The 112,284-nt window shown below is 74.1% G+C and carries 101 protein-coding genes and 1 tRNA gene (2 of these 102 only partly in view); 35 read left to right on the top strand and 67 right to left on the bottom strand.

Translation table 11 applies throughout. The annotated features are described in order from the left end of the window. The 18 genes from CSPHI_RS04320 to rho form a co-directional block, all read right to left on the bottom strand. On the bottom strand, positions 1–1,923 hold the 5' portion of the coding sequence (locus CSPHI_RS04320; protein ID WP_075691661.1) for a glucose PTS transporter subunit IIA. The gene continues 123 nt to the left of window position 1, outside the view; only the first 1,923 of its 2,046 coding nucleotides appear in the window; its start codon is at positions 1,921–1,923; its stop codon lies beyond the left edge, outside the window. Positions 1,924–2,258: 335 nt separating this feature from the next. Beyond that, positions 2,259–2,603 carry a hypothetical protein gene (locus CSPHI_RS04315; protein WP_075691660.1) on the bottom strand — a complete coding sequence of 115 codons (345 nt, stop codon included), beginning with the start codon at positions 2,601–2,603 and terminating at the stop codon, positions 2,259–2,261. Further along, a complete protein-coding gene (gene nucS / locus CSPHI_RS04310; RefSeq protein ID WP_075691659.1) occupies positions 2,603–3,295 on the bottom strand; it encodes an endonuclease NucS in 693 nt (230 codons plus the stop codon). Before nucS ends, CSPHI_RS04315 begins: the two co-directional genes overlap by 1 nt. 60 nt (positions 3,296–3,355) lie before the next feature. Beyond that, positions 3,356–3,844, bottom strand: a complete 489-nt coding sequence (locus CSPHI_RS04305) for a DUF2550 domain-containing protein (protein ID WP_075691658.1) — start codon at positions 3,842–3,844, stop codon at positions 3,356–3,358. Between the two features lie 261 nt (positions 3,845–4,105). Next, a complete protein-coding gene (locus CSPHI_RS04300) occupies positions 4,106–4,480 on the bottom strand; it encodes a F0F1 ATP synthase subunit epsilon (RefSeq protein WP_075691657.1) in 375 nt (124 codons plus the stop codon). Between the two features lie 12 nt (positions 4,481–4,492). After that, entirely contained in the window at positions 4,493–5,932 is a 1,440-nt protein-coding gene (gene atpD, locus CSPHI_RS04295; protein ID WP_075691656.1) for a F0F1 ATP synthase subunit beta, read from the bottom strand. 2 nt (positions 5,933–5,934) lie between these two features. Beyond that, positions 5,935–6,924 carry a F0F1 ATP synthase subunit gamma gene (locus CSPHI_RS04290; RefSeq protein ID WP_075691655.1) on the bottom strand — a complete coding sequence of 330 codons (990 nt, stop codon included), beginning with the start codon at positions 6,922–6,924 and terminating at the stop codon, positions 5,935–5,937. A gap of 54 nt (positions 6,925–6,978) precedes the next feature. Next, on the bottom strand, positions 6,979–8,619 hold the full coding sequence (atpA, locus tag CSPHI_RS04285) for a F0F1 ATP synthase subunit alpha (protein ID WP_075691654.1): 1,641 nt from the start codon (positions 8,617–8,619) through the stop codon (positions 6,979–6,981). Positions 8,620–8,673: 54 nt separating this feature from the next. Then, positions 8,674–9,492, bottom strand: coding sequence for a F0F1 ATP synthase subunit delta (locus CSPHI_RS04280; protein WP_075691653.1), 819 nt, complete (start codon positions 9,490–9,492; stop codon positions 8,674–8,676). Between the two features lie 7 nt (positions 9,493–9,499). Continuing rightward, positions 9,500–10,063, bottom strand: coding sequence for a F0F1 ATP synthase subunit B (locus CSPHI_RS04275; protein ID WP_075691652.1), 564 nt, complete (start codon positions 10,061–10,063; stop codon positions 9,500–9,502). A gap of 31 nt (positions 10,064–10,094) precedes the next feature. After that, positions 10,095–10,340, bottom strand: a complete 246-nt coding sequence (locus tag CSPHI_RS04270) for an ATP synthase F0 subunit C (protein ID WP_075691651.1) — start codon at positions 10,338–10,340, stop codon at positions 10,095–10,097. Positions 10,341–10,464: 124 nt separating this feature from the next. After that, on the bottom strand, positions 10,465–11,277 hold the full coding sequence (gene atpB, locus CSPHI_RS04265; RefSeq protein ID WP_075691650.1) for a F0F1 ATP synthase subunit A: 813 nt from the start codon (positions 11,275–11,277) through the stop codon (positions 10,465–10,467). Positions 11,278–11,683: 406 nt separating this feature from the next. Beyond that, positions 11,684–12,151 carry a Cg1360 family ATP-synthase-associated protein gene (locus CSPHI_RS04260; RefSeq protein ID WP_075691649.1) on the bottom strand — a complete coding sequence of 156 codons (468 nt, stop codon included), beginning with the start codon at positions 12,149–12,151 and terminating at the stop codon, positions 11,684–11,686. 102 nt (positions 12,152–12,253) lie between these two features. After that, entirely contained in the window at positions 12,254–13,528 is a 1,275-nt protein-coding gene (locus CSPHI_RS04255) for an MraY family glycosyltransferase (RefSeq protein ID WP_084210439.1), read from the bottom strand. 61 nt (positions 13,529–13,589) lie between these two features. After that, on the bottom strand, positions 13,590–14,255 hold the full coding sequence (locus tag CSPHI_RS04250) for an L-threonylcarbamoyladenylate synthase (protein WP_075691648.1): 666 nt from the start codon (positions 14,253–14,255) through the stop codon (positions 13,590–13,592). Between the two features lie 92 nt (positions 14,256–14,347). Further along, positions 14,348–15,244, bottom strand: a complete 897-nt coding sequence (prmC, locus tag CSPHI_RS04245; RefSeq protein WP_211274684.1) for a peptide chain release factor N(5)-glutamine methyltransferase — start codon at positions 15,242–15,244, stop codon at positions 14,348–14,350. Next, positions 15,245–16,318, bottom strand: coding sequence for a peptide chain release factor 1 (gene prfA, locus CSPHI_RS04240; RefSeq protein WP_075691647.1), 1,074 nt, complete (start codon positions 16,316–16,318; stop codon positions 15,245–15,247). Between the two features lie 10 nt (positions 16,319–16,328). Then, positions 16,329–18,221 (bottom strand): transcription termination factor Rho, encoded by a 1,893-nt coding sequence (gene rho / locus CSPHI_RS04235; protein ID WP_075691646.1) that lies wholly within the window; start codon positions 18,219–18,221, stop codon positions 16,329–16,331. A gap of 379 nt (positions 18,222–18,600) precedes the next feature. Between rho and CSPHI_RS04230 the strand changes: the two genes are divergently transcribed. Continuing rightward, positions 18,601–20,319, top strand: coding sequence for a long-chain fatty-acid--CoA ligase (locus tag CSPHI_RS04230; RefSeq protein WP_075691645.1), 1,719 nt, complete (start codon positions 18,601–18,603; stop codon positions 20,317–20,319). 45 nt (positions 20,320–20,364) lie between these two features. Here CSPHI_RS04230 and thrB read toward each other — a convergent pair whose 3' ends face one another. The 4 genes from thrB to argS are packed head-to-tail and all read right to left on the bottom strand — an operon-like array spanning position 20,365 to position 25,699. Beyond that, positions 20,365–21,291 carry a homoserine kinase gene (thrB, locus tag CSPHI_RS04225; protein WP_075691644.1) on the bottom strand — a complete coding sequence of 309 codons (927 nt, stop codon included), beginning with the start codon at positions 21,289–21,291 and terminating at the stop codon, positions 20,365–20,367. Positions 21,292–21,293: 2 nt separating this feature from the next. Next, positions 21,294–22,628 (bottom strand): homoserine dehydrogenase, encoded by a 1,335-nt coding sequence (locus tag CSPHI_RS04220; protein WP_075691643.1) that lies wholly within the window; start codon positions 22,626–22,628, stop codon positions 21,294–21,296. Then, positions 22,625–24,025 carry a diaminopimelate decarboxylase gene (gene lysA / locus CSPHI_RS04215; RefSeq protein WP_075691642.1) on the bottom strand — a complete coding sequence of 467 codons (1,401 nt, stop codon included), beginning with the start codon at positions 24,023–24,025 and terminating at the stop codon, positions 22,625–22,627. The genes CSPHI_RS04220 and lysA overlap by 4 nt, the downstream gene beginning before the upstream one ends. Positions 24,026–24,028: 3 nt before the next feature. Continuing rightward, positions 24,029–25,699, bottom strand: a complete 1,671-nt coding sequence (argS, locus tag CSPHI_RS04210) for an arginine--tRNA ligase (protein ID WP_075691641.1) — start codon at positions 25,697–25,699, stop codon at positions 24,029–24,031. A gap of 173 nt (positions 25,700–25,872) precedes the next feature. Here argS and CSPHI_RS04205 point away from each other — a divergent pair, with 173 nt between their 5' ends. From CSPHI_RS04205 to moaC, 10 genes are all read left to right on the top strand, one after another. After that, a complete protein-coding gene (locus CSPHI_RS04205) occupies positions 25,873–26,697 on the top strand; it encodes a (Fe-S)-binding protein (RefSeq protein WP_075691640.1) in 825 nt (274 codons plus the stop codon). Further along, positions 26,694–28,295, top strand: coding sequence for a lactate utilization protein B (locus CSPHI_RS04200; protein ID WP_075691639.1), 1,602 nt, complete (start codon positions 26,694–26,696; stop codon positions 28,293–28,295). The genes CSPHI_RS04205 and CSPHI_RS04200 overlap by 4 nt, the downstream gene beginning before the upstream one ends. Continuing rightward, positions 28,292–28,999, top strand: a complete 708-nt coding sequence (locus CSPHI_RS04195; protein WP_075691638.1) for a LutC/YkgG family protein — start codon at positions 28,292–28,294, stop codon at positions 28,997–28,999. The genes CSPHI_RS04200 and CSPHI_RS04195 overlap by 4 nt, the downstream gene beginning before the upstream one ends. Positions 29,000–29,361: 362 nt before the next feature. After that, positions 29,362–29,895 (top strand): hypothetical protein, encoded by a 534-nt coding sequence (locus CSPHI_RS04190; protein WP_075691637.1) that lies wholly within the window; start codon positions 29,362–29,364, stop codon positions 29,893–29,895. A 15-nt stretch (positions 29,896–29,910) separates the two neighbouring features. Continuing rightward, the gene (locus tag CSPHI_RS04185; RefSeq protein WP_075691636.1) at positions 29,911–31,395 is read left to right on the top strand and encodes a molybdopterin-dependent oxidoreductase; all 1,485 of its coding nucleotides are present in this window, start codon (positions 29,911–29,913) and stop codon (positions 31,393–31,395) included. Between the two features lie 13 nt (positions 31,396–31,408). Further along, the gene (locus CSPHI_RS04180; protein ID WP_075691635.1) at positions 31,409–32,119 is read left to right on the top strand and encodes a hypothetical protein; all 711 of its coding nucleotides are present in this window, start codon (positions 31,409–31,411) and stop codon (positions 32,117–32,119) included. Between the two features lie 102 nt (positions 32,120–32,221). Then, entirely contained in the window at positions 32,222–32,515 is a 294-nt protein-coding gene (locus CSPHI_RS04175) for a CBU_0592 family membrane protein (RefSeq protein ID WP_075691634.1), read from the top strand. A 29-nt stretch (positions 32,516–32,544) separates the two neighbouring features. Next, entirely contained in the window at positions 32,545–32,814 is a 270-nt protein-coding gene (locus CSPHI_RS04170) for a CBU_0592 family membrane protein (RefSeq protein ID WP_075691633.1), read from the top strand. Positions 32,815–32,976: 162 nt separating this feature from the next. Then, entirely contained in the window at positions 32,977–34,026 is a 1,050-nt protein-coding gene (gene moaA, locus CSPHI_RS04165) for a GTP 3',8-cyclase MoaA (RefSeq protein ID WP_075691632.1), read from the top strand. Positions 34,027–34,121: 95 nt separating this feature from the next. Beyond that, positions 34,122–34,601, top strand: coding sequence for a cyclic pyranopterin monophosphate synthase MoaC (gene moaC / locus CSPHI_RS04160; protein ID WP_157118568.1), 480 nt, complete (start codon positions 34,122–34,124; stop codon positions 34,599–34,601). An 8-nt stretch (positions 34,602–34,609) separates the two neighbouring features. Here moaC and CSPHI_RS04155 read toward each other — a convergent pair whose 3' ends face one another. The 4 genes from CSPHI_RS04155 to CSPHI_RS04140 all read right to left on the bottom strand — a co-directional run bounded on the left by CSPHI_RS04155 (position 34,610) and on the right by CSPHI_RS04140 (position 38,030). Continuing rightward, positions 34,610–35,746 carry a ThiF family adenylyltransferase gene (locus CSPHI_RS04155; RefSeq protein ID WP_075691630.1) on the bottom strand — a complete coding sequence of 379 codons (1,137 nt, stop codon included), beginning with the start codon at positions 35,744–35,746 and terminating at the stop codon, positions 34,610–34,612. Continuing rightward, complete coding sequence (locus tag CSPHI_RS04150; protein WP_075691629.1) at positions 35,743–36,207, bottom strand: molybdenum cofactor biosynthesis protein MoaE; 465 nt, start codon at positions 36,205–36,207, stop codon at positions 35,743–35,745. The genes CSPHI_RS04155 and CSPHI_RS04150 overlap by 4 nt, the downstream gene beginning before the upstream one ends. Beyond that, on the bottom strand, positions 36,197–36,745 hold the full coding sequence (locus CSPHI_RS04145) for a MogA/MoaB family molybdenum cofactor biosynthesis protein (protein WP_084210239.1): 549 nt from the start codon (positions 36,743–36,745) through the stop codon (positions 36,197–36,199). The genes CSPHI_RS04150 and CSPHI_RS04145 overlap by 11 nt, the downstream gene beginning before the upstream one ends. A 64-nt stretch (positions 36,746–36,809) precedes the next feature. Next, complete coding sequence (locus CSPHI_RS04140) at positions 36,810–38,030, bottom strand: molybdopterin molybdotransferase MoeA (protein WP_075691628.1); 1,221 nt, start codon at positions 38,028–38,030, stop codon at positions 36,810–36,812. A 74-nt stretch (positions 38,031–38,104) separates the two neighbouring features. On the opposite strand from CSPHI_RS04140, the gene CSPHI_RS04135 reads away from it, so the two are divergent. The 4 genes from CSPHI_RS04135 (at position 38,105) to CSPHI_RS04120 (ending at position 41,415) form a co-directional block, all read left to right on the top strand. Beyond that, on the top strand, positions 38,105–38,362 hold the full coding sequence (locus CSPHI_RS04135) for a MoaD/ThiS family protein (RefSeq protein WP_075691627.1): 258 nt from the start codon (positions 38,105–38,107) through the stop codon (positions 38,360–38,362). A 95-nt stretch (positions 38,363–38,457) separates the two neighbouring features. Next, complete coding sequence (gene modA, locus CSPHI_RS04130) at positions 38,458–39,273, top strand: molybdate ABC transporter substrate-binding protein (RefSeq protein ID WP_075691626.1); 816 nt, start codon at positions 38,458–38,460, stop codon at positions 39,271–39,273. Next, positions 39,273–41,261, top strand: a complete 1,989-nt coding sequence (locus CSPHI_RS04125) for an ATP-binding cassette domain-containing protein (RefSeq protein WP_075691625.1) — start codon at positions 39,273–39,275, stop codon at positions 41,259–41,261. The genes modA and CSPHI_RS04125 overlap by 1 nt, the downstream gene beginning before the upstream one ends. Before the next feature lie 81 nt (positions 41,262–41,342). After that, a tRNA-Arg gene (locus tag CSPHI_RS04120) sits at positions 41,343–41,415 on the top strand. 61 nt (positions 41,416–41,476) lie between these two features. Here CSPHI_RS04120 and CSPHI_RS04115 read toward each other — a convergent pair. The 7 genes from CSPHI_RS04115 to CSPHI_RS04085 all read right to left on the bottom strand — a co-directional run bounded on the left by CSPHI_RS04115 (position 41,477) and on the right by CSPHI_RS04085 (position 51,028). After that, on the bottom strand, positions 41,477–41,722 hold the full coding sequence (locus CSPHI_RS04115; RefSeq protein WP_084210238.1) for a PspC domain-containing protein: 246 nt from the start codon (positions 41,720–41,722) through the stop codon (positions 41,477–41,479). A 154-nt stretch (positions 41,723–41,876) separates the two neighbouring features. After that, positions 41,877–42,350, bottom strand: coding sequence for a MarR family transcriptional regulator (locus tag CSPHI_RS04110; RefSeq protein ID WP_075691624.1), 474 nt, complete (start codon positions 42,348–42,350; stop codon positions 41,877–41,879). 34 nt (positions 42,351–42,384) lie between these two features. Further along, positions 42,385–42,972: a MarR family winged helix-turn-helix transcriptional regulator gene (locus CSPHI_RS04105; protein ID WP_075691623.1), complete on the bottom strand. Its 588-nt coding sequence runs from the start codon at positions 42,970–42,972 to the stop codon at positions 42,385–42,387. A 113-nt stretch (positions 42,973–43,085) separates the two neighbouring features. Then, positions 43,086–45,800, bottom strand: a complete 2,715-nt coding sequence (locus CSPHI_RS12635) for an AAA family ATPase (RefSeq protein WP_075691622.1) — start codon at positions 45,798–45,800, stop codon at positions 43,086–43,088. Between the two features lies 1 nt (position 45,801). Beyond that, on the bottom strand, positions 45,802–46,956 hold the full coding sequence (locus CSPHI_RS04095; protein ID WP_245803348.1) for a metallophosphoesterase family protein: 1,155 nt from the start codon (positions 46,954–46,956) through the stop codon (positions 45,802–45,804). Beyond that, positions 46,953–47,906, bottom strand: a complete 954-nt coding sequence (locus tag CSPHI_RS04090) for an SWIM zinc finger family protein (protein ID WP_075691620.1) — start codon at positions 47,904–47,906, stop codon at positions 46,953–46,955. Before CSPHI_RS04090 ends, CSPHI_RS04095 begins: the two co-directional genes overlap by 4 nt. Beyond that, positions 47,906–51,028, bottom strand: coding sequence for a DEAD/DEAH box helicase (locus CSPHI_RS04085; protein WP_075691619.1), 3,123 nt, complete (start codon positions 51,026–51,028; stop codon positions 47,906–47,908). Before CSPHI_RS04085 ends, CSPHI_RS04090 begins: the two co-directional genes overlap by 1 nt. Positions 51,029–51,197: 169 nt before the next feature. On the opposite strand from CSPHI_RS04085, the gene CSPHI_RS04080 reads away from it, so the two are divergent. Further along, complete coding sequence (locus tag CSPHI_RS04080; protein WP_075691618.1) at positions 51,198–52,223, top strand: zinc-binding dehydrogenase; 1,026 nt, start codon at positions 51,198–51,200, stop codon at positions 52,221–52,223. An 84-nt stretch (positions 52,224–52,307) separates the two neighbouring features. On the opposite strand, the gene CSPHI_RS04075 is transcribed toward CSPHI_RS04080, so the two are convergent. From CSPHI_RS04075 to CSPHI_RS04065, 3 genes are all read right to left on the bottom strand, one after another. Beyond that, positions 52,308–53,075: an ABC transporter ATP-binding protein gene (locus CSPHI_RS04075; protein WP_075693718.1), complete on the bottom strand. Its 768-nt coding sequence runs from the start codon at positions 53,073–53,075 to the stop codon at positions 52,308–52,310. 89 nt (positions 53,076–53,164) lie between these two features. Further along, positions 53,165–54,295, bottom strand: a complete 1,131-nt coding sequence (locus CSPHI_RS04070; protein WP_084210236.1) for a FecCD family ABC transporter permease — start codon at positions 54,293–54,295, stop codon at positions 53,165–53,167. 4 nt (positions 54,296–54,299) lie between these two features. Further along, the gene (locus tag CSPHI_RS04065) at positions 54,300–55,493 is read right to left on the bottom strand and encodes an ABC transporter substrate-binding protein (protein ID WP_075691617.1); all 1,194 of its coding nucleotides are present in this window, start codon (positions 55,491–55,493) and stop codon (positions 54,300–54,302) included. Positions 55,494–55,862: 369 nt separating this feature from the next. Between CSPHI_RS04065 and putP the strand changes: the two genes are divergently transcribed. The 3 genes from putP to CSPHI_RS04050 all read left to right on the top strand — a co-directional run bounded on the left by putP (position 55,863) and on the right by CSPHI_RS04050 (position 58,796). Beyond that, positions 55,863–57,386, top strand: coding sequence for a sodium/proline symporter PutP (gene putP, locus CSPHI_RS04060; protein ID WP_075691616.1), 1,524 nt, complete (start codon positions 55,863–55,865; stop codon positions 57,384–57,386). A gap of 90 nt (positions 57,387–57,476) precedes the next feature. After that, positions 57,477–58,157: an HNH endonuclease family protein gene (locus CSPHI_RS04055; protein ID WP_075691615.1), complete on the top strand. Its 681-nt coding sequence runs from the start codon at positions 57,477–57,479 to the stop codon at positions 58,155–58,157. Positions 58,158–58,298: 141 nt separating this feature from the next. Then, positions 58,299–58,796: a DUF2269 domain-containing protein gene (locus CSPHI_RS04050; RefSeq protein ID WP_075691614.1), complete on the top strand. Its 498-nt coding sequence runs from the start codon at positions 58,299–58,301 to the stop codon at positions 58,794–58,796. A 66-nt stretch (positions 58,797–58,862) separates the two neighbouring features. Here the strand turns inward: CSPHI_RS04050 and CSPHI_RS04045 are convergent, their stop codons facing one another. Then, complete coding sequence (locus tag CSPHI_RS04045; RefSeq protein WP_245803385.1) at positions 58,863–60,977, bottom strand: DEAD/DEAH box helicase; 2,115 nt, start codon at positions 60,975–60,977, stop codon at positions 58,863–58,865. Positions 60,978–63,279: 2,302 nt separating this feature from the next. Here CSPHI_RS04045 and CSPHI_RS04040 point away from each other — a divergent pair. Next, entirely contained in the window at positions 63,280–64,242 is a 963-nt protein-coding gene (locus tag CSPHI_RS04040; RefSeq protein ID WP_075691613.1) for a DNA cytosine methyltransferase, read from the top strand. Between the two features lie 569 nt (positions 64,243–64,811). Here CSPHI_RS04040 and CSPHI_RS04035 read toward each other — a convergent pair. Continuing rightward, positions 64,812–65,564, bottom strand: a complete 753-nt coding sequence (locus tag CSPHI_RS04035) for an HNH endonuclease (RefSeq protein ID WP_075691612.1) — start codon at positions 65,562–65,564, stop codon at positions 64,812–64,814. A 138-nt stretch (positions 65,565–65,702) separates the two neighbouring features. Continuing rightward, positions 65,703–66,977 (bottom strand): MFS transporter, encoded by a 1,275-nt coding sequence (locus CSPHI_RS04030; RefSeq protein WP_211274683.1) that lies wholly within the window; start codon positions 66,975–66,977, stop codon positions 65,703–65,705. A 118-nt stretch (positions 66,978–67,095) separates the two neighbouring features. On the opposite strand from CSPHI_RS04030, the gene CSPHI_RS04025 reads away from it, so the two are divergent. Together CSPHI_RS04025 and CSPHI_RS12000 are read left to right on the top strand one after the other, a co-directional pair. After that, on the top strand, positions 67,096–67,629 hold the full coding sequence (locus CSPHI_RS04025; protein ID WP_075691610.1) for a hypothetical protein: 534 nt from the start codon (positions 67,096–67,098) through the stop codon (positions 67,627–67,629). Continuing rightward, entirely contained in the window at positions 67,626–67,784 is a 159-nt protein-coding gene (locus tag CSPHI_RS12000; RefSeq protein WP_157118474.1) for a hypothetical protein, read from the top strand. The genes CSPHI_RS04025 and CSPHI_RS12000 overlap by 4 nt, the downstream gene beginning before the upstream one ends. A gap of 18 nt (positions 67,785–67,802) precedes the next feature. On the opposite strand, the gene CSPHI_RS04020 is transcribed toward CSPHI_RS12000, so the two are convergent. From CSPHI_RS04020 to CSPHI_RS04010, 3 genes are all read right to left on the bottom strand, one after another. After that, a complete protein-coding gene (locus CSPHI_RS04020) occupies positions 67,803–68,591 on the bottom strand; it encodes a hypothetical protein (RefSeq protein ID WP_075691609.1) in 789 nt (262 codons plus the stop codon). Between the two features lie 97 nt (positions 68,592–68,688). Continuing rightward, complete coding sequence (locus CSPHI_RS04015; RefSeq protein WP_075691608.1) at positions 68,689–69,558, bottom strand: (2Fe-2S)-binding protein; 870 nt, start codon at positions 69,556–69,558, stop codon at positions 68,689–68,691. Positions 69,559–69,731: 173 nt separating this feature from the next. After that, complete coding sequence (locus tag CSPHI_RS04010; protein ID WP_075691607.1) at positions 69,732–70,520, bottom strand: SDR family NAD(P)-dependent oxidoreductase; 789 nt, start codon at positions 70,518–70,520, stop codon at positions 69,732–69,734. 234 nt (positions 70,521–70,754) lie between these two features. On the opposite strand from CSPHI_RS04010, the gene CSPHI_RS04005 reads away from it, so the two are divergent. From CSPHI_RS04005 to CSPHI_RS03995, 3 genes are all read left to right on the top strand, one after another. After that, positions 70,755–71,636: a hypothetical protein gene (locus CSPHI_RS04005; RefSeq protein WP_075691606.1), complete on the top strand. Its 882-nt coding sequence runs from the start codon at positions 70,755–70,757 to the stop codon at positions 71,634–71,636. 93 nt (positions 71,637–71,729) lie between these two features. Next, positions 71,730–75,623, top strand: a complete 3,894-nt coding sequence (locus tag CSPHI_RS04000; RefSeq protein ID WP_245803347.1) for an ABC transporter ATP-binding protein — start codon at positions 71,730–71,732, stop codon at positions 75,621–75,623. A 106-nt stretch (positions 75,624–75,729) separates the two neighbouring features. Then, positions 75,730–79,443, top strand: a complete 3,714-nt coding sequence (locus CSPHI_RS03995) for a multifunctional oxoglutarate decarboxylase/oxoglutarate dehydrogenase thiamine pyrophosphate-binding subunit/dihydrolipoyllysine-residue succinyltransferase subunit (RefSeq protein ID WP_075691604.1) — start codon at positions 75,730–75,732, stop codon at positions 79,441–79,443. 929 nt (positions 79,444–80,372) lie between these two features. On the opposite strand, the gene CSPHI_RS03985 is transcribed toward CSPHI_RS03995, so the two are convergent. Further along, positions 80,373–80,759 carry an ArsR/SmtB family transcription factor gene (locus CSPHI_RS03985; protein ID WP_084210233.1) on the bottom strand — a complete coding sequence of 129 codons (387 nt, stop codon included), beginning with the start codon at positions 80,757–80,759 and terminating at the stop codon, positions 80,373–80,375. A 120-nt stretch (positions 80,760–80,879) separates the two neighbouring features. Next, the gene (locus tag CSPHI_RS03980) at positions 80,880–81,542 is read right to left on the bottom strand and encodes a hypothetical protein (RefSeq protein WP_157118473.1); all 663 of its coding nucleotides are present in this window, start codon (positions 81,540–81,542) and stop codon (positions 80,880–80,882) included. Positions 81,543–81,746: 204 nt separating this feature from the next. Here CSPHI_RS03980 and CSPHI_RS03975 point away from each other — a divergent pair, with 204 nt between their 5' ends. Further along, positions 81,747–82,778: a magnesium and cobalt transport protein CorA gene (locus CSPHI_RS03975; protein ID WP_075691601.1), complete on the top strand. Its 1,032-nt coding sequence runs from the start codon at positions 81,747–81,749 to the stop codon at positions 82,776–82,778. A gap of 7 nt (positions 82,779–82,785) precedes the next feature. Here the strand turns inward: CSPHI_RS03975 and CSPHI_RS03970 are convergent, their stop codons facing one another. Beyond that, entirely contained in the window at positions 82,786–83,265 is a 480-nt protein-coding gene (locus CSPHI_RS03970) for a YflT domain-containing protein (RefSeq protein ID WP_075691600.1), read from the bottom strand. 137 nt (positions 83,266–83,402) lie between these two features. On the opposite strand from CSPHI_RS03970, the gene CSPHI_RS03965 reads away from it, so the two are divergent. From CSPHI_RS03965 to CSPHI_RS03955, 3 genes are all read left to right on the top strand, one after another. After that, complete coding sequence (locus CSPHI_RS03965) at positions 83,403–84,701, top strand: magnesium transporter MgtE N-terminal domain-containing protein (protein ID WP_075691599.1); 1,299 nt, start codon at positions 83,403–83,405, stop codon at positions 84,699–84,701. Further along, positions 84,698–85,318, top strand: coding sequence for a DUF1003 domain-containing protein (locus CSPHI_RS03960; protein ID WP_084210231.1), 621 nt, complete (start codon positions 84,698–84,700; stop codon positions 85,316–85,318). Before CSPHI_RS03965 ends, CSPHI_RS03960 begins: the two co-directional genes overlap by 4 nt. A gap of 70 nt (positions 85,319–85,388) precedes the next feature. After that, on the top strand, positions 85,389–86,534 hold the full coding sequence (locus CSPHI_RS03955) for an Mrp/NBP35 family ATP-binding protein (RefSeq protein WP_075691598.1): 1,146 nt from the start codon (positions 85,389–85,391) through the stop codon (positions 86,532–86,534). Positions 86,535–86,628: 94 nt separating this feature from the next. Here the strand turns inward: CSPHI_RS03955 and CSPHI_RS12735 are convergent, their stop codons facing one another. The 4 genes from CSPHI_RS12735 to sigE all read right to left on the bottom strand — a co-directional run bounded on the left by CSPHI_RS12735 (position 86,629) and on the right by sigE (position 89,954). Continuing rightward, positions 86,629–87,144 (bottom strand): twin-arginine translocase TatA/TatE family subunit, encoded by a 516-nt coding sequence (locus CSPHI_RS12735; RefSeq protein WP_342743753.1) that lies wholly within the window; start codon positions 87,142–87,144, stop codon positions 86,629–86,631. 56 nt (positions 87,145–87,200) lie between these two features. Further along, entirely contained in the window at positions 87,201–88,742 is a 1,542-nt protein-coding gene (locus tag CSPHI_RS12230; protein WP_075691597.1) for a S1C family serine protease, read from the bottom strand. Continuing rightward, a complete protein-coding gene (locus tag CSPHI_RS12370) occupies positions 88,739–89,209 on the bottom strand; it encodes an anti-sigma factor family protein (protein WP_075691596.1) in 471 nt (156 codons plus the stop codon). The genes CSPHI_RS12230 and CSPHI_RS12370 overlap by 4 nt, the downstream gene beginning before the upstream one ends. 139 nt (positions 89,210–89,348) lie before the next feature. Further along, positions 89,349–89,954: an RNA polymerase sigma factor SigE gene (gene sigE, locus CSPHI_RS03935; RefSeq protein ID WP_075691595.1), complete on the bottom strand. Its 606-nt coding sequence runs from the start codon at positions 89,952–89,954 to the stop codon at positions 89,349–89,351. A gap of 205 nt (positions 89,955–90,159) precedes the next feature. Between sigE and CSPHI_RS03930 the strand changes: the two genes are divergently transcribed. Continuing rightward, positions 90,160–90,822 (top strand): O-methyltransferase, encoded by a 663-nt coding sequence (locus CSPHI_RS03930; protein ID WP_075691594.1) that lies wholly within the window; start codon positions 90,160–90,162, stop codon positions 90,820–90,822. Between the two features lie 85 nt (positions 90,823–90,907). On the opposite strand, the gene glgC is transcribed toward CSPHI_RS03930, so the two are convergent. After that, complete coding sequence (glgC, locus tag CSPHI_RS03925; RefSeq protein ID WP_075691593.1) at positions 90,908–92,125, bottom strand: glucose-1-phosphate adenylyltransferase; 1,218 nt, start codon at positions 92,123–92,125, stop codon at positions 90,908–90,910. 98 nt (positions 92,126–92,223) lie between these two features. On the opposite strand from glgC, the gene glgA reads away from it, so the two are divergent. Continuing rightward, positions 92,224–93,414 carry a glycogen synthase gene (glgA, locus tag CSPHI_RS03920; protein ID WP_075691592.1) on the top strand — a complete coding sequence of 397 codons (1,191 nt, stop codon included), beginning with the start codon at positions 92,224–92,226 and terminating at the stop codon, positions 93,412–93,414. A gap of 9 nt (positions 93,415–93,423) precedes the next feature. Here the strand turns inward: glgA and CSPHI_RS03915 are convergent, their stop codons facing one another. The 10 genes from CSPHI_RS03915 to CSPHI_RS03870 all read right to left on the bottom strand — a co-directional run bounded on the left by CSPHI_RS03915 (position 93,424) and on the right by CSPHI_RS03870 (position 101,880). Next, positions 93,424–94,728, bottom strand: coding sequence for an MFS transporter (locus tag CSPHI_RS03915; protein ID WP_075691591.1), 1,305 nt, complete (start codon positions 94,726–94,728; stop codon positions 93,424–93,426). A 102-nt stretch (positions 94,729–94,830) separates the two neighbouring features. Further along, on the bottom strand, positions 94,831–95,463 hold the full coding sequence (locus CSPHI_RS03910; protein WP_075691590.1) for a MarR family winged helix-turn-helix transcriptional regulator: 633 nt from the start codon (positions 95,461–95,463) through the stop codon (positions 94,831–94,833). Positions 95,464–95,695: 232 nt separating this feature from the next. Continuing rightward, a complete protein-coding gene (locus CSPHI_RS03905; RefSeq protein ID WP_075691589.1) occupies positions 95,696–96,568 on the bottom strand; it encodes a methyltransferase domain-containing protein in 873 nt (290 codons plus the stop codon). Between the two features lie 122 nt (positions 96,569–96,690). Continuing rightward, a complete protein-coding gene (locus tag CSPHI_RS03900; RefSeq protein WP_075691588.1) occupies positions 96,691–96,858 on the bottom strand; it encodes a DUF3117 domain-containing protein in 168 nt (55 codons plus the stop codon). A gap of 58 nt (positions 96,859–96,916) precedes the next feature. Continuing rightward, a complete protein-coding gene (locus CSPHI_RS03895; protein WP_075691587.1) occupies positions 96,917–97,114 on the bottom strand; it encodes a hypothetical protein in 198 nt (65 codons plus the stop codon). Then, complete coding sequence (locus CSPHI_RS03890) at positions 97,111–97,947, bottom strand: glucosyl-3-phosphoglycerate synthase (RefSeq protein ID WP_075691586.1); 837 nt, start codon at positions 97,945–97,947, stop codon at positions 97,111–97,113. The genes CSPHI_RS03895 and CSPHI_RS03890 overlap by 4 nt, the downstream gene beginning before the upstream one ends. Then, positions 97,944–98,756 carry a dihydropteroate synthase gene (gene folP / locus CSPHI_RS03885; protein ID WP_075693709.1) on the bottom strand — a complete coding sequence of 271 codons (813 nt, stop codon included), beginning with the start codon at positions 98,754–98,756 and terminating at the stop codon, positions 97,944–97,946. The genes CSPHI_RS03890 and folP overlap by 4 nt, the downstream gene beginning before the upstream one ends. A gap of 41 nt (positions 98,757–98,797) precedes the next feature. After that, entirely contained in the window at positions 98,798–99,655 is an 858-nt protein-coding gene (locus CSPHI_RS03880; RefSeq protein WP_075691585.1) for an LOG family protein, read from the bottom strand. 57 nt (positions 99,656–99,712) lie between these two features. After that, complete coding sequence (gene dapE, locus CSPHI_RS03875; RefSeq protein ID WP_075691584.1) at positions 99,713–100,858, bottom strand: succinyl-diaminopimelate desuccinylase; 1,146 nt, start codon at positions 100,856–100,858, stop codon at positions 99,713–99,715. A gap of 59 nt (positions 100,859–100,917) precedes the next feature. Then, positions 100,918–101,880 (bottom strand): hypothetical protein, encoded by a 963-nt coding sequence (locus tag CSPHI_RS03870; RefSeq protein ID WP_075691583.1) that lies wholly within the window; start codon positions 101,878–101,880, stop codon positions 100,918–100,920. Between the two features lie 51 nt (positions 101,881–101,931). On the opposite strand from CSPHI_RS03870, the gene CSPHI_RS03865 reads away from it, so the two are divergent. From CSPHI_RS03865 to dapD, 3 genes are all read left to right on the top strand, one after another. After that, positions 101,932–102,891 carry a 2,3,4,5-tetrahydropyridine-2,6-dicarboxylate N-succinyltransferase gene (locus CSPHI_RS03865; protein ID WP_075691582.1) on the top strand — a complete coding sequence of 320 codons (960 nt, stop codon included), beginning with the start codon at positions 101,932–101,934 and terminating at the stop codon, positions 102,889–102,891. 60 nt (positions 102,892–102,951) lie between these two features. After that, positions 102,952–104,400, top strand: a complete 1,449-nt coding sequence (locus CSPHI_RS03860; RefSeq protein ID WP_075691581.1) for an amino acid permease — start codon at positions 102,952–102,954, stop codon at positions 104,398–104,400. Between the two features lie 89 nt (positions 104,401–104,489). Next, a complete protein-coding gene (gene dapD / locus CSPHI_RS03855; protein WP_075691580.1) occupies positions 104,490–105,452 on the top strand; it encodes a 2,3,4,5-tetrahydropyridine-2,6-dicarboxylate N-succinyltransferase in 963 nt (320 codons plus the stop codon). A gap of 25 nt (positions 105,453–105,477) precedes the next feature. Here the strand turns inward: dapD and CSPHI_RS03850 are convergent, their stop codons facing one another. Both CSPHI_RS03850 and CSPHI_RS03845 read right to left on the bottom strand, forming a co-directional pair. Next, on the bottom strand, positions 105,478–106,503 hold the full coding sequence (locus CSPHI_RS03850; RefSeq protein WP_075691579.1) for a cutinase family protein: 1,026 nt from the start codon (positions 106,501–106,503) through the stop codon (positions 105,478–105,480). 15 nt (positions 106,504–106,518) lie between these two features. After that, positions 106,519–107,253, bottom strand: a complete 735-nt coding sequence (locus CSPHI_RS03845; RefSeq protein ID WP_075691578.1) for a pseudouridine synthase — start codon at positions 107,251–107,253, stop codon at positions 106,519–106,521. A 67-nt stretch (positions 107,254–107,320) separates the two neighbouring features. On the opposite strand from CSPHI_RS03845, the gene CSPHI_RS03840 reads away from it, so the two are divergent. Then, positions 107,321–107,590, top strand: coding sequence for a hypothetical protein (locus CSPHI_RS03840; protein WP_075691577.1), 270 nt, complete (start codon positions 107,321–107,323; stop codon positions 107,588–107,590). A 33-nt stretch (positions 107,591–107,623) separates the two neighbouring features. Here CSPHI_RS03840 and dapC read toward each other — a convergent pair whose 3' ends face one another. The 5 genes from dapC to CSPHI_RS03815 all read right to left on the bottom strand — a co-directional run. Further along, positions 107,624–108,736 carry a succinyldiaminopimelate transaminase gene (gene dapC, locus CSPHI_RS03835; RefSeq protein ID WP_075691576.1) on the bottom strand — a complete coding sequence of 371 codons (1,113 nt, stop codon included), beginning with the start codon at positions 108,734–108,736 and terminating at the stop codon, positions 107,624–107,626. A gap of 6 nt (positions 108,737–108,742) precedes the next feature. Next, on the bottom strand, positions 108,743–109,066 hold the full coding sequence (gene fdxA, locus CSPHI_RS03830) for a ferredoxin (RefSeq protein ID WP_075691575.1): 324 nt from the start codon (positions 109,064–109,066) through the stop codon (positions 108,743–108,745). 134 nt (positions 109,067–109,200) lie between these two features. Next, positions 109,201–109,635, bottom strand: coding sequence for a hypothetical protein (locus CSPHI_RS03825; protein WP_075691574.1), 435 nt, complete (start codon positions 109,633–109,635; stop codon positions 109,201–109,203). Then, a complete protein-coding gene (gene mshB, locus CSPHI_RS03820; RefSeq protein ID WP_075691573.1) occupies positions 109,632–110,549 on the bottom strand; it encodes an N-acetyl-1-D-myo-inositol-2-amino-2-deoxy-alpha-D-glucopyranoside deacetylase in 918 nt (305 codons plus the stop codon). Before mshB ends, CSPHI_RS03825 begins: the two co-directional genes overlap by 4 nt. Beyond that, positions 110,546–112,284 carry the 3' portion of an ABC transporter substrate-binding protein gene (locus tag CSPHI_RS03815; protein ID WP_075691572.1) on the bottom strand. 217 nt of this gene lie beyond the right edge of the window, so 1,739 of the gene's 1,956 nt are visible here — the last part of the coding sequence; the start codon falls outside the window, past its right edge; it ends in the stop codon at positions 110,546–110,548. The genes mshB and CSPHI_RS03815 overlap by 4 nt, the downstream gene beginning before the upstream one ends.

Here is a 112,284-nt window from a genome sequence, read left to right as displayed (position 1 = left end):
CGGGGAGTACCCGGCGGCCTCGATGGCGGCCCGGTCGAAGCGCACCAGCGGGGTGCCCGGCTGCACCCGGTCGCCCTTGGCGACCAGCAGCTCGAAGCCGCGGCCCTCCATGTTCACCGTGTCCACGCCGATGTGGATGAGCAGCTGCACCCCGCCGTCGAGCTTCAGCCCGATGGCGTGGCCGGTGGGGAAGGCCACCATGACCTTGCCCGCGGCCGGGGCCACCACGGTGTCCCCGGCGGGGTCGATCGCCGCGCCCAGGCCCACCTTGCCGGCGGCGAAGGCCGGGTCGGGCACCTGGTCCAGGGCGAGCACCTCGCCCTCCATCGGGGCGGCCACGACGACCTTCTCCAGGGTCAGCACCGCGCCCGGCTCGCCGGCCGGGGCGGCCGCGGCGCCGGCGGCGGCGGCCGGGGCGGCGGGCCCGGCGGCGGGCTCCTCATCACCGCGCTGGGCGGCGAGCTCCGCGCGCACCTGATCCCGCTCCGCGGCGGTGCGGTAGTCGAAGAAGACCACCAGCAGGAAGGAGGTGAAGAAGGCCACCGCGATGCCGATCGCGTAGCCGCCCAGCGGCTCGAAGGCCGGCATGGTCAGCAGCGAGGTGAACACGAAGGCCTTCGCCTTGACGTTGAACAGGCCCATCACCACGCCGCCCGCGAAGCAGCCCGGCAGCAGGCGCACGTAGGACTTCCGGAAGCGCAGCAGCACACCGTAGAGGGAGGGCTCGGAGATGCCGCCGAAGAGGCCGGCGAACATGCCGCCGGCGCTGACCTGGCGCATCTGGGTGTTGCCCTCGCGCATGGAGACCACCATGACGCCGGTGACCACGCCGAAGCAGGCGAAGTTCCAGGCGCCCATCGGGCCCTGGATGAAGTCGTAGCCCAGGGTGGCGATGTTCTGGATCATGATCGCGTTCAGCGGCCAGTGCAGGCCCAGCGGCACCATGAAGGGGTAGATCAGCGGCACGATGATCGCCAGGATGAAGGGCGAGAAGTCGTTGACCGCGAGCAGCATGTTGGAGATCCCGTTGCCCAGGCCGATGCCGAAGGGGCCGACCACGAAGGCGGTCACCGGGATCATGATGAGCAGCGAGAAGAAGGGCACGAAGACCATCTGCACCGCGGCGGGGATGAGCTTCTTCAGGCCCTTCTCCACCCAGAACAGCACCACCGCGGCGAACAGCGGCGGGAAGACCTGACCGGCGTAGTCGTTGAGCACCATGGGCAGCCCGAAGACCTCGGTGGTGTAGATCTGCACCTGCTCGGTGGCGCCGGTGGTCACCTGCGCGGTGTCCTTCAGGGCGAGGAACTCCGGGGTGAGCAGGGCCGCCGGGATGGCCGCGCCGACCCACTCGTTGGCGCCGAGCTTGCGTGCGGCGGTGGCGCCGATCATCACCGGCAGGAAGTAGAACACCGAGCGCCACATGGCGTGCATGAACTGCCAGCTCGGCGGCAGCGTCTCGCCCTCCTCCGGGGAGAAGGGCTGGATGTTGAAGGTGTCCGCCAGCACCAGCAGGGTGATGATGAGGGAGGCGCCGAGCAGCGCCCACAGCACCGGGCGGAAGGTGTCGGAGAGGAACTCGAAGCCGTAGTCCACCCAGCTGTAGCGGCCGCGCACGCCGCCGTACTCCTTCTTGCCGGACTCGGCCGCGGCACCGCCGGACTCGCCCATCCCGGGCGCGCGCATGATGCCGGCGTAGTAGTCGGCGACGCCGCCGCCCATGATGACCTGCAGGCCGTTGTCGCCCTGCGGGACCACGCCCATCACGTCCGCGTTGGCGTCGATGGCGTCGACGTCGGCCTTGGCCCGGTCGACGAGCTGGAAGCGCAGCCGGGTGGCGCAGTGGCTCAGCGAGGCGACGTTCTCCGCGCCGCCGACCTGGTCGAGGATGAATTGCGAGGTGCTCGCGACGGTGTCGGCCACGGGCGACCCCCTTTCGTGCTCCCGCGCCACCGCGGGCGGGGTGGCCCGCCGGGGCGCGTGCGTCGGATCCCACGGGCCGGATTGCCCGCCGGGACTTCCCGAACGGCGACCGGCCGGGCGTCCGGCCCCGCGCACCGGGCCCGGCGGCCATCGCCGGGCGCCCGGGTCCGCGGCCGGGGCGTGCGCTTCCGGCGTCATGCTCAATCGCGTATTCGGGTACTGCCGGATGCGATTCTAGACCGAGGGGACGCACCCGGTCCCGGGGTGGTGATGAAGGCCACAGGGTTGATTCCCGGGGTCCCGCGGCGTACCGGATCCGCCCGGGCGGGCCCGGTTCAGCGGCGCCGGGTCGGGCCCCGGTGGCCGCGTTTGGCCCAGCAGTTGCGGTGCCAGTGCCGGCGGTCGTCGGCCCCGGCGCCCCAGGACTCCGGCCAGGCCACCACATGGGCCACCCCGGGCGGGATCTCCTGATCGCAGCCCGGGCAGCGGTACCACTTCACCGCCTGCCCGGCGGAGATGTCGCGCACCCGGAACTCCTCGCCGGCCAGCCGGCCCGGCCCGGGCTCCACCCGGGTGGGCGTGAAGGCCGAGCCGTGGGCCGGCAGCGGCCGCGGCGCCGGGCCGGGGCCGGCGCCCCGGGGCCGGCCGCGGCGGCGGCCGGGTCGATTGCGCCGGGGCATCAGAACAGCCGCAGCTCGTCGGACTCGGCCCCGCGCAGCGCCTCGTAGTCCACGGTGACGCAGCGGATCCCGCGGTCCTCGGCGAGGGTGCGCGCCTGGGGCCGGATCTCCTGGGCGGCGAAGACCCCGGCGACCGGGGCGAGCAGCTCGTCCCGGTTGAGCAGGTCCAGGTAGCGGGTGAGCTGCTCCACGCCCTCGATGGTGCCGCGGCGCTTGACCTCCACCGCCACCGTGGCCCCGGCGGCGTCCCGGCCGAGCAGGTCCACCGGGCCGATCGCGGTGGGGAACTCGCGGCGGATCAGCGTCCAGCCCTCCCCGAAGGTGCCGAAATGCTCCGCGAGCAGCTCCTGGAGATGATCCTCCACCCCGTCCTTGACCAGGCCGGGATCCTCGCCGAGGGCCTCCTCATGGTCGAGCAGCACCTCGGCGAGGGTGATCCGCAGCTGCTCGCCCTTGCGGTTCTCCACCACCCAGAGCAGCTCCCCGGTCTCCTCCCCCTCGGCGTCGAGGATCGGCCGCTCGGTGAGCGTGCACGGCGGGGTCATCCAGTTCAGCGGCTTGTAGGCGCGGTCGTCGGCGTGCACGGACACCGATCCATCGGCCTTCACCAGCAGCAGCCGGGGGGCCAGGGGCAGGTGGGCGGTGAGCCGGCCGACGTAGTCGACGGCGCAGCGGGCGATGACGAGGCGCATTCGACCACCATAACCCGCCGCCCGGGGCGGGCGGATCGGGTGGCCGGGGCGTACGCGGCCTCAGCGGCGCCGGCCGCGGGCGCGCTGGCTGCGGAAGGTGCGCTCGATGTCCACCGGCAGGGTGCGGGTCTGCCGCACCGAGGGCGAGGACTCCAACCAGGCCACCAGGGCGGTGTCCGCGCAGGCGTCCGCGGCCATCTCGATCCGGCCGGCCTCCCCGGCGTCGAGGACCAGCACCCGGACCCCGGAGCCGAAGATGCCCGCCTCGATCCGGGTGGGAGCGCGGCGGGAGGTCAGCTCCACGCGCTGCCGGTGCAGTTCGATGTCGGCGCCGGGGCGCAGCGAGCGCAGCTTGTAGAAGCGGGCGTCGAGATCGCTGCACAGCAGCACCCCGTGCCGCCAGCCGTGGCCGTCGCCGGCGGCGGGCAGCTCCCGGATGGCCACCGGGATGCCGGTGGAGCGCAGCCGGGTGAAGCGCCACAGGGCCAGGGCGCCGCCGGTCGCGAAGGCGATGCCGCCGATCAGGATGATGACCGCGAACCAGTTCATCAGGGCCTCGCTTCCACTCGGCCGCCGGCGCCCCGGGGGTGGTCGGTGGGGCCCGTGCGGTCAGCCGCGCCGCCGCGCGTCGGGATTCACCTTAACCCAGCCCGGCGCCCGCGGCGAAATGCCGCCCGCGGTATCGCTTATCGCCCGCTGCCCGGCGGCCCACCTGCGCCGATGGCCGCCGGCCGGGGCATGCGGGGACGCCGCCGGCCCCGGCCCCCGTGGGCGGGGGCCGGGGCCGGCGGCGTCTCGGGGCGGGGCGCCCTAGACCTCGGCGGCGGCGCGCCGGCGGGCGCGCAGCTCCGATTCCGCGCGCGCCTTGACCACGTGGTCCTCGGAGGACAGCGCCTCCTCGGCGGCGGTGACGTCGACCTCGGAGGCCCACCGCGCCGAATCGGCGAGGATGGTCACCTTGGTCGGGGACACGGAGAGGAAGCCGCCCTGCACCGCGGCGACGAGGCGCTCCCCGTCGACGGTGCGGATGACCACGGCGCCGTTGTCGACCAGCTGGCCGAGCAGCGGCTGGTGGCCGGGGAGCACGCCGATCTCACCCTCGGTGGTCTGCGCGGAGACCAGGGTGGCCCGGCCCTCCCAGAGCTTCCGCTCCACGGCGACCAGTTCAGCGGTGATGTCAGCCATGTGCGCCGCCCCCTACTTCTTCTGCATTTCGGCGTACTTCTTCTCGACGTCGTCGAGCCCACCCAGGCCGTCGAAGGCCATCTCCGGGTAGTTGTCGAAGTCGCCCTTGCAGATCCGGTCGAAGGCCACGATGGTGTCCTTCAGCGGCACGTAGGAGCCCTTCAGCCCGGTGAACTTCTCCGCGACGAAGAAGTTCTGGCCGAGGAAGCGCTGGATCCGCCGGGCGCGCTGCACGGTGACCTTGTCCTCCTCGGAGAGCTCGTCCATGCCGAGGATGGCGATGATGTCCTGCAGCTCCTTGTTCTTCTGCAGGATGTTGATCACCTGCTGCGCCACCCGGTAGTGCTCCTCGCCGACGATCGACGGCTCCAGGATCCGGGAGGTCGAGGTCAGCGGGTCCACCGCCGGGTAGATGCCCTTCGAGGCGATGGAGCGGGAGAGCTCCGTGGTCGCGTCGAGGTGCGCGAAGGTGGTCGCCGGGGCCGGGTCGGTGTAGTCGTCCGCGGGCACGTAGACCGCCTGCAGGGAGGTGATGGAGCGCCCCTTGGTGGAGGTGATCCGCTCCTGCAGCACGCCCATCTCGTCGGCCAGGGTGGGCTGGTAGCCCACCGCCGAGGGCATCCGGCCCAGCAGGGTGGACACCTCGGAGCCGGCCTGGGTGAAGCGGAAGATGTTGTCGATGAACAGCAGCACGTCCTGGTGCTGCACGTCCCGGAAGTACTCCGCCATGGTCAGCCCGGACAGGGCCACGCGCATGCGCACCCCCGGCGGCTCGTCCATCTGGCCGAACACCAGGGCGGTGTCCTGCAGCACGCCCATCTCCTCCATCTCCAGGAAGAGGTCCGTGCCCTCGCGGGTGCGCTCGCCGACGCCGGCGAACACCGAGGTGCCGGAGAACTCGCGGGCGATGCGGGTGATCATCTCCTGGATGAGCACCGTCTTGCCCACGCCCGCGCCGCCGAAGAGGCCGATCTTGCCGCCCTTGACGTAGGGGGTGAGCAGGTCGATGACCTTGATGCCCGTCTCCAGGATCTCGGTCTTGCCCTCGAGCTGGTCGAAGGCCGGCGGCTCGCGGTGGATGCCCCACTGCTCGCCGTCGCGGCCGAGGCCCGGCTCGTCGAGGCAGTCGCCGAGGGCGTTGAAGACGTGGCCCTTGACCACGTCGCCGACCGGCACCGAAATCGGGCGGCCGGTGTCGACGACCTCGGTGCCGCGCACCAGGCCGTCGGTGGGGGCCATCGAGATGGTCCGGATCATGTTGTCGCCGAGGTGCTGGGCGACCTCCAGGGTGATGGTCTTGGCCACCGCCTCCAGGGTCACCTCCACCGTGAGGGCGTTGTACAGTGCCGGGAGCTCGTTACGCGGGAACTCCACGTCGACGACGGCACCGATGACACGCACGACGCGGCCAGTGGCCGTCGCGGTGTTCTGCTCCTTGAGAGCTGTGCTCATATCTAGTCACTTTCTCCGCTGTCGTCGAGCGCACCGGCGCCACCGACGATCTCTGTGATTTCCTGGGTAATCTGCGCCTGACGTGCCTGGTTGGCCACCCGCGAGAGGTCCTTGACCAGCTCGTTGGCGTTGTCCGTGGCCGACTTCATCGCGTTGCGGCGGGCGGCCGACTCGCTCGCGGCCGCCTCCAGCATCACGGCGAAGAGGCTGCGCGACACGTACTGCGGAAGCAGCTCGGACAGCAGGGTGTCCGCGTCCGGCTCGAACTCGTAGTCGGGCTGGAGCTCGGAGGCCTCGGCGGCGTTGGACAGCATGTCCTCGCCGAGCTCGATCTCCTCGTCCTCGAAGACGGGCTCGATGGGCAGCATCTGGTGCGCGGTGGGCACCTGGGTGAGCATGGACACGAACCGGGTGTACACGATGTGCACCTGGTCGAATCCGGTCACCGGCTCGCCCTCGCGCACATCGCGCAGGCCCTCGCGCCACTTGGCCGCGCCCTCGCTGGAGGCGACGAAGCCGTCGATGAGATGCCGGCGCACGTCATGCGTCGCGGCGTACTCCGGGTCCTGGGAGAATCCGTGCCACGCCCCGGCCAGCGGAATCTGCCGGAAGTCGTAGTAGTCGATCCCCTTCTTGCCCGTGACGTAGAGGGCGACCTCGTGGCCCTCCTGCTCCAGCTTGGCGCGCAGCTCCGCGGCCTTCTTCAGCACGTTGTGGTTGTAGCCGCCGCACATGCCGCGGTCGCTGGTCACGACCAGCACCGCGGCCCGACGGCCGCCCTCGCGCTCCCGCAGCATCGGGTGGTCGAGCGAGGACGCCGAGGCCAGGCGGCTGATCACGCCCTCGATCTCGTCGGCGTAGGGCTGCGAGTCCGCGACCCGCCGCTGCGCCTTGGTGATTCGCGAGGTCGCGATCAGCTCCTGCGCCTTGGTGATCTTCTTCGTCGAGTTGACCGACTTGATGCGGGCCCTGAGTTCACGAAGATTCGCCATCGCCTAACGCCTCCCTTCCGCGTGTCCGTGGGTTGTCCTGTCCTGCATGCCCGCCTACTTCGCGGACTTGCGGGAGACGGTGATCTGCTCCTTGCGCAGATCCTTCTCCGGCAGCGCATCGGCCGGGGCCTCCTGGACCACCGGGTGGCCCTCGGAGGTCTGGAAGCCGCGCTTGAACTTGGCGACCGCCTGCTTCAGCGTCTCCTTGGACTCGTCGGAGAAGGGCTGCCCGCCGTCGATCTGGTCGAACACGGCGGTGTTCTCCGCGTGCAGGTGCTCCAGCAGCTCCGCCTCGAAGCGGCGCACGTCCTCCACCGGGACGTCGTCGAACTCGCCCTCGCCGGCGAGCCAGATGGACACCATCTGGTCCTCCACCGGCTGCGGCTGGTTCTCCTTCTGCTTGAGCAGCTCCACCAGGCGCTGGCCGCGCTCGAGCTGGGACTTCGACGCGTCGTCGAGGTCCGAGGCGAACATGGCGAAGGCCTCCAGGTCACGGTAGGCGGCCAGGTCCAGGCGCAGGTTGCCGGAGACCTTCTTCATGCCCTTGGTCTGGGCGGCGCCGCCGACGCGGGACACCGAGATGCCCACGTTGATCGCCGGCCGGACGCCCTGGTTGAACAGGTCGGACTCCAGGAAGACCTGGCCGTCGGTGATCGAGATGACGTTGGTGGGGATGAACGCCGAGACGTCGTTGGCCTTGGTCTCGATGATCGGCAGCGCGGTCAGCGAGCCGGCGCCCATGTCGTCGGAGAGCTTCGCCGCGCGCTCCAGCAGGCGGGAGTGCAGGTAGAACACGTCGCCCGGGTAGGCCTCGCGGCCCGGCGGGCGGCGCAGCAGCAGCGAAATCGCGCGGTAGGCCTCGGCCTGCTTGGTCAGGTCGTCGTAGATGACCAGGACGTGCTTGCCCTGGTACATCCAGTGCTGGCCCAGGGCGGCGCCGGCGAAGGGCGCCAGCCACTTGAAGCCGGCCGAATCCGACGCCGGGGCGGCGACGATGGTGGTGTAGTCCAGGGCGCCGTTGTCGGCGAGGGTCTGCCGGACCCCGGCGATGGTGGAGCCCTTCTGGCCGATCGCGACGTAGATGCAGCGCACCTGCTTGGCCGGATCGCCGGACTCCCAGTTCGCCTTCTGGTTGATGATGGTGTCCAGGCAGACCGCGGTCTTGCCGGTCTTGCGGTCGCCGATGATGAGCTGCCGCTGGCCGCGGCCGATCGGGGTCATCGCGTCGATGGCCTTGATGCCGGTCTGCATCGGCTCCTCGACCGGCTGGCGCTGCAGCACCGAGGGCGCCTGCAGCTCCAGGACGCGCTGCTCCTCGGCGGCGATGTCGCCGAGGCCGTCGATGGGCTCGCCCAGGGGGTTGATCACCCGGCCGAGGAACTCGTCCCCGACCGGGATGGACAGGACCTCGCCGGTCCGCTTGACCTCGTCGCCCTCGGCGAGGGTCTCGAAGTTGCCCAGGATGACGACGCCGATCTTGTCGGTGTCGAGGTTCTGCGCCACGCCGATGACCCCGCCGGGGAACTCCAGCAGCTCGTTGGTCATGACCGACGGCATGCCGGACACCTGGGCGATGCCGTCAGCCGCGCTGATCACCACGCCGACCTCCTCTCGGGAGGCCTCCGGGGAGTGGCTCGAGGTGTAGTTCGCAATCGCGCTACGGATCTCATCGGAGGAGATCGTCAGCTCCGCCATAGTCTTCCTGCTCTCGGTAATTTCTCTTTCGGTGAATACGTTCAAAACCATCCGTCAGCCGAGGCCGACGCGGAGCTTCTCGAGCTTCGTCGAGAGGCTGCCGTCGATGACCTCATCGCCGACCCGGATGACCAGGCCGCCGAGAATCGACTCGTCGATGTCGGTGTGGATGGACATGTCGGCGCCGTAGATGCCGCCGAGCTTGTCCGCCAGGGTCCGCTCCTGCTCCTCGGAGAGGGTGGTGGCGCTGGTCACACGGGCGACGGTCCGGTTCCGGAGGCTGGCGGCCAAGCCGGAGAGGGAGTCGATGTCGTCCGCGGGACGCCGCTCGGGGCGCCCGACCGCCTGCAGTGCCAGGGCCTCGGTCACCGGGGTGACCTTGCCGTAGAGCACGGAGGCCAGGAGCCCGCGCTTGGCTTCGGGGGTGGCGGTCTTGTCCGCCAGCAGCTGCTCCAGCTGCGGTTCGTTCGCCAGGAGGTGGCCCAGCCGGAACAGCTCGTCCTCGACCGCGTCGAGTCGGCCCTCCGCCTCGGCCGCGCGCAGCAGGGCGCGCCGGCCCAGCTCCACCAGGCCGGAGCGCAGATCGCGGGCGCTGGACCACTGCCGCGCGGTCGCCTCGCCGACGATGCCCGCGGTCAGGTCGGAGACCTTGCCCGCCAGCAGCTCCCGCAGGATCCCGGAGCGGCGCTCCGGGGTCGCGGAGGAGTCGGCGACCGCGACGCGCAGCGCGCGGTCGGAGTCGAGCAGCTCGACGACGTCGAAGAGCTCCGCGCCGGCGCCGGCCGCCGCGGCGACCGGGTTATCGGCCCCGCGGATCCGGGCGTCGAGATCGGAGCGCAGGGCGTCCAGTGCTTCGCGGCTCGCTGCGTGCATGTTCCGCCTACTTTCCGGCCGGGGCCACGGTGTCGAGGTTGCCGAGGAAGCGATCGATCGTGCCGGAGGTCTTCACGCCGTCCGACAGCTGCTCGCCGAGGAGGCGCTCAGCCAGGTTGATCGAGTTTTGCCCCATCTCCTTGCGCAGCTCCGCGACGACCTGCTCGCGCTGGGCGGCGAGCTGGCGCTCCCCGTTCTCCAGGATGCGGCCGGATTCCTCATTCGCCTTCGCGGTGGCGTCGGCGATGATCTTCTGGCCCTGCACGCGGGCCTCGTCGCGGATCTTCGCGGCTTCGGTCCGGGCCTCGGCGAGCTGGCTGTTGTACTTCTCGAGGGCGGCCTTGGCCTCGGCCTGCGCGGCCTCGGCGCGCTCGATGCCGCCCTCAATCCGGTCCTCCCGCTCAGTCAGGACCTCCTGGAACTTCGGGAGCACGAGCTTCCAGAAGATGACCAGGATGATAACGAGCGGGACAATGGACCAGACGATGTCATACGTCTTGGGCACCAGCGGATTGAGCTTGTCGCCCATGGGCAACGCCTCCTCCGCCAGGAGGTAGATGAAATCGTTCATGGTTCAGTGTCTTCCGCTTGTAGGTCCGGACTCAGAAGATGAAGCCGGCGACCAGGCCGATCAGGGCCAGCGCCTCGGTGAAGGCGATGCCCAGGAACATGGTGGTGCGCAGCTGGCCGGCCATCTCGGGCTGACGGGCCATGCCCTCGACGGTCTTGCCGGCGACGATGCCGATGCCCAGGCCGGGGCCCAGGGTGGACAGGCCGTAGCCGATGACCTTCAGGCCGCTGCCGGTGGCGTCCGCGTTGGCGGCCTGGCTGAGGATGACGTCGTTCATGGTGAACCGTGTGCCTTTCTGGGAGTCCCGGGCGGGGTTGGTTTCTCGGGCCCGGGGCGGTTGGGAAGGGGGTCTTGCTATTCAGTTGGGAGTATCCGTTCCCGGGGGTGCCCGGGCCCGGGGCCTAGTGCTCGTCCGCGTGCAGCGACAGCTCGATGTAGACGGCGGCCAGCAGGGCGAAGATGTACGCCTGCAGGAAAATCACCAGCAGCTCGAACAGCGTGAACAGGACCGATGCGACCAGGGTCAGTCCGGACAGGGCCGTCCAGCCGTTCAGCTGCCAGAAGAAGAAGTTCGTGGCACCGAACAGCAGGACCAGGACCATGTGGCCGGCCAGCATATTGGCCATCAGACGGATGGTCAGGGTGGCCGGACGCAGGACGAAGGTGGAGAAGATCTCGATCGGCACCACGATGATGTGGAGCGCCGGCGGCAGGTTCGGGATCACCACGGAGGACTTCACGTACTTGAAGAAGCCGTACCTCTTCGAGCCCGCGTAGATGAACGTGATGTAGGCGAAGATCGCCAGAACCAGGGGCATGCCGACGCGCGCGTTCGGCGAGATGTTCAGTCCCGGGATGACGGCCGCGAGGTTCATCGCGAAGACGAGGAAGAAGATGGTGGCGATGACCGGCAGGAACCGGCGCCCCTCCTTCTTGCCCAGGATGTCCTCGGCGATGTGGATGCGGACGAAGTCCAGGAAGTACTCCGCGACGTTCTGCACCCCCGACGGCACGAGCTTCGGTCGCCGCATGGCGATGACGAAGAACACGCCGACGAGGACGGCCATGAGCAGCCGGACGAGCATCAGCCGGTCGAAGGCGAACCAGTCGCCCGTCGAGCCGAAGATGAACTCGCTGGGGAGAAGATTCCTCTCCGCCAACTCACCCGGGAAATACTCCTCCTCCAAGCTGGGCGAGTGGAATTCGCCCTTCATGGCAAGTGTTGTAACGCTCAGCGTTCTCTCCCGTGTTTGGGCCGCAAGAACCAGGTCAAGCGGTGCGAGGGATGACCGTTTAACGTGCGGCGCCGCGGATTCCCTCGCACATCGGGGCGGAGCTCACGGGGCGCGCAGCCTGCGGCGACCCGGCGCGGACGCCGGCCCGCCGCCGAGATCGCAGGCCGGGTGCGCCGCCTCACGGCGGCTCATGGCTGGTACGGGCTCGGCTGGCTAACCCATTGCCGAGGATAACAGTTCGGCAATGTGCTTTCCCACCCGGGACACCCCCGGAAACCCCGACGGCGGCGCACCGGGTCCCCCGCACCGGGGGATCGGCGCACCGCCGATCGGGTGGGCCGGCGCAGGCGCAGGTCAGCGCACCCGCCCCGGTCCGCGGGGCGGCTCAGCGCGAGCCGGCGTAGGTCAGGTTCTCCTGTGCCATCCCCCACACCTCGGCGGCGAGGGTGGCCACCAGCACCACCGCCACGGTGACCACGAAGGCGATCCGGTCGTAGAAGCCGGCGTCGCGGATGAGCGCCAGCACCGCGATCAGGGCGATGATCTTCAGCAGCCAGCCGCCGAGCACCACCGCCCCGGTGACCGTGGGGCTGGTGCGCGCGGTGGCCCACACCGTGGCCACGGTGAGCAGCACGAAACCGCCGCCGATGGCCGCGCCCAGCAGCACCGCCCACACCCCGGGCAGGCCCTCCTTGCCGCCCCAGATGAGCAGCGAGACCACGGTCACCGCGGCCAGGGCCAGCGCCCCGTGCCGGGCCGCCGAGGCCAGCGGGCGCCGGGAGTCGTCGTACCGGGAGGCCGGGGCGGCGGGCCCGGCGTCGGGGGCGGCGGGGTCAACGTTGCGCTCGGTCACGCCGGGGATCATACCGGGCCCGCGGATCCGGCCCGCCGCCCCTCGGCCCGCCCCCGGCGCGGGGCCCTCCCCCGCCGCGGGGCCCTCAGCGCCGCGGGGCCCTCAGCGCCGGCGGCGGCCGCCGCGGCGGGGCCGGCGGGCGCCCGACCCGGCCGCCCCGGGCGGCGGCACCTCCCGGGGCATGGCCCGGCCGGCGATCCGCTCCCCCGCCGCCGCCGGCGGCTCCGGCCACCGGCCGAACCCGCCTCCGGCGGGGGCCCCGTCGCGGGGCCGGGCCCCGGCCGGGGAGCGCCGGCCGAAGGTGATCCAGGCCGCCCCGGCGAGCAGCAGCACCGAGCTGAGCACCACGAACCGGGGCGGGAAGACGGTGGTCGCCACCGCCGCGTAGGCGACCACGGAGACCCAGGAGTACAGCACCAGCACCACCCGCCGGTGCCCGTGGCCCATCGCCAGCAGCCGGTGGTGCAGGTGCATCTTGTCCGGGGCGAAGGGGCTCATCCCGGCCCGGGTGCGCCGCCACACCGCGAGCACCAGGTCCAGCAGCGGCACGGACAGCGCCGCGGCGACCACGATCACCGGCGACCACAGCGCCACCGCGTCGGCGACGCCGTACATGGAGGGCGAGATCCGCCCGGAGGCGGAGATCGACGCCGCGGCGAGCAGCAGCCCGATGAGCATCGCCCCGGAGTCGCCCATGAAGATCCGGGCGGGTTCGAAGTTGTGCGGCAAAAAGCCCAGGCAGGCGCCGAGCAGCATCGCCGAGATCATCGCCGGCGGGTAGGCGGCCACCGCCCCGCCCTGGTCGTGCAGCATCACCATGGAGTAGATGAGGATCGCCCCGGCGGCGATCATGCCCAGGCCCGCGGCGAGGCCGTCGATGCCGTCGACGAAGTTGATCGCGTTGATCAGGGTCACCGTGAACACCACGGTGACCGCGGTGGCGATCACCGGGTCCAGCACCAGCACCCCGCCGCCGCCGAAGGGCAGGTAGATGAGGTACCAGGTGACGCCCTTGAGGGCGAGCAGCAGCGCGGCGAAGACCTGGCCGAGGAACTTCGTCACCGCGTCCAGGTCGTAGAGGTCGTCGACCATGCCGACCACGATGAGCACCGACGCGGCGGCGAGCACCGCGCTGAGGTCCGGGGTGGTCGGCGGGAAGCCGCGGGTCAGCGCGGGCAGCTCCCGGGCCAGCCACAGCGCCACCAGGATGCCGGTGAACATCGCCGCCCCGCCCAGGCGCGGTTTGGGGATGTCGTGCACGTCCCGGCTGCGCGGGGCGTCCACCCGCCCGGAGCGCAGCATGACCACCCGCACCACCCCGGTGAGCAGGTAGGTCACCGCCGCGGCGACGAGGGTGAGCAGCGCCAGTTCGCGCATGGGCACGCCGGCGCCGCCGCCGGCGGCGGCCAGCAGGTCCTGCTGCACCGGGGGCACCGGGCTAGCCCCCGGCCGGGGCGCGCAGCGCCTCCGGGGCCACGTCGAGCACCCGGGCGATGTCGGCGAGGGCCACCGCGCCCTCGCGCAGCACCCGGGGCCGGCCGGTGGACAGGTCCACGATGGTCGAGGGGGTGCCCACCGGGGCCTCCCCGGCGTCCAGGTAGACCGTCGCCTCCGCGCCCAGCTGCTGCTTGGCCCGCTGCGCGGTGGTCGCCGGGTCCTGCCCGGAGATGTTCGCGCTGGACACCGCCATCGGTCCGGTGCGGCGCAGCAGCTCGATGGCCACCGGGTGCAGCGGCATCCGCAGCATCACCGTGCCCCGGGTGTCGCCCAGGTCCCAGGGCAGGCTGGGCGCCTGGTTCACCACCAGGGACAGCCCGCCCGGCCAGAAGGCCTCCACCAGGGTGCGCCCGGCGGCGGTGCGCTCCCGGACCAGCCCGTCGACGGTGGACCAGGAGCCCACCAGCACCGGCACCGGCATATCGGGGCCGCGGTGCTTGGCGCGCAGCAGCGCGGCCACCGCGGCGTTGTCGAAGGCGTCGCAGCCGAGGCCGTAGACGGTGTCGGTGGGCATGACCACCAGCCGGCCGGCCTGCACCGCGTCCACGGCGGCGGCCAGGCCGGCCTCCCGGCCCTGCTCCGTGGCGCAATCGAAGATCCTGCTCATCGGCCGTACTCGCCGTCCCTTCGCCTGGTGCTCCGGCGCGGCCGCGCCCGGGCGGCCGCCCGGGGCGCGCGCGCCCGTTCCGGTGGACGAGGTTACCCGCCCGCGGCGCCGCCGCGCACCGCGGTGGTGAACCGTTCCCGGCCGGCGAGGTCCCGCCGGGCGGTGATCCCGGTGAACCCGGCGGTGGCGAGGATCCCCGCCACCGCCGGGTGCTGGTGCTCGTCATGTTCCATGGCAAGGTGCCCGCCCGGGCGCAGCAGGGCGGCGATGACCGGGGCCATCGGCCGGATCAGGTCCAGCCCGTCGGGGCCGGCGAACACCGCCTCCGGCGGGTCCGCCCGGGTCTCCGCGTCCACCGCGGAGCCCTCCGGCACGTACGGGGGGTTGGTGAGCACCGCGTCCACCCGGCCGCGCAGCCCGGGCAGCAGCCCGGGGTCGGCGGCGTCGCCGCGGACCAGGCGCACCCGCTCGGCGATCCGCAGCCCCGGCCGGGCCGCGGCCGCCGCGTCGATGTTGCGCCGGGCCCAGGCCAGCGCCTCCGGGGAGCGCTCCACGGCGCTCACCCGGGCGCCGGGGATCGCCGCGGCCACCGCCAGGGCGATGGCCCCGGTGCCGGTGCACAGATCCACCACGATCGGGGCGGCCAGCGCATTGCCGCGGAGGTAGTGGTCGACCAGGCACTCGGTCTCCGGGCGGGGGATGAACACCCCCGGGCCCACGGCGAGCTCCACGTCGAGCAGCGCCGCGGTGCCGATGATGTGCTGCAGGGGCTCCCGGCGCGCCCGCCGGGCGATGAGCCCCGGCAGCCGGGTGCGCAGCGGGGAGTCCGCGGGCACCGGATCCCGGCGGGCGAGCAGCAGCGCGCTGCGATCGCGGCCGGCGGCGTGGCAGGCCAGCTGGAGCGCCTCCGCCTCGGGGGCGGCGCAGCCGGCGGCGGCGAGCTCCGCCGCGGCGGCGGCGAGCAGCTCGTGCAGGGCCGGGTCGGCCACCTACTCCGCCTCCAGGCGCTCCCGGCGCTCGGCGTCGTGCAGGGCGCCGAGCAGATCGGACATGTCCCCGCCGAGCACGGCGTCCAGGTTGTGCGCCTTGTAGCCGATCCGGTGATCGGAGATCCGGTTCTCCGGGAAATTGTAGGTGCGCACCCGCTCCGAGCGGTCCATGGTGCGCACCTGGGAGCGGCGGGCGTCGGAGGCCTCCGCGGCGGCGGCCTCCTCGCGCAGCGCGGTCAGCCGCGCGGCGAGCACCTGCATCGCCCGGGCCCGGTTCTGGATCTGGGAGCGCTCCTTCTGGCAGGTCACCACCAGCCCGGTGGGCAGGTGGGTGATCCGCACCGCCGAGTCGGTGGTGTTGACCCCCTGGCCGCCCTTGCCGGAGGAGCGGTACACGTCCACCCGGATGTCCTTGTCGTCGATTTCGACGTCCTCGACCTCATCGGGCTCCGGGTAGACCAGCACGCCGGCGGCGGAGGTCTGGATCCGGCCCTGGGATTCGGTGACCGGCACCCGCTGCACCCGGTGCACCCCGCCCTCGAACTTGAACACGCTCCACGCGCCGTCGCGGGAGGGCGTCTTCGCCCGGATGGACACGGTGGCGTCCTTGACCCCGCCGAGATCGGATTCGCTCAGGCCCAGGATCTCGGTGACGAAGCCGTGCCGCTCGGCGTAGCGCTGGTACATGCGCAGCAGCTCCCCGGCGAACAGGGCGGCCTCCTCCCCGCCGGCGCCGGACTTGACCTCCATCACGATGTCGTCGCCGTCATGGGGGTCGCGCGGGGCCAGCAGATCGGCGAGCCGCTCCTCCAGCTCCACCCGCTCCGCCTCCAGGGACTCCGCCTCGGCGGCGAACTCGGCGTCCTCCCGGGCCATCTCCCGGGCGGCGCCGAGGTCCTCCTCGACGCGGGTGAGCCTGCGGTGGCAGTCCACCACCGGCTGCAGCTGGGAGTAGCGCTTGCCCACCCGCCGGGCCGCGGCCGGATCATTGTGCAGCTCCGGGTCGGCCATCTGCATCTCCAGGCCGTGGTACTCGGAGAGGATGTCGTCGACGGCGCCTGCGTTATCGGACATGACGGACCCCTCAGACCATGTCGTCGACGTCGACGTCGGCGGCCATCGGCGCGCTGGAGGCGACCTGGGCGAGGAACTCCCGGTTCGTCGGGGTCTTCTTCAGCTGCTTGATGAGCAGGTCGATGGCGTCCTGCGGGTCCAGGGCGGAGAGGATCCGGCGCAGCTTGTGCATCACCCGGGACTCCTCCAGGCCGAGCAGCAGCTCGTCCTTGCGGGTGCCGGAGGGGTTGACGTCCACCGCCGGGAACACCCGGCGCTCGGAGATCCGCCGGTCCAGCTTCAGCTCCGCGTTGCCGGTGCCCTTGAACTCCTCGAAGATGACCATGTCGCCGGCGGAGCCGGTCTCCACCATGGCGGTGGCCACGATGGTCAGCGAACCGCCCTCCTCGATGTTGCGGGCCGCGCCGAGGAAGCGCTTCGGCGGGTAGAGCGCGTTGGAGTCCACGCCGCCGGAGAGGATCCGCCCGGAGGCGGGCGAGGAGTTGTTGTACGCCCGGCCCAGGCGGGTGATCGAGTCGAGCAGCACCACGACGTCCTTGCCCTGCTCCACCAGGCGCTTGGCCCGCTCGATGGCGAGCTCGGCGACCGCGGTGTGGTCGCTCGGCGGCCGGTCGAAGGTGGAGGCGATGACCTCGCCGCGCACCGAGCGCTGCATGTCGGTGACCTCCTCCGGCCGCTCGTCGACGAGGACGACCATGAGGTAGCACTCGGGGTTGTTGGTGGCGATCGCGTTGGCGATGTTCTGCATGATCGTGGTCTTGCCCGCCTTCGGCGGGGAGACGATGAGCGCGCGCTGGCCCTTGCCGATCGGCATGATCAGGTCGATCACCCGGGTGGTCAGGATCTTCGGGTCGGTCTCCAGGCGCAGCCGCTGGTTCGGGTACAGCGGGGTGAGCCGGGAGAACTGGGCCCGGTTCTTCACCTGCTCCGGGTCGAGCCCGTTGACCGAGTCGACCCGCACCAGCGGGTTGTACTTGCGCTTGTTGCGGCCGGAGCCGTGGGTGACCTGGCCGGCGCCGGAGCCGTCGCGCGGCATCCGCACCTGGCCGACCACCGCATCGCCCTTGCGCAGCCCGTACTTGCGCACGTTGTTCTGGGAGACGTAGACGTCGCTGTGCCCGGGCAGGTACCCGGAGGTGCGCACGAAGCCGGAGCCGTTGTCGAGCACGTCGACGATCCCGGCGACCTGCTGCAGCACGTCGTCCTCGCGGATCTCGTCGCCCCCGCCGCCGCCGGAGCCGTCCCGGCCGCGCCGGTCCCGGCGGTTGCGCCGGTTGCGCCGGCCCCCGCCGGAGCCGCCGTCGCCCTGGTCGCCCCGGTTGCGGTTGCGGCCGCCCTGGCCGCCGCCGCCCTGGTTCTGGTTGCCCTCGCCGGAGCCGCCCTGGTTCTGGTTGCCCTGGTTCTGGCCCCCGCCCTGATCGCCCCCGCCGCGGTTGCGGTTGCGCCGGTTGCGCCGGGAGCGGGAGCGGGACTCGCCGCCGTCGGCGTTGTCGTTGCCCCCGCCGCGGTTGCCGTCGTTGCCGCCGCGGTTGCCGTCGCTGCCGCCGCGGTGGTCGTCGTCGCCGCCGCGGTTGCCGTCGTTGCCGCGGTGGTCGTTGCCCCCGCGGTTGCCATCGTCGCCGCCGCGGGAGTCGTCCTTACCGCGGTTGCCGTCCCCGCCGCGGGAGTCGTCCCCGCCGCGGTCCTCCGCGCCGCCGGCGGGCTCCTCCCGCCGCTTGGCGGGGGCCTGCTGCGCCGGGGCGGCGCCGCCGCCGTGGCCCTGGATGGCGGCGATGAGCTCATGCTTGCGCATGGCGGAGATGCCCCGGATCCCCTTCTTGGCGGCGATCGCGCGCAGCTCCGTCATCCGGAGCGCGGGCAGGTTCTCCTGCTGGCCCTGGGCGTTGGTGTCCGTATCGGTCACGGATGTCCTTTCCTGGTGGTCCCCACCCGCTTCACGGCCGGGGACGATTGGGAACCCGGCCCGTCAATGGGGCGGCGTGCGCCCGCCCGCGGTGGACCCGGGCGTCCGAGCCGGACGCGGGCCCCGCTCACGCGGCGGGAAAAGATGTGGGGTGGATGGCGCCGATGCGGGGGAAGAGCTGGGACTCGCCGCTGCGCCCGTCACGGGGCGGGCTGGGTGCGGGGTCGGCCGCGTCGGCCATCGCCCTAGAGGGTAGCCCCGGCACCGCCCCGCGGGCAACCGGGGCGGGCCCGCCCGGTGTGTCGCGCCGCGCCCGGGCCCGCCGGGCGCCCGGCCCCGGCCGCGCCCGGGGCCGGGGGCCTCCGGCTAGGGTGGGCCCATGCGCAGCACCATGCAGGAGGTCCCGCTGTCGGTGGCGCGGATCCTGGAATACGGCCGCACCATCCACGCCGCCACCCCGGTCACCACCTGGGGCCCCGACGGCCCGGAGACCACCACCTTCGCCATGATCGGGGCCCGGGCCGCGGCCCTGGCGCACGCCCTGCGCGATGAGCTGGGCATCGACGGCGACCAGCGGGTGGGCACCCTGATGTACAACTGCGCCGAGCACCTGGAGGCCTTCCTGGCGGTGGCCGCCATGGGGGCGGTGTTCCAGCCGCTGAACAAGCAGCTGATGCCGGATCAGATCACGCACATCATCAACCACGCCCGCGACGAGGTGATCATCGCCGACCCGGCGCTGGCCGGGGAGCTCGGCCCGCTGCTGCGCGACTGCCCCCGGGTGCGCGCGGTGGTGTTCACCGGGGTCGGCGATCTCGCCGCCGCGGCGGCGCACCTGCCGGAGGGGGTGGCCTGGCACTCCTACGAGGAGCTCATCGACGGCCGGCCGGCCCGCTTCGACTGGCCGGAGATCCCGGAGACCGAGGGGGCGGCGATGTGCTACTCCACCGGCACCGAGGGCGCCCCGAAGGCGGTGGTGTACTCGCACCGGGCGCTGTACCTGCACACCCTGAACCTGCGCACCCCGGACGCCTTCGCGATCGCGCACGGCGACCCCTGGCTGTGCTGCGTGCCGATCTACCACGTGCTCAGCTGGGGGGTGCCGCTGGCGGCCTTCGCCTGCGGGGCGCCGCTGGTCTTCCCCGGGGCGGACGTGTCCGCGCCGAAGCTGGCCGAGATCATCGAGACCTCGCTGCCCCGGGCCGCCCAGGGGGTGCCCACCCTGTGGATCTCGCTGATGGTGCACTACCTCAACAACCCCCCGGAGCGGATGAGCCTGCAGGACATCTTCGTGGGCGGCTCCCCGGCCCCGCCGCGGCTGATCCGGATGTGGGAGGAGCGCTACGGCGTGGACGTCACCCACCTGTGGGGGATGACCGAGACCTCCCCGATCGGCACCGTGGCCCGGCCCCCGCGGGGCGCCTCCGGGGAGGCGCGCACCCGCTACCGGGTCAGCCAGGGCCGCTTCGGCGACATCATGGAGTTCCGGATCGTCGACGAGGCGGGCCGGCAGCTGGGCCTGCACGACCGCAACCAGGGGGAGCTGCAGGTGCGCGGCAACACGGTCACCGCCCGCTACTACCACTCCCCGGAGGAGGAGGCCGGGGGCCGGGCGGCGACCTTCCGCGGCAAACCGGTGGAGGACGCCGCGGAGAAGTTCACCGCCGACGGCTGGCTGCGCACCGGCGACGTGGGCTCGATCACCCGGGACGGCTTCCTCACCGTGCAGGACCGGGCCCGGGACGTGATCCGCTCCGGGGGCGAGTGGATCTACTCCGCGCAGCTGGAGAACCTGGTGATGGCCGCCCGGGAGGTGGTGGAATGCGCGGTGATCGGGATGCCGGACCGCAAATGGGGCGAGCGGCCGCTGGCGGTGACCGTGCTCATCGACGGGGTCGAGCCCACCGCGGCCACCGCGGAGTCGCTGCGGGACTTCCTGCGCCCGAAGCTGCCGAAGTGGATGCTGCCGGAGTACTGGGCCTTCGTCGACCACATCGACAAGACCTCGGTGGACAAGTTCGACAAGAAGGATCTGCGCGCCCATCTCGCCGACGGCGATCTGGACGTGATCTGCCTGCGCGGCCCCGGCGAGGACTGAGCCGGCCCCTCCCCCGCCGCGGCCCGGCGCCCGGGCGCGGGCGGGTCAGCCGAGCACCTCGACCGCGACCGGCCCGGCGACCTCGAGGTCGAGCACCGCGATCCCGGCCCGGCGGGCCTCGTCGAGGATCTCCCCGGCCACCGGCTCCACGCCGAGCACCAGGCAGGTCGGCCCGGCCCCGGAGAGGAAGGCCGCGTAGCCGCGGTTGCGCAGCCGGTTGACCCATTCCGCGGTCACCGGCAGCACCTCGGCCCGGTAGGTCTGGTGCAGCCGGTCCCGGGTGCCCTCCCAGAGCAGCTCCGGATGCGCGGTCAGCGCGGTGACCATCACCGCGGTGCGGGAGACGTTGAAGCGGGCGTCGACGTGGCTGACGTCGCTGGGCAGCACCTGGCGCACCGCGGTGGTGGAGGCGTGGAAGGCCGGCACCAGGGCGGTGGCCCGGATCCCGGGGTGCACCGGCAGGCCGACGGCCCGATACTGGGGCGCGGTGCGCCCGTCGACCGGCCGGTCGGTCCAGCTGACCACCGCCCCGCCGAGCACGCTGGCCGCGGCGTTGTCGGGGTGGCCCTCGAACACCGAGGACACCTGGATGAGCTGCTCGGTGGACAGCGGGAACCCGGCCAGGCCGTTGGCGGCGGCGACCCCGGCGACCGCGGCGGCCGCCGAGGAGCCCAGGCCGCGGGACTGCGGGATGGCGTTGTCGCAGACCACCCTGAGCCCCGGGGCGGTGACCCCGGCGGCGTGCAGCCCGGCCCGGATCGCCCGGACCACCAGGTGGGATTCGTCGACGGGCAGCTCGCCGGCGCCCTCGCCGTGCACCTCCACCTCGACCCCGGACTCGATGACCTCGACGTCGACGACGTCGTGCACGGACAGGGCCAGACCCAGGGTGTCGAAGCCGGGGCCGAGGTTCGCCGAGGAGCCGGGGACGGTGACCCGGACCCGCTGGCCGGGGAGGATCTCCTGGGTCATGCCTAGACGTCCATCCCTTCGATCCGGATCACGGAGTTGATGGAGAGCACCGCGTCGAGGTCGGTGAGCGCGTCGATGCAGCCGCGCAGGGTGTCCTCCTTCGCGGAGTGGGTGATGATCACCAGCCGGGCGCCGGGGTTGGCGCCCTCCTGGCGCACCGTGCGCAGCGAGATGCCCTCGTCGGCGAAGGTGCGCGCGATGTCCGCGAGCACGCCCACCCGGTCGTCGACGTGCAGGTCGATGTGGTAGCGCGTGGTGACCTCCCCGAAGTCGAGGATGGGCAGGTTGGCGTAGGTGGAGTCGCCCGGGGCGCGGCCGCCGAAGACCTTGTTGCGGCCGGCGGCGACGAGGTCGCCGAGCACCGCGGAGGCGGTGGGGTTGCCCCCGGCGCCGCGGCCGTAGAACATCAGCCGGCCGGCGGCGTCGGCCTCCACGAACACCGCATTGAAGGATTCGCGCACCGTGGCCAGGGGGTGCCGGCGCGGGATCAGCGCCGGGTAGACCCGGGCGGAGATGCCCTCGGTGCCGTCCTCGCCCTTGACCCGCTCGCAGGTGGCGAGCAGCTTGATGGTGCAGTCCGCGGCCTTCGCCGCGGCGATGTCCTCGGCGGTGATCCCGGTGATCCCCTCGCAGTGCACGTCATCGGCGGTGACCCGGGTGTGGAAGGCCAGCCCGGAGAGGATCGCGGCCTTGGAGGCGGCGTCGTGGCCCTCCACGTCGGCGGTGGGGTCGGCCTCGGCGTAGCCCAGCCGGGTGGCCTCGGCGAGCATGTCGTCGTAGTCGGCGCCGGTGGCGTCCATCGCGTCCAGGATGAAGTTGGTGGTGCCGTTGACGATGCCCACGACCTTGTTCACCTGGTCCCCGGCCAGGGAGCGGCGCAGCGGGCCGACCACCGGGATCGCGGCGGCCACGGCGGCCTCGAAGAACAGGTCCGCGCCGGTGGACTCCGCGGCGTCGGACAGCTCCGCCCCGCAGGCGGCGACCAGGGCCTTGTTCGCGGTGACCACGGATTTGCCGGCCTTCAGCGCGGCGAGCACCACCCGGCGGGGGTAGTCGATGCCGCCGATGACCTCCACGATGACGTCGATGTCCTCGCGCTCCACCAGGGAGAAGGCGTCGTCGGTGAGCAGGTCCGGGTCCACCCCGGGGCGGGGCTTGGACTTGTCGCGCACGGCCACGGCGCGCACCTCGACGGGGCCGCCGACGCGGCGCTCGAAGTCGCCGGCGCGTTCGCCGAGCAGGCGCAGCACCTCCGCGCCGACGGTGCCGAGGCCGAGGATGGCCACGCCCACCGGCGAGCCCTCCCCCTTGCCGGGGTTGTAGGTGGTCGCGGTCATGAGGGGTTCTCACTCTCCAGGCTCAGAAGGTCGGACAGGGTCTCGCGGCGGAGGAGGGCGCGCGCCTCCCCCTCCCGCACGGCCACCACCGGCGGCCGGGTCAGCATGTTGTAGCGGCTGGCCATCGCGTAGCAGTAGGCGCCGGTGGCGGCGATGGCGAGCAGGTCGCCCTCGGCGACGCCGTCCGGGTAGGCGGCGTCGTCGACGAGGATGTCGCCGGATTCGCAGTGCTTGCCGACGACCCGGGTGGGCGTGGGCGCCCCCTCGACCACCCGGTTGACCACCCGGCCATCATAGGCGGAGCCGTAGAGGGCGGGCCGGATGTTGTCGCTCATGCCCCCGTCCACGCTGAGGTAGCGGCGGGTGAGCCCCTCGCCGACGTGCACCGTCTTGGCGGTGCCCACCTCGTAGACGGTGACCATCGCCGGGCCGATCAGGCTGCGCCCGGGCTCCACCGCCACGGTCGGCGCGGGGATGCCCAGCCGGTCGGCGGTCTCCGCGACGGCGCCGAGGATCCCGGCGGCCAGGGCCTCGACGTCCAGGGGGGTGTCCCCGGGCAGGTAGGCGATGCCGAAGCCGCCGCCGAGGTCGAGGGTGGCCAGGTCCTCGGCCACGCCCGCGCCGTGCCGGGCGACCAGGCGCTCCACGGTGGCCAGGATCCGCTCCGCGGCGAGGATGAACCCGTCCGGGTCGACGATCTGGGAGCCGATGTGGCAGTGCAGCCCGGTCAGCCGCAGCGTCCCGGCGGCGAGCACCCGGGCGCAGGCCTCCTCGGCGTCCCCGCTGGCCAGGGAGAAGCCGAACTTCTGGTCCTCGTGGGCGGTGGCGATGAACTCGTGGGTGTGCGCCTCCACGCCGGGGGTGACCCGCACCAGCACGTCCTGGACGATCCCGGCCTCGCCGGCGATGGCGGCGAGCCGGTCGATTTCGGTGAAGGAGTCCACCACCACCCGGCCCACCCCGGCGGCGACCGCCCCGGCGAGCTCTGCGGGGGACTTGTTGTTGCCGTGGAAGGTCATGTCCGCCGCCGGGAAGCCGCCGGCCAGGGCCACGCCCATCTCCCCGCCGCTGGCCACGTCGAGGTGCAGGCCCTCCTCGTGCACCCAGCGGGCGACGGTGGTGCACAGGAAGGCCTTGGAGGCGTAGTGCACGTTCGCCGCGCCGCCGAAGGCGGCGGCCATGGCCCGGCAGCGGGCGCGGAAGTCCGCCTCGTCGAGGACGAGCAGCGGGGTGCCGTACTCGGCGGCGAGCTCCGGCAGGCCCACCCCGCCGATGGCCACCGAGCCGTCGGCGCGGCGGTGCGCGCTCGCCGGCCACACGTGGGCGGGCAGGTCGTTGAAGTCCCCCGCGGGCGGCCGGGGCCGCTCGGTGTCGAATCCGCTTCCGTCGACGGTCATCGGCTACATCCTCTCCGGGGCGGTGACGCCGAGCAGGCCCAGGGCATTGGCCAGGGTCACCCGGGTGGCCTCGGCGAGGGCGAAGCGGGCCAGGTGCCGGGGCTCGGGGTCCGCGCCGGCGCGGGGCAGCACCTGGCAGGCGTCGTAGAAGCGGTGGAACACCCCGGCGAGCTGCTCGGCGTAGCGGGCCACCCGGTGCGGCTCGCGCAGCTGCGCGGCGGCGGCGACCACCGCCGGGAACTCGCCGAGGGTGCGGATGAGCGTGCCCTCCCGGTCGTGGTCGAGCAGCGCGGTGTCCGCCCCGGCGGCGGCCACCCCGGCGGATTCGGCGCGGCGGGCCAGGGAGCACAGCCGGGCGTGGGCGTACTGCACGTAGTAGACGGGGTTGTCGTTGGAGCGGGCGGTCCACACGCCGAGGTCGATGTCCAGGGAGGAGTCCACCGAGGAGCGCACCAGGGCGTAGCGGGCGGCGTCGACGCCGATCGCCTCCACCAGGTCGTCGAGGGTGATCACGGTGCCGGCCCGCTTGGACATGCGCACCGGGGTGCCGTCGCGCAGCAGGTTGACCATCTGCCCGATCATCACCTCCACGGCGTCCGGGTCGTGGCCGAGCGCGGCGGCGGCGGCCTTGAGCCGGGCGACGTAGCCGTGGTGGTCGGCGCCGAGCATGTAGATGCACCGGTCGTGGCCGCGGGCGAACTTGTCGGCGACGTAGGCGATGTCGCCGGCGATGTAGGCGGCGTGGCCGTCGGACTTGATCACCACCCGGTCCTTGTCGTCGCCGTAGTCGGTGGAGCGCAGCCACCAGGCGCCCTCGGCCTCGTAGAGCCGGCCGTCGGCCTTCAGCCGGCCGATGGCGGCGTCGACGGCCCCGGACTCGAAGAGGGAGTTCTCGTGGAAGAACACGTCGAAGTCCACGCCGAATTCGCGCAGCGAGTCGCGGATGTGCGCGAACATCAGCGCCACGCCCTCGGCCCGGAAGATCTCCTGCAGCGCCGCGGCGTCGATCCGCCCGGCCTCGGCATCGGCCAGGGCGTCGGGGTGGTCGGCGAGCACCCGGGCGGCGATGTCGGCGATGTAGGCCCCGCCGTAGCCGTCCTCCGGCGCCGGCTCGCCCTTGGCGGCGGCGACCAGGGAGCGGGCGAAGCGGTTGATCTGCTCGCCGTGGTCGTTGAAGTAGTACTCGCGGGTGACCTCGGCGCCGCGGGCGGCGAGCACCCGGCCCAGGGCGTCGCCGACGGCGGCCCAGCGGGTGCCGCCGAGGTGGATCGGCCCGGTGGGGTTGGCGGAGACGAACTCGAGGTTGATCCGCTCCCCGGCGTAGTCGGCCCCGTGGCCCCAGGCCGCGCCGGCGGCGAGGATCTGGTCGACCAGCCGGCCCTGTGCCCCGGCGTCGAGCCGGATGTTGATGAACCCGGGCCCGGCGACGGAGGCCTCGGCCACCCCGGCGGCCCCGGCCAGCGCCCCGGCGATCCAGCCGGCGACCTCGCGGGGGTTCGCCCCGGCCCGGCCGGCGCACTGCATGGCCAGGTTGGTGGCGTAGTCGCCGTGCTCCGGGTTGCGCGGCCGCTCCACCGTGACCCGCTCCGGGATGACCTCGGCGGGCAGGTCGTGGGCGGCGAATGCGTCGACGGCGACGCCGCGGATCAGGGCGGCGAGTTCGGCTGGAGTCATGGTGAGCCATAGTAGCCGGTGAGACTCGTACACTTGGACGTGCCCGATGCGCGACCGCCCCGGCCCACGCCGCCGGGGCCGCGGCCCGGCCCGGCCGCGAGCCACCGGCCCGCCGACGGCGGCCGCGGCACCGGCGAACCAGCCCATCCCCGACCCCACCCAAGGAGCGTCCGATGAAGGTCGCGTTATTCGCCACCTGCATCGGGGACATGATGTTCCCCGATGCCGTGAAGGCGACGGCCGCCGTGCTCACCCGGCTCGGCTGCGAGGTCGTCTTCCCGCCCGAGCAGTCCTGCTGCGGGCAGATGCACGTCAACACCGGGTACCAGAAGGAGACCCTGCCCCAACTGGATCGATTCACCGAGGCCTTCCTCGACGACTCGATCGACTACGTGGTGGCGCCCTCGGGCTCCTGCACCGGGGCGGTGCGCCACCAGCACCCGGCCATCGCCCGCCGCTTCGGCGACGCCGCCCAGGTCGACGCCGCCGAGCGCACCGCGGCGAAGACCCTGGATCTCGCCGAGTTCATCGTCGACGTCGCCGGGGTCACCGATCTGGGCGCCTGGTTCCCGCACCGGGTGACCTACCACTCCACCTGCCATTCCCTGCGGGTGCTGCGCATCGGCGAGCGCCCGCTGCGGCTGCTGCGCGCCGTGGCGGGCATCGACCTGGTGGACCTGCCCGGGGCCGAGGAATGCTGCGGCTTCGGCGGCACCTTCGCGATCAAGAACGCGGAGACCTCCCAGGCGATGGTCGCCGACAAGACCGCGAACATCCGCGCCACCGGCGCCGAGTTCGTCACCGCCGGCGACGCCTCCTGCCTGATGAACATCGGCGGGGCGCTCAACCGGCAGGCCCGCGGCGGGGCGCTGCCGGTGCGCGCCATCCACCTCGCCGAGATCCTGGCCAGCACCCGCCGCCGGCCCTACGCCGGCCCGGGCGCGGCCGGCCACGCCGCCCCGGCGGACGTCGCCGCGAACGCGGGGGGTGCCCGATGAGCCCGGTGCACCTGGGCCTGCCCGCCCGACCCGGCCCGCACGCCCCCGACGGGGTGGGCCACCTGCGCGGGACGGAGGGCTTCCCCGCCGCCGCGCACCATGAGCTGCGCGACCGGCAGCTGCGCGGCAACCTGCGCAACGCCACCCGCACCATCCGCGCCAAACGCGGCGAGGTCGTCGCCGAGAAACCCGACTGGCAGCGCCTGCGCGACGCCGGCTCCGCCATCAAGCGCGACGTCAACGCCCGGCTGCCGGAGCTGCTGGAGCAGTTCGAGGCCGCGGTCACCGCCCGCGGCGGACGGGTGCACTGGGCCCGCGACGCGGTGGAGGCCGGCCGGATCGTCACCGACCTGGTGCGCGCCACCGGGGAGACCGAGGTGGTCAAGGTCAAGTCCATGGCCACCGAGGAGATCGGGCTCAACGACCGGCTCGCCGAGGCCGGGGTGCACGCCCAGGAGACCGATCTCGCCGAGCTCATCGTGCAGCTCGCCGACGACACCCCCTCCCATATCCTGGTGCCCGCCATCCACCGCAACCGCTCGGAGATCCGGGAGATCTTCCTCGAGGGCATCCCCGGGGTGCGCGAGGACCTCGGCGAGGACCCGGCGGAGCTGGCGGAGGCCTCCCGGACCTTCCTGCGCGAGCGCTTCATGGCCGCGAAGGTCGCCATTTCCGGGGCGAACTTCGGGATCGCGGAGACCGGCACCGTCGCCGTGGTGGAGTCCGAGGGCAACGGCCGGATGTGCCTGACCCTGCCGGAGACCCTGATCACGGTGATGGGCATCGAGAAGCTGCTGCCGGCCTACCGGGACCTGGAGGTGTTCCTGCAGCTGCTGCCGCGCTCCTCGACCGGGGAGCGGATGAACCCGTACACCTCCCTGTGGACCGGGGTCACCCCCGGCGACGGGCCGGCCGAGTTCCACGTGGTGCTGCTGGACAACGGCCGCACCGCGGCCCTGGGCGACGCGATCGGCGCCGAGGCGCTCAAGTGCATCCGCTGCTCGGCCTGCCTGAACATCTGCCCGGTCTACGAGCGCGCCGGCGGGCACGCCTACGGCTCCACCTACCCGGGCCCGATCGGGGCGATCCTCACCCCGCAGCTCACCGGGATGGCCGATCACGGGGACCCGAACGCCTCGCTGCCCTACGCCTCCTCGCTGTGCGGGGCCTGCTTCGAGGTGTGCCCGGTGAAGATCGACATCCCGGCCGCCCTGCTGGAGCTGCGCCAGCGCAAGGTGGCCGAGACCCGGCCCCCGGTGGAGCGGCGGATCTTCGCCGCCCTGGGCACCGTGATGGGCCACCGGGCACTGTGGGACGCCACGGTGCGGATGGCCTCCCTGGCCCGCCTGCTCGGCGGGCGCTCCGGGCGGATCCCGCCGCTGCCGTCCTTCCTGGCCGGCTGGACCGACGCCCGGGACACCCCGGTGCCGCCGAAGGCGGCCTTCCGGCAGTGGTGGGGCGGGGACGAGGCCGCCGCGCTGCTCGCCGGGGAGCGGGAGCACCCGGTGCCCTCGCGGATCCGCGGCGGGGCCGCCGCGCGGGGGGACGATGCCGCCGGCGAGGGGGAAGGCGGGGACGGGAAGGAGGCGCGGCGATGAACGCGAAGCAGGAGATCCTGGCGCGGATCCGCTCCGCGCGGGCCGCGGCCGCCGGGCAGGACTGGGCCGGGGCGGTGCTCGACGGGCCGCGCATCGTGCCCGATGAGCCCTACCCGGTGCCGCGGGACTACGACGCCGGCCGGCCGCGCACCCCGGAGCTGGTGGAGCTGCTGGTGGACCGGCTCGACGACTACGGGGCCGCGGTGCTGCGCTGCGGCGCGGAACCGGCGGAGATCGCCGCCGCGGTGGGCCGGGCCCTGGAGCTGGTGCCCCGCCGCGGCGGCGGTTCCGGGACCGCCGACGACCGGTTCCGGCTGCGCCTGGCCCCGGGCGTGGACCGCGCCTGGACCGCCGGCGTCGCCGCCGAGGTCGAGGCCGATGATCCGGGGGTGGACCCGCGCGCGCTCGACGCCGCGGACGCGGTGCTCACCTCCTGCGCGGTGGTCTCCGCGGAGACCGGCACCATCTTCCTCGACGGCTCCCCCGAATGCGGCCGCCGGGCGCTGACCCTGGTGCCGGACGCGCACATCTGCGTGGTGCCGGTGGCGCGCATCGTGCACGGGGTGCCCGAGGCGCTGGCGGAACTCGAGCCCACCCGGCCCACCACGCTCATCTCCGGGCCCTCGGCGACCTCGGACATCGAGCTCAACCGGGTGGAGGGCGTGCACGGCCCGCGCACCCTGGCGGTGATCCTGGCCGGCTGAGCCGGATCGCCGCGAGGCCGCCGCCGCGCCCCGCCGCCCGCGCCCGCCCCGGGCGCGGGCGGCGGCCCTTTTCCCGGGGGTGCCCCCGCGGACGGCCGAGGTAACGAAGGTCACCGACTCGTTCGCCGTTCAATCATCCACCCCCTCCCCCCGTGCGGCGGTGCGACCCGGACTTTTGAACATTGTTCGCGTTCCGCGAAAAACCATGATTTATATCACCCCGCCATACAGGGGCGATCGAATTGGTTTCGTACTTGGCCAACCGCTAAAGTCATCCCCACTACGGGAAACCCATTCAAGATCCGGGACCCTCCCGAAACCTCCACTCCCCCTGAAAAAATCACCGGCGGGAAGGACTCCCCATGAACATCATCGAAGAGGGCCGCGGCGGCCCGGGCGACGCGCCCTACGTCGTCGGCACCCCCAACGCCACCGAGGACGTGTACCGGCACCGCAGGCCCGGTTCCAAACGCGCCCACGTGCTGCGCTACCTCCGCTTCAACCTGCCCCGGCTGACCAAGGCCCTGCTGCTGGCCGTGGTCGCCCTGATCGGCGGCTGCGCCGCGGCGGTGGCCGTCTCCGACCACCCGCCGTTCCCCCATGCGGAACCGGCGCTGTGGCTGGTCGTCGCGCTGGCCGTGGCCTTCCTGGCCTTCGGCCTGACCACCCGGCTGCGCATCTGGGACTTCGGTTCCGCGGTCGCCGCCGGCGCGCTCATCATCTACGTCGGCGGCATCATCGGCGACGCGCCCTTCGTCTGGAACGGCGCCCCGGTGGGCCTCGCCGCGACCTGGAACCTCATGGCCTTCGCCTCCCTGGGCTACCTGGCGCTCAATTGGGCGGTCAACTTCGGCATGCTCGTCGCCTGGCCGGACACCCAGGGATTCACGGACTAGGCAAGGAGCCCGACAATGACGACCTTCGACTTCCCCTGGTGGCTCCGCGCGGAGCACTTCCTCAACATCATCTTCATCACCTTCTTCATCCGCTCCGGCATCGAGATCCTGGGCACCTTCCCGCGTTTGCACACGAATGTGCACACCCGCGCAGGAAAGCAGTGGGCCGAGTTCACGATCAAATCAAAGCCGAAGCACAAGTACTATGCGGTCGGCAGCGAGTACGAGGATTACTCGCCGATCATCTCGCTGCCCGGCCGGGGCCTGCTCGGCCAGGGCCGGTACTGGCACTTCATGACGGTGATGGGCTTCATCATCTGCTTCGCCGTCTACTACGTGCTGCTCTTCGCCACCGGCCAGTGGCGCCGCTACATCCCGCACTCCTGGTCCGTGTTCCCCGAGGCCCTGGACAACATGGTCAGCTACCTGGCCTTCCAGGTGCCCGAGCACATGCCCGGCTACCCCTTCAACGCGGTGCAGCAGCTGTCCTACGCGGCGGTGATCTTCATCTTCCCCGCCTTCATGATCATCACCGGCTTCTTCCAGTCCCCGGCGGTGAACTCGCACTGGCCCCGGATCACCCGGGCCATGGGCGGGCGGCAGATGATCCGCTCCCTGCACTGGTGGGGCCTGGTGGCCTACCTGGCCTTCATCGTCGTGCACGTGGTGATGGTCATCGCCCACGGCTACGGCCACGAGGTGTCCAAGATGGTCTTCGGCCACGCGGACAGCCCCGTCGCCGGCGGGGTGATCTTCAGCATCGGCCTGGCCCTCGTGGTGTGGCTGCACATCGTGGCCACCCGCACCTCCCTGGACCACCCGCGGTTCATCGAGCGGATCCACAACGTGATCGTCCGGCCGCTGACCCGGCAGCTGATGAAGCTGGAGTCCCGGCAGGATCATGACCCGGCCGCGACCACCGAGCACTTCCGGGCCTCGGGCTGCCCCCCGGAGAACGACGAGTACCTCGCCCTGCTGGCCAACGACTACCAGGATTACTACCTGGAGATCGGCGGCCTGGTGGAGCGGCCGATGACGCTGAGCCTCGCCGAGCTGCGCGAACTCGCCGCCGGCCACTCGCAGACCACCATGCACAACTGCGTGCAGGGCTTCTCCTCCGTGGGCACCTGGGGCGGGGTCCCGCTGAAGACCCTGCTGGAGCTGGCCCGCCCCCTGGACGGGGCCACCGACGTGGTCTTCCACTGCTTCCAGAACATGGGCCGCGACGACGCCATCTACCCGGAGGGCTGGTACTACGAGTCCTGCCCGATGATGGAGGCGATGCAGGAGCAGACCCTGGTCGCCACCGAGCTCGACGGCGAGGACATCCCGATCAAGAACGGCGCCCCGATGCGGGTGCGCATGGAGATCTCCACCGGCTTCCGCTCCGCCAAGTGGGTGGAGCGGATCGAGGTGGTCAACCGCTACGACATCATCGGCAAGGGCCGGGGTGGCTGGTTCGAGGACTTCGACAGCTACGACCGCCTGCAGATGATCTGACCAGGAGAGCCACATGTACCCCCTGTACCAGGACATCACCCTCACCGAGGAGCAGAAGCGGATCGTCGCCGACTACCTCGTCGAGGTGGACTTCCACCTCCCCGGCGCCACCGCCCGCGACTTCGAGATCGCCGACGTGGCCCGCTACGTGGGCTGGAACTTCCAGTCCGAGGACCTCGAGTCCTACGCCATCGGCCTGCGCTGCACCGCCCCCGGCCTCGAGGATCACCGCACCTTCATCCGGATGAGCCGCGGCCAGCTGCTCGGCGCGGCGGACGCGCCCCGGCTGCCGGTCAACGAGCCGGTGCTGGCCAACGAGACCCTGCGCATGCAGCGCTGGCGGGACACCCCCACCGGGCCCTCGCGCACCGGGGTGGACTCCTACGCCACCGACGACGGCTCCGTGCCGGGCATCGACATGGACCTCACCCAGCTGCACGACGTGCTGGCGGACATCTCCGATTTCGCCCGCTCCGGGCGCGGCAAGGCCGACGAGGGCCAGTTCGACCTGGCCCTGGACTTCGGCTCCCTGCTCGCCGGGCGCTACCCGCGGGTGAAGCACTACCAGGCCGCCGGCCGGCTGCGCCCGGACCAGGAGGAGCGGCTGCGCGCCTTCGAGGACGCCGCCGAGGCCATGGCCGGGACCCTGGAGGCGCTCGACCTGCCCACCCTGGGCCGGCTGCGCGTCCCCGAGCGGCGCCGGCACGCCCAGCACAACAACTGACCCGCGGCCGCCCCGGCCGCACCCCGACGACGCCCCGCCGCCCCGCGGCGGCGGCGCCGGGGACCCACCCACCCCGAACACCGACCCAAGGAGGAGAAGAACATGCCCTTCGCCCAGGAAATCGGCCTCATCGCGCCGATCGCCCTGCTCGCGGCCTTCGGCTTGCTCAACCTCGGCAAGCTCACCCCGCAGCACTACACCTACCAGTGGCTGAACGTCATCGGCGCGGCGGCGCTGACCTACTCGGTCATCAACCCGTTCAACGTCGGCGTGTTCATCACCGAGGCGGTGTGGACGCTGATCGGCGTCTACGGCGTCATCAAGATCTTCCTCGCCCGCCGACGCGGCGAGCCCGCCCCCGGAGCCGCCGCGGCCGATGCGCCGCGCGTCGCCTGAACCGCAGCACCACGAAAGGACTGATCATCATGCCGCTTTCCGCCGCGGTCTCCATCTTCGGCACCATCTGCTTCCTGGGCTCCTTCGCCGCCCTGAACGCCGGGCTGCTGAAGTCGACCTCCTACATCTACCAGTGGGCCAACCTGATCGGCGCCGCCTGCTTCACCTACACCGCGATCAAGCCCTTCAACGCGGGCCTGTTCATCACGGAGTTCATCTGGGCCATCTTCGGCGCCTACGGGATCTGGAAGATCTGGGCCACCGTCAAGAAGCGCCGGACCGCCCCGCAGGCGGCCTGAGCCCGACGCCCGGCCCCGCCGCGACGCGCCCCGCACGCCGCCGGGGCCCCGCCGCCCCGCCACCGCGGCGCACCCCACCCGGGGGCGCCCCGCGCGGCGGGGCGCGGCCGTCCCCGGCCCGGCCGGCCCGCCCCTCCCCCAGCACCGCGGAAGGATCCCCCGATGACCGCCCCCGTGCCCCTGGCCCCGCCCCGGCGGCGCACCCTGGCCGATGACCACGGCCGGGTGGCCCGCGATCTGCGGGTCAGCCTCACCGACCGGTGCAATCTGCGCTGCACCTACTGCATGCCCGCCGAGGGCCTGCCCTGGCTGCCGCCGAAGGAGACGCTCACCACCGCCGAGTTCATCCGCCTGATCACCATCGGGGTGCGCGATCTCGGCATCCGCCGGGTGCGGCTCACCGGCGGGGAGCCGCTGCTGCACCGGGATCTGGCGGGGATCATCGCCGCGGCGAAGGCGCTCACCACCGACGCCGGCGCGGCCCCGGAGGTGGCGCTGACCACCAACGGGCTGGGCCTGGCGCACAGGGCCGCGGCCCTGGCCGCCGCCGGACTGGACCGGGTGAACGTCTCCCTGGACACCCTGGACCCGGACCGGCACGCGATGCTCACCCGCCGGAAGCGGCTGCCCGACGTGCTCGCCGGGATCGACGCCGCCCGGGCCGCCGGGCTGACCCCGGTGAAGCTCAACGCGGTGGTGCTGCCCGGGGTCAACGAGGCCGACATCCTGCCCCTGGCCCGGCACGCCCTGGCCCGGGGGCTGCGCCTGCGCTTCATCGAGCAGATGCCGCTGGGCCCCTCCCGGGCCTGGTCCCGGGGGGCGATGGTCACCGCCGGGGAGATCCTGGCGAGGCTCGGCGAGGCCTATGAGCTCACCCCCGCCGCCGCGCCCCGCGGCGCCGCCCCCGCGGCGCTGTGGCGGGCCGTCCCGCGCGCCGGCGGGCCCGCCGGGGAGATCGGGGTGATCGCCTCGGTGACCGCGCCCTTCTGCGGCGACTGCGACCGCACCCGGCTCACCGCGGACGGGGCGGTGCGCGCCTGCCTGTTCAGCCGGGGGGAGACCCCGCTGCGGGAGCTGCTGCGCGCCGGCGCCGGGGACGCGGAGATCGCCGCGGCCTGGGCGGCTACCATGCGGGCCAAGCCCGCCGGGCACGGCATCGGCGCCCCCGGCTTCCGGCAGCCGGGGCGCCCGATGAGCGCCATCGGCGGCTGAGCCCCCCAACACCCCCGTCCCCCGGCCACGTCCCCGGGCCCCGCCGGCCCCGGGGAGATAAGGAGCATCCCATGACCGAGCGCCCCGACGCGCCCATCACGCTGACCCACCTCGACGATCGCGGCGCGGCCCGGATGGTCGACGTCACCGCGAAGACCCCCACGGTGCGCAGCGCCACCGCCCGCGGGGAGGTGGCCTGCTCCCCGGAGGTGCTCGCCGCGCTGCGCGAGGGCGCCGTGCCCAAGGGCGATGTGCTCGCGGTGGCCCGGATCGCCGGGATCGCCGCGGCGAAGCGCACCCCGGAGCTGCTGCCCCTGGCCCACGCCATCGGGGTGCACGGGGCGAGCGTGGACCTGGAGCTGGCCGCCGACCATGTCGCGATCGAGGCCACGGTGCGCACCGCGGACCGCACCGGGGTGGAGATGGAGGCGCTCACCGCGGTGACCGTGGCCGCCCTGGCGGTGATCGACATGGTCAAGGGCGTGGACCGCTCGGCGATGATCCGGCGCACCGGGATCATCGCGAAATCCGGGGGCCGCTCCGGGGACTGGTCCCGGCAGCTGCCCCCGGCCTGAGCGGGCGCTCAGGCGGGGTCGCCGCCGGCGTCCAGCCAGGCCTCCACCCCGCCGTCGAGCACCGCGGCGGCCACCCCGGCCGCGGCGAGCAGCCCCGCCGCCGCCCGGGCCCGGCGATCGGTGCCGGAGCAGACCACCACCGCCGCACCGGAGGCGGCGGCCGCCCGCGCGGCCCCGGGGATCTCCCCGGCGCGCAGCGCGCTCAGCGGCGCGTTCACCGCGCCCGGGATCGCGTAGGAGGAGAACTCGCAGGGCTCCCGGACGTCCAGCAGCACCGCCCCGGCGAGCTCCCCGGGGCCGACCAGGGTGGGGCCGGCCGGCCCCGCCGCGGGCCCCGCGGCGGCCGGGGCGGGCCCCGGGGCGCCGGCGCGCGGGTCCGCGCCCCCGGCGAGCACCGGGATGTACTCCCAGCGGCCGGTGAGCATGTCGAAGGAGCCGACGGTGCCCAGCAGCGGCTCGCCGACCCCGCAGATGAGCTTGATCGCCTCCCCGGCCATCGCCGCGCCGACGATCCCGGGCACCGGTCCGAGCACCCCCTCGCGGACGCAGGAGCTCGCCGCCGCCGGGTCCGGCGGCGCCGGCACCAGGTCCTCGTAGACCGGGCCGCGGCCGGCGTGGAAGACGCTCAGCCGCGCCCCGTAGCCCAGGATCGCGCCCCAGACATGGGGGATGCCCAGCTCCGCGCAGGCCGCGGAGATGATGTGCCGGGCGGCGAAGTTGTCCGTGCAGTCCAGCACCACCTCCGCATCGGCGAGCACCGCGGCGGCGTCGTCCGCGGTCAGCCGGCGGCCGTCGGCGACGGCGACCACCCCGGGGTTGAGCTCGCGCACCCGGGCCGCGGCGGAGGCGGCCTTGTTCACGCCCACCGCGGACTGCGGGTGGATCACCTGCCGGTGCAGGTTGGACACCCCCACCACGTCATCGTCGATGATGTGCAGATGCCCCACCCCGGCCCCGGCGAGGTAGAGCAGCGCCGGGGAGCCCAGGCCGCCGGCGCCGACCACCGCCACCCGGGCGCGCAGCAGGGCGCGCTGCCCGGCGGCGCCGAAGCGGTCCAGCATCAGCTGCCGGCGGTACCGGCTGACCTGATCCCGGTCCAGGCCGGGGCCGGCCCCGCCGGGGGCCGCGCCGGGTTCGGCGCTCATTCGACGCCCACCCACTGCACGGTGCCGTCGTCGAGGCGCTGCTCCTTCCAGATCGGCACCCCCGCCTTCACCGCGTCGACCAGGTCGGCGCAGGCGGCGAAGGCCGCCGCCCGGTGCGCGGCGGCGACCACCACCAGGAAGGCCAGCTCCCCGATGGCCAGCGGGCCCACCCGGTGCGCCGCCCAGATCCGGGTCTCCGGATGCCGGCGGCACACCTCGGCGGCCACCGCGGCGAGCATCGCCTCGGCCTCCGGGTGCGCGGTGTAGGACAGCGCCGCCACCCGGCGGCCGCCGTCATGATCGCGGACGGTCCCCTCGAAGACGACCACCGCGCCCATCGCCGCGGTCGCCGTCGCCGCCCGGGCCCCGGCGGCCAGCGGCTCCAGGGCCGCCGCGGTCACCCGGGCGCCGAGCACCATCCCGGTCTGCTCCGCCACGTGGGCGGGATCCTCAACGCTCATTTCGCTCCAGCATGGTCAGGATGTGGCCGAGCACCGGGTCCAGCACCGCGATCCCGTCGGCGACGGCGCCGCGGGAGCCCGGCAGGGTCATCACGAAGCTGCGGCCCACGGTGCCGGCCACCGCCCGGGAGAGCACCGCGGTGGGCACATTCGCCAGCCCGGCGGCGAAGAAGGCCTGCACCACCCCGGGCAGCTGCCGCTCCAGGTGGGGCTCCACCGCCTCCACGGTGCGGTCGTCGTCGGTGATCCCGGTGCCCCCGGTGGTGAGCACCACCCGGGGCAGCCGGCCGCGGTCGCCGAGCACCCGGTCCACGGTCGCCGCGATATCGGCGTCGGCGACCACCACCGGGTCCGGGGTGGCGATCCCCCGGGAGCGCAGCCAGTCCACCAGCACCGGGCCGGTGCGGTCGACGTAGTCGCCGGCGGCGGCGCGGGTGGAGGAGACGATGACCAGGCCGTCCGCCGCACCCGCGGCGGGGGCGGCGGCGTGGCCGGGCCCGGGATCGGGGCGGTCGGCGGGGTCGGTGCGGTCGCTCATGGTGGGCTCCCTCGGTCGGGGTCGGGGTATCGGGTTCTCGGGGTGCCGGGGCTCCGGCGGCGGCTCACAGCCGCAATACGGTCACCGGTTCGCCGGCGGCGATGGCGCGGCCGCCGCCGGGCACCCGGATCAGGCAGTCCGCGGTCGCCGCCTGGGCGAGCAGGTGGGAGGAGCCGCCGCCGAGCTGGGCGGCGGTGAGCCGGCCGGCCCCGTCCACCCGCAGCCGGCCGCGGCGGAAGCTCACCCGGGCGTCGGGCAGCCCGGTGAGCCGCTCCGCGGCGATGGCGGCGATCCCGCCGACGTCCGCCGCCGCGCCCTCGGCGCGCAGCAGCGCCGGCCGGGCGAAGAGCCGGAAGGACACCAGGGTGGACATGGGGTTGCCGGGCAGGCAGACCACCGGCACCCCGCGGTGCGCGGTGAGCCCCTGCGGGCCCCCGGGCTGCTGGGCGACGTGGCCGAACCAGGCGCCGGGGGATCCGCCCAGGGCCAGCCGGACCACCTCGAAGCGGCCGTGGCTGATCCCCCCGGAGGTGAGGATGGCGTCCACCGGGCCGCCGGGGTCGGCCAGGGCGGCGTCGAGGGCGGAAAGCAGCGCCGCCGGGTCGTCGTCGACCCGGATCCGGCGGGCCACGTCGATGCCCGCGGCGGCGCAGAGCAGCTCCAGCATGGGCCCGTTGCTGTCCGGGATCCCGGCCGGGCCGCCGCGGCCGATCTCCGCGCCCCCGGTGCACAGGATCACCCGGGGCCGGCGCAGCACCGGCACCTCGGTGACGCCGAGCCCGATGAGCGCGGCCACCGCCACCGGGGTGAGCCGGTCCCCGGCGCGCAGCACGGTCTCCCCCGCCCGCAGATCGGAGCCGGCGGCGCGGATGAACCGGCCGGCGGGGGTGGCCGGCACCCGCACCGCGCCGGCGGCCTCGGCGGCGGCGAAGTCGTCCGGGTCGCAGTCCTCCACCGGCACCACCGCGCCGGTGCCGGCCGGCAGCCGGGCCCCGGTCATCACCGCGGCCGCCGCCTCGCCGAGGCCCCCGGGCAGCACCCGCGCCGGGTCCGCCCCGGCGGCGATGGTGGGCCCCACCGACAGCGTCGCGGGCAGCGAGCCGAGCCGGGCGGCCGGGATCGCCCAGCCGTCCATCTGCGAATTGTCGAAGCGCGGGGACGGCCCCGGGGCGGTGACGTCGGCGGCCAGGATCCGGTCCGCCGCCGCCTCGGCTAGCACCGTTTGGCAGCTCAGCCCGGGAATTGCCCCGGCCACCGCGTCGAGGTGCTCCTCGGGTGTGCGCATGCGGTCCTGCCTTTCTTGCGGAATCGCAGGTCAGTGTACCATTATGGGGCCCAGGATCGATTCAGGAGACGCCCGTGGAAATCCGCTTCTACGCCGCCGCCCGCGCCGCCGCCGGCAGGGCCTCGGCCACCGTCGGCGCACCCCCGGCGACGCTCGGCGAACTGCTCGCCGAACTCGCCGCGGCGCACCCCGGGCGGACCCCCGCGGGCACCACCCTGGCCGAGATCCTGCCGGCCTGCTCCTTCCTCGCCGACGGCCGCCGGGTCGATCCCGGCGCGCCGCTGGCCGGGGTGGCGCGGCTGGACGTGCTGCCCCCCTTCGCGGGCGGCTGATCCGCCCGCCCGCGTCGCCCGGTCCGGTCGACGCGCACGCCGCGGGGCGGCCACGGCAAAACCGGACCGCAGTTCGACCAGAAGGAACCAGCCCCATGACCGGTATCCGCCCGCGGCGCCTGCTGCGCCGCCTCGCCCTGCCCCTGCTGCCCGCCCTCGCCCTGGCCGCCTGCGCCCCCGGCGGCGGCGACGACGCCGCCGACGCCGGCGACGCCGCCGCCGCCGAGGTGGTGGTCCTCGGCGCGGCCTCCACCCGGGTGCTCAACGACGATCTCGCCGCGGCCGCCGCGGACCTGGACCCGGCGCTGCGGCCCACCTTCGTCAACGCCGGCTCCACCGCCCTGGTCTCCCAGCTGCGGGAGGGCTCCCCCGGCGACGTGTTCATCTCCGCCGACGAGAAGCACATGGCCGACGCCGTGGCCGAGGGCCTGGTCGGCGAACCGGTGGACGTGGCCACCAACTCCATGGTGATGGTGGTGCCCAAGGGCAACCCCGCCGGGATCACCGGCGTGGACGACTCCCTGGACGGGGCCAAGGTGGTGCTCTGCGATGTGCAGGTGCCCTGCGGCCGGGTCTCCGCGGCGATCCAGGAGGACCTGGGCCGCGACATCGACGCCGCCTCCCTGGAGCAGTCCGTCTCCGACGTGCTCGGCAAGGTCGCCGGCGGCAACGCCGACGCCGGCTGGGTGTACCGCACCGACGCCGCCGCGGCCGGCGATGACGTGGAGGTCATCGAGATCCCCGGCGCCGAGCGGCACATCAACACCCTGGTCGCCGCGGTGACCGCCGACCCGGCGGACCGGGCCGCGGCGCAGGCGCTGCTGGATCTGCTCTCCTCCGGGGAGTTCGCCGAGGTCTGGGCCCGGCACGGGTTCACCCCGGTCGCCGGCGACGACGGCGCGGACGCCTGATGGCCGCCGCCGCGGGGACCGGACCCGGCGGGCGCACCCCGGTCGCCGAGCGCCTGGACCGCGCCCCGCGGCGCGCCCCCTGGCCGCTGGCCGCCGTCGCCGCCCTGGCCCTGGCCCTCATCCTGGGTCCGGTGGCCGCCCTCGGCCTGCGGGTGCCCTGGGCGGGGCTGCCGGGGATCCTCGCCGAACCGGGCACCGTGGCCATGCTGCGGCTGTCCCTGGCCGCGGCGGTGCAGTCCACCCTGCTCGCCGTCGCCGCCGGGGTGCCCCTGGCGGTGACCCTGGCCGGGGCCCGCGGCGGGGCCCGGCTGGCCCGCTTCCTGGTGCTGCTGCCGCTGGCGATGCCCCCGGTGGTGGCCGGGATGGCGCTCACCGCGGCGCTGGGCACCCGCGGGGTGGCCGCCCCGGTGCTCGACGCCCTCGGCCTCGAGTTCGCCTTCGCCTTCCCCGGGGTGGTGCTCTCCCACGTGTTCATCTCCCTGCCCTTCGTGGTGATCGCCGTGGATTCGGCGCTGCGCCAGCTCGACCCGGAGATCCCCGACTCCGCCGCCGGGGTCGGGATGAGCCGGGCGGCGGTGCTCACCCGGGTGACCCTGCCCGCGGTGGCCCCGGCGGTGGCCTCCGGGGCGGGGCTGGCCTTCGCCCGCTCCCTCGGCGAATTCGGCACCACCCTGACCTTCGCCGGCTCCATGCCGGGGGTCACCCGCACCATGCCGCTGGGCATCTACCTGGAGCGCGAACTCGACCAGGACCGGGCCTACGCCCTGGCCGCGGTGCTCATCGCGGTGGCCGTGGCGGCCATCGCCGCGGCCGCGGCACCGGCGCTGCTGCGCCGCACCCCGGCCCCGGTGGCCCGGGTCGCCGGGGCCATCGACGTGGCCCGGATGCGCGAGCTCACCCGGCCGACCGCGCCCCCGGTGGCGGTCACCGTCGGCGCGGGGGCGGCCGCCACGGTCTTCGCCGCGGGGGCGACCACCGCCCTGGTGGGGCCGAACGGCTCCGGCAAATCCACCCTCGCCGGGCTCATCGCCGGCCGGCTGCGCGGCGGCCGGATCCGGGTCGGCGACACCGTGGTGGACGCCCCCGGGGTCTTCGTGCCGGCCCGCCGCCGCGGGGTGGTGCTGCTCACCCAGGCCGCCGGGCTGCCGCGCACCGCCACCGTGGCCTCCGCGGTGGCGATGGCCACCGGGGACCGGGCGCTGGCCCGGGAGCTGCTCGCCGCCGCGGGCCTGGCCGAGCTCGCCGAGGTGCGGGTGCCGGCGCTCTCCGGCGGCCAGGCCGCGCAGGTGGCCCTGGTGCGCGCCCTCGGCGCCCGGCCCGGGGTGCTCATCCTCGATGAGCCGCTGGCCGCGGTGGACGCCGACTCCACCCGGCAGTGGCACCGGCTGCTCGCCGCCGCCGCCGCGGATCGCACCACCCTGCTGGTCACCCACGATCCGGTGGAGGTCGCCGGGCTGTGCTCGGCGGCGGTGGTGCTGGAGGCCGGGGAGATCGTGGCCCGGCTCAGCCCCGATGAGCTCTCCGCGGCCCCGCCGACCCGCTTCGCCGCGGAGCTGATGGGGCTCAACCGCCTCACCGGCACCATCGTGGAGGTCCGCCCCGGCGCCGACGGCGCCGGGGAGGTGCTGGTGGACTGCGCCGGCACCGTGCTGCGCGGCGGGTTGAGCGGGGGCCGGCCCGCCCCGGCGCCCGGGGATCCGGCGATGGTCACCTGGGCGCCCTCGGCGGGGTCCCTGGAGCGCGTCGACGACGCCGCCGGGGACCGCGGCGGCGCGGACCCGGAGGAGGGGCCGGGCCTCGCCGGCACCGTGGCCCGGCTGCGCGGGGCGCCCGGGGACGGGGCGGTGGCCGCGGTGGTCGCCGTCGGCGAGGCGGAGATCACCGTGGCGGTGCCCACCGCCGAGGCGATCGCCCGCCGGCTGCGGGTGGGCGCCCCGGTGCGCTGCCAGCTGCCGCCGGGGCGGGTCAGCGTGCACCCCGCCGGCTGATCCGACCAGGTGGCTGGGGTGATTTCCCCGCCGCCGGGGGTGATGCTAGAGTATCCCGCGTGCCCCGATGAGGGGCGCCCCGCCTCCGTAGCTCAGTGGATAGAGCACCGGTTTCCGGTACCGAAGGTCGCACGTTCGACTCGTGTCGGGGGCACTGCAAGACCCCGCGTCCCTTCCGGGACGCGGGGTCTTCGGTCTTCCGGGGCCCGGGCCGGCTAGGCCTCGGGCAGCACGATCACGCCGAGCAGGTAGATGATGATCGCCGCCGGCGCGGCGGCCACGGCCAGCAGCGCGAACAGCGCCCGGATGATGTTCGGGTTCACCCCGGCGGCCTCCCCGATCCCGCCGGCGACGCCGGTCAGCCACCGGTTGGCGTGGCTGCGCCGCACCGGCCGGCCGGCCAGGGAGTCGATCCGCCGCGACAGCGCCGCGGCGTCGAAAAGCCCGTTCTTCGGTTCCATGGTGGATGTCCCTTCGCTGGTGTGCTGGATGGTCGCGCCGATGCTGCGGCGCGCGGGGCGGCCCCGGCAGGGCCGGGTCCGCGTCCCCCGATCTTACATGCGGTTCACCACGGTCCCCGGCCTTCGAACCCCTCCCCCGGGCCCGCCCCGCGGCTCAGCCGGCGCCGCCGGCGGCCCGGTCATGGGCCAGCACCGCGGCCAGCCCGGCCCGCATCGCCGCGATGTCCTGGCCGGCCAGCGGCTCGAGCACCGCGGCGCGCACCGCGGCGACGTAGGCGGGCGCGGCCTCGGCGAAGACGTGCCGGCCCATCCCGGTCAGCGCCACCGCGTACTCGGCCTCCGGGTCCGCGCCGCGATCCTCGACGGTGAGCACCCCGGCCCGCTCCAGCCGGCCGACATGCAGCGCCGCGCGCGGGTGATTCCACTTCAGCCGCTCGCAGAGCCCGTCCACGTGCATCCGCCCGTCGGGGGTCTCGTGCAGGGCGATGAGCACCGTGAAATCGGCGAAGGTCATCCCGGTGCGGGTGCGCAGGGTGGCCTCGATATCGCGCTCGACCACCCGGAAGGCCGACACCAGCATCCGCCAGAACTCCTGCTCGGCGTCGCTGAGCCATTCGTAGTCGTCCATGGCGTGCAGGGTAACCCGTCGCCGGCGCCGCGCCCTAGTCGCCGGCGGCGTGCGCGGCCTCCGCCGCGGCGTCGGCGTCCGCGGCGGCGGCCACCGCCCTGGCGTGCGCCTCCACCACCGCCCCGGCCGGCATCGCGCCATTGCCCAGGGCCAGCTCCTCCCCGCGCATCCCGGCGGCGCTGGCCGCGATCCGCTCCAGCACCTCCGCCCCGGCGGCGAGATCCGCCTCCCCCAGCTGATCGAAGATCAGGTGCCGCACCGTGGCCACGTGGTCCGGGGCGGTGCGCTCGATGATCTCCCGGCCGAGGGCGGTGAGCCGGACGTCGATGCCGCGCTGATCGCAGTCGCAGCGGCTCTTCTCCACCAGGCCCCGTTTGCCCATCCGGCTGATCTGGTGCGAGACCCGGCTGCGGTCCCAGGCCAGCAGGGCGCAGAGCTCCCGCATCCGGCAGCTGCCCCCGGGGGCCTCGCAGAGGCTGACCAGGATCGCGAAATCCGCCGAGGAGATCCCGGCGGTCTGCTGCAGGCGGTGATCCATGGTGCGCTCGGCGCTGCGCACCGCGGCGACGAGGGTGCGCCAGAAGCGCTGCTCCTCCTCGTCGAGCCAGGGATCCAACCGCATGGGGGGAAGGATACTATCCGGCTCCGGGCGGGGCGAAACCGGCCGCGGCCCGTTTGGCCACCCCCGGCCCCGCCCCCGGGCGCCCCCGGCGCCGCCGCGGGGGCGGGGCCGGCTCAGGGCTCCAGCAGCGAGTCGATCGGCAGCCAGCGCACCGGCCGCATCCCGTACCGGTCCGGGTCGCAGGTCAGCACGATCACCTGGGCCTCGTGGCCGGCGATGTCCAGGGCGACGTTCATGTCCGCCAGCCGGTCCGGGTCGGTGGCGCCGAGGGCGTCGTCGAGGATGATCGGCGCGGACTCCCCGCCGTCGAGGATCATCGCCGCGGCCAGCCGCAGCAGGATGTCCAGCTGCTCCCGGGCGCCGCCGGACAGCGCCGCGAAATCCACGGTGCGCCCGCCGCGGGTGCGGCTGACGATGCCCAGGTCCTCGTCCAGGTCGAAGGCCACGTCCGCGCCGAACACCGGTTTGGCCAGGCGGGTGAGGGTGTCCCGCAGCGGGGCGGCGTAGGCCACCCGGATCTCCTCCCGGGCCTCCTCCAGCACCTCCACCAGCATGCGCAGCGCATCGGCGCGCTCCACCAGGGACTCCGCCCGCTGCCGGGCGTGCGCCAGCTCCCCCTCCGCCCGGGCGATCCGCTCGTCGAGGCCGCCGGCCTCGTCCACGGTGCGCTGCAGCCCGTCCCGCCGGGCGATCGCCCGCTCCAGGTCCATCGCCTCGGCGTTGAGCCGGGTGCGCTCGGCCTCGTGCCGCAGGATGGTGTCCCGCGGGTCGCGTTCGGCGACCTCGGCGGCCACCGCCGCGGCCGCCCCCTCCGCCTCCGCAAGCGCCTCCCCGGCGGCGGCGAGGGCCTCCGCCAGGGCCTCGTCGGCGGCGTCCGCCCGGGCCTCCGCCAGGGCCGCGGCGGCCTGGTCGGCCTCCCGGACGGCGTCCTCGCGGCGGGCCCGCGCGGTGGACACCCGGGTCAGCGCCGCCCCGGTCTCCGCGGCGCGCAGCCGCCCGGCGGCGCCCTCCTCGGCGGCCTCCGCGGCGGCCAGATCCGTCTCCGCGGCCTCCCGGGCGGCGCGGGCGGCCCCGGCGTCCGCCGGCGGCTCCGGGGGCTCGCCGGGGCCCCGCCAGGCGGCCCGGCGCGCCCCGGCCCGATCCATCGGGGCCGCCTCCGGGCCCGGCTCCGCGGAACCGTAGATCCGGCGCAGCAGCTCCCGGTCCGCGTCGGCGTCGCCCGCGGCGCGGGCCTCGGCCAGGGCCCGCTCCGCCTCCGCCAGCCCCTCCTCCGCGGCCGCCCGGCGCGCCGCCGCGGCCCGGGCGTCCTCGACCCCGGCGGCCCCGGCGCGCTCCAGCAGCCCGGCCAGGGCCCGGTCGGCGGCCTCGGCCTCGGCGGCCCGGTCGGCGGCGTCGGCGGCCGGGTCCACGGTGACGGTGACCCCGTCGACGCCGATCACGGTGCGCGCGGTCACCGGGCGCACCAGCTCCGCCTCCCCGAGCTCGACGCCGGCGCCGTCGAGGAGCACCTCCCGGGCCGGGTCGGCGGCCAGGCGCACCGTGGGCGCGGCCTGCTCCAGCACCGCCCGGGCCAGCCGGGCCCGGGAGTCCGCCCGGTCGATGTCGGCGATCAGCCCGGCGGTGACCGCCAGCCCCTCGAGCCGCGCCGCGGCGGCGTCGCGGGCGCCGGTGGCCTCGGCGACGGCGGCCCGGCGCCGGCGGGCGGCCTCCGCGGCGGCGAGCTCCGCCAGATGCGCGGCATCGGTTTCGGCGAGCACCCGGCGGGCCCGGGCGTCGGCGATCGCCGCGGCCGCGGCCTCCCGGTCGGCGCGGGCGGCGGCCACCGCGGCGCGGGCGGCCTCGGCGGCCTCCTCCGCGGCGGCGAGCTCCGCGCCGGCCCGGTCCCGGGCCTCCTCGCGGGCGCGCAGCTCCGCCACCAGCCGCTCCCGGGTCCCCCGGGCGCCGGCCGCGGCCTCGTGCTCCAGCCGGCGCTGCCGCACCGCGGCCTCGGCGGCCTCGGCGCGGCCGGTGAGCCCGCGGGCCGCCTCGGCGGCCTCGGCGAGTTCGGCGACCAGCTCGCGCTGCCGCGGGGCGCGCTCGCGCAGCCGCCGGATCTGCGCGTCGAGGCGCTCGATCCCGGCCACCCAGTCGTCGAATTCGCGGCGGCGTTCGCGCAGCCCCGCCAGCTCCGCCTCGATCTCCTCCGGGGCCCGCAGCGCCTCGGTGACCCGCTTGTTGTACCGCCCGGTCGGGGTGAGCAGCTCGGCGTGCTCAGCGCGGGCCCGGTCCAGGATCTCCGCCGCCGCGGCGGCCTCGGGCTCCCCGGCCGCGCCCGCGGCGGCCTCGGCGCCCGCCGGTCCCCCGGCGGCGGCGCGGGACATCTGCGGCACCTTGGCCAGCTCCAGGGTCCCGGGGATGGTCCCCTGCTCGGCGGTGAAGGCCCCCCACAGGTCCTGCAGCCCCGCGGCCTGCACCCGCTCGGCGAGCCAGTCCTCCGCCTCCCGGCCCGCGTACTGCGCCGGCGCCCCGGGCCCCTCGAGCACCCGGATCTCGGTGCTCGCCCCGGAGCGGCCGGTGTAGCGCTTGTCCACGGTGAACCGGCGGCCGTCCAGGCTCAGCTCCGCCGTCACCGCCGGGGGCCGGTCCACGCCGACGCTGCGCATCGCCTCCAGCACCTTCCCGGTCTTCCGGGCGGGGGTGAACAGCACCGCGCGCAGGGCGGCGACGATGGTGGACTTGCCCCGCTCGTTGGGGCCGTGGATGACGTGCACCCCGGTGTCCGCGAGATCGTCGAGGACCAGGTGGCGCACCCCGCGGAAATCGCGGATCTCCAGTCGGTGCAGGCGCATCTCAGGACTCCTTCCCGGCCAGCCGGATGAGGGTGCGCAGCGCCCGGGCGGCGGTCTCCGCCCCGTCCGAGCCGGACTGGGCGTGCGCGATGAGCCGCTCCGCGGCCCGGGCGGGCACGCCGGTGAGCCCCAGATCGGGCAGGTCGCCGTCCCCGGGCACCACCGCCAGGTCGAAGGTGCGCTCCCGGCGGTAGAGGCAGGCGAAGAGGTCCCGGAACCGGTCCAGGGCGGCGTCCAGGCGCAGCTTCTGGCCGATGGTGACCTCCCCGCGCAGGGAGTACTTCACCACGGTGCGGTCCTTGTCCGGCAGTTCGGCGAGCCGGGCCAGGAAGGCGTCCAGGTCCGCGTCGGAGGCGATGTCGGCGTCGATCGCCCGGAAGGCCCAGCGGCCCACCCGCACCGGCTCCACGGCGACCGTCGTCTCCCCCGCCGCGTCGGCGGCGACGTCGACCACGAGCACCCGCCCGGAGTCGTGCTCCACGTCGTCGAAGTCGGTGACCTCCGGGGAGCCGGAGAACCAGGTGCGCGGCGCGGCCTCCAGGGTGCCGTGCCGGTCGCCGAGGGCGACGTAGTCGACCACCCCCTCCGCCACCGCCGCGGCGAGGGCGCCGGCGTCGATGAGCGCCTCCCCGCCGAAGCCCTCCAGCTGGCCGTGGCCGACCAGGATCCGGATGCCGGCGGGCCGGTCCAGCCCGGACAGCGCCGCGGCGACCGGGTCGGCGGCCGGGGTGCGGGAGCGGAAGGGCGCGCCGACCAGCTGCACCCCCTCGGCGACCTCGATGGGCGCCGAATCCCGGATCACGTGCACCCCGTGCTCGGCGAGCCCGGCGAACTCGGGGCGCCGGTACACGCTGGACGGGTCCAGGCTGTCGTGGTTGCCGGGCAGCAGGTACGCCGGCACCGGCAGCCCGCGCAGCCGCTCCACCGCCCGGCCGAGCTGCTGCGGGTCCGGGGAGTTGGAGTCGAAGACGTCCCCGGCGACCACGATGAAGGCGCAGCCGCGCTCGGCGGCGACCTCCCCGAGGCGCTCCACCGCGTCCAGGCGGGCCCGGGCGAACTCCGCCGGGACCGCGTCGTCGTAGCGGGCCAGGAAGGCCGCGGGCATGCCCAGCTGCCAGTCCGAGGTGTGCAGGAAGCGCACTGCCGGCGCGTTCATCGCCCCTCCTCCGGGCCGGCGTCCCCGGCCCCGTCGGGATCATGGTCCCCGCCATCATCGCCCGAACCGGCCCCGCCGCGCCCGCGAACCGGGGTGAGCGCCTCGTAGAGCACCTCCAGATCGGAGATCAGGCGCGTCTCGTCGACCCGGCCGTAGCAGACCGTGGCCAGCGCCTCCTCCAGCAGGGCGCGGTCGGCGGCGGCCAGGGCGGGCGCGGCGGTGACCTCCGGCACCTCCGGCGGCGGCAGCTCCCGGCCCCAGAAATCCCCGCCGCCGGGCGGGATCGCCTGGTCCACCGCCCGCCAGCTCGGGGCCGCCGGCCCGCGCGGGGCCCCCTCCGCCCCCTCCCCGCCGGGGCCGGCCCGGCGCTGCGCCCGGCGCAGATCGGAGTCGGTGATCCCGCGCAGCCGCAGCAGCAGCGCCGGGTCGGCGTCCAGGGCCGCGGCGGCGGCGAGGGTGACCGCGATGATGTGCTTGCAGTACTCCGCCGGATCCGGGCAGTCGCAGCTGCAGCGCAGCGATTCCCCGGGGCCGAGCAGCAGCCGGTGCTCCTCCTCCGCCGGCAGGGCGCCGTTGAGCGCGGCGAGCACCCCGCCGGGGGCCGCGGCGATCGCGGCGACGGCCCGGTCCCGCTCGGCCTCCCCGCGCCAGGGCAGCTGCAGGATCACGGTGAAGGGGTCGAGCTGGGTGCCGCGCACCAGCGCCGAGATCGCCCCGGCGGCGAGGGTGAGCTCGGCGACCCGGCCCTCGGCGTGGTAGTCCCGGCCCCGGTCCACCCGGCCCCGGTCGGCGCCCGGCAGCACCCGGTCGACGAGGGTGCGCGCCGCCCAGGTGCGCGCCGCCTCCCGCGCCGCCCGGCGGCGCGCCGCCGGGCGCGCCCCGGCGCGGCCCGGCGTCCCGCGGCGGCCGGTGAAGTCCGCCCAGATCACGTTGTCGCCCCGGTCGGCCATCACCGCCGCCTCCCCGCCGCGTCGGCGTCCCCGCCGCCCGGCCGCGGCCGGGCGTCCAGGTGCACCAGGGTGCGCAGCTCCTCGTCGTCCAATTCGGTCAGCGCCCGGGCGCCGGTGCCGATCACCGCCCCGCCGAGGGCGATCTTGTCGGCGATGACCCGGTCGATCCGCTCCTCCAGGGTGCCCCGGCTGACCAGCTTGTGCACGGTGACGTCGCGCAGCTGGCCGATCCGGTAGGCCCGGTCGGTGGCCTGGTTCTCCACCGCCGGGTTCCACCAGCGGTCCACGTGCACCACGTGGTTGGCCCCGGTGAGGTTCAGCCCGGTGCCCCCGGCCTTCAGCGACAGCAGCAGCACCGGCGGGCCGCCGGGGGCGTTGAAGGCCTCGACCATGGCCAGCCGCTCGGCGCGCGGCACCCCGCCGTGCAGGAAGGGGATCGGCCGACCGTAGCGCTCCGCCAGATAGGGCCGCAGCAGCCGGCCGAATTCGGCGTACTGGGTGAACACCAGGGTGGATTCGCCCTGCCCCACGGCCAGGTCGAGCAGCTCCACCAGCCGGCGCACCTTCCCGGAGCGGTGCCCGCCGCCGTCGGTGATCGCCGAGCCGTCGGCGAGGTAGTGCGCCGGGTGGTTGCAGATCTGCTTCAGCCGGGTCAGCGAGGTCAGCACCAGCGCCCGGCGCGACATCGCGGTGCGGCCCGGCTCCGCGGCGCCGCCGCGCTGTGCGGCCAGGGCCGCCTCGAGCTCCCGGACATAGGCGGCGTAGAGCGCCGCCTGCTCCACGGTGAGCTCCACGAACTCGGTGTTCTCCTGCTTCTCCGGCAGATCCCCGAGGACCGCCGGATCGGTCTTCACCCGGCGCAGGATGAACGGGTCGAGTACCCGCCGCAGCCGGGCGGCGGCGCCGGGATCGGCCCCGGTCTCGATGGGCCGGGCCCATTTCGCGCGGAAGGACCGGGCGCTGCCGAGCAGCCCGGGGGCGCAGAAGTCCATGATGGTGTGCAGTTCGCCGAGGTTGTTCTCCATCGGGGTGCCGGTGAGCGCGATGGCGTGCCGGCCGGGCAGCCGGCGGGCGACCCGGGACACCGCCGTGTTCGGGTTCTTGATCGCCTGCGCCTCGTCGAGGACGAGGTGCGCCCAGTCCACGGTGGCCAGATCCGCCTCGTCCCGGGCGAGCAGCGGGTAGGTGGTGATCACGATGTCGGCCCCGGCCGCGGCGGCGGTGAACTCCGCCCCGCGGGCCCGGCGCGGCCCGTGGTGCAGCACGGTGCGCAGGTCCGGGGCGAAGCGGGCGGCCTCGTCCACCCAGTTGCCGGCCACCGAGGTCGGCGCGACCACCAGGGTGGGCCCGGCGCCGCCGTGCGCGCGCTCGTGCAGCAGCAGGGCGAGCACCTGGATGGTCTTGCCCAGGCCCATGTCATCGGCGAGCACCGCGCCGAAGCCGTGCCGGGACATCCACTCCAGCCAGGCCATCCCGCTCAGCTGGTGGGGCCGCAGTTCGGCCCGCAGCCCGGGCGGGGCGGGCAGCTCCTCGGGGCGGGGGTCGACCACCCCGGTGAAGAAGTCGCCGAGTTCGCCGGCCACGGTGAGATCCACCTCGGCGTCGGTGGCCTGGCGGACCTCGTCGTCGAGGCCGATGAGCTCCACCATCGGCGCGGTGCCGCCGAAGCGGTCCGCGCCGCCGGCGCGGTTGCGCAGGTGCTCCAGCATCCGGCGGGCCTTCGCCGGGTCGACCAGGATGAACCGGTCGCGCAGCCGGATCAGCCCGGTCTTGGATTCCAACAGCAGCGCCATCGCCGCCTCGTCGATCTCCCGCCCGTCGACGGAGATCCGCCAGGAGTAGTCGACGAGCTGGTCCAGGCCGACCCGCCCGGGGGTGGCCCCGCGCACCGACCCGGTGGGCTCCGCGGCGCGCAGGGTGATCCGCGCCGCCGGGTCGCGGCGGTCCCAGCCGGCGGGCAACCGCACCCGGATCCCGGCCTCGGCGAGGGCGCCGATGCCGGTGAGCAGCAGCTGCTCCACCTCCCGGCCGGTGAGCAGCAGGTCCAGGCCGCGGCCCGCGGGGGCGGCGGCGCCCAGCGGCGGGAAGGCGGCGGCCGCGGCGGCGAGCAGCCGATCCAGGCTCCGGCGCACCCCGGCGCCGAGCAGCTCCGGGTCGGCCGGCAGCTCCCCGCCGTGCTCGTCGAGCACCCCGACCCGCAGCGGCCACGCCGGGTCGGTCCCGGACAGCGGATCCTCGGCCGCGGCGGCGTCCCGGGCCCCGTCGAGGTCGGTGACCGGCGCCGGGGCCCCTTGGGCGGCCCCGTCCCGGCCCGGGGCGGCCTCGGCGCCGGAGCACCGGTCCGCGCGCAGCGGCAGCACCGCCGCCTCGGCCGCCGGCGCATCGGCGGGCTCGTCCTCCGGCTCCGGCTCCTCCAGGGTGAGCACCAGGTTCATCCGGGCGGCGTTGACGCTGGCCCGCCATTCGTTGAGCCCGGCGACGAACCCGGGCGGCGGATTGCGCAGCGGGGCGCCGTCGAGCATGGTCCGGATCATCCGGTGCCGGCCCGCCGCGGCGGCGTAGCCGGAGAGCTCGCGCAGCGTGATCTCGTGGGCGAGCTGGGCCAGCAGATCATCGAGCATCGCCGGGCCGCCGTTGGCGCGCAGCACCTCCGGGAGCAGCCGGCGCAGCTCGGCCAGCCAGGGCGCCTCGGCGATGCCGTCGGCCAGGCGGAACTTCAGGTACCAGGAGTCGGCCTCCCAGGTCACCGCGGGCATCACCCGGCCGGCGCGCACATGCGCCCGGATCCCGGCGGCGACCCGGGCGAGGTAGCGCAGGTCGTGGTCGATGGCCGGGTGCCCGTCGAAGTCTGCGGCCACGGCCAGGGCCGCGGCCGCCGCCGGCGGGGCGAGCAGCCGCATCGGCGGGGTTTTGCGCACCCGGCGCCCGGAGGGGCTGGCCAGCACGGTGACCGGCCCCCGGCGCAGCGGCCGGTGCCCGAGCAGCCCCGCCAGGGGCTCCGGCAGCGCCCCGCCGGCCTGGGCGGCGGAGTCCAGGATGAGATGGCCCTCGACCCGCTCCAGCCACAGGCCCAGGCCCTTTCCGGGCAGCCAGAGGCCGTGCAGCAGATGGGTGGGGTCCATGTCCGCGATTGTGGCAGAGCCGCGGACGCGGGGCACCCCGGCTCGAACGCCCATGCGCCTCCCGGCGGGATTGCCGGGACCGTCCACCGCAGGCGCCGCGGGCCCCGGCGCCCCGGGCGTAGCCTCGGTGGGTGAACGCCACTGCCCCAGCGACGGGAGGGAGACCCCGATGACCGATACCGCGAACTCCGCCGCCGGCGGCCGGGAGGTGCGCCTGGCCCGGGTGCCCGCCGGCCCGGTGACCGCCGGGGACTTCCGCCTCGCCGAGGCGCCGGCGGCCGCCCCGGGGCCCGGGGAGGCGCTGGTGGGCCTGCGCATGCTGGGCCTCAACGCCGGGCTGGCCGGCCGGCTGGGCGTGCACGCGGCCACCGGCGGCCGCGGCGGAGTCGATGTCGGCGGGGTGCCCGAATCCGATGCCCTGGTGGAGGTGCTCGATCCCAACGGGCTGCCCGGCTGGGCGGCCGGCGATCCCGCGGTGGTGCAGTGGGCGCCGTGGCGGGAGCGCTTCGCCGTCCCTGCCGGCGCCCTGCGTCCGGCGCCCGTGCGGGATCCGGGCCGGGCGGCGGAGAACCTGACGGTGCTCGGCCACGTCGGCTTCACCGCCTTCATCGCGGTGCACGACATCGCCCGGCTGCGCCCCGGCGAGCGGCTGCTGGTCTCCGCGGCGGCCGGCGGGGTGGGCGCCCATGCGGTGCAGTTCGCCCGGGCGCTCGGCGCCGAGGTGGTGGGCGTGGCCGGCTCCGCGGCGCGGGTGGCGCTGCTGGAGGAGCTCGGCGCGGTCGGGGTGGACCGGCGGGCCGGGGATCTCGCCGGCTCCCTGGCCGCCGCCGCCCCGGACGGCGTCGACGTCTACCTCGACGCCGTCGGCGGGGAGATGCTGGAGGCCGGGATCGACCTGCTGCGCGACGGGGGCCGGGTGGTGCTCATGGGCGCCGCCGGGGAATCCGGGGGCGCGCCGCGGCCGCCGCGCAACTACAAGCGGATGATCCACCATGAGCTGAGCATGACCGGGTTCACCGTCCTCGCCCACGAGGACCGCCGCGCCGTCTTCGAGGAGATCGTCGGCGGGTGGCTCGCCGCCGGCCGGGTGCGCCCCGTGGCCACCGTGCACTCCGGCCTGGCGGCGGTCCCGGGGGCCTTCGCGGATCTGATGGCCGGGGCCGGCACCGGGCGCACCATCGTGGATCTCCGCTGACGCCGCCCCCGCCGGCGCGCCGGGACGCCGCGGCCCCCGCCCCGGGGGTTCCGGGGCGGGGGCCGGCGGCGGGCCGGCCCCGGCTCAGTCCTGGTGGACCGGGCAGACCACCGGCACCCCGCCGTCGTCGAGCACCCGGGCGCGCAGCCCGTACACCCGCTCCAGCACATCGGGCACCAGCACCTCCGCCGGCGCCCCCTGGGCGTGGGCCACCCCGTCGGCGAGCACCACCAGCTCATCGCAGTAGCGCGCCGCGAGGTTGAGGTCGTGGATGGCGACCACGCCGAGGGAATCGGTGCGGGCCACCTGGCGCCGCACGATCTGCAGCAGCTCCACCTGGTGGCGCAGGTCCAGCGCGCTGGTGGGCTCGTCGAGCAGCATCACCCGGGGTTCGCGCACCAGCATCTGGGCGACCGCGACCAGCTGCCGCTGGCCGCCGGAGAGCTCCGCGACGTAGCGGGAGGCCAGGTGCGCGATGCCCATCAGCTCCAGCACCGCGCCCGCGGCCTCGAGCACCTCGTCGGTCATCCGCCAGGTGCCGGCGCGCCGGCCGGCGACCAGGATGGTCTCGAAGGCGGTGAGCGAGGCGGAGGTGGGCAGGTCCTGGGGCACGTAGCCCACGGTGCGGCGCAGCTCCGCGCCGCGGGGCACCCGCTCGCCCAGGCGCACCACCGCCCGGCCGCCGTCGGCCCGGTGGATCCCGGCGATGGTCTTCACCAGGGTGGATTTCCCGGCGGCGTTGGGGCCGAGCAGCCCCACCACCGTGCCGCCGCGCAGGGTGGAGATGCTCATCCCGCGCAGCACCCGGTTCGTCCCGTAGGCGAAGCGCAGATCCTCGATGGTCAGGCTCACCGGCTCCGCCGCCGCGGCGGCCAGGGCCGCGTCCGCGGTGGCCGCCGCCTCGGCGGCCCGGGCGGCCCGTCGTCCGCTCCTCATGGCGCTCACCCCCAGACCTGTCGTTTGCGGGTGAACAGCAGCGCCAGGAAGAAGGGCACGCCGACCAGGGCGGTGATGATCCCGATCGGGATCGCCCGGCCCGGGATGAGCATCAGGCTCAGCGCATGGGCGCAGGTGAGCAGCATCGCCCCGGCGGCCATCGCGGCGGGCACGAAGAAGCGCTGGTCCTCGCCGACCAGGATCCGGGCCACATGCGGGCCGACCAGGCCGATGAAGCCGATGATCCCGACGAAGGCCACCGAGGTCGCCGCGAGCAGGCTGACCACCACCAGGGTGATGATCCGCAGCCGCTTGACGTCGATGCCCATCGCCGCGGCCCGGGCGTCGCCCAGGCGCAGCGCGGTGAGCTTCCAGGAGTTGGCCACCACGTAGGGCACCGCCAGCGCCAGGGCGCCGAAGACGATGCCCACCGCGGTCCAGTTCGACCGGCCCATCGAGCCCATCGTCCAGAACACGATCTGCTGCAGCGCGTCCTGGTCGGCGCGGTACTGCATCAGCGCCAGCAGCGCCTGGAAGAGGAACACCAGGGCGATGCCGAGCAGGATCATCGACTCCGCGCCGGCGCCGCGCCACACCGAGGCGCCGATCACGATGGACACCGCCAGCATCGCCGCGGCCCAGGCGAACAGGGCCAGGTTGAACTGGGCGTTGGCCAGCAGCCGCCAGCCCTGCACGATCACCGCCGCACCGCCGAAGGCGGCCGCCGCGGAGATGCCCAGGGTGAAGGGCTCGGCCAGGGGGTTGTCCAGGATGGTCTGCATCTGCGCGCCGGCCAGGGCCAGCGAGGAGCCGACCAGCACGGCCATCACCGCGGCGGGCAGTCGCAGCCGCCACAGCACGGTGCGGGTCTGCTGATCCACCGCATCCGGGGAGAAGATGCCCTTGAGCACCGTGGACCAGGAGAAGTCGAGGGCCCCGACCGCGGTGGACGCGAGGAACGCCACGAGGCAGATGGCGATCAACGCGACGACGGCCGCGACCTTGCGCACCGCGCGCCGCCGGTAGTTGGCGACGGCGGCCGCACCGGTCGCGGCCCGGTCGGGATCGGCGGCGGGTCGCCCCGCCGCGGGGAGGGCGGCGCCGTGGCCGGCGCCGCCGTCGGATCCCTTCGTCATCTAGCTAGGACAGCTCCGCGAAGAAGGTGCCCTCCGCCTCGAAGGGCATGTGCTCGGCGTGGAAGTCGGCGAACTCCTGCGCCGGGTCCACGTCCGAGAACTCCTCGGGCAGCAGCCACTTCGCCATTGCCTCGAGGGCGAAGATGTTGAAGGGGGAGTCGTAGAACTGGTGGTAGAGGCCGTAGACGTGGCCGTCCTTGACGGCCTTGACCTCCTCCATGCCGGGGGTGGCGTCGAGCACCGCCTGGAAGGACTCGCTGGCCTCCTCGGCGTCGTAGTTGTAGCCCAGGTGGGTGTAGTCCACCGCGGCCATCTCCGGCTTGTCCTTGACGTAGGCGGTCCAGTCGCCGCCGGTGAGCACGATGTGGTCCGGCTCGGCGGAGATGACCTTCTCCACGGTGAGATCGCCCTCGGCCTTGTCCTCGAGCAGCTCATCGGCGATGTTCTCCGCGCCGGCGGTGCTCAGCACCCCGCCGAGGTTCTCGGTGCCGAAGGTGCCGCAGCAGTCGGACAGGCCGGCGGCGCGCCACAGGAAGGCCTTCGGCTTCGCGTCGGCCTTGGCCACGCGCTCCTTGACCATCGCCAGCTTCTCGTTGTACATCTTCGCGAAGTCGGCGGCCTCCTCCTCGCGGTCGAGGACCTTGCCGACCAGCTCCACGGAGGGCACCGTGTTGTTCAGCGGGTCCTCCCGGAAGTCGGTGAAGACGTACTTCAGCCCGGCGTCGTCGAACTTCTGGAGCATGCCCTGCTCCTCGGCGACCTCCTTCTGCTGCAGGGTGAGCACCATGATGTCCGGGTCCTGCGCGAGCAGGGTCTCCACGGAGACGTCGTCCTTCTTGAAGTGCCCGATATCGGCGATGTCCGCGGCGGCCGGGTCGGCCTCCACGAGGCGATCGTAGAAGTCGCTGGCGGCGGACTGCAGGTCATTGCCCCAGGCGACGATCTTGTCGGTGGGCTCGTCCTTCTGCAGGAAGGAGATGACGAAGGCGGCCCGGGACTCGCCGAACAGGACCCGCTCCGGGGCCTTGTCCAGGGTCACGGTGCGGCCGGCGACGTCGGTGACGGTGAAGCCGGCGCCGTCATCGGCGGCGGCGGTGTCGTCGGCGGGGTCGTCGCCGCCGGCGCAGCCGGCGAGCAGCAGGCCGGCCGCGGCGACCGCGGCGGCCGCGCGGCGGCCGCGGTGTCCGAGAATATGCATTGTGTACTTGCCCTTCACTGAGGTGGATGGGTCACCCGTTCCGGTTAACCCGCGGTTAGGCTACCGTTACCTGCGAATTTCGTCCACTATTAATAATTGGGCCTATGCAGTCGCGCCCGGGGAAGCGCCGCCGCCGGCGCACCTGGCCCGGCCCGCGCCCCGCCGGCGGCGCCGCGGCGGGCGGTATCCGGGTGAACGCCGCCCCCGCAGGTGGGGGGCGATTTGCCCGGCCGGGTGCCGCGGTGCCACCGTGAACCGGTCCCCGATGCACGACCCACCCCGGGTGCGCGCGGGCGGCGGCCGCGGGCGCCCCCGCACCGGCGCCGCCCCGCCGCCGCGCCCGCCCATCCGGAAGGAGGCCACGGCCGCGTGAGCGAGCATTCGTGGTTCATCGTCGCCATCGTCGCCTACCTGGCGACCATGCTCTACATCGGCTGGCGCGGCTACCGCCGCACCGTCGACTACGACGACTACGTCCTCGGCGGCCGGGGCCTGCACCCCTTCGTCGCCGCCCTGTCCGCCTCCGCCTCGGACATGTCCGGCTGGCTGCTCATGGGCCTGCCCGGGGCGATCTACCTCTCCGGGCTCTCCCAGGCGTGGATCGCGATCGGCCTGTTCATCGGCGCCACCGCCAACTGGGTGTTCACCGCGCCCCGGCTGCGCGCCTACACGCACATCGCCCGGGACTCGCTGACCGTGCCGACCTTCTTCGAGGCCCGGGTGCGCGACTCCAGCCACCTGCTGCGGGTCACCGCCGGGATCATCATCCTGGTGTTCTTCACCTTCTACGTCTCCTCCGGGATGGTCGCCGGCGGCCGCTACTGGGAGTCCACCTTCGACGGCTCCTACCTCACCGGGATGCTCATCGTCGCCGGGGTCACCGTCGCCTACACCCTGGTCGGCGGGTTCGTGGCGGTGGCCAACACCGACACCGTGCAGGGCATCATCATGTTCCTCGCCCTGGTGGCGGTGCCCGCGGTGGCGCTGGCCTACCTGATGGGCCAGGGCCTGTCCTTCACCGAGGTGCTCACCTACCCCGCCGGGCACGCCTACCCGGGCTCGGCGGACGGCGGCGTCGACGGCACCTGGTTCGCGATGACCGAGGGGCTGCCGGCGCTGACCATCATCGGCCTGGCCGGCTGGGGGCTGGGCTACTTCGGCCAGCCGCACGTGATCGTGCGCTTCATGGCGCTGCGCCGGCCCGCCGAGGCCCGCCAGGGCCTGGTCTACGGCGCCGCCTGGCAGTTCATCTGCCTGGCCGGGGCGATGCTGGTCGCCCTCATCGCCACAGGCTTCTTCGACGTCACCGGGGCCCGGATCGCCGACCAGGCCTCCTACGAGACGGTGTTCCTGGACATGTCCCGGTTCCTGCTGCACCCGCTGCTGGCCGGGCTGGTGCTCACCGCGGTGCTCGCCGCCATCATGTCCACCATCTCCTCCCAGCTGCTGGTGTCCTCCACCGCCCTGGTCGAGGACCTCTACCGGGGCCTGGTGAACAAGAACCTGCGGGCGAGGTGGTCGATGCCGCTGTCCCGGGCCGCGGTGCTGCTGGTCGCCCTGGTCGCCGCGATCCTGGCCGCCGACCCGGAGAACTCCATCCTGGACCTGGTGGGCTTCGCCTGGGCCGGGTTCGGCTCCGCCTTCGGCCCCCTGGTCATCGCCGCGCTGTACTGGCGGCGGCTCAACGCCCCCGGGGCGATGGCCGGGATGGTCACCGGGGCGGTGGTCTCCTTCGCCTGGGGCAGCTCGGCGCTGACCGACGTGGTCTACGAGATCATCCCGGGCGTGGCCGCGGCCACCGTCGCCATGGTGGCGGTCACCCTGCTCACCCCGAAACCGGACGAGGCCATCCTCGCCGAGTTCGACCGGGCCGCCGCCGCGGCGAAGCTCTAGGCCCGCCGCCCCCTCCCCCGGACGGGGCCGCGCCCGCGGCGGGGCGCCCCCGGCGGGAACCGGCGCGCACCGCGCCGGCGTCCAATGGGCATGCCCCGCCGCCGCGCCCCCGCGCGCCCGCCGCGGCGCCGGCCGGGCCGGTTCCGGCTGTCCTCGCCGATCCTGGCGCCGGCGCTGGCGCTGATCCTGCTGCCGCCGCTGATCGCGCCCGGGACCGGGCCCGGGCCGCCGCCGCACCCGGTGGCGCGCCCGGCGGATCCGGTGGAGGCGGCGAGGCTGCTCGGCGCCGTCGCCGTCACCGGGGAGCGCGTCACGGTCACCGGCTACCGGCGGGCCGCCTTCGGCGACTGGGCCCGGGACGGGGCGTGCACCACCCGGCAGTCGATCCTGGTGCGCGATTTCGGCGGCCCGCCCTGCCGGCCCGGGGATCGGGTGATCGCCGACCCCTACACCGGCGCGCCCCTGGTGGCGGCCGACGCGGAGGTCGACCACGTCTACCCGCTCGCCGCCGCCTGGGATTTCGGGGCGCACGCCTGGCCGGCCCGACGCCGCGCCGCCTTCGCCAATGATCCGCTGAACCTGCTGCCCACCGCGGCGGCGGCGAACCGCGCCAAATCCGATCTCACCCCCGCCGAGTGGCTGCCCGCCCCGGCGGGCGCCTGCGACTACGCGATGCGCTATCTGCGGGTGGCCCGGAACTGGGCGCTGCCGGTGTCCGCGGCGGATTTCCGCGCCCTGGCCGGGGCCTGCGGGATCCGGGTCGCCGGCTGAGCCGCCCGCGCCCCGGTGGCGGTGCCGGGCCGGCGCCGCCGGTTGGCTAGGGTGGACGATCCCGGCCCGGGCGCGGCGGCCCCCGCGCCCCGGCCGGCGCACCTCACCAGGGCACCCGAGACGAAGGAGCCGTACCCGCCCATGAACCCCATCACCATCGCCCACGTCGTCGCGGCGATCCTGCTCATCGGCCCCGTCACGGTGGCGACCTCGATGTTCCCCCGGCTGGCGGTGGCCGCCCGGGACGGCGAGGCCGGCACCGTCGGCGCCGCCCGCACCATGCACGCGGTGAGCCGCACCTACGGCATGATCTCGCTGCTGGTGCCGCTGCTCGGCGTCGGGGTGGCCTTCACCAACGCCGCGTACTTCTTCCGCAGCGGCGTGGTGCACGCCTCCATCGCCGGCTCCATCATCGCCTGGGCGATCCTGTTCTTCGCGATCATCCCCCGCCAGCGGGTGATGCTCGCCGGGCTGGGCGTCGCCCCGGACGGCGAGGAGGCCGATGACCCGGATCTGGCGAAGCTGCGCGCCAAGGCCGCCGAGCTGGACTGGGCCAAGGCGAAGTCGAAGCTGGCCATGTTCTCCGGCATCTTCGCCGCGCTGTGGGTGATCATGGCCGTGGCCATGTTCTTCATCTAAGACCCGGATACGCCGACACCGGCGGCGCCCCGCATGGGGCGCCGCCGGTGTCGTCCGTTGCGGGGCCTAGTTGTCCCAGCCGCCGCGGGAGGCGCCGCGGAAACCGCCGCGCCCGCCGCGCTCGTCGCGGTCCCGGCCGCCGCGGTAGCCGCCCCGGCCGCCCCGATCGTCGCGATCCCGGCCGCCCCGGTAGCCGCCCCGGTCATCCCGGTCGCGGCCGCCGCGGTAGCCGCCCCGGTCGTCCCGATCGCGCCCGCCGCGGTAGCCGCCGCGATCGTCGCGGTCCCGGCCGCCGCGGTAGCCGCCCCGGTCATCCCGGTCGCGTCCGCCGCGGAAACCGCCCCGGCCGCCGCGATCCTCGCGGTCCCGGCCGCCCCGGTAGCCGCCCCGGTCGCCGCGGTCCCGGCCGCGGTAGCCGCGGTCGTCGTCCTCGCGGGCCCCGGCCGGCGCCGAGGTGTCCTCGGACAGGTCGATCGGCCGGCCGCAGATGCGGGTGCGGGAGAGGTTGTCGCGCACCTCGCGGGGCAGGTTCGCGGGCAGCTCCACCAGGGTGTAGTCGCCGCGGATGTCGATGTGCCCGAAGTCGCCGGACTGCAGCCCGCCCTCGTTGGCGATGGCGCCCACGATGGCCCCGGGGCGCACGCCCTGGTTGCGGCCCACCGAGATCCGGAAGGGCTTCTTCTCGGCGCGCTCGAACTCCACCCGCTCGGTCTTGCGGCCGCGGTCGCCGCCGCGGCCCCGATCCCGGTCCCCGCGGTCCCGGCCGCCGCGGCGGTCGTCCCCGCGGCCCCGGGGGTCGTCCTCGCGGGAGCGGCGCGGCTGCTCCTTCATCAGGAAGTCGTCGTTCTGGGTGGAGGCGGCCAGCGCCGCGGCGATGTCCACCAGCGGGGTGTCGTGCTCATCGGCGTAGGCCTGGATGAGCTCCCGGAACACCGGCACCTGGTCATCGGCCAGGGCCTCGGTGATGGAGTCGGCGAACTTCTCCTTGCGGGAGTCGTTGACCTGGTCCACGGTCGGCAGGTGCATCTCCTCCAGGCGGGACTTGGTGGCCCGCTCGATGGAGCGCAGCAGCCGGCCTTCGCGGGGGGTGACGAAGAGCAGCGCCTCGCCGGAGCGGCCGGCCCGGCCGGTGCGGCCGATCCGGTGCACGTAGGACTCGGTGTCGTGCGGGATGTCGTAGTTCACCACATGGCTGATCCGGTCCACGTCCAGGCCACGGGCGGCGACGTCGGTGGCCACCAGCACGTCCAGGCGGCCGTCCTTGAGCTGGCCGATGGTGCGCTCGCGCTGGTTCTGCGCGATATCGCCGTTGATCGCGGCGGCGGCGAAGCCGCGGGCGCGCAGCTTCTCCGCGAGCTCCTCGGTGGCGTGCTTGGTGCGCACGAAGACGATCATCGCCTCGAATTCCTCGACCTCGAAGATCCGGGTGAGCGCGTCGAGCTTGTTGCGGTGCGCGGTCATGAGGAAGCGCTGGCGGATGTTGTCCGCGGTGCGCGACTCCGATTTGACGGTGACCTCGGCGGGGTCGTCGAGGTACTTCTTGGACAGCCGGCGGATGGCGGCGGGCATGGTCGCGGAGAACAGGGCGACCTGCTTGTCGTCCGGGGTGTCGGAGAGGATCCGCTCCACGTCGTCCTGGAAGCCCATCTGCAGCATCTCGTCGGCCTCGTCGAGGACCAGGAAACGCAGCTCGGAGATGTCCAGGGTGCCCTTCTTCAGATGATCGATGACCCGGCCCGGGGTGCCCACGATGATCTGGGCGCCGCGGCGCAGCCCGGACAGCTGGATGCCGTAGGCCTGGCCGCCGTAGATGGGCAGCACGGAGATGCCGCCGAGATGATCGGCGAACTGCTGGAAGGCGTCGGCGACCTGCAGCGCGAGCTCGCGGGTGGGGGCGAGCACCAGGGCCTGCGGGCGGCGCACGGACCGGTCGATCCGGGCGAGCACGGGCAGCGCGAAGGCGGCGGTCTTGCCGGTGCCGGTCTGCGCCAGGCCCACCACGTCGCGGCCGGTCATCAGGGTGGGGATGGTCTCCGCCTGGATCGGCGAGGGCGACTCGTAGCCGACCTTGCGCACCGCGGCGAGGACCTCCTCGGGGAGATCCAGGGCGGCGAATCCGGTGTCCCCGGCGGGGGCCTCGTCCTTGGGCTTCTCGGCGGGGGCCTCCTCGGGCTCCGCCACGGGGGCCTCGGCCCCGGTCGCGGCCTCCTCGGCGGGGGCCTCCTTCTCCTCCGCGGCCTCCGCCGCCGGGGCCCCGGTGTCTTCCGCGGCCTCCTCGGCCCGCTCCACGGCCTGGTCGATCTGCTCCTCCACGGCCTCGTGGATCTCCGCGCGCTCGGCGGCGACCTGCTCCTGGACCGCCTCGGCGATCTGCTCGTTGCGCTCGTCCCGGTCCTGGGCCTCCGCCGCGGACTGCTGGTTCACATCGTTCTCGTTCACTTCATACCCTCATCGGCGGGGCGTCCCTGCCCCGCGCCATTCCCGGAGCGTCCCTGCTCCGTGTTGTCGTTCGCACCTGCGGCATCCTGTGCGCCGCCTGGTGCAGCAGCCCGTACGGCATCGACCCGGCCGACGCATTTTACGTCGCCGGTTGCCTGGGCCATGGGGTGCGTGCCCCCGCATCGGGGGCCCCTGCGGGGCCCCTCGTGCGCGGGGACGCGATCCCGCCAGCCGAACGGCACGTCGACCACCATCGGTGGGGTGCCGGCCCGCGGGCTGTCCTGAGTGGGTGTCCGATGCTCCAGCCGCGGCGGTCGATAATCGCCCTTGCCGGTCTCGCCATCACTCATTGGGTAGTCATGTTACGCCCTTGAGCTGCTGAAAGCGACTTCACCACGCCGCCGCGGATCGATGCCCAGACCGGGGTTAGCTCAGGAGGCGAGCCCACCCCCGCGAACCCAGCCTCAGCCTGTCAGAGTGCAGCACCGGAGGACGAGAATCAACTGGAAGCCCTTGACATGACATTGGGCCAAAGCGAAGCTAGAAGTCAACTATCGATGCGCCTAGTTAAGTCACATAGTCCCAGGAGCCTTGGTCGACACGCCTCCCACAAAGGGGCCAACCCCTACACTATCCCGCCCTGCTAGGCGATCGGAACTAGTGCCGCCTTAAGGGGATCCCATTCACTGTTACCATGTTCGCAAAATCAGTGTTCGGCAACCTTCAGAACAACGTGGCAACCCACACCAGATAAGCCCGGGAAGCCTGAACCGATAAAAAGCTACAGCGGCCCTTACAGAGTCCGATATAACCACACTTTGTCCCGGCAGAACCGTCGTCGAGATCACTGGTCAACCAAACCTCTCCCTTAATCTTTGAAAACTACATCTTAAGCCCTAGAGTCTACAAAAGCTCCTCATGAAATAATAGCTACCGTCTAAAACCTCGACGCAAATCACGGGCTAACCAGAAAATATGGCACGCAGCCAATGGGAAACCATGAAACGTCTGAACGAACACTTACACTGCTACACGCTGGAGCAAATACCCTGAGGAACTGCACCCCAATATTCCAACCCACAAGCAAATCGAGACCAGCCACCCATAAGGGAATACAGCAAATACATGCACAGATAATCGGTTAATTCCAACCGGGGCCAGGGCCAAAACATTGGCGACCACGGCAGGAGCCCGACGGGTGCGCTAAATTGCCGCAGCCCAAACTTAGAAGGTTAGCGAACCAACGCCTAGCCCTCAACCGCAAGGACCCCTTAGGCTAGTGCTGCAGGGCTCGGAAACTGAATCGACCCTAATAATCCCCGAAGCAACCCGGCACAGGCCGGACGCCGCCTGTCACCAAGGACGACAACGCGTCCGTCCCGACCCCAGAGCGGCCGAGGTCACCGCATCAAGCGGAGACACTCCTCAGGGGCCTCTCGCGAGCCTCCGTTAGAGACGAGCACCCAGCCGAGCGGAGGACCTCCGGCCGCCACCAACCCCCGCTACCGGTTCGTGAGCCTAACGAGGGCCGTTAAGGTAGCCACCGACCCTCCGTCCGCAGGCCCAGTAGAGTCTACCGGCGAGGATAGCCCCGGGTCCCGCGACGGAGACAACCCGACAGACACGCCGATGCTCGTACCCGTCCCCCCTACGGGTACCTTATAAGTTGCATCCGTCATGAGACAGCCCCAGATAAATCGTAGGCCCCTATAGGTGATAAATGAAAAACTAAGTGTGGATCGGCACAACCGCGATGAGCGACAACCATGCCAATTGAAAAACTAGACTAGAGGCGGATATTGCCTACCGGCCAATATTTAGAGCTTCACCCACCGTCGGTTACACTATTGCCCCCAATCGAACATGCCCGTATATTCGTTTTCAGGACGGAGTAAAACACGGGCGCAATCAGACAGGGCACTGACCATCCCAGAGGTGCGGAAAGTACACAGTTAGCAAGTCAAGACCAGCGATAGCTGATTTCCAAACACGTTATACATAATCCACGCAATATTACCTGTTGCCAAATCTAGGAAAACGAACTATGCCAAAACTGACCTCGCTTGAGATATGCGCCGGAGCCGGTGGCCAAGCCTTGGGGCTCGAACAGGCGGGCTTTAAGCATATCGCAGCAGTAGAGAATGATCATTGGGCTTGTGAGACTCTCAGACAGAACCGAGATAACCCCGAAATGCCGGTAGACGAGCGATGGCCGGTATTGGAATTGGATGTTCATGACCTTAGGGGTGACGATTACTATGGTATCGACCTCTTTGCCGGTGGAGTTCCCTGCCCTCCTTTTTCGGTGGCCGGGAAACAGTTGGGGGCGGAGGACGAGCGTGACCTATTCCCCAAGGCTCTGGAGTTGGTACGTGGGGCTCGCCCAAAGGCCGTTATGCTAGAGAATGTACGGGGCCTTTCACAACCCCGCTTTACTACTTACCGCAACGCTATCCTTAAAGAACTACACGAAATGGGTTATGCCACTGAGTGGCACCTTATCAAATCCTCCGATTATGGGGTCCCGCAGCTGCGTCCGCGATTTATCTTAGTAGCTTTAATGCCCAGCTATGCACAAGACTTCTCATGGCCAGACCCAGAACTGACGCCACCGACAGTTGGCGAAACCCTTTATGAGGAAATGGCAAGCCTTGGCTGGCTTGGTGCCGAAAGTTGGGCCAACTACGCAAACACTATTGCACCGACACTTGTTGGCGGCTCAAAGAAGCACGGCGGCCCTGATGTTGGCCCCTCGAGAGCCCGGGAAGCCTGGAGGAAGCTAGGTGTGCGGGGAACGTCTATCGCCGAATTTCCGCCCACTAGCCAAGACCCACTCGGTCACATTCCCCGCCTTACCGTCAAAATGGGCCAGTTGCTTCAGGGGTTCCCGCCGGAATGGGAGTTTATGGGTGGAAAGACTGCGGCCTGGCGCCAGGTTGGAAATGCATTCCCTCCGCCCGTCGCTAAATCATTCGGCAGAGCGATTAAGGCAGCACTTCAAGAGTGAGACTACCCATCGCTCACATAATCCACTGACCGGCCGACCATCTCGATTAGGCTTGAGTTAACCTAAGATATAAAGGGCGGGCAACTGATAAATCCCCCCTCCGATCGCACCTAAGCCCGCCAACCCACGAGCTTGGCCTATGGCGGCAAGATGTGGGTTCTTAACAGGCTAAGGTCGGCGGGACCCTAAATTACGGTGGCGTTTAGGAGTTATGCGACCTCACCCTTTTGCCCTAGCACCCTTGATGTACTCCGACTATATCAGTGAAGACTAATAGTACTGCCCGCTTAATGGGGCGTTTTCAGAACAGGCTACCTACTCCCCCCCCCCCCCTCGGCTAGAACTCCCAACCTCCGCCTTCCCCACTGCTATTCCCCCCGATAGGGGCTATAGCTAACATTATCCACAATAGCGGAATCGATAATAACTCTTACTGATATAGGCATCAACACTTTTGGCTGGATTAAAGACAATACGCCGACCCCTCAGGCTCGATGCTCCACGCGATCAACCACCAAGACATGGTACTCCATTAACTGTTCCTCATTACTCAGGATAGGAAATACACGCTAGTACTTCCCAGTAGCAGTTTGGAGGTCGTTCATTAGCCTGTCACGATCGTCGGGCCTCATCTTATGGATCTTCGCATAGACGATCTCGACAGGACTGAGGTCACGCCGCTTCTCCGTAAGCCAACGCAACAACTCCTGCTTATCCTTCCGGCCCAATTTTTTGACGTCAGGCCAGACGTTGTCATAGGTATTAATCGCATCACCAGAGTCGCGCTTTGGTTCGTTGCAACGCGCACATTCCGCCTGGAGATTTTGAAGCGTGGCTTCACCGCCGTGCGACCTAGGAACGATATGACCCACAGTCAGAACTACTCGTGTTCCATCCTCCCCTGGGTATTCATCCCCGGCATGAGCACCACAAATCTGACAGAAATGTCTGTCGCGCTCAAACACTTGCCTTCTCACGCTGGCGGTTATGGGGTCTCGCTTCCGGGGCTTGCCACTCTCGGGAGTCCAACCCTTTTTAACTAGGCGGTATTCCTGGACATCTAGTTCTGCATCCTCTTGATGATTGCGGAAGTTCCAATCGAGGTCTTTGATTTCTCGGATCCGTCGTTGGAAATGCTCGTGGTTGACCCGCTGACCCGCTCTACCCAACTTGAGCCTTAGCTCATCTGTCGTAAATGTGGCACCAACTTCAACCTCGTGATACAAATAAGACGCAATTTTTGGGACACTGCCGAGCTTTCTTCTCGTTCCCGGATAGTAGTCCAGTTTCCAAAACGGTTGTTGTTCAGAGTATCCTGCCATTCGAGACCACCTCCGCTATTCTTCGCTGGATAGCCAGCGTTCCGTTCTCTCTATAGCCCGACCGAACCTCGGGGATTTGCCTGGCCAGCAGACACTGCGAGCCGTGGAGCCCCAGGCAAATCTAAGGCGGATAGCCAGCTAGTAGAGGCTGCCTCTAACGATACCTGACCTGCTTGGAGGGCGGTTGGTCTCCCGGCCGGTGAGCCAGATGCCGGCGGCGAGGAAGGTGATCGCCCCGCAGGCGAGGAAGCCGGCGCGGAAGCCGGCGGCGTCCACGATGGCGCCGACGATGAGCGGGCCGGCGATGGAGCCCAGGTCCTGGGCCATCTGGTAGTTGGCGAGCACGGCGCCGCCCTGGCGCTCGGCGCCGATCACGTCGGCGACCACGGCCTGCTGCACGGGGTTGATCATGCCGGCGCCGAACCCGGCCGCGGCGGAGACCGCGAGCACGGCCAGGTCGGCGTGCATGAAGCCCATCACCCCGGTGAACAGGCCGTTGATGAGCAGGCCGGTGAGCAGCACCGGGCGCCGGCCGATCCGGTCGGAGAGGGAGCCGGAGAACTGCAGGGCGATGATGTTGCCGAGGGCGAACAGGGTCAGCGCGAACCCGGCGACGGCGGCACCGCGGCTGAAGGTGGCTGCGGCGAAGAGCGGGATGATGGCCACCCGCACCCCGAAGTTGGACCAGCCGTTGGCGAAGCCGGAGGCGAGGTTGGCCCGGTAGGCGGAGTCGGCGATGGCCTGGCGGAAGGTCATCACCGGGCTGGTGCGCCGGGGCACCCGCTGGCGCAGCGCCTCCGGGGAGAGCCGGATGGCCACCACCAGGGTGGCGGCGATGAGGGCGAGACCGTAGATGAGGAAGGGCACCCGCATCCCCCACTGCACCATGGCGGCGCCGGCGATGGGCCCGAAGACGTTGCCGAGCAGGAAGGCGCTGCCGTAGGTGGCGGAGCATTTGCCGCGGATCTCCGGGGGCGAGATGCGCACGATGAGGCCCATCGCGGAGACGGTGAACATGGTCGAGCCGATGCCGCCGAGGGCCCGGAAGGCCAGCAGCTGCCAGTAGTTCTGGGCGACCGCGACCAGCAGGGTGGAGGCGGCGACGATGGACAGCCCGGTCAGGTAGGTGCTGCGGTAGCCGAGCCGGTTGACCAGGGTGCCGGACGCCGGGGCGAAGAACAGCCGCATGATGGAGAAGGAGCTGACCACGAAGCTGGCGGCGAAGACGGTGACGTCGAAGCTGCGGGCGTACTGCGGCAGGATCGGGGCGATGAGCCCGAAGCCGAGGGCGATGATGAACGCGGCGGAGACCAGCACCCAGATCTCGTGCGGGACCGGGATCGATTCAGCCCGCTCCCCCGCCGCCCGCCGGCCGCGCCGCGTCCACCGCACTCCCCGACCTCCTGATGTCATATCAACAATAACGTTCCCGACCATAGCGAAGAACCCGGATGAAAACCACGGCACTTATAGGGGATGTATTCGAACATCCGGTCGTGGACGTGTCCGGGCCGGCCATAGCCTCGGCGCCATGAGCAACGAACGCCCCCTGCCCCGGATTCCCAGGACCCCGCCCGATGTCGCCGATCTCACCTCCCGCTACCGGGAGGAGCTGGGCCACGATCTCGCGCTGGCGCACACCCTGCTGCGCCACCCCGCGGGCCGCCGGGCCGGATTGGCCGGCCGCCATGACCTGGTGCTGCCCGATGCCCCGGAGCTGGTCGCCCGGCTGCGCACCCGGGCCGCCCCACTGCCCCGGGCGCTGCTTGGCCGGCTCGCCCGGCATGAGCCGGCGCTGGCCGCGGTCGACGGGGCCCCGGTGCTGGCCCATGAGCTGGGCGTCACCATCCGGCCCCGCCGGCTGGGCCCCTCCCCCGCCCCGGTCCATGCCGGGATCCGCTCCGCGGCGCTGGTCGCGGCGATGCTGCCGCCCGGTGCGGCGGAGCTGGTGCACGACCGCGGCGCCGACGCGCGCGGCCGGGTGTTCAGCTGGCTGGCCACCCGGGAGGGCACCGTGCTGCCCAGCCCGGCGGCGCTGTTCGCGACCCCGGGCCGGGCGGCATGAGCGCCCTGGCCCCGCGGCGCGGCGACATCGCCCGGCCCGGCGGGGATCGGCCCGGGGCGAGCCGGCCGGCGGGCACCCGGCCCGGCAACGTCCGCCCACTGCGCCCCGCCCCCGCGGCCGGCTACGGCCCGCCGCCGGCGGTCACCGCCTCCTGAGCGCGGACCGCGCCCGGCTCAGTCCTCCGGGTCCTCGTCCTCGTCGGCGTCGGCGTCGGCGTCGGTGTCCTCGTCATCCTCGATCGCGTCGTAGATGAAGTCGATGGTGCCGTCATCGACCGGGGCGAGCATGTCCTCCCAGTCCTCGGCCCGATCCACCACCAGGGCCAGGGCGTCCACCAGCTTGTCGAAGTCGGTGAAGGAGCCCAGCGACATCACCTCGTTGCGCAGCGACTGCGCGTCGGCGTAGAGGTCGGCGAACATCTTCCGCCGGTCCTCGTCGGTGAGGATGGTCTCCGTGTCGGAGTCCCAGAACTCCTCGATCGCCTGATCCACGATGTCGTCCAGGTTCGCGTCCTGGGCCACGAAGCGCACGTGCGCGGTGGGCACGTTGTCGATGGCGGTGACCATCACCTGCAGCAGGGAGGACTCGCCGACCTCGGCGGTGACCAGGGTGGCCTCCTCCGGGTCCTGCTCGAACTCGAGGGCCTCCAGGCGGTCGTCGGCGCCGTCGAGCAGATCCCGCAGCAGCGCCACCACCCGGTCGGTGGCCACATGGTGCGCCACCGCGTCCACGGCGTCCTCGACGGAGAACACCACGGACACCAGCACCGCCTCGAAGTCCTCGTCCTCCTCGTCGACGTCCGCGGCGGCGACGTAGACCTCCGCGGCGGGCAGGGCCTCGTCCAGGGTGACGAACTGCACCTCCAGGTCCTCGGTGATCGGGACCAGCAGCACGTCCTCGGTCACGCGGCTCTCGATGCCCTCCGCATCCAGCGCCGCGGCGATCTGCTCGAAAAAGCTCATGGGCGGGTTCCTTCCCTCATCTGCTCCGGCCGGACCCCCGGCGGCGCGGGTCGCGCGCCGGCCGACCGGTACGGCCGCCATGGTAGACCGAAACCCCCTACAGGGCCCGGGCCATCCACTGCGCCTCCCGCTCCGGCCGGGCCCGGCGCGGGCAGGACGCGCACAGCTCCCCCACCGGGGAGCGGTAGATCATGCAGCAGCTGGCGCGCACCAGCGCCGCCCGCGCATCCCAGTCCGGCTCCTCCCCGACCCCGGCGAGGGGATCCAGCTCCGCCACCGAATCGGGGGTGACCTCGGCGAATCGGGCCGGCGCGGGGACGGGCGCCCCGGCGGCGCGGGTGGCCCGGGCCACGCCCGCGGCCAGGCGCGCGCCCACCGCGGCCCCGCGCCGGGGCTCCATCAGCTCATTGCCCGCCCCGCAGGCCGCGCCCGCGGCCTCGTCGGCGACCAGCGCCCACAGCGGCGCCGGGCGCACCCCGGCGGCCTCCCCCAGCGCCGCGATCGCCGGCGCGAGCATCCCGGCGATGCGCTCCCCGTACCCGGCCACCGGGTCCGCCTCCGGCGGCGGCCCGGCCGGCCCCGCCGGCACCGGGGTGAACTCGGCGGCGGCGAAGGCGGTCCAGAAGCCCTCGCGCAGCGCCATCGACCAACCCGCCCAGTCGGCGGCCGGGGCGGCGCCGGCGACCAGGATCCCGGCGGCGGCGGGCCGCCACAGCGAGCCCAGCAGCGAGTACCACCACAGCTGGGCGTGCGCCCGCGGCCCCCGCTCCCCCGGCATCGGGAAGATGGCCTCCCCGGCGGCCGTCCGCGCCGCCACCCAGCCCGGGTCCGCCAGCGCCGCGGCGAGCCCGGACCCGGTGAGCACCGGCGCATCGGCGTCCCCGGCGATGGCCCCGGCCAGCCAGGGCACCTCGGCGAGGATCCGGGCGTACTCCGGCGCCGCCGCGACCGCCTGCTCCCGGCCCATCGGCGCCGCCTCCTTCCCGCGTCCCCGCCCGATCCGCCGCCCCCGCGGGGCGCCCGGCGCGGACCGCTCCTGACGCGGCGGTCCGTCACCGGGTCCCGCCTCCGAGGATAGGGGCCCCGGCCGGATCCGGCCGCCGCGGCGGGGATCCTCCCCGATCCCGGGGCCGGGGCGGCTCAGGCGAGCAGGGAGCCGCCGTCGACGGGCAGCACCACCCCGGTGATGAAGGAGGCCTCCTCGGAGAGCAGCCAGGCCACCGCCGCGGCGATGTCCGCCGGCTCGCCGAGGCGCTTGACCGGCACCGCCGACTCCTCCTCGTCCTGCCGCTCCTGCGGCAGGGTGGCGAAGCTGGCGGTGCGGATCGGCCCCGGGGCGACCGCGTTGACCCGGATGCCCCGCTCGGCGTAGTCCAGGGCGGCGACCTGGGTGAGGCCGACCACGCCGTGCTTGGCGGCGATGTAGGGGGCGAGCAGCCGGGAGGCCTGCAGCCCGCCGATGGAGGCGATGTTCACCACCGCCCCGGCGCCGGCGTCCGCCATCGCCTCGAGCTGGGCGCGCATCCCGTAGAAGGTGCCGCGCAGGGTGACGTCGACGGCCCGGTCGAAGGCGGCGTCGTCGACCTCGGCGAGCTTCATCGGCGGCGCGCCGAGGCCGGCGTTGTTCACCGCCGCGTCCAGCCGGCCGTATTCGTCGATGGCCGCCCGCACCAGCGCCCGGTTGTCCTCGGGGCTGTTCGCGTCCACGGCCAGGCTGACGGCCCGGCCGCCGCGGTCCCGGATCTCGGCGGCGATCTTCCCGGCGGCGTCGCCGTCGATGTCGGAGACCACCACCGCATATCCCTCGTCGGCCAGCCGCAGCGCGATCGCCCGGCCGATCCCGGCCCCGGCGCCGGTGATGGTCACCGCCCGGCCCGCCCCGGTCCCGCCGGTCTCCTCCGTCGCGGCGGCCTTGTCCGCATCCGTCATGATCCTGCCTCCTTCATCGATTAAGTGGCACGGCCCCGCGCCGCATCCGGCGGCCCGCGGCCACCCCCATTGGGGTGAACGGAATTCTACGCGGGATCCGGCCCGACCCGGTAGGGTTGCCGCGTCACCCGGGGCACCCCGGCGCCCGCCGGCGCCGCCGCCCCGGGCCGCGGCCGGGCCCGGCCGCACCGCGCGAGACCCCGCACCCCGACCCGGCGGAAGACAGGAGAGACCATGCTCGGCTTCGGAAAGAACGACGACCGCCGCGCCCCGGCGAAGGCCGGCCGCGGCGAGGAGCTCACCGACACCCTCGGCTCCGACCCGGCCGCCCTGGAGCGCCACGCCGGGATGAGCGGCAAACTGCTCATCAAGTCCCTGGACACCGCGATGAGCTGGCAGACCGACATGATCGCCGGCTACGTGCGCAAGCTCCGCGCCCGCCACCCGGAGGAGACCCCGGCGCAGATCCAGGACCGGATCGACGCCCAGTTCCTCACCTTGGTCACCGGCTCCGGCGGGGCCGCCGGCGGCGCCGCCGTGGTGCCCGGGATCGGCTTCGTCACCGGCCTGGGCGCCATCGCGGTGGAGTCCCTGGCCTTCCTCGAGGCCGCCGCCTGGCACACCCTGGCCTCGGCCCGGCTGCGCGGCATCGACATCGACGCCGCGGAGCGGCGCCGCTCGCTGATCCTGGTGTCCATCCTCGGCTCCTCCGGCACCGCCCTGGTCGCCGCCACCATCGGCGAGGACGGGCTGCGCAACCGGGTCGCCCGGGACTCCACCGCCACCCTGCTCACCCGGATGGGCCTGCCGCAGCTGGGCGGGCTGAACAAGCAGATGCTGAAGATGGCCCGCAAGCGGCTGTCCAAGTCCGCGAAGTTCGCGGTCATCGGCAAGCTGATGCCGATGGGCATCGGCGCCGTGGTCGGCGCCACCGCCAACCGGAGGATGGGCCGCACCCTCATCGACCGGGCCCGGGCCTCGCTGGGCCCGCTGCCCGCGGACTTCGACTCCGACCTGGGCGTCGGCCCCGACGACGGGTCCGATCCGGAGGTCCCGGTGGACGCCCGCGCGGTGGCCGCCGACGCCGCCGAGGTGCTCGGCGAGGACCGCGCCTGACGCGGCCGGGGCCGCCGGCGCGCCCGGGCCCGGCGCCCGGCCGGCGGGAAACGCCGGTGCACCCCGCCCGCCCGGGCGATTAGGATTACCTGCGTGAAGCCCCCGACCCCGCTGCTGGTGCTGCGCCGGCGCTGCCTGGACCACCGCGGCGCCCTCTACCTCGTGGTGCTCGCCACGGTCGCCGCGATCAGCCTGGAGACGGTGCTGCCGCTGCTCACCCGCGACGCCATCGACGCGGCCACCGGCGCCGGGGACGGCGGCGCCGCCGCCGGCTGGCTGCCGGGGCTGCCCCCGGTGGGCGCGGTGATCGCGGTCTTCGCCGCCACCGCCACCGCCCGGGCCCTGGTGCAGGGGGTGCGCCGCTACAACTCCGGCCGGCTCTCCCTGGCCGTGCAGCATGATCTGCGGGTGGCCCTGCTGCGCAGCCTGCAGCGCCTGGACGGGCCCGCCCTGGACCGGATGCGCACCGGCCAGGTGGTCTCCCGCTCCATCTCGGATCTGCAGGCCATCCAGGGGATCCTCGCGGTCCTGCCGCTGACCCTGGGCTCCATGCTGAAGATCCTGCTCACCCTCGGGGTGATGCTCATGCTCTCGGTGCCGCTGACCCTGGTCGGGATCGCGGTGCTGCCGGTGCTGGTGACCATCATCATCCGCTCCCGGGGGCCGCTGCACGCGGCGACCTGGACCGCCCAGCAGCAGGCCGCCGACGTGGCCACCCACGTGGAGGAGTGCGTCACCGGGGTGCGCGTGGTCAAGGCCTTCGCCCAGGAGGACCGGGAGGTCGCCGCCCTGGACGCGGCCAGCCGCCGGCTCTACGCGCTGCGGCTGCGCGCCGCCCGGATGGCCGCCCGCTTCCAGCCGGCCCTGCAGTCCCTGCCGCAGCTGTCCCTGGTCGCCAACCTCGCCGCCGGCGGGGCGCTGGCGCTGCGCGGGGACATCACGGTGGGCACCTTCGTGGCCTTCGCCACCTACCTCACCACCCTCACCGCGCTGTCCCGGCTGGTGTCCAACATGGTGATCTCGCTGCAGCTGGTCACCGCCTCGGTGGAGCGGGTGCAGGAGATCATCGACACCGGCCCGGACCACCCCGACCCGGAGCACCCGGCGCCGATCCCGGAGGGGCCGCTGGGCCTGCGGCTGACCGGGGTGACGCACCGCCGCGGCGGGCGCGTGCTGCTCGACGAGGTGACCGTGACGGTGCCCGCCGGCTCCACCCTGGCGGTGGTGGGGGCGCCGGGCTCGGGCAAGACGGTGCTCACCGAGCTGCTCGCCCGCTTCCACGTCGCCGACTCCGGCGCCGTGGAGCTGGTCGGCGCCGGCGGCGCGGCCGTGGACCTCGCCGCCGCCTCCGGGGACGCGGTGCGCCGGGCGGTGACCGTGGTGCCCGATGAGCCGCTGCTGGTCTCCGGCACCGTCCGGGAGAACATCGCCATGGGCGCCCCCGGCGGGACCGCCGCCGACGCGGAGGTCGCCGCCGCCGCGGCGGACGCCCGGGTGGATTTCCTGGACAAGCTGCCCCGGGGCTGGGACACCCCGATCGGGGAGCGCGGGCAGACCCTCTCCGGGGGCCAGCGGCAGCGGATCGCCCTGGCCCGGGCGCTGCTCGCCCGGCCCCGGGTGCTGGTCCTGGACGACGCCACCTCGGCCATCGACTCCGGCACCGAGCGCGCCATCTTCGACGCCCTGGCCGCCCGGCACGCGGACACCACGGTGGTGCTCATCGCGCACCGCTCCTCCACCCTGGACCGCGCCGATCACGTGCTGGTCCTCGACGGGGGCCGGCCCGCCGCCCACGGCACCCGCGCCGAGCTCGCCGGGAAGCCGGCCTTCGCCTCCCTGATGGACCTCTCCCCCGCCGAGCGGGACCGGGCCCGCGCCGCCGCGGCGGCGCGGGCCGAGGCCGGCGGCGCCCCGCTGACCATCGACCCGGCCGACGCCGAGGAGCCGGACCCGGCGCTGCTGTGGCCCCCGGCGGAGGACCCCGCCCTCGACGAGGCCGACCGGGTGACCCGGGCCGCCGCCCGCCGCGGGCCGCGCGGGCCCCGCGGCTCCGGGGAGATCCGGCCCACCGGGGGCGGGCCCACCGGCAACCGGGGCGGCGGCCCCGGCGGCATGGGCGGGGTCGGCGCGGCGATGCTGGCCACCCCCGCCACCCCCGAGCTGGCCGCCCGGATCCGGGCGCTGCCGGAGGCCGCCGAGGATCCCGGGATCGTCCCCGCCACGCTGCCGGTGGACCGGCCCTTCACCCTGGCGCTGCTGCTGCGCCGGGTGCCCGGGCTGATCGCCGGGGTGGTCGCCCTGCTGCTCGTCGCCGCCGGGGTGGACCTGGCCTTCCCGCTGCTCGTCGGGGCGGTGGTGGACCGGGGCGTGGTCGCCGGCCGGCCCGAGGTAATCGCCTGGGCCTCGGTTGCCGGGCTGGCCATCGTCGCGGTGGGCTGGGCCGCCGGCCGGGCCACCGGGATCCTCACCGCCCGCACCGGGGAACGGCTGCTCTACCTGCTGCGGGTGCGCTCCTTCCGGCATCTGCAGTCCCTGGCACTGGACTACTACGAGACCCAGCGCTCCGGGCGGATCATGACCCGGATGACCACGGACATCGACGCGCTGTCCACCTTCCTGCAGACCGGGGTGGCCCAGGGCATCACCGCGGTGTTCACCCTCTTCGGGGTCGCCGCGATGCTGGTCGCCGTGGACCCGGGCCTGTCCGTGGTGGCGCTGCTCGCGCTGCCCGCGGTCACCGCCGCCACGATCGGCTTCCGCCGGATCTCCAGCCGGCTCTACACCCGGGCCCGGGAGCAGATCTCCACCGTCAACGCCGACTTCCAGGAGGCCGTCGGCGGGCTGCGCAACTCCCAGATGCACCACCGCACCGCCGCGGTGGAGGCCGCCTTCGCCGCCGGCTCCGACGCCTACCGCCGGCTGCGGCTGCGCGCCCAGGGCGCGGTGGCCACCTTCTTCCCCGGGATCAACCTGATCGCCGATCTCACCACCGCCGCGGTGCTGGGGGTGGGCGCGGCCCATATCGCCGAGGGCACCGCCACCGCCGGGGTGCTGGTGAGCTTCACCCTCTACCTGGGCATGCTCTTCGGCCCGGTGCAGACCCTCTCCCAGGTCTTCGACGGCTACCAGCAGGCCACCGTGGGCCTGGCCCGGATCTCCGATCTGCTGGCCACCGGCTCCACGGTGCCCGACCACGGCACCCGCACCGGGGCCGCGGCCGCCGCGGCCGGGGAGATCCGGCTCGACGCGGTGGGCTTCCGCTACGGGGAGGCCGCCGCGGTGCTCGCGGAACTGGACCTGGCCATCGCCCCCGGGGAGACCGTCGCCCTGGTCGGGCCCACCGGGGCCGGCAAATCCACGGTGGTGAAACTGCTCGCCCGCTTCCACGACCCCACCGCCGGGGCGGTGCGCGCCGACGGCGCGGACATCCGCGGCTTCCCGCTGCGCGACTGGCGGCGCACCCTGGGCTACGTGCCGCAGGAGGCGCACCTCTTCCACGGCACCATCGCCTCCAACATCGCCTACGGGGTGCCCGACGCCGATGAGGCGGCGGTGACCGAGGCGGCCCGCCGGGTCGGCGCGCTCGGCGCCATCGCCGCCATCCCCGGCGGCTTCCGCGCCCCGGTGGGCGAACGGGGCCGCAACCTCTCCTCCGGGCAGCGCCAGCTCATCGCCCTGGCCCGGGCGGAGATGCCGGATCCGCAGCTGCTGCTGCTCGACGAGGCCACCGCCACCCTGGACCCGGCCACCGAGCACGCCATCCTCGACGCCGCCGGCCGCGCCGCCGGCCGCCGGACCAGCGTGATCGTGGCGCACCGGCTGGCCACCGCCGCCGCGGCGGACCGGATCCTGGTCATCGACGGCGGCCGAATCCGCGAACAGGGTTCACACCGGGAGCTGCTCGCCGCGGGCGGTCGCTACGCCGCGCTGTGGAAGACGTACCATGGCGGAGGAACGGGCGTGGAGGAACGGTGTTCCAGCGACTAGTCTTGTGTGGAATAGCAAACCCCCCGGCCGCGGGGACGCCGCGCGCCGCCCACGCGCACGCCCCTCACCGACGAAACCTAGAGATGAAATGAGGCGAGACCCTGCCGTGAGCAGCGACATGAGCTTCGGACAGAACGAGTGGCTGGTCGACGAGATCTTCCAGCGGTTCAAGAAGGATCCCCAATCCGTCGACGAGGAGTGGCGGGATTACTTCACCCGGAACACCTCGGCCGCCGATGTCGCAGCACGCTCCGCCACCGGCGCGAAGGCCCCGACCTCCGCCGCCGACCCGGCGCCGCTGGCCAAGCGGGCCGCCGCCACCGCCGCCGAGGCCGAGCGGACCGGCCGCCGCCCGGCGAAGGGCCCGGAGCCCAAGACCAGCCCGCAGGCCCCGGCGAAGCCGAAGGCCAAGGCCTCCCCGATGGCCAAGGCCGCCAAGGCCGAGGCCCCCGAGGCCGGCCAGGCCCAGCTGAAGGGCGTGGCCAAGGCGATCGCGAAGAACATGGACATCTCCCTGGAGATCCCCACCGCGACCAGCGTGCGGGACATGCCCGCCCGGCTGATGTTCGAGAACCGGGCCCTGGTCAACGACCAGCTGGCCCGCGCCCGCGGCGGCAAGATCTCCTTCACGCACATCATCGGCTACGCGATGGTCAAGGCGGTGATGCTGCACCCGGACATGAACAACTCCTACGCGGTGGTCGACGGCAAGCCGACCATCGTCACCCCGGAGCACATCAACCTGGGCCTGGCCATCGACATGCCCGGCAAGGACGGCTCCCGCGCCCTGGTGGTCGCCGCGATCCGGGAATGCGAGACCCTGTCCTTCCGCGAGTTCGTGGACGCCTACGAGGACATCGTCACCCGCGCCCGGCAGGGCAAGCTCACCGGCAAGGACTTCTCCGGGGTGACCATCTCGCTGACCAACCCCGGCGGCATCGGCACCCGGCACTCGGTGCCGCGGCTGACCAAGGGCCAGGGCGCGATCATCGGCGTCGGCTCCATGGACTACCCCGCCGAGTTCGCCGGCGCCTCCGCGGACCGGCTCGCCGAACTGGGCGTGGGCAAGCTGGTGACCATCACCTCCACCTACGACCACCGGATCATCCAGGGCGCCGAATCCGGCGAGTTCCTGCGCACCATGAGCACCCTGCTGGTGGACGACAAGTTCTGGGATCACATCTTCACCTCGATGAACGTGCCCTACACCCCGGTGCGCTGGGCGCAGGACTACCCCAACACCGGGATCGACAAGAACACCCGGGTGATGCGCCTCATCGAGGCCTACCGGATGCGCGGGCACCTGCTCGCCGACATCGACCCGCTGCGCTTCCACGCCCCCGGCTCCCAGATCCCGGACCACCGGGACCTGGACATCGCCACCCACGGGCTGAGCCTGTGGGACTACGACCGCACCTTCAACGTGGGCGGCTTCGGCGGCAAGGAGTCGATGACCCTGCGCGAGGTGCTCTCCCGGCTGCGCAACGCCTACTGCCTCAAGGTCGGCACCGAGTACATGCACATCCTCGACGCCGATGAGCGGGAGTGGCTGCAGGACCGCCTGGAGGGCGGCCAGCCCAAGCCCACCAACGCCGAGCAGAAGTACATCCTGCAGAAGCTCAACGCCGCGGAGGCCTTCGAGAACTTCCTGCAGACCAAGTACGTCGGCCAGAAGCGCTTCTCCCTGGAGGGCGCCGAGGGCCTGATCCCGATGATGGACGCCGCGATCGACACCGCCGCCGGCGCCGGCCTCGACGAGGTGGTCATCGGCATGCCGCACCGCGGCCGGCTCAACGTGCTCGCCAATATCGTGGGCAAGCCGCTGTCCCAGATCTTCACCGAGTTCGAGGGCAACATGGACCCGGCCCAGCCGGGCGGCTCCGGGGACGTGAAGTACCACCTGGGCACCACCGGCCGGCATATCCAGATGTTCGGCGAGGGCGAGATCGACGTCACCCTCACCGCCAACCCCTCCCACCTGGAGGCGGTCAACCCGGTGGTGGAGGGCCTGGCCCGCGCCAAGCAGGATCTGCTGGACAAGGGCGAGGAGGGCTACTCGGTGATGCCGGTGCTGCTGCACGGCGACGCCGCCTTCGCCGGCCTCGGCATCGTGCAGGAGACCCTCAACCTGATGGACCTGCGCGGCTACAAGGTCGGCGGCACCATCAACATCGTGGTGAACAACCAGATCGGCTTCACCACCGCCCCCGACTCCGGGCGCTCCTCCTACTACTGCACGGACCTCGCCAAGGCCTACGGCTGCCCGGTGTTCCACGTCAACGGCGATGACCCGGAGGCGCTGGTGTGGGTGGCCCAGCTGGCCGTGGAGTACCGCAACCGCTTCGGCAAGGACGTGTTCATCGACCTGGTCTGCTACCGCCGCCGCGGGCACAACGAGGCCGACGACCCCTCGATCACCCAGCCGCTGATGTACGACGTCATCGACGGCAAGGAGGGCGTGCGCGCCCAGTACACCGAGGACCTGATCGGCCGCGGGGATCTCTCAGAGGAGGAGGCCGAGGCCGCCCGCCGCGACTTCCACGACCAGATGGAGTCGGTGTTCAACGAGGTGCGCGCCGCCGAGGGGGCGCACCCCGGCGACCAGACCGGCATCGCCTCCTCGCAGCCGCTGCCGCATGGCCTGGAGACCAACGTGGACCGGGCCACCCTCGTGGAGATGGGCGAGTACTACGGCAACCCGCCGGAGGGCTTCACCATCCACAAGCGGATCCGCAAGGTCGCCGCGCAGCGCGCGGAGATGGTCAAGTCCGGCAACGTGGACTGGGCCACCGCGGAGCTGCTCGCCCTGGGCTCCATCGCCGCCGACGGCCGAATCGTGCGCCTGGCCGGCGAGGACGTCCGCCGCGGCACCTTCACCCAGCGGCACGCCGTGCTGGTGGACCCGGAGACCGCGGAGGAGTACAACCCGCTGGACGCCTACGCCCGCGACGCCGGCCGCGGCGGCCGGTTCATGACCTACAACTCGGCGCTCACCGAGTACGCGGGCATGGGCTTCGAGTACGGCTACACCCTGGGCAACCCGGAGGCGATGGTGCTCTGGGAGGCGCAGTTCGGCGACTTCGCCAACGGCGCGCAGACCATCATCGACCAGTACGTCTCCTCCGGCGAGGCGAAGTGGGGGCAGACCTCCAAGCTGGTGCTGCTGCTGCCGCACGGCTACGAGGGCCAGGGCCCGGACCACTCCTCGGCGCGCATCGAGCGTTTCCTGCAGCTGTGCGCGGAGGGCTCCTTCACCGTGGCCCAGCCCTCGGAGCCGGCGAACTACTTCCACCTGCTGCGCCGGCACGCCCTGTCGGATCTGCACCGCCCGCTGGTGGTGTTCACCCCGAAGTCGATGCTGCGCAACAAGGCGGCGGTGTCCGCGGTGGCGGACTTCACCGAGACCGCCAAGTTCGAGTCGGTCATCGACGACCCGGCCTTCGCCGAGGGCGCGGACCGGTCGAAGGTGACCACGGTGCTGCTGTGCTCCGGCAAGATCTACTGGGAGCTGGCGAAGAAGAAGGAGGCCGACGGCCGCGAGGACGTGGCCATCGTCCGCCTGGAGCAGCTGCACCCGGTGCCGCACAACCGGCTGCGGACGGTGCTCGAGCAGTACCCGGACGCCGAGCTGCGCTGGGTGCAGGATGAGCCGGCCAACCAGGGCCCCTGGCCCTTCCTGGCCCTGCAGCTGCCCGAGCTGCTGCCGGACCTGCCCCCGCTGACCCGGGTGTCCCGCCGCGCCCAGTCCTCCACCGCCACCGGCGTGGCCAAGGTGCACGCCATGGAGGAGAAGGCGCTGCTCGAGCAGGCCTTCGAGTAGCCCCTCCCCCGGCCCCGCGCTCCCCGGCCCCGACGCCATCCGGCGTCGGGGCCGGCGGCCGTCCACCGGGGCCCCGCCGCACCCGGGGACGCCCCCGGGTTCGGCAGGCGCGGGCCGCCGGGGGAGCGCGTCCCTCGGCGCGCCCCCGGGGGCGGTGCGAGCGGGCGGCCGAACGCGGGGGACGCCGTTCGCCGCAATATCGCGGATCACGGTGCGCGCCGGGGACGCGGGGCAGGGTATCGCGGACGGGCTGACCCCGTGGACATGCAGGAACCCCGCCGGTGGGGCGCCGGGGCGCCCTCCGACGGGGATCCAGCAGGAGGATTTCTAGCGTGCCGCGCTATGACTGACGCGACGACGGTTAGACTAGCGAATCAATCCGCTAATGAGGTTCGCCTCCCCCTATTCGGGGTCAACTCCGGGGGTCTCGGCGACGTCGTCGAGGACCCCGTGGGCGCCGTGGCCGCCGACCGCGGACGCCCGGCTCCCGTCATCCCCCTCGTGAACGGTGCCGGGGGGCGTGGCCCGCGGCGGGTGGGCGCCCGGCATCCCCGCACCCGCTCGCCGATGCGCGTGGCCCGCCCCTCGAGGCCGGCGTCCCGCCCCTCGACCGCCTCCGGCCGGCCGGCGACCTCGCCGACCGGGCGCGGGTTCCCCTTCCGGGTCGCCCCGGCGGCCCCGGCGAGGATGGTCGGCGCGATCCCCGCCGGCCGCGGGCGGGGCTCCTCCCGGCGCAGCGTCGCCGAGAGGATCACGTCCGGGTCCGGCTCGGCGATCCCCCGCGCCGGGCGCGCCGGCGGCCCCGGCGGGGCCGCCGACGGGGAGGCGCGGATCCCGCGCGATCCGGTCGGCGGCGCCCCCGGGATCGGCTGCGCCCCCGCCGGCGGGGGCCGGTCGGGGGCGCGGATCGCCGCCGGCGCGACGGGGGTTCAGCGCCGGGGGCGCTGATGCGGCGGGTGGTCCCCGTCGATGGCGTGCTCGGCCTGGTAGATGGCCTGGATCACCAGGTTCGCGGCATGCTCGTCCTGCAGCGAGTAGAACACCCGGGTGCCCTCCTGGCGGGCGGTGACCATCCGGGCCATGCGCAGCTTCGCCAGGTGCTGGGACACCGAGGTGGGCGTCTTGCCCACCCGGCAGGCGAGTTCGCCGACCGGCAGCTCCCCGTCGCGCAGGGCCAGCACGATGCGCACCCGGGTCATGTCCGCGAGCATCGAGAACACCTCCACGGCGATCTCGATGTACGGGGAGTCGGGGTTCAGGGAATCCTCATGGAGTTCCCAGAGCTCATCATCGGAGACTGGCGCGAAATCCTGCATGAGCCAAGCCTAGCATGACAAAAGCGCACCTCCCGGCCCGGGTCCGGGCACCCGAGCGGGAAAGCACGTCCGGACGTAATCATTAATTCGCCCGCACGTACTCCGGTCCCCGGGGCCGGTTCAGCCGGTGGCGAAGCGGCTGGCGCCCAGCCAGCGCCCGGCCACCGCCGCCGGCTCCGCCCCCGCGTCGACCTCGGCGACCAGCTCCGCGACCTCCCCCGTGGAGATGGACCCGGCGACCCGGTTGAGCACCTCCACCCGCTGGCGCCGATCCAGGGCCGGTTTGCGGTAGAAGGGCACCAGATGCTGCGGCAGGTAGCCGGCCTCGGCCTCGCCCAGCCAGGTGCAGGCGATCGCGTTGGAGGGATCGGTGGCCATCACCTCCCCGGGCAGCGCCGCGGACATCGCCGCGTACGTCCGGTCCCGCCACCCGGGATCGCGCTCCTTGGCCGGGTCGTCGACGGCGGCGTACTCGGCGTGCAGCTCCGCGGCGGTGGCCGGGTCCAGCAGCCGGAGCAGCTCCCCGGTGCAGCCGAAGCCCACCGTCGCCGCCCCGGCGCGCACCGCGGCGACCCGGTCGGGCAGGGCCACCGGGGTGGTGCGCGCCGCCCGGCCCACCCGGCCGAAGGCCCCGGCGTAGACCTCGCCGAGCACCCGCTGCTCCACCACCGCGGGATCCTGGGCCACCAGGGCCGCGCCCGCCTGCGCGGCCGGCCGCTCCGGGCCCGGCTCCGCGGCGCAGCCGGCCAGGGCCAGCGCCGCCGCGGCGAGCGCCGCCGGCACCCGCGCCGCCCCCGGCCGGGTGCGCCGGCGCCGGAACCGCCCGGGCCCGCCCCGCCGGTCGCGTAGCATCCCCCACGTCGCCGGCATCCGCCGCCACCGCATCAGCGCACCACCCTTCCCCGCCCCGCACGGGCGCGGCTGCCGGCTTCCGGGCGGCGTCCGCGCCGCCCCGTTCCCCGCCCAGGCTACCCGCAGGAGGACCCGGTGGACCGGACCGGACGCCCCATCCCGGCCGATGAGGCCACCCGCGATTGCGCGGTCTACCGCGACGGGCTGCGCCTGCCCGGGCGCTGGGATCACCGCCGCGCCCTGGCGCACGTCCGGGAGACCGGGGAGGGCTTCGCCTGGCTGTCGCTGTCCCGGCCCACCGCCGCGGCGATGGACGCCGTCGCCGAGGTCTACGGCCTCGACGAGCTCACCGTGGAGGACGCGCTCACCGCCCGGCAGCGGCCCCGGGTGGAGGTCCACGAGGATCACCTGGTGTACGTGCTGCGCACCGTGCAGTACTCCCCCGAGGGCCTCGACGGCGACGAGAACGAGAAGATCCGCACCGGCCAGCTGCTGGTGGTGCTCGGCGCGGACTACGTGATCACCATCCGCGGCGGGGCCTCCCGGGAGGACCTGCGCCGGCTGCAGCACCGGGTGGACGCGGACCCGGAGCTGCTCCGGCCCGGCCCCGCCGGGGTGCTCTGGGCGCTCACCGACATGGTCGTCGACGACTACCTGCGGATCGCGCAGCGCCTGGAGGACGTGGTGGAGCGGATGGAGGACCGGGTCTTCGAGCCCGACGACATCGGCGACATCGAGGACATCTACATCCTCAAGCGGGAGACCCTGGAGATGCTGCACGCGATCGCCCCGCTCACCGCGGCGCTGCGGCTGATCCGCACCCTCAAGGCCCCGCTCATCCCGAAGGTGGTGCGCCGCTACCTCGGCGACGTGCTCGACCACCAGCTCGTCGCCGCGGACATCATCCGCGGCATCGACTCCCGGCTCAGCTCCCTCATCGACGCCGCCGCGGTGAAGGTGCAGCTGCAGCAGAACACGGACATGCGCACCATCTCCGCCTACGCGGCGATCCTCGCGGTGCCCACCGCGATCGCCGGGATCTACGGGATGAACTTCGCGAACATGCCGGAGCTGCACTGGCGCTGGGGCTACTACCTGGTGCTCGCGGTGATGGCCACGGTGGTGTGGCTGCTGGTGCGGCTGCTGCGCCGCAACCGCTGGCTGTAGCCGGCGGCTAGCGGATCGCCTTGCGGGCCAGGATGTCCCGGGCGCGTTCGGCGGTGCGCGGGGCGCAGAGCACGTCGTAGCGGCCGGCGACGATGGAGGTGGTGGAGGCGAAGTCCCGGCGCCCGTTCTGCATCGCGTAGGGCACCGCCGCGGCGACCACGCCGAAGATCACGCCCACGGCGACGCCGGTGATGAGGGGGCTCACCCAGTCCTCCTGGAACAGGCCCAGCAGCAGCCCGAAGAACAGGCCCATCCACGCCCCGTAGAGCGCGCCCCCGCCGAGCACCTTGCCCCAGGTGAGCCGGCCGACGACCTTCTCCACCTGCATCAGGTCCACGCCGACGATGGTGAGATCGCTGACCGGGAACTCGTCGAGGTCGCTGAGCATGTCCACCGCCTCCTGCGCCTTGGCGTAGCTGCGGAAGCTGCCCACCGGCCACCCCTCCGGCGGGGTGGGGGTGCGCGGGGCGGGGCGGGGCGGGGCCATGGGCGGGTCTCCTCCTTGGGGGTCTGGGGCGGGCGGGCGCCGCGCGGGCCATCGCCGGCGGCGCCCTTCGTCCTGGTCAACGCCCCGGCGGCGGGCTTTGTTCCATCCCCGCGGGCGGCCGGTTCTACACTGCCCCCATGGCATCGATTTCGCGCGTGTACGTCGGGCGCCTGGCCGGGATGCCGGTGCGCAACCCCGACGGCGACCCCATCGGCCGGATCCGGGACGTGGTGGTGCGGCTGCGCGCCGGCGGCGCGGCCTCCCCGGCGCTGGGCCTGGTCATCCAGATGACCGACAAGCGCCGGGTGTTCATGCCGATGCTGCGGGTGGCCTCCTTCGGCCCGCAGGAGGCGCTGCTGGGCTCCGGGCAGGTCTCGGTGCGCCAGTTCCGCGCCCGGCCCGGGGAGCAGACCGTGCTCGGCGACGTGGTCGGCGCGAAGGTGCGGGTCGATGACCCGGAGCTGCCCGGGCTGCACGGGGTGCCGCAGGAGGTCACCGACCTGGAGCTGGAGCGCACCCGCACCCGGGACTGGGTGATCACCCGGGTGGCGGTGCTGGGCCCCAAGCGGGGCCTGCGCGGCCGCCGGGAGCTGGCCGTGGTGCCGTGGAGCCACGTGCACGGCCTGGCCCCGGCCGGGGAGGCCCCCGCGGCCGCCGATGCGGAGCTCATCGCCGCCTTCCACGAGATGCACCCGGCGGACGTGGCCACCCGGATGGCGGATCTGGCCCCGGCCCGGCGCCGCCGGGTCGCCGCCGGCATCGACGACGAGTTGCTCGCGGACATCATCCAGGAGCTGCCCGACGACGACCAGGCGGAGGTGATCGAGGAGCTGGCGATTGAGCGGGCGGCGGACATCCTGGAGGAGATGGACCCCGACGACGCCGCGGATCTGCTGCACGAGCTCGACGGGGATCGCGCCGACGTGCTGCTGGAGCTGATGGCCCCGGAGGAGTCGAAGGCGGTGCGCCGGCTGATGACCTTCGACGCCGATTCGGTGGGCGGGCTGATGACCTCCGATCCGCTGATCCTGCAGCCGACTACCACCGTCGCCGAGGCCCTGGCCCGGGCCCGGGACCCGGAGCTGCCCACCTCCCTGGCCTCCCTGGTGTTCGTGGTGCGCCCGCCCACGGCCACCCCCACCGGGCGCTACCTGGGCTGCGTGCACCTGCAGAAGCTGCTCCGGGAACCGCCCTCGACGCAGATCGGCGGGATGCTGGACCCGGATCTGCCGCCGCTGTACGCCGAGGACCACTACGACACCGCGGCGCGCTACTTCGCCACCTACAACCTGGTCGCCGGCCCGGTGATCGACGACCAGGGCCATCTGCTCGGCGCGCTGAGCGTCGACGATCTGCTCGACCACATGCTGCCCGAGGACTGGCGGGAGCAGGGCCTGCGCCCGGGCGCCGCCGACCCGGCGGAGGTGGCCCGATGAGCGCCCGGGAGGACCGCGCCGCCGAGCGCGAGGCGGCCCGGGACCGGGCCCGGGAGCGCGCCGAGGAGCGCCGGGAGCGCACCGGCCGGCTGGACCTGGCCACCCCGGTGGAACGGCGGCCGCGCCGGCTCATCGCCTTCGACGGGGACCGCTTCGCCGAGGGCGCCGAGGCGGTGGCCCGGTTCCTGGGCACCGGGAAGTACCTCGCCTACCAGTCCGCGGTGGTGGTCGCCTGGATCGCGCTGAACATCGGGGGCATGGCCTGGAACTGGGACCCCTACCCCTTCATCCTGCTCAACCTGGCCTTCTCCACCCAGGCCGCCTACGCCGCGCCGCTGATCCTGCTGGCGCAGAACCGGCAGGAGGACCGGGACCGCGCCGCGATCGCCGAGGACCGGCGGCGGGCGGAGGAGACCAAGGCGGACACCGAGTTCCTGGCCCGGGAGATCGCCGGGGTGCGCGCCGCGGTGGGCGATGCGGTCACCCGCGACTACCTGCGCCGGGAGCTGGAGGACCTCTCCGGGGCGCTGGCCCGGATCGAGGCCCGGCTCTACGAGACCCGGGATCCCGCCGGGGAGCGCGGGGGCGCGCACCCCGACCGGCCCGGCCGCGGCTGAGCCCGCCGGCCGGCGCCGGGGGCGGACCGGGTCCGGGCCGGATCCGGGCCGGGCGCTACTATTGGACGCGATGTCCACAATCACCGAAGCACAGGTCCGCACCGCCCTCGCCAGCGTCGAGGATCCCGAGGTCCGGCGCCCGATCACCGAGATCGGCATGGTCAAGTCCATCGACATCGCCGACAACGGCGATGTCGCGGTGGGGATCTACCTCACCATCGCCGGCTGCCCGATGAAGAGCACCCTCATCGAGCGCACCGGCGCCGCCGTGCGCGGCATCGACGGCGTCGGCGAGGTCACCGTCACCACCGACGTGATGGACGATGAGCAGCGCAAGGCCTTCCGGGAGGCGGTGCGCGGCTCCGCCTCCGAACCGGTCATCCCCTTCGCCCAGCCCGATTCGCTCACCCGCGTCTTCGCGGTGGCCTCCGGCAAGGGCGGGGTCGGCAAATCCTCGGTGACCGTCAACCTCGCCGCCGCGCTGTCCGCCCGGGGCCTGGCCGTGGGCATCCTCGACGCCGACGTCTACGGCCACTCCATCCCCACCATGATGGGCTCCACGGACCGGCCGCACCAGGTCGACGACATGATCATGCCGCCGCAGGCCCATGGCGTGTCGCTGATCTCCATCGGCCACTTCGTCGACGACAACGCCCCGGTGGTGTGGCGCGGGCCGATGCTGCACCGCGCCATCCAGCAGTTCCTCGCCGACGTGTTCTGGGGGGACCTGGACGTGCTGCTGCTCGACCTGCCGCCGGGCACCGGCGACATCGCCATCTCGGTGGCGCAGCTGGTGCCCACCGCGGAGCTGCTCATCGTGACCACCCCCCAGGCCGCGGCCGCGGAGGTCGCCGAGCGCGCCGGCACGATCAGCCTGCAGACCCGGCAGCGGATCGGCGGGGTGATCGAGAACATGAGCTGGATGGAGATGCCGGACGGCTCCCGGATGGAGGTCTTCGGCGCCGGCGGCGGGCAGACCGTCGCCGACCGGCTGACCCGGCTCACCGGCGCCCCGGTGCCGCTGCTCGGCCAGGTGCCGCTGGACGTGAAGGTCCGGGAGGCCGGCGACGAGGGCGTGCCGGTGGCCATCGGGGAACCGGACTCCCCGGCCGGGGCGGCCTTCAACGCGATCGCGGACACGCTGCACGTGCGCCGGGAGTCCCTCGCCGGCAAGCCCCTGGGCCTGGGTGTCACCAGCAAGCGCAACCTCATGTGAGCTCCCGCGGATCCCGCGGCGCCCGCGGGCGGCGGGCCAGGTGACCGGCCGCCGCCCGCGGGCGTTTCCGCCCCCGGGGCGCGGCCGCGCGGCTTCAGAGCACGTCGTCGTCGACCCAGGAGGAGCCGTCCGCGGCGCCGTGCCGGCCGGGCGCCTCCCCGCCCGCCCGGCCGGGCTCGCCGCCGGCGCCGGCCGCCGGGCCGGCCTCCGCGGCCCCCGGGCCGCCCGCGGCGTCCCCACCGTCCGCCGGGGTCCGGCCGGTGCGACGCGCGGCCCCGGCGGACCCGGCCGCGCCCCCGCCGCCGGCGGCCGGTTTGCCGGTGAGCAGGTCCAGGTAGGTGTCGTCGCCGTCGAAGAGGGTGCGCGTGATCGCGGTGCGCGGGTTGAGCCGGCGCAGGTCCCCGAACTCCTGCAGGGGTTTGCGGATCTCGTCGAATTCGCCGCCGAACTCCCCGTCCAGGGTCTCCCGGGCGTCCTCGATGGCGCGGCGGGCGGCGAAGGCCAGGGCGCGGACGTCCTTGACCAGCTCCGGCAGCCGCTCCGGGCCGATCAGGATGAGCCCGAGGAGGAGGAGGACGAGGATCTCGCCCCAGCCGACATTGGAGAACACGTCCACACACTGTAGTCGGCGCCGCCCGCGCGCGCCCGGGCGCCTCCCCGCCGGCGCTACTCCGGTTCCGGGGTGACGGCCACGGTGAGCTCCACCCCGTCGCGCAGCAGGGTCACCGTGGTGGGCTCGCCCGCCCCGGCCGACCACAGCGCCACCATCAGCTCATCGGAGTCGGCGACCTCCCGATCGCCGACGGCGGTGATCACGTCGCCCTCCCGCAGCCCGGCCCGGTCGGCGGGTCCGCCGGGGACCACCGTGGCCAGCCGGGCGCCGACCACGATCCCGTTGCCGACGCCGACCGCGGTCACCGCGATGCCGGGGTGGCGCGGCTGCTCCCCGGCGATCAGCTGCTCGGCGATGCCGGCGGCGTGGTTGATCGGGATCGCGAAGCCGATGCCCTGGGAGCCGCCGGAGGTGGAGAAGATCAGGGTGTTGATCCCGATCACCGCCCCGCGGGCGTCGACCAGGGGGCCGCCGGAGTTGCCGGGGTTGATCGAGGCGTCGGTCTGGATGGCGTCGGCGACGCCGTCGGTGTCGTTGCGCTCCCCGGACAGCCGCACCGGCCGGTGCACGGCGGAGACGATGCCCGAGGTCACGGTGCGGTTGAGCCCCTGCGGGGAGCCCATCGCCAGCACCGTGTCGCCCACCTGCACCGCATCGGAGTCGCCGAGGGCGGCGACGGTGAGCCCGGCGACGTCGTCGACCTTGAGCACCGCGAGATCCGACCGGGGATCGCGGCCGAGGATCCGGGCGTCCACCAGGCGGGCGTCCCCGGCGGCCTGGAACTGCACCTGCACCCGCAGCGCCGGATCCGCCGCGGCCGCGGCGATGACGTGGTTGTTGGTGAGGATGTGCCCGGAGTCGTCGATGACCACCCCGGAGCCGGTCTCCCCCACCCCGGGCCGCCCCGGGTCGCCGACCCGGATCGCGGCCACCGCCGGCTGCACCCGGGCGGCGACCTCGCCGATCGGGGTGCGCGGGCCGCGGCCGGTCTCCCGGACCAGCTGCACCCGATCGCCCTCGGAGCGATCCCAGCCGCCGGCCCGGCCGCCGACGTAGCCGCCGACGGCCGCCACCGCGAGCACCGCCGCGGCGGCCGCGGCGAGCACCCGCCAGGGCACCGCCGCGCCCAGCAGCGCCTCCCGGGCGCCCACCCGGGGCGGCGCCGGCTCCGGCGCGGGCGCCGGCGGCGGGGCCACCGCGGGCCCGGCGGCGACCATGGGCGTCCCCGCCCGGGCGAAGGGCGCGTAACCGGGTTCCGGCGCCGGGGGCCGGGCGGCGGCGCGCAGCCGCTCCGCGGCCCCCGGGTCCCCGGCCAGGGCGGCGCGGGTGGCGGCGTTGGGTTCGCCGAAGAACGCGCCCTCCGCCGGGGGCGGCTGCAGCCCGCCGGGGCCGCCGAAGGCCGCGGCGGTGGCCGCGTCCGGCCCGGCCGGTACCAACCCGGCCAGCGGGTCCGCCCCCCGTTCCCCCGCATCGGCGGCCGGCCGGGTGGCGGGGTCGACGCCCCCGGCCACCCCGGCGGGGCGGCGGAAGGCGGACCGCCCGGTGGCGGGGTCCGGGCCGGCCGCCTCGGCCGGTCCCGGCTCCGTCGGGGTCACCGCCGCGGTCCCGGGGTGCGGGGATGGCGCAGCCCGCGCAGCGCCAGCCCGAGGGCGGCGACCAGGCCCGCCCGGCGGCGGGCGGCGCGGGCGGCGGCGGTGGATCCGGCCGGGCGTGGCGGGGGCGTCCCCGCATCGGCGGCGGCCCCCGGATCGCCGGCGGTCGCCTCCGCGGGTGCCGGGGCGTCGGGGCCGGGGGCGCCGACGGTCTCCTGGGCCAGGGCGGCGAGCCGGCCGCGCAGCGCGGCGGGCACCCGGATCTCGCCGGAGTCGCGCAGCCGGCGGGCGGCCTCGCGCTGCCGGGCGACCTCGTCGCGGCATTCCGGGCAGGCCATCAGATGGCTGGTGGCGCGGCGGCGGGCCACCGGCACCAGCTCACCGTCGACGAAGGCGGCGACCGCCTCGACGCCGAGATGATCGGTGGAGGCGAAGCGCCTGGCCCCGCCGCGTCCGCTCCGCCCCGCCACCGATCGCCTCCTCCTGCGCCGGCGCCGCCCGGCGGCGGCGCATGCCTGCTGGTCCCGGGCGTCCCCCGCGGGGGACGCCTCCTGTCCGGTCAACGCCGCCGGCGCCCCGGTTGTTCCCGGGCGGCCCGGCGCGGCCGGCTCAGCTGCTGCGCGCGGGCACCGCGTCGGCGGCGGCGCGCCCGGCCTCGGCGCGGCGCAGATGCTCGCGCAGTTCGCTGCGGGCCCGGTGGATCCGGGAGCGCACGGTGCCCATCTTCACGTCCAGGACCTCGGAGATCTCCTCGTAGGTGAGGCCCACCACATCGCAGAGCACCACCGCGGCCCGGTACTCGGGGCGCAGCGCGGCCAGCGCGGCCTCCAGGTCCGGGTCCAGGTTGGCGTCCTCCCAGGCCTGCTCCGGGGTGGGCGCGGTGCCCGGCACCCGGTCGTAGTCCTCGGGCAGCGCCTCCATCCGGATGGTGCCGCGGTGGCGCACCAGGTCCAGGAAGAGGTTGGTGGTGATCCGGTGCAGCCAGCCCTCGAAGGTGCCGGGGCGGTAGCTGCGCAGGGAGCGGAAGACGCGCATGAAGGTCTCCTGGGTGAGATCCTCGGCGTCGTGCTGGTTGCCGGTGAGCCGGTAGGCCAGCCGGTACACCCCGTCGGCGTGCTGCTCGACGAGTTCCGCCCAGGAGGGCATGGCGCCCTCGCCGGCGTCGAAGGCCGCGGTGCCGCGCAGCGGCGCACGGGGGGAGGCATCCTCGCTCATGTCGTTCACCTTGCCTCATCCGCCTGATCGGCGATTGATTACGAGCTGAAAATTACCCGTGAGATCCGGCCCTGGCAAGCGGCGGGCCGGCACCAGCCCCGACCAGGCGGAAAAGCGCCCTGAAACCTCGTCGGCGATCGGATCCGCGCCCCCGCCCCGGCGCGCCCGCGACCGCGGCGCCGCGCGGCGCCCTAGGCTGGGGGCCGTGACGAACACCGAGCCCTCCACCGAAGCCATCCTCGCCCATGTCGCGGCCACCGCCGCCGATGACGAGGCGCTCGCCGCGGCCCGCGCGGACGCCGCCGAACTGGGCCTGGCCGTGCCGGACCCGGCCACCGGGGAGCTGCTCGCGCTGCTGGCCTCCCTCGCCGCCGGCGCCGGCGACGGCGCCGACGGGCGCGGCCCGCAGGCCGTGGTGGTCTCCCCCGCCGCCGGGGTGGTCGGGCTGCAGCTGCTCGCCGGGCTGCCCGAGCAGGCCCACCTGAGCTGCATCGACCCGGACACCGAGCATCAGCGGCTGGCCCGGGCGGCGCTCGCCGGCACCCCCGGCCGGCACCGGTTCCTGCCCGCCCGGCCGCTGGACGTGATGGGCCGGCTGGCCGCCGGCGCCTACGACCTCGTCTACGTCGACGCCGATCCGGCGGAGCTGCTCGCGGTGCGCGAGGCGGCCTGGCCGCTGCTGCGGCCCGGCGGGGTGCTCTTCCTCGCGGGCAGCCTGCTCGACGGCACCGTCGGCGACGCCACCCGGCATGACCGGGCCACCGTCGCCGCCCGGGAGGCCGATGCGGAGCTGCGCGGCGCCGCCGACGCGGTGGTCGCCCGGATCCCGGCCGGGCCCGGGGCCACGGTGCTGCGCAAGCTGGGCTGACCCGCCCCCGGACGCGCCGGCGCCGCCGCACCCCCGGGATGCCCCGGGGTGCGGCGGCGCCGGCCCTCCGCTCGCGGGCGCGGGCTCAGACCACCTCGCCCTTGCCCACGCTGATCACCCCGCCGGGGGAGATCTTAAAGCGCTCGGCATCGCGCTCGTGGTCCACGCCGACGGTGGCGCCGTCGGGGACCACCACGTTCTTGTCCAGGATGGCGTGGCGCACCACCGCGCCGCGGCCGATGCGCACCCCGGGGAAGATCACCGAGCCCTCCACGGTGGCGCCGTCCTCGACGATGATGTTGGAGGAGAGCACCGAGTTGCGCACGGTGCCGCCGGAGATGATGGTGCCCGCCCCCACCATGGAGGCCTGGGCGATGCCGCCCTGCACGAACTTCGCCGGGGGCAGGTTGTCCTCCCCGTAGGTGTGGATCGGCCATTTCCGGTTGTACAGGTTGAACACCGGGTGCACCGAGATGAGGTCCATATGCGCCTCGTAGAAGGCGTCGATGGTGCCCACGTCGCGCCAGTAGGCCTTGTCCCGCTCGGTGGCGCCGGGCACCTGGTTGTCGTTGAAGTCGTAGACGTAGGCCTCGCCGCGCTCGACGAGCATGGGGATGATGTCGCCGCCCATGTCGTGCTCGGAGTCCTCGTTCTCCGCGTCCTCCCGGATCGCGTCGATGAGGGTCTGCGCGGTGAAGACGTAGTTGCCCATGGAGGCGAAGGTGGCCTCCGGGTCATCCGGGCAGCCGGGCGGGTCCGCGGGCTTCTCCAGGAACTCGGTGATCCTGTTGTCGTCGTCGGCGTCGATGCAGCCGAAGGCGGTGGCCTCCGACCGGGGCACCCGGATCCCGGCGACGGTGACCCCGGCCCCGGAGGCGATGTGCGCGTCCAGCATCTGCTCCGGATCCATCCGGTAGACGTGGTCGGCGCCGAAGACGATGACGTACTCGGGGTTCTCGTCGTGGATGAGGTTCATCGACTGCAGGATGGCGTCCGCCGACCCGGTGAACCAGCGCTTGCCCAGCCGCTGCTGGGCGGGCACCGGGGTGACGTACTGGCCGGTGATCCCGGACAGCTGCCAGGCCTGGGAGATGTGCCGGTCAAGCGAGTGCGACTTGTACTGGGTCAGTACGCAGATCTTGACGAAACCGGCGTTCACCAGGTTCGACAGGACGAAGTCGATGAGCCGGTACATGCCCCCGAAGGGCACGGCGGGCTTGGCGCGGTCCGCGGTGAACGGGAACAGGCGCTTGCCCTCGCCGCCGGCAAGGACGATGGACAGGACGTGTCGTTTGCTCCTCACGTCCCCCAGGCTACGTGCGTTTTCGATTCCCCGCCGGGTCGCGCGGCGCGGCCCCCCGGACCCGCCCCCGCGGGGGCAAACGGCGATAGTCTGGGGGCATGCGCGTTGCCATGATGACCAAGGAATACCCACCCGAGATCTACGGCGGGGCCGGTGTGCACGTCACCGAGCTCACCCGCTTCATGCGGGGCCTCGACGGCGTGGACGTCGACGTGCACTGCATGGGCGCCCCCCGGGACGAGGCCGGCTGCACGGTGCACGGGGTGGACCCGGCGCTGGCCGGGGCCAACCCCGCGATCCGCACCCTGTCCACCGGGCTGCGCATGGCCGACGGGGTCGGCGAGGTCGACGTGGTGCACTCGCACACCTGGTACTCCGGGCTCGGCGGGCACCTGGCCGGGCTGCTCCACGGGGTGCCGCACGTGGCCACCGCGCACTCCCTGGAACCGCACCGGCCGTGGAAGCGGGAGCAGCTCGGCGGGGGCTACGACGTCTCCTCCTGGTCCGAGCGCAACGCCATGGAGTACGCCGACGCGGTGATCGCGGTCTCCGAGGGCATGAAGGGCGCCATCCTGGAGGCCTACCCGCGGATCGACGAGGACCGGGTGCACGTTGTGCTCAACGGCATCGACACCGGGCTGTGGGCGCCCCGGCCGACCTGGGCGGAGTCGGTGGCGGCGAACGGCTTCTCGGTGCTCCAGGACCTCGGCGTGGACCCGGATCGGCCGATCGCCGCCTTCGTGGGCCGGATCACCCGGCAGAAGGGGGTGGGCCACCTGCTCAAGGCCACCGCCGGCTTCGACCCGGACGTGCAGCTGGTGCTGTGCGCCGGGGCCCCGGACACCCCGGAGATCGCCGCGGAGACCGAGGGCCTGGTCAAGGAGCTGCAGGAGACCCGGGACGGGGTGATCTGGGTCAAGGACATGCTGCCCAAGGAGAAGCTGCAGGAGATCCTCACCGCCGCGGACGTGTTCGTCTGCCCCTCCATCTACGAGCCGCTGGGCATCGTGAACCTGGAGGCGATGGCCTGCGGCACCGCGGTGGTCGCCTCCGACGTCGGCGGGATCCCGGAGGTGGTGGTCGACGGGGGCACCGGCACCCTGGTGCACTACGACGAGGCCGCCCCGGCCGAGTTCGAGGCCGGGATCGCCGAGGCGGTCAACGCCATGGTCGGCGACCGGGATCGGGCCGCCGGCTACGGCGCGGCCGGGCGCCGGCGCGCCGTGGAGGTGTTCAGCTGGGCCTCCATCGCCGAGCAGACCGTGGACATCTACCGCTCCCTGCAGTAGCCGGGGCGCTCAGGGCCGCAGCTCCACCCGGTCCCGCGCCGCGGCGGCCCGGTCCCGGCGCAGGCACCAGCCGGTGAGGATCACCAGGGCGATGAGCGCGGCGACCAGGCCGGCGTGGAAGGGCGCGGCCAGGCCCAGGTGCTCCAGGGGGCCGACCAGGGTGGGCGCCAGCGCGGAGCCGATGAAGCGCACCCCGGAGTAGGCGGAGGAGGCCACCGGCCGGGGCAGCGGGGTGGTGGACATCGAGGCGGTGGTGAGCAGGGTGTTCATCACGCCGAGGATCACCCCGGCGGCGATGATCGCGCCGATGAGCACCCCGAGATCGTCGACGAAGGCGCCGAGCACCACCAGATCCGCGGCCAGCGCGATCATCGCCGCGGGGATGATGTGGGTGAGCCGGAAGGCCTCCTCCAGCCGGGGCGCGAGGAACACCGAGCTCAGCGCCAGTGCCAGGCCCCAGCCGAAGAAGACGTAGCCCAGATCCAGCGGGGTGAACTCCGTGCCCGCCCGCGCGGCGGCCGTGGCCAGGGGGAAGGGGCTGTAGGCGAGGATGGTGAAGAAGGCGAAGTTGTAGAACAGCGCCCCGGCGGCCAGCGGGCGCATCGCCGGGTGCCCGGCGCCGCGCAGCCCGTCCAGGGGGCGCACCCGCGCCGGGGCGGCGCCGCCGCGGAAGAACACCGCCACGGAGATTATGCCCAGGCCCATGAGCACCGCGGTGCCGGCGAAGGGGCCCCGCCAGGAGACCTCGCCGAGCAGTCCGCCGAGCATCGGGCCGACCGCGAAGCCCAGGCCCACGGCGGCCTCGTAGAGCACCACCGCCATCGCCGATTCCGCGGTGGAGGCGACGATCGCGGCCAGCGCGGTGGAGACGAACAGGGCGTTGCCCAGGCCCCAGCCGGCGCGGAAGCCGATGATCTGCTCCACCCCGGAGGCCGCGGAGCAGGCCGCGGCGAAGATCACGATCAGCGCCAGCCCGGCGAGCAGGGTGCGCTTGACCCCGAAGCGGGAGGACACCCAGGCGGAGAAGAACATCACGATCGCGGTGATGAACAGGTAGGAGGTGAACAAAAGCTCGGTCTGCCCGGCGCTGGCCTCGAGGGCCTCGGCGATGGTGGGCAGGATCGGGTCGACCAGGCCGATGCCCATGTAGCTCACCACGCAGGCGAAGGTGATCGCCCACACCGCCGGGGGCTGGTGCAGGATGGACTGCCGGCCGACCTCGGCCGGGGCGGGCGCCCGGTCCGCGGCGGCCCCCGCCGCCGGGGCCGTGCCCGCCTCCGCGTCGCGCTTCCGGGTGTCGTGCTGCCTGGCCATGATCGTGGGGGATCTCCTCGTCCTCGTGGGCTGTCGTGGAATGGATCGGCCCCGGGCCGCGGCGGGGTGGCGTCCGCCGCGGCCCGGGTCCGGGGGCCGGCCTCAGCCGGCGGCGCCGGCCGGATCGCCGGCCGGGTCGGGGGCGTCCCCGGTCGGGGGCAGGCCCCGGGTGCGGCCGCCGCCGCGCGGGTGCGCGGGGGCCTCCCGCGGACCGGCGGCGACGATCCGGTCGAGCACCGGCAGCGCCGCGGCGATCGCCGCGATCTCCTCCGCGGTGACCTCGCCGCCGAGCCCGGCCATGGACTCGGCGATGGCGCGCTCCAGCTCGGCCAGGTGCGCCCGGCCGCGATCGCTGATCCCGATCAGCTGGGCGCGGCCGTCCTCGGGGTCCGGGGTGGACTCGACGAGGCCGGCCTTGCGCAGCCGGGCGACCAGCCCGGAGGCGGTGGGCTGGCTGGTGCGCTCGCGCTCGGCGAGCTCGGTGACCCGCAGCGGGCCGATCCGGCGCAGCAGGCCGAGGGCGCGCAGCGATGCCGATCCCGGGGACAGCCCGGCCAGGTGCAGGCCGTGCCGGGCGAAGCGGGAGCAGATGAGCGCGACCTCCGCCCACCACAGGGGCTCGCCGGGCTCGGCGCCGCCGGGGCGGGGCGCCCCGGTGCCGCCGGCCCCGGAACCGCCGTCGTCGGCGGGGTGGTCCTCGCGAATCTCGTCGCGCGCATCATCGGTGTTGATCACGAGGGGAAGACTACATCGTCTCACTATGCATGGCAAGGGGATTTGTGGGTTTCATGCCCGTTCTCCCCCATTTCGGACGTGTAGCACCCGTGACTCGGGCGCGAAAGCCCTGGATAGCGGGCATTCCCGGGCGTCGCGGCCGGCGGCGGCCCCGCGGCCGCCGCGGGCCCCGGGAGCATGCGAAACCCCGCCGCCCGGGGGTCCGGGCGACGGGGTCGCGGTGCGCGGGGGCTCAGCCGGCGCGGCCGAGCCGGGTGACGTAGGCCCGGGCGGTGACCTCCATCCGCGGCGGCAGCGCCGCGATCCGCTCGGCGAGCACCTCCGGGTGGATGTGCCGGGCCGAGGGGCTCATCCCGATCTGGGCGGCGATCGCGTCCTGGTCCAGGCTCATCCCGAACTCCACCAGCTCGGGATCGCCGACCGGGGTGAGATGGCCCTTCGCCTGGTCGATCATCCGCTCCACCTTGCCGCGCTCGACGTCGATGATGCCCAGCGGGGCGCGCAGCTCGGAGAGGTGCCCGGTGTCCGCGGTGAGCACCACCACCTGCCCGCCGGGTTTGAGCACCCGGGCGAACTCCTCGGCGTTGCGGGGGGCGAACACCACCGTGATCGCGTCGATGGAGCCGTCGCGCAGCGGCATCCGGGCCCAGGCGTCGGCGACCACCGCGCCCACCCGGGGATGGCATTTCGCCAGGTGCTTCGCCGCCGGCACGGAGACGTCGATGCCCACCCCGCGGGCCCCGGCCACCCCGTCCAGGGTGTGCGCCAGGTAGTAGCCGGTGCCCGCGCCGACCTCGCAGATGACCGGTTCGGCGTCATCGTGCACCCCGGCGTCGTCGAGCGCGTCCTGCACGTTGCCGGTGACCGCCTCCACGAAGGGGGCGTAGTGCCCGCCGGAGAGGAACTCCTCCCGGGCGGCGATCATCTTCGCGTCATCGCCGGTGTAGCGCAGGCCCGCGCCCCCGGCGAGGGTGACGTAGCCCTGCCGGGCCACGTCGTAGCAGTGCCCCGACTCCGAGCGCAGGCTCGCCCAGCCGGCGTCGCCCCGGGAGAGGGCGGTTCCGTCGATGGGGTCGGCGAGTACGTCGATGATGTCGGCGAGCACGGCAGTCTCCTCGTCGTTCGGCGGCGGCCGGCGGCGCGGGGGCGCCGGCGTCCGGAAAAACTCCCCCGTATGCTACGCCCCGGCCGGAACGGCCGGGGCGCGGGGCCCGATGCGATCCGGGCTCAGGCGCCGACCTCGGACAGGGCGGCGCCGAGTTCGGCCGCCTCCTCCGCGGTGAGCTCCACGACCAGGCGGCCGCCGCCGTCGGCGGGCACCCGCATCACGATCTTCTTGCCCTCGCGGACGGCCTCCAGCGGGCCGTCACCGGTACGCGGCTTCATCGCAGCCATGAAAACTCCTCACGTCGTCGGCCCGGCCGCCATGGCGCGGGCTCATATGCACCCCATCCTAGGCCGATCCGCGCGGCCGTGATCGGCCGCCGCGGCGGCGAGGCCCCCGACCGGGCCGGTTGCCGGCGCCGCCGCGGCCGGGATCCTCCCCCGCGGCGGCGGCGACCACGGTGAGCACCAGCCACAGGCAGGCCCAGGCCAGCGGGATGAGCGCGAGATGGGCCACCGCCACCCACGCCGGGGAGGAGATGATCATCGCCGCCGCTCCCCCGGCCGCCGCGCGGCCCCCGGACCGGCGAGGCCGCGCAGCAGCGCCGGCGGCGGCCGATCCGGGCCCAGCGCCCCGTCGAGCTCCACCGCCGCGGGCACCCCGACCCGGCGCAGCGCCGCCGCGGCGACCTGCCGGGCCATCGGGGCGAGCTCCGCCAGCGGCCGGTTGCGGTGCCGCCGGGCGCCGAGCTCCGCCTCCGCGATGGCCCCCGCCCCGTACCGGTCGGCGACGTCGATGAGCAGCCCGATCTCCACCCCGTAGCCGGCGGCGAAGGGCAGCTGCTCCAGGGTGTCCCGGCGCGCGGCGTACTCCCCGGACAGCGGCTGCGCGATCCCCGCCAGCTCCGGGCGGAAGGCCGCCAGCAGCGGTCGCGCGGTGAGCTCGGTGACCCGGCCGCCGCCGACGTCGCCGGGCAGATCCCGCCGGTAGCGGCCCTTGACCAGGCGCACCGGCTCCGGGTCCGCCCAGGTCTCCAGCAGCGGGGCGACCAGCGCCGGCACCCAGCCGGGGTCCGGATCCCGCACATCGGCGTCCAGGAAGACCACGATGTCGCCGGTGGTGGCGGCCACCCCGCGCCACAGCGCCTCGCCCTTGCCCGGCCGGGTGGGCCCGCAGCCGGGGGCGTCCCGCCAGTCCAGCACCCGGGCGCCGGCGGCGGCGGCGCGCTCGGCGGTGCGGTCGGCGGACTGCGGATCCACCACCACGATCTCGTGCACCAGCCCGGAGTCGCGGTGCCCGGCGACGGCGGCGACCACCCCGGCGACGGTGGCCTCCTCGTTCAGCGCCGGCAGCACCACCGACACGCTCGGCGCGCTCACTGCAGCCCCCGGGTGGCGGCCACCGGGCCGACCTCGCCGGCGATCGCGGCGGTCATCCGGCACACGTCGACGGTGTCGGCGACCTCGTGCACCCGGAACATCGCCACCCCCCGGGCCGCCGCCCAGGCGGTCGCCGCCAGGGTGCCCGGCACCCGGCCGGCCACCCCGCGGCCCACGGTCTCGCCGACGAAGTCCTTGTTGGACAGCGCCATCAGCACCGGGTGCCCGCAGGCGACCAGCTCGTCGACCCGGCGCAGCAGCTCCAGGCCGTGGTGGGTGTTCTTCCCGAAGTCGTGGGTGGGGTCCACCAGGATCGCCTCCGCCGGCACCCCCGCGGCCAGGGCCCGCTCGGCCAGGGCCGCGGTCTCCGCGAGCACGTCGGCGACCACGTCGTCGTAGTGCACCCGGAAGGGCCGGGTGCGCGGGGCGGCGCCGCCGGTGTGCGAGCACACGTAGCCCGCCCGGTGCGCCCCGGCGACCTGCACCAGCTCCGGGTCCGCCCCCGCCCAGGTGTCGTTGACCAGGTCCGCGCCGGCGGCGATCGCCGCCTCGGCGACCTCCGCGCGCCAGGTGTCCACGCTGATCCACACCCCCGGGTGCCGGCGCCGGGTCTCCGCGATGGTGGGCAGCACCCGGTCCAGCTCCTCGGCGACGTCGACCTCCGCCCCGGGGCCGGCCTTGACCCCGCCGATGTCCACCACGTCCGCCCCCGCGGCGACCACCGCGTCCACCCGGGCGATCGCGGCGTCGTCGGCGGCGGTGGCGCCCCGGTCGTAGAAGGAGTCCGGGGTGCGGTTGACGATCGCCATCACCGCCGGCAGCGGGCCGGGGCGGTAGCGGCAGGCGGGCCTCACCGGCTGCCCCGGCCGGGCCCCGCCGCGCGGGCGTCCGCGGCCCCCGGGGCGTTGCACTCCCGGCAGTGCGCGGCCTCGCGCACCGCGGCGACCCGATCCGAATGGGCCTCGACGATATGCGCCATCGCCTCCGGCACCGAGTCGGTGACGAAGATCAGGTCCATGTCCTCCGGGGAGATGGTGCCCTCGGCGACCAGCCGGTCGCGCATCCAGTCCACCAGCCCGCCCCAGAACTCCGAGCCGAGCAGCACGATCGGGAAGCGGGTGATCTTGCCGGTCTGCACCATGCACAGCGCCTCGAAGAGCTCGTCGAGGGTGCCCAGGCCGCCGGGCAGGCAGACGAAGGCCTGCGAGTACTTCAGGAACATGGTCTTGCGCACGAAGAAGTACCGGAAGTTCATGCCCAGGTCGCACCAGTCGTTGAGGTGCTGCTCATGGGGCAGCTCGATGCCCAGGCCGATGGACAGCCCCTCGGCGTCCCAGGCGCCCCGGTTCGGCGCCTCCATCAGGCCGGGCCCGCCGCCGGTCATGCAGGCGTAGCCGGCCCGGGCGATCGCCGCGCCCATCTCCGCGCCCAGCCGGTACCAGGGGTGGCCCTCGGCGATCCGGGCGGAGCCGAACACGGTCACCGCCTTGGGGATCTCCGCCAGCGCGCCGAAGCCGTCGACGAACTCGCTCTGGATGCGCAGCACCCGCCAGGTGTCGGTGTGCAGCCAGTCCGCGTCCGGCTGGGTGTCCAGCAGGCGCTGGTCGGTGGTGGACCGGCCGTGGTCCACGGCGCCGTCGTCGCGGACCATCAGCGGTCCGCGCAGGCGCCGCCTGCGCTCGGGGGTGGGGGTGCGGTCCGGGGCCATGATCGATGCTCCTTCGCTCGGGCCGTGGGGGTGTTCTCGTCGTCGGCGTCGGCCGGGTCAGCCGGTGAGGTAGCGGCGCAGCACCGCGGACACCTCACGGATCATCTCCTCCGGGCAGTGCTCGCCCGGGGTGTGGCACAGCGCGGGGTCCCCGGGGCCGAGGTTCACCGCGGGCATGCCGAGGGCGGCGAAGCGGGCCACGTCGGTCCAGCCGAACTTCGGCCGGGCCACCCCGCCGCAGGCGGCGACCAGCTCCGCGGCCGCCGGATGCGCCAGCCCCGGCGCCGCCGGCGGGCTGATGTCGTCGTACTCCAGGCCCAGCAGCGGATCGGCGCCGAGATCGAGCACCTCCTCCAGATGCGCCCGCGCGCCCGCGACGTCGCGGTCCGGGGCGAAGCGGAAGTTGACGAACATCCACGCCTCGTCCGGCACCGTGTTGTTCGCCACCCCCGCCGAGATCCGGGTCACCTGCAGGCCCTCCCGGTACTCCAGGCCGTCGACCACCGCGGTGCGCGGGGCGTAGGCCGCCACCCGGGCGATCACCGGGGACAGCCGGTGCACCGCGTTGTCGCCCAGCCAGGACCGGGCGGAATGCGCCCGGGCGCCGCCGGCGGTGACCCGCACCCGCAGGCTGCCCTGGCAGCCGGCCTCGATCACCGCCCCGGAGGGCTCCCCGAGCAGCGCGACGTCCCCGGCGAGCAGCCCGGGCTCCGCGGCGGCGACCTTGGCCAGCCCGTTGTACCGGGCGGCGACCTCCTCGGCCTCGTAGAGCACCAGGGTGAGGTCCCGGGTCAACGCCGGGTCGGCGGCCAGGGTGGCGAAGGCGTGCAGGTACACCGCGTCCCCGGCCTTCATGTCCACCGCGCCGAGGCCGTGCACCGCCGGCGCCCCGTCCGCCCCGGGCGCCCGGCGCGAGGGCAGGTTGCCGGCCGCCGGCACCGTGTCCAGGTGCCCGGCGAGCACCACCCGCATGGGCAGGCCGCGCTCGGTGCGGGCGATGAGGGTGTGCCCGATCCGGCGCACCCGCACGGTCACCCCGGCGGCGGCCGCGTCCGCGGCGACGTGGCGCAGCGCCGCCTCCACCGCATCGGCGATCGGGCCCTCGTGATGGGATTCGCTGGGGATGTCCACCAGGGCGGCGGTGAGCGCCACCGGGTCCCGCGTCGGGTCGAGGGCCGGGGTCGCGGTCTGCTCGTTGGTCACCCCCTGAGGGTAACCGGGCCGGCCCCGCCGCGCCGAGTGCGCGCCCGGCGCGGCCCGGCTCAGCCGGCGGCGAGCGCCGCCCGGATCCGGTCGTGCAGATCCGCGGCCCGGCCGTGCAGCGCATCGGAGTCGGCCGGCGCCCCGGCGAGCAGATGCGCCGCCAGCGGCTGCGCGGCGGCGGCGGTGACCGGCACCGGGGCCGCCGCGCGGGCGGCCGGGCCGGCGAGCTCCGCCGGCCGCGGGGCGGCGGCGCCGCCCTCGTCGAGCAGGAACAGGGCGACCCGGGCGCCGCGGGGCAGCCGGTCCAGCCAGTCCAGGCGCAGCGGCGGCCGCCCCGTCGGGGCCTGCCCGGCGGGGCCCTCCGCCGCGGCGGGCGGCGGCGCCGGCGGCTCCGGGCGCAGCAGCACCGCCACCCGGGAGCCGTGCACCGCCACCGCGGCCCGGCCCCGCGCACCGGGCGCCTCGGCCAGGACCTCGGCCCCGGGCAGCGGCCGGCAGACCGCGGCGAGCAGCGCCGCCGCCGGATCCGCGGCCGCCGCGGCGGCGGGGTCGGCGGCCGGCTCCCGCCGGTGGCCGGGGTCCAGATCGGCGGCCGCCGCGCCCAGCTCATCGCGGGTCCAGTCCGGCAGCGCGGCCAGCCGGGCCTCCCGGGCGGCGTCGCGGCGCCGCCACCGGTGGCGCACCGCGCCCCCGGCGATCATCCCGGCGCCCAGGCCGGCGAGCACCGCCGCGGCTAGCGGCAGCACGCTCGCCAGGGCGATCCCCGCGGCCACCGCGGCCACCCCGGCCAGCGCCCAGCCCGCCCCCGCGGCGAGCACCGTGACCAGGCCCAGACCGGCGGCGAAGCAGACCAGCGGCACCGCCGCGGCGAGGGTGGGCCAGCCGGCGCGCCACCACGCCGCGTCCAGGCCCGCCACCGCCGCGGCGAACGCGGCCGGGACCGCCAGCCGGGCGGTCGCCCGGGCGGCCAGACGGGCCCCGGCATGGGCGGCCCGGGGCGGCGCGGCGGGATCGCGGACCATGTTGGTTCTCCTTACATCCGGGCCGGTGCGCGCCCCCGATATTATGGATCCATGCTCACCCACGGTGCCTCGGCCATCGGAATCGCCAACATCGCCATGGACGGCACGGTGCTGGACACCTGGTACCCGGCGCCGCGCCTGGACGACTCGGTCACCGACTCCGGCACCGTGCGCCTCGGCGCCCAGGACGTCACCCCGCAGCTGCTGCGCCAGGTGCTCCTCGACGAGGACCGGCGGGTGGAGCAGGTCGCGGTGCGCACCCGGATCGCCGACCTCTCCGCGCCCCCGGTGGACGCGCACGACGCCTACCTGCGGCTGCACCTGCTCTCGCACCGGGTGGTGGCCCCCTTCGAACTGGCCATGGACGAGGTGTTCGACATGCTCAACACCGTCGCCTGGACCAACAAGGGCCCCTGCCTGCCCACCGGCTTCGAGAACGTGCGCACCAACCTGCGCACCCGCGGGCTGATCCACGTCTACGCCATCGACCGGATGCCCCGGATGGTGGACTACGTGCTGCCCGATCACGTGCGGATCGCGGAGGCGGAGCGGGTGCGCCTGGGCGCCTACCTGGCCCCGGGCACCTCGGTGCTGCGGGAGGGCTTCGTCTCCCTGAACTCCGGCTCCCTGGGCCCCTGCAAGATCGAGGGCCGGCTGTCGTCCTCGGTGACCCTCGGCGCGGGCACCAAAATCGGCCTCGCCGGGATCGTCACCGCCCGCCATGACGAGCGCGGCCGGCGGATCCCGCTGCGCATCGGCGAGCGCTGCCATATCGCGATCTGCGCCGGCACCATCGGGGTGGACCTCGGCGACGACTGCGTGGTGGAGCAGAACATCATCATCGACCCCACCACCCCGGTGGACATCGTCGAGGAGGGCCGCCGGGTCAGCGCCTGGGAGCTCGCCGGGCGGGACCGGATGCGCTTCTACCGGGATCCGGATCATCCCGCGGTGTGCATGCGCCCCGCCGAGGGCGCGGCGCCGCGGATCGACGCCGAGCCGATCGACTGACCCCGCCCGGCCCGGACCCGGCCGGGGAGGCGCAGGTGGCGCCCGCTAACCTGGGTCACCATGAGCGATCGAGCCAACCCCGCGCCCGCGGATGCCGCGGACGCCGCGGCGGACACCGCCGACCTCGGCCACGGGCTGAAGGTGCGGCACCTGACCATGATGGGCCTGGGCTCGGCGATCGGCGCCGGGCTGTTCCTGGGCACCGGGGTGGGCATCCAGGCCGCCGGGCCCGGGGTGCTGCTGTCCTACGTCTTCGCCGGGACGATCGTGGTGCTGGCGATGCGGATGCTCGGCGAGATGGCCTCCGCCCGGCCCGCCTCCGGGGCCTTCTCCACCTACGCGGAGATGGCCTTCGGCCCCTGGGCCGGGTTCGTGCTCGGCTGGCTGTACTGGTTCATGCTGGTGATGGTGCTCGGCGCGGAGATCACCGGCGCCGGGGCGATCATGGGCTCCTGGTTCGGGGTGCCCGGCTGGGTGCCCGGCCTGGTCTGCGTGGTGTTCTTCGCGATCGTGAACATGGCCCGGGTGCGCGGCTTCGGCGAGTTCGAGTTCTGGTTCGCCTTCATCAAGGTCGCCGTGATCATCGCCTTCCTCGTCATCGGGGTGGCCCTCATCCTGGGCCTGCTGCCGGGCACCGAGTTCGTCGGCACCCGGCACATCGCCGAATCCGGGTTCCTGCCCAACGGGGTCTCCGGGGTCTCCGCGGGGCTGCTCGCGGTGGCCTTCGCCTTCGGCGGGATCGAGATCATCACCATCGCCGCGGCCGAATCGGAGGACCCGCGGCGGTCCATCGCCGCGGCGGTGCGCTCGGTGATCTTCCGGATCCTGGTGTTCTACCTGGGCTGCGTGCTGGTCATCATCATGCTGCTGCCCTACGAGGAGATCCGCGGCGCGGATTCGGCGGCGGAGTCGCCCTTCACCCGGGTGCTGGAGCAGGCGCACCTGCCCGGGGTGGTCGGCTTCATGGAGGCGATCATCGTGCTGGCGCTGCTGTCGGCCTTCAACGCCCAGATCTTCGCCACCTCCCGGCTGGTGTACTCCATGTCCCGGCGCGGCCAGGCGCCGACCCTCTTCGCCCGGGTGAACCGGGAGGCGGTGCCCTACCGGGCGGTGGTGATGTCCATGATCTTCGCCTTCGCCTCGGTGGGCGTGCAGGTGGTGTTCTCCGGCTCCGCGGTGCTGGTGTTCCTGCTCAACGCGGTCGGCGGCTGCCTGCTCATCATCTGGCTGTTCATCGCGCTGTCCCAGATCAAGCTGCGCCCGGAGCTGGAGCGCGCCGGGGAGCTCAGCGTGCGGATGTGGGGCTACCCCTGGCTGAGCTGGGTGGCGGTGGGCCTCATCCTGGCGCTGACCGCGCTGATGGTCGCCGACGAGGTGGCCCGGGATCAGGTGTACGCGGTCGTGGTGGTCTTCGCGGTGCTGCTGCTCACCGCCTTCCTCACCCGCTCCTGGCGGCACGCCGGGCGCCGGGCCGCGGGCCTGGACCCGATGGACGGGCTGCGCGGCTAGGCGCCCCCTCCCCCACCGCCGGCGGGGCCGCGTGTTTCCGCCGTGTTACCGGCTATGCGGGCCGGCGCCGGTTTTGTAGTCTTTCCGCCATGACTTCCGGAGCACGCGCACTCGGCCTGGCCACCATCACCGACGACGGCGTCGTCCTCGACGCCTGGTTCCCCGAACCGGCGCTGGCCGAGGTCGCCGCCGACGACGCCGGGGTGGCCCGGCTGGACGCCGCGGATCTGCCCGCCGAGCTCGCCGGCCTCGCTGGCGCGGACCCCGCCCGCGGGGTCACCCGGGTCGGGGTGCATGTCGCGATCGCCGACCTGGCCGCCGCCCCGGACTGCGCCGAGGACGCCTACCTGCGCCTGCACCTGCTCTCGCACCGGCTGGTGCGACCGCACGGGCTGAACCTGGACGGGGTGTTCGGGCTGCTCGCCAACGTGGTGTGGACCAACCACGGCCCCTGCGCGGTGGAGGGCTTCGCCGGCACCCGGGCCCGGCTGGCCGCCCGCGGCCCGGTGACCGTGCTCAGCGTGGACAAGTTCCCCCGGATGGTGGACTACGTGGTGCCCGCCGGGGTGCGCATCGGCGACGCGGACCGGGTGCGCCTGGGCGCGCACCTGGCCCCCGGCACCACCGTGATGCACGAGGGCTTCGTCAACTTCAACGCCGGCACCCTGGGCTCCTCGATGGTGGAGGGCCGGATCTCCGCCGGGGTGGTCGTCGGCGACGGCTCCGACGTCGGCGGCGGCGCCTCCATCATGGGCACCCTCTCCGGCGGCGGCACCGAGGTGATCGCCATCGGGGAGCGCTGCCTGCTCGGCGCCAACGCCGGGGTGGGCATCTCCCTGGGCGACGACTGCGTGGTCGAGGCCGGGCTCTACGTCACCGCCGGCACCAAGTGCACCGTCTTCGCCGGCGGCACCTCCCGGCAGGTCAAGGCCGCGGAGCTGTCCGGGGCCTCGAACATGCTGATCCGGCGCAACTCCATCACCGGCTCCGTGGAGGTGGTGCCCTGGCACGCCGGCCGGGTGGAGCTGAACGCGGAGCTGCACCGGAACTGACCCCGCCGGGGCGCCCGGGACCGGCTCAGCGCAGCCGGGCGAGCAGGAAGGCCGCGGCCGCCGCCCGGGCCGAGCCCGCCCCGTCGAGATCCTCCTCGTAGCGGGTGTGCGCGGCCTGGCCGGTGGCCAGGAACGCCGCCACCCGGGCCGCCGACCCGGCCGCCGCGGGCAGCGCGGACGGGTCCGCGGCCGCCGCCCGCGCCGCCGCCCGGCCGGCCCCGCCCAACGCCGGGAGGCTCTCCCCGGCCCGCGCCGGGTTCAGCGAGGCCGCGGTGAGCTCCCCGGCCACCGCGCGCAGCGCCGGGGTGGATTCGCACCAGAGATCGCCGGCGTTGCAGGCGTCGAGCACCCGGCCGGCCAGCGGCCCCCACCCGGCCGGGGCGGGGCCGAGCACCCCGACCCCGCCCGGTTCGGCGGTGCCCGCCGCCTGCGCCCCGGCCATGCCGCGGCGCGGGTTGCCGAACACCGCCACCGCCGCGATCCGGTCCGCGGGCACCGCCGCGGCGCCGCGGCCGAGATCCGCGGCGAAGCCGGCGAGGATGTCCGCGCCCTGGGAGTAGCCGGCCAGCGCCAGCCGGGTGCCCGGGCAGGCCGCGGCGAGCTCGCCGAGCAGCCGGTGCAGCGCCGCCAGGCCCCGGGCCCGGGATTCGGCGTAGCCCATGGTGGCCACCGCATCGGAGGGGTAGGGCAGCCACACCGCGCGCACCGCGCGCTCGCCCAGGGCGGCGCGCAGATCCGCGGCCAGGCCTGGGGTGATCCGGCCATGGGCGACGTCCGGGTCCCGGACCTCGTTGGTCTCCCCGGTGCCGGGCACCGCGACCAGGGTCACCGGGGCGCAGCCGGGGTCGGCTCCCCCGCCGCGGCCGGCGATCCGCTCCGAATCCGACCAGAGCACCGGGGGCAGCAGCGGCGGATCCACCTGCGCCGGCTGCGCCGGGGCCTCCCCCGCCGCGCCGCCGGGCAGCGCGGCGGCGGGGGCGGGCGCGCCGGCGGCGAGCAGCGCCGCTGCGGCGCAGGCGAGCAGGCGGGGGCGGAGTCGGACCGGGCGCATGGGGATGAGGGTAGGTCACCAGTGCCGGATCGGCTCATGCCACCGCCGCGGCAGACCGTCGAGGGGGTCGACGTAGCGCAGTTCGGTGGCGCCCAGGCGCAGCCGGCGGGTGATATCTGCCAGGTCCAGGCCCCGGTCCACCGGGTAGGTGTCGTCGCCGAGGATCGGCAGGCCCAGGGCGGCCATGGTGGCGCGCAGCTGGTGGGTGCGCCCGGTCACCGGCTCCAGCCGCCACCGGGAGCAGGGCTGCGCCGCGGCGCCGCCGAGATCGCGCAGATCGGCGGGGGCGACCCCCAGATGGGTGATCCGGGTGCGCGCCCGCCGCCAGGCGGCGCCGACCGCGGCATCCGGGGCGCGCTCGGCGATGACGCAGCGCACCCCGCGCTCCCCGCGCACGTTGGCGATCCAGGACACCGTCTCCCGGGTCCGCCCCACCGGCCATGCGGCGGCGTCGGCCGGCGCGGTGAGCGCCCGGTAGGCCTTGGCCACCCGGTGCTCCTGGAACAGCCGCTGGTAGGCCCCGCGGGTGGCGGCGCACCGGGTGACCAGCAGCAGCCCGCAGGTGAGCCGGTCCAGGCGGTGGATGCAGGTCAGCTCCGGCTCGCCGCGGGCGGCGCGCAACCGGGCGAGCACGGTGTTGTCCACCAGCCGGCCGTTGGGGGTGGTCGGCAGGAAGGGCGGCTTGTCCACGATGAGCAGCTCGGGCTCCTCGACGAGCACCACGGGATCGAGGGGGATGGTCGGTTCCACGGCCCCGATCCTGCCCGGCCGCCGGCGGCGGGCCGCCGGCGGGGCGGTCCCGGGTAGTCTGGCGGGCATGAACGAGGACCAGGGCCCGGCCGTCGCCGGGGACGCCACCACCGCCAGCGCCAGCTACAGCGTCCGGGCCGTCGCCGGCCTGGTCATCATCGCCGTGTTCGGGGGCCTGCCCGCCGTGATCGACGGCCCGCCGCCGTGGGCCGCGGTGCTCGGGGTGCTCGGCGTGGTCGTCGGCGGGGTGATGCTCATCATCGCCCTCAACGGGGCGCTGAAGGAGCGCCAGCGCGCCCCCCGGCCGGATCCGGCGCCGCCGGCCGACCCGGCGTAGCCCGGGCCCCGGCCGGCCGCCGCGCGGGCCGGCTCAGCCGGCGATGCGCAGGCCCGCGGCCTCGATGCCGGCGTCGGTGGCGGTCAGCGCGATGCGCACATGCCGCCCGCCGCGGGGGCCGTAGAAGTCCCCGGGGGCGACCAGCACCCCCCGGTCGGCGAACCAGTCCACGCTCGCCCGGGCGTCCTCGCCGCGGGTGGCCCACAGGTACAGCCCGCCCTCGGAGTCGTCCACGGTGAACCCGGCGTCGACCACCGCGGCGCGCAGCAGCTCCCGGCGGGCGGCGTAGCGGCGCCGCTGGGCGCGCTCCTGTTCATCGTCGCCCAGGGCGGCGACCATCGCCGCCTGCACCGGGCCGGGCACCATCAGCCCGGCATGCCGGCGCACCGCGGTGAGCTCGGCGATGAGCGCCGGGTCCCCGGCCAGCCAGCCCGCCCGGTAGGAGGCCATGTTCGAGGTCTTCGACAGCGAGTGGATGGCCAGCAGGTTCGTCGGGTCCCCGTCGCAGACCCGCGGGTCCAGGATGGAGGGCGCCTCCGCCTCCCAGGCCAGGCCCAGGTAGCACTCGTCGGAGGCGAGGATCACGCCGCGCTCCCGGGCCCAGGCGACCATCTTGCGCAGATGCTCCACGCCGAGCACCTTCCCGGAGGGGTTCGCCGGGGAGTTCAGGTACAGCAGGGTCGGGGTGATCGGGCCCAGCTGGGTCAGCGAATCCGCGCGCAGCACCTGCGCCCCCGCCAGCAGCGCGCCCACCTCGTAGGTGGGGTAGGCCAGCCCCGGGATGGCCACGCTGTGCCCGGCGCCGACCCCGAGCAGGGTGGGCAGCCAGGCGATCGCCTCCTTGGTGCCCACCACCGGCAGCACCTGGGTGCCCGGGTCCAGGGCCATGGTGCGGTGCCGCCGGGACATCGCCGCCGCGATCGCCTCGCGCAGCGCCGCGGTGCCGGTGGTCTGCGGGTACCCCGGCGCCGCGGCGGCCGCGGCCAGCGCCTCCCGGATGGCCGGGGCGACCTCGTCGACCGGGGTGCCCACGGAGAGGTCCACCAGCCCCTCCGGGTGCGCCTCGGCGCGCCGGCGGGCGTCGGCCAGGGAATCCCAGGGGAAGTCGGGCAGCAGGCTGCCGGCGGGGACGCGGGGACGGGGCATGACGGGCTACTCCTCTGCTTGCGGCGGCAGGTTGGCGATCAGGGGCACGTCGAAGTCCTGGGGGCCGAGCCGGGCGGCGCCGCCGGGCGAGCCCAGATCATCGAAGAAGTCGGCGTTGGCGTCGATGTAGTCGATCCACTCGTCGGGCACGTCATCCTCGTAGAAGATCGCCTCCACCGGGCACACCGGCTCGCAGGCGCCGCAGTCGACGCACTCGTCCGGGTGGATGTACAGGCTGCGCTTGCCCTCGTAGATGCAGTCGACCGGGCATTCCTCGACGCACGCGCGATCCATGACGTCGACGCAGGGCTGGGCGATGACGTAGGTCATTTGCGGGTCACCTTCTCATGGGCTCTGGGTTCGGCAGGCGCCCCGGCGGACCGGGGCGGTGAACCGGGCGGGGCGGGTGCGGGCTGGGCGTGGGATTCCGTACCGACCGGTTCAGTACCCCGGCCATTGTTGCACTAACCGTGTCGCAGCGGCCACCCGCCCCCTGCGACGCCCGCCACGAGCAGGGCGATCGTGCGCAGCCACGGGCCGAGCACGACATCGGCGCCGAAGGGCGCCGCGGACCACAGCAGCAGCACCAGGAAACCGGCGATCCACGCCGCCAGGGGCACCGCGGCCACCGCCCGGCGCCCGGTCCACAGCAGGGCGGTGCGCGAGGCCACGAGGTTGACCAGGTAGGCCACCGGGATGGTCCACGGCACCGGCAGGCTCACCCCCGCCACGTCCACCCGGGCGGCGAGGTAGACCACCTCCAGCACCAGCCCGGCGAGGGTGGCCGCGGCCAGCCAGCCCATCGCCGCGGCGATCTCCCCGCGGCCGGCGCCGCGGCGCACCTGGGCGCGCTCCGGGTCGCCCCAGTGCGGCTCGAGCTCCGCGGCCCCGGCGCTCATCGCGCCCCCAGCACGGCGTCGAGCAGCGCCGGGTCGGCCGAGCCGGCCCGGTAGTGCTCCACCGGCAGCAGCGGCTGGCAGAGCAGGTTGGACAGCGCCCACACCCCGTCGGCGGCCCCGGAGGAGTCCACCGCCCCGCGGGCGGGCGCCGGGTTGACGTCGCTGACCCGGCCGTCGCCCAACCACACCTGGGTGGCGTGCGCGGCCATCGCGGCGCGTTTCGCGGCGAGGTCCTCCTCCGCCAGGTGCACCGCGATCCCGCCCTCGGCGGTGGCGATGTCGTCCACCCCGGCGGCCAGCCAGCCGGCGGGCACCTCGGTGATCGCGGCGAAGCCGGCGGCGGCGGCCGCCCGGTCGGTGACCGCCCAGGCGGTGCCCCACAGGTCGGCGTCGGCGCCGCCGGCGGCCTCCGCGCGCAGCCGGTCGGCGGCGGCGACGGTGATCTCGTGGGCCCGGATGTGGTCGGGGTGGCCGTAGCCGCCGTCGGCGTCGTAGGTGAGCACCAGGTGGGGGCGCAGCCGGCCCAGTTCCGCGGCCAGCGCGGCGACCGCCTCCTCCCCGGAGGAGACGAAGGCCCGGGGGTGTTCGGCGGTGGGGGTGCCGGCCATCCCGGAGTCGCGCCAGCGCCCGATCCCGCCGAGGAAGCGGGGCACGTGCGCCGCGCCGTTGACCCCGAGGGCGGCCAGGGCGTCGGCGAGCTCCCGGATCCGGAAGGGCCCGAGCATGTCCAGCTCCTCGGCGACCAGCGCCGCGTAGGGTTCGCCGATCACCTCCCCGCATTCGCCCATGGTGCAGGTGAGCACGGTGACCTCGGCGCCCAGCCGGGCCAGCCGGGCCAGGGTGCCCCCGGTCCACAGGGTCTCGTCATCGGGGTGGGCGTGCACCGCGGTGACGCGGTAGCCGTCGAGGCTCATCCTCGCTCCTCCTGCTCCTCGGTCTCGCGCCGGCCGGGATCCTCCGCCCGGTCCGGCCCCCGTCGATCCTGCCCCGCCGGCGCCGCGTCCGGATCACCGGGGTCGGCCCCCGGGTCCGGGTCCGCGGCGCGGCCGGCGGGCACCCGCCGCCAGTCCGGCAGGGTCAGCAGCGCCCCGATGTCCGCGGCCGCCGGCCAGCCGGCCGGGGCGCCGCGGCCGCGGGCGGCGACGTCCTCGCCGATCACGGTCAGGGTGCCGTCGGCGACGATGGGCAGCGCCACCGCGGCGGCGTCGATCGCCGCGCGCAGCTCCGCGGGCACCGCCACCTCCGCGGCATGCTCGGCGAGCAGCCGCTCCACCAGCGGATCGCACAGCCCGGAGAGGTTGCCCCCGCGCGCCGGCGGCCGGCCCACCGGCTCCCCGGGATCCTCCGGGGCCCAGTCCGGCGCCGCCTCCCCCGCGGACGGGTCCGCCCCGGTCCCCGCCGCCCCGTCCGCCCCGGGCGCGGGCTCCCCCTCGGCCCCGGCGCGGCCGGGCCCGCGCAGGCCGATGGCGGGGTCCCCGGCGCGGCCGGCGATCCGGGTCCGGGCCGGGCAGCCGAAGCGGTCCGCGGCGGCGAGCACCGTGTCCGCGTCATCGGCCCAGCCCACCACCAGGTCCACCATGCCGTGCGGCAGCGCGGTGCGGGCCAGCTCATCGGGCTCCGCCCGGGAGACGGTGGTCTCCACCCCCGCGGCGGTGAGCTCGGCGGCGATCACCCGGGCCGCGGCGGTGGCGACCTCGCCGTCCATCGCCCCGATCACCAGCGGCCCCGGCGGCAGCGGCGCCCGGTCCGCCTCGGCGATGCTCGCCGGCGGGGCCGGGATCACCAGATCCGAGCGCCGCCCGGTGGCCACCGCGGCGATATCGCCCTGGGAGACCGCGGCGAGCACCGCCCGCCGGGTGTCCCGGTCGGCCAGCCACGGGGAGGCCAGGTTGGCCTGCAGGGTGAGGGTGCGCGGCCGGGGGGTGGGCAGCAGGGTGGCCCCCGGCACCATGGAGTAGGCCAGGGCGGTGGTCTCCTCGGGGCGGACCTGCACCGCCTGCAGCCGGCCGGTGCGCAGCTGCTCGGCGCCGGGCACCGGGCCCCGTTCGGCGCGCAGCACCACGGTCTCGGTCAGCGGCGGCCGGCGGCCCCAGAACCGGTCGTTGCGCACCAGGCGCACCTCGTTGCGGCCGATGTCGATGTTCTCCACGGCGAAGGCCGCCCCCGAGGCGACCACCCCGTCGCGCATGATGGTGGCGAAGGAGCCGCCCCCGGCGCGCAGCAGGTGGCTGGGCAGCAGATGCCGGAACAGCTCCCGCCACTGCGGCAGCGGGCCCTCGACGGCGACGTCGACGACCCGGCCCGCCCCGGTGACCGTGATCGAGGTGATCCGCTCGTAGCCGGCGCCGCCGCGCACCCCGGGGGTGCGCACCATGCCCTCGCGCAGGTAGGTGAAGTCCGCCCCCGAGATCGGGGTGCCGTCGGACCACTGCGCCCCCGGGGCGATCCGGTAGCGCAGGGTCTTCTCCCCGGGGGCGGCCGCGGCGGCGTCGAAGTCGCGCGCCGGGGTGCCCTCGGGGCCGAGCACCGCCGCCGAGGAGAGCAGGTCCCCGTTGCGCACCAGCCGGGCCGGGTCATCGGCGTCCGGGATGAAGGCGCTGGGCAGCACCATGTCCGCGACCAGGTCGGTGACCGGGTCGGCGGTGGCCG

It is taken from the genome of Corynebacterium sphenisci DSM 44792, assembly GCF_001941505.1.
In the GTDB taxonomy this organism is placed as follows: domain Bacteria; phylum Actinomycetota; class Actinomycetes; order Mycobacteriales; family Mycobacteriaceae; genus Corynebacterium; species Corynebacterium sphenisci.
This window is presented reverse-complemented; position numbering and strand designations above follow the sequence as displayed.

Excerpts from the sequence above, each read along its gene's own strand:
- CSPHI_RS04010 (WP_075691607.1), bottom strand. The coding sequence starts at position 70,520 with ATGACGGATGCGGACAAGGCCGCCGCGACGGAGGAGACCGGCGGGACC.
- CSPHI_RS04270 (WP_075691651.1), bottom strand. The coding sequence starts at position 10,340 with ATGAACGACGTCATCCTCAGCCAGGCCGCCAACGCGGACGCCACCGGC.
- CSPHI_RS03840 (WP_075691577.1), top strand. The coding sequence starts at position 107,321 with ATGAACGAGGACCAGGGCCCGGCCGTCGCCGGGGACGCCACCACCGCC.
- glgA (WP_075691592.1), top strand. The coding sequence starts at position 92,224 with ATGCGCGTTGCCATGATGACCAAGGAATACCCACCCGAGATCTACGGC.
- CSPHI_RS04290 (WP_075691655.1), bottom strand. The coding sequence starts at position 6,924 with ATGGCGAATCTTCGTGAACTCAGGGCCCGCATCAAGTCGGTCAACTCG.
- CSPHI_RS04230 (WP_075691645.1), top strand. The coding sequence starts at position 18,601 with ATGCGCAGCACCATGCAGGAGGTCCCGCTGTCGGTGGCGCGGATCCTG.
- CSPHI_RS04115 (WP_084210238.1), bottom strand. The coding sequence starts at position 41,722 with ATGGAACCGAAGAACGGGCTTTTCGACGCCGCGGCGCTGTCGCGGCGG.
- CSPHI_RS04150 (WP_075691629.1), bottom strand. The coding sequence starts at position 36,207 with ATGAGCGTTGAGGATCCCGCCCACGTGGCGGAGCAGACCGGGATGGTG.
- modA (WP_075691626.1), top strand. The coding sequence starts at position 38,458 with ATGACCGGTATCCGCCCGCGGCGCCTGCTGCGCCGCCTCGCCCTGCCC.
- CSPHI_RS04175 (WP_075691634.1), top strand. The coding sequence starts at position 32,222 with ATGCCCTTCGCCCAGGAAATCGGCCTCATCGCGCCGATCGCCCTGCTC.
- CSPHI_RS04185 (WP_075691636.1), top strand. The coding sequence starts at position 29,911 with ATGACGACCTTCGACTTCCCCTGGTGGCTCCGCGCGGAGCACTTCCTC.
- CSPHI_RS03955 (WP_075691598.1), top strand. The coding sequence starts at position 85,389 with ATGTCCACAATCACCGAAGCACAGGTCCGCACCGCCCTCGCCAGCGTC.
- nucS (WP_075691659.1), bottom strand. The coding sequence starts at position 3,295 with ATGCGCCTCGTCATCGCCCGCTGCGCCGTCGACTACGTCGGCCGGCTC.
- CSPHI_RS03880 (WP_075691585.1), bottom strand. The coding sequence starts at position 99,655 with ATGGCCCCGGACCGCACCCCCACCCCCGAGCGCAGGCGGCGCCTGCGC.
- CSPHI_RS04170 (WP_075691633.1), top strand. The coding sequence starts at position 32,545 with ATGCCGCTTTCCGCCGCGGTCTCCATCTTCGGCACCATCTGCTTCCTG.
- atpD (WP_075691656.1), bottom strand. The coding sequence starts at position 5,932 with ATGAGCACAGCTCTCAAGGAGCAGAACACCGCGACGGCCACTGGCCGC.
- CSPHI_RS03915 (WP_075691591.1), bottom strand. The coding sequence starts at position 94,728 with ATGGCCAGGCAGCACGACACCCGGAAGCGCGACGCGGAGGCGGGCACG.
- CSPHI_RS04095 (WP_245803348.1), bottom strand. The coding sequence starts at position 46,956 with ATGAACGCGCCGGCAGTGCGCTTCCTGCACACCTCGGACTGGCAGCTG.
- CSPHI_RS04025 (WP_075691610.1), top strand. The coding sequence starts at position 67,096 with ATGAGCAACGAACGCCCCCTGCCCCGGATTCCCAGGACCCCGCCCGAT.
- CSPHI_RS04070 (WP_084210236.1), bottom strand. The coding sequence starts at position 54,295 with ATGACGAAGGGATCCGACGGCGGCGCCGGCCACGGCGCCGCCCTCCCC.
- CSPHI_RS04080 (WP_075691618.1), top strand. The coding sequence starts at position 51,198 with ATGACCGATACCGCGAACTCCGCCGCCGGCGGCCGGGAGGTGCGCCTG.
- CSPHI_RS04020 (WP_075691609.1), bottom strand. The coding sequence starts at position 68,591 with ATGAGCTTTTTCGAGCAGATCGCCGCGGCGCTGGATGCGGAGGGCATC.
- CSPHI_RS04050 (WP_075691614.1), top strand. The coding sequence starts at position 58,299 with ATGAACCCCATCACCATCGCCCACGTCGTCGCGGCGATCCTGCTCATC.
- CSPHI_RS04140 (WP_075691628.1), bottom strand. The coding sequence starts at position 38,030 with ATGCGCACACCCGAGGAGCACCTCGACGCGGTGGCCGGGGCAATTCCC.
- sigE (WP_075691595.1), bottom strand. The coding sequence starts at position 89,954 with ATGAGCGAGGATGCCTCCCCCCGTGCGCCGCTGCGCGGCACCGCGGCC.
- prfA (WP_075691647.1), bottom strand. The coding sequence starts at position 16,318 with ATGTCCGATAACGCAGGCGCCGTCGACGACATCCTCTCCGAGTACCAC.
- CSPHI_RS03965 (WP_075691599.1), top strand. The coding sequence starts at position 83,403 with ATGGCATCGATTTCGCGCGTGTACGTCGGGCGCCTGGCCGGGATGCCG.
- CSPHI_RS03970 (WP_075691600.1), bottom strand. The coding sequence starts at position 83,265 with ATGGCCCCGCCCCGCCCCGCCCCGCGCACCCCCACCCCGCCGGAGGGG.
- CSPHI_RS03860 (WP_075691581.1), top strand. The coding sequence starts at position 102,952 with ATGAGCGATCGAGCCAACCCCGCGCCCGCGGATGCCGCGGACGCCGCG.
- CSPHI_RS04195 (WP_075691638.1), top strand. The coding sequence starts at position 28,292 with ATGAACGCGAAGCAGGAGATCCTGGCGCGGATCCGCTCCGCGCGGGCC.
- CSPHI_RS03870 (WP_075691583.1), bottom strand. The coding sequence starts at position 101,880 with ATGGTCCGCGATCCCGCCGCGCCGCCCCGGGCCGCCCATGCCGGGGCC.
- CSPHI_RS04220 (WP_075691643.1), bottom strand. The coding sequence starts at position 22,628 with ATGACCGCGACCACCTACAACCCCGGCAAGGGGGAGGGCTCGCCGGTG.
- CSPHI_RS04145 (WP_084210239.1), bottom strand. The coding sequence starts at position 36,745 with ATGAGCGACCGCACCGACCCCGCCGACCGCCCCGATCCCGGGCCCGGC.
- mshB (WP_075691573.1), bottom strand. The coding sequence starts at position 110,549 with ATGAGCCTCGACGGCTACCGCGTCACCGCGGTGCACGCCCACCCCGAT.
- CSPHI_RS03985 (WP_084210233.1), bottom strand. The coding sequence starts at position 80,759 with ATGCAGGATTTCGCGCCAGTCTCCGATGATGAGCTCTGGGAACTCCAT.
- CSPHI_RS04035 (WP_075691612.1), bottom strand. The coding sequence starts at position 65,564 with ATGGCAGGATACTCTGAACAACAACCGTTTTGGAAACTGGACTACTAT.
- atpB (WP_075691650.1), bottom strand. The coding sequence starts at position 11,277 with ATGAAGGGCGAATTCCACTCGCCCAGCTTGGAGGAGGAGTATTTCCCG.
- lysA (WP_075691642.1), bottom strand. The coding sequence starts at position 24,025 with ATGACCGTCGACGGAAGCGGATTCGACACCGAGCGGCCCCGGCCGCCC.
- CSPHI_RS04200 (WP_075691639.1), top strand. The coding sequence starts at position 26,694 with ATGAGCCCGGTGCACCTGGGCCTGCCCGCCCGACCCGGCCCGCACGCC.
- CSPHI_RS04055 (WP_075691615.1), top strand. The coding sequence starts at position 57,477 with ATGCCCCGCCGCCGCGCCCCCGCGCGCCCGCCGCGGCGCCGGCCGGGC.
- CSPHI_RS04015 (WP_075691608.1), bottom strand. The coding sequence starts at position 69,558 with ATGGGCCGGGAGCAGGCGGTCGCGGCGGCGCCGGAGTACGCCCGGATC.
- CSPHI_RS04040 (WP_075691613.1), top strand. The coding sequence starts at position 63,280 with ATGCCAAAACTGACCTCGCTTGAGATATGCGCCGGAGCCGGTGGCCAA.
- CSPHI_RS04250 (WP_075691648.1), bottom strand. The coding sequence starts at position 14,255 with ATGAGCAGGATCTTCGATTGCGCCACGGAGCAGGGCCGGGAGGCCGGC.
- fdxA (WP_075691575.1), bottom strand. The coding sequence starts at position 109,066 with ATGACCTACGTCATCGCCCAGCCCTGCGTCGACGTCATGGATCGCGCG.
- CSPHI_RS03900 (WP_075691588.1), bottom strand. The coding sequence starts at position 96,858 with ATGGCTGCGATGAAGCCGCGTACCGGTGACGGCCCGCTGGAGGCCGTC.
- CSPHI_RS04315 (WP_075691660.1), bottom strand. The coding sequence starts at position 2,603 with ATGCCCCGGCGCAATCGACCCGGCCGCCGCCGCGGCCGGCCCCGGGGC.
- dapC (WP_075691576.1), bottom strand. The coding sequence starts at position 108,736 with ATGCCCCGTCCCCGCGTCCCCGCCGGCAGCCTGCTGCCCGACTTCCCC.
- CSPHI_RS04205 (WP_075691640.1), top strand. The coding sequence starts at position 25,873 with ATGAAGGTCGCGTTATTCGCCACCTGCATCGGGGACATGATGTTCCCC.
- CSPHI_RS12635 (WP_075691622.1), bottom strand. The coding sequence starts at position 45,800 with ATGCGCCTGCACCGACTGGAGATCCGCGATTTCCGCGGGGTGCGCCAC.
- CSPHI_RS03895 (WP_075691587.1), bottom strand. The coding sequence starts at position 97,114 with ATGATCATCTCCTCCCCGGCGTGGGTGGCGGTGGCCCATCTCGCGCTC.
- thrB (WP_075691644.1), bottom strand. The coding sequence starts at position 21,291 with ATGACCCAGGAGATCCTCCCCGGCCAGCGGGTCCGGGTCACCGTCCCC.
- moaA (WP_075691632.1), top strand. The coding sequence starts at position 32,977 with ATGACCGCCCCCGTGCCCCTGGCCCCGCCCCGGCGGCGCACCCTGGCC.
- CSPHI_RS04275 (WP_075691652.1), bottom strand. The coding sequence starts at position 10,063 with ATGAACGATTTCATCTACCTCCTGGCGGAGGAGGCGTTGCCCATGGGC.
- CSPHI_RS04110 (WP_075691624.1), bottom strand. The coding sequence starts at position 42,350 with ATGGACGACTACGAATGGCTCAGCGACGCCGAGCAGGAGTTCTGGCGG.
- CSPHI_RS04085 (WP_075691619.1), bottom strand. The coding sequence starts at position 51,028 with ATGGACCCCACCCATCTGCTGCACGGCCTCTGGCTGCCCGGAAAGGGC.
- CSPHI_RS03825 (WP_075691574.1), bottom strand. The coding sequence starts at position 109,635 with ATGAGCGCCGGGGCCGCGGAGCTCGAGCCGCACTGGGGCGACCCGGAG.
- CSPHI_RS04125 (WP_075691625.1), top strand. The coding sequence starts at position 39,273 with ATGGCCGCCGCCGCGGGGACCGGACCCGGCGGGCGCACCCCGGTCGCC.
- CSPHI_RS04065 (WP_075691617.1), bottom strand. The coding sequence starts at position 55,493 with ATGCATATTCTCGGACACCGCGGCCGCCGCGCGGCCGCCGCGGTCGCC.
- CSPHI_RS12000 (WP_157118474.1), top strand. The coding sequence starts at position 67,626 with ATGAGCGCCCTGGCCCCGCGGCGCGGCGACATCGCCCGGCCCGGCGGG.
- CSPHI_RS04155 (WP_075691630.1), bottom strand. The coding sequence starts at position 35,746 with ATGAGCGCCGAACCCGGCGCGGCCCCCGGCGGGGCCGGCCCCGGCCTG.
- folP (WP_075693709.1), bottom strand. The coding sequence starts at position 98,756 with ATGGCGATCGTCAACCGCACCCCGGACTCCTTCTACGACCGGGGCGCC.
- CSPHI_RS04030 (WP_211274683.1), bottom strand. The coding sequence starts at position 66,977 with ATGACATCAGGAGGTCGGGGAGTGCGGTGGACGCGGCGCGGCCGGCGG.
- CSPHI_RS04090 (WP_075691620.1), bottom strand. The coding sequence starts at position 47,906 with ATGGCCGACCGGGGCGACAACGTGATCTGGGCGGACTTCACCGGCCGC.
- CSPHI_RS04255 (WP_084210439.1), bottom strand. The coding sequence starts at position 13,528 with ATGCGCGAACTGGCGCTGCTCACCCTCGTCGCCGCGGCGGTGACCTAC.
- CSPHI_RS03960 (WP_084210231.1), top strand. The coding sequence starts at position 84,698 with ATGAGCGCCCGGGAGGACCGCGCCGCCGAGCGCGAGGCGGCCCGGGAC.
- CSPHI_RS03865 (WP_075691582.1), top strand. The coding sequence starts at position 101,932 with ATGCTCACCCACGGTGCCTCGGCCATCGGAATCGCCAACATCGCCATG.
- CSPHI_RS04280 (WP_075691653.1), bottom strand. The coding sequence starts at position 9,492 with ATGCACGCAGCGAGCCGCGAAGCACTGGACGCCCTGCGCTCCGATCTC.
- argS (WP_075691641.1), bottom strand. The coding sequence starts at position 25,699 with ATGACTCCAGCCGAACTCGCCGCCCTGATCCGCGGCGTCGCCGTCGAC.
- CSPHI_RS04305 (WP_075691658.1), bottom strand. The coding sequence starts at position 3,844 with ATGAACTGGTTCGCGGTCATCATCCTGATCGGCGGCATCGCCTTCGCG.
- CSPHI_RS03850 (WP_075691579.1), bottom strand. The coding sequence starts at position 106,503 with ATGCGCCCGGTCCGACTCCGCCCCCGCCTGCTCGCCTGCGCCGCAGCG.
- CSPHI_RS04190 (WP_075691637.1), top strand. The coding sequence starts at position 29,362 with ATGAACATCATCGAAGAGGGCCGCGGCGGCCCGGGCGACGCGCCCTAC.
- CSPHI_RS04180 (WP_075691635.1), top strand. The coding sequence starts at position 31,409 with ATGTACCCCCTGTACCAGGACATCACCCTCACCGAGGAGCAGAAGCGG.
- CSPHI_RS04005 (WP_075691606.1), top strand. The coding sequence starts at position 70,755 with ATGCTCGGCTTCGGAAAGAACGACGACCGCCGCGCCCCGGCGAAGGCC.
- dapD (WP_075691580.1), top strand. The coding sequence starts at position 104,490 with ATGACTTCCGGAGCACGCGCACTCGGCCTGGCCACCATCACCGACGAC.
- CSPHI_RS04105 (WP_075691623.1), bottom strand. The coding sequence starts at position 42,972 with ATGCGGTTGGATCCCTGGCTCGACGAGGAGGAGCAGCGCTTCTGGCGC.
- CSPHI_RS04300 (WP_075691657.1), bottom strand. The coding sequence starts at position 4,480 with ATGGCTGACATCACCGCTGAACTGGTCGCCGTGGAGCGGAAGCTCTGG.
- atpA (WP_075691654.1), bottom strand. The coding sequence starts at position 8,619 with ATGGCGGAGCTGACGATCTCCTCCGATGAGATCCGTAGCGCGATTGCG.